The 115,343-nt window shown below is 65.4% G+C and carries 93 protein-coding genes, 10 pseudogenes and 1 riboswitch (1 of these 104 running past the window's edge); of the genes and pseudogenes, 41 read left to right on the top strand and 62 right to left on the bottom strand.

Going from position 1 to position 115,343, the window contains the following annotated elements:
* The 3 genes from W823_RS52610 to W823_RS52600 all read right to left on the bottom strand — a co-directional run.
* Nucleotides 1-569, bottom strand: the 5' portion of a protein-coding gene (locus tag W823_RS52610) for an HNH endonuclease signature motif containing protein (protein ID WP_081729904.1). 1,006 nt of this gene lie to the left of the window's left edge; the window shows 569 of its 1,575 coding nt (coding positions 1-569); its start codon is at nt 567-569; the stop codon falls past the left edge of the window.
* Nucleotides 570-646: 77 nt separating this feature from the next.
* Nucleotides 647-1,828 carry a PLP-dependent aminotransferase family protein gene (locus W823_RS52605; RefSeq protein ID WP_031333328.1) on the bottom strand — a complete coding sequence of 394 codons (1,182 nt, stop codon included), beginning with the start codon at nt 1,826-1,828 and terminating at the stop codon, nt 647-649.
* A 147-nt stretch (nt 1,829-1,975) separates the two neighbouring features.
* The gene (locus W823_RS52600; protein ID WP_023962163.1) at nt 1,976-3,394 is read right to left on the bottom strand and encodes an NAD(P)H-quinone dehydrogenase; all 1,419 of its coding nucleotides are present in this window, start codon (nt 3,392-3,394) and stop codon (nt 1,976-1,978) included.
* Between the two features lie 118 nt (nt 3,395-3,512).
* Here W823_RS52600 and W823_RS52595 point away from each other — a divergent pair, with 118 nt between their 5' ends.
* Nucleotides 3,513-3,983, top strand: coding sequence for a gamma-glutamylcyclotransferase (locus W823_RS52595; RefSeq protein ID WP_023962161.1), 471 nt, complete (start codon nt 3,513-3,515; stop codon nt 3,981-3,983).
* A 21-nt stretch (nt 3,984-4,004) separates the two neighbouring features.
* Here W823_RS52595 and W823_RS52590 read toward each other — a convergent pair whose 3' ends face one another.
* The 3 genes from W823_RS52590 to W823_RS52580 are packed head-to-tail and all read right to left on the bottom strand — an operon-like array spanning nt 4,005 to nt 7,182.
* Entirely contained in the window at nt 4,005-5,201 is a 1,197-nt protein-coding gene (locus W823_RS52590; protein WP_051406681.1) for an amidohydrolase, read from the bottom strand.
* A 16-nt stretch (nt 5,202-5,217) separates the two neighbouring features.
* Nucleotides 5,218-6,438, bottom strand: coding sequence for an amidohydrolase (locus W823_RS52585; RefSeq protein ID WP_023962157.1), 1,221 nt, complete (start codon nt 6,436-6,438; stop codon nt 5,218-5,220).
* A gap of 42 nt (nt 6,439-6,480) precedes the next feature.
* A complete protein-coding gene (locus tag W823_RS52580; RefSeq protein WP_023962155.1) occupies nt 6,481-7,182 on the bottom strand; it encodes an enoyl-CoA hydratase/isomerase family protein in 702 nt (233 codons plus the stop codon).
* A gap of 52 nt (nt 7,183-7,234) precedes the next feature.
* On the opposite strand from W823_RS52580, the gene W823_RS52575 reads away from it, so the two are divergent.
* Genes W823_RS52575 through W823_RS52555 form a run of 5 tightly spaced genes read left to right on the top strand, consistent with a single transcriptional unit; the run spans nt 7,235 to nt 11,519 of the window.
* Nucleotides 7,235-8,038: a purine-nucleoside phosphorylase gene (locus W823_RS52575; RefSeq protein ID WP_031333325.1), complete on the top strand. Its 804-nt coding sequence runs from the start codon at nt 7,235-7,237 to the stop codon at nt 8,036-8,038.
* 7 nt (nt 8,039-8,045) lie between these two features.
* A complete protein-coding gene (locus tag W823_RS52570; protein ID WP_023962151.1) occupies nt 8,046-9,689 on the top strand; it encodes a phospho-sugar mutase in 1,644 nt (547 codons plus the stop codon).
* A 9-nt stretch (nt 9,690-9,698) separates the two neighbouring features.
* On the top strand, nt 9,699-10,295 hold the full coding sequence (locus W823_RS52565; RefSeq protein WP_023962149.1) for a hypothetical protein: 597 nt from the start codon (nt 9,699-9,701) through the stop codon (nt 10,293-10,295).
* A 4-nt stretch (nt 10,296-10,299) separates the two neighbouring features.
* Entirely contained in the window at nt 10,300-11,097 is a 798-nt protein-coding gene (locus W823_RS52560; RefSeq protein WP_023962147.1) for an ABC transporter ATP-binding protein, read from the top strand.
* A 20-nt stretch (nt 11,098-11,117) separates the two neighbouring features.
* Nucleotides 11,118-11,519: a VOC family protein gene (locus W823_RS52555; RefSeq protein ID WP_200866411.1), complete on the top strand. Its 402-nt coding sequence runs from the start codon at nt 11,118-11,120 to the stop codon at nt 11,517-11,519.
* Between the two features lie 46 nt (nt 11,520-11,565).
* On the opposite strand, the gene upp is transcribed toward W823_RS52555, so the two are convergent.
* Nucleotides 11,566-12,189, bottom strand: a complete 624-nt coding sequence (gene upp, locus W823_RS52550; protein WP_023962143.1) for a uracil phosphoribosyltransferase — start codon at nt 12,187-12,189, stop codon at nt 11,566-11,568.
* A gap of 51 nt (nt 12,190-12,240) precedes the next feature.
* Between upp and W823_RS52545 the strand changes: the two genes are divergently transcribed.
* From W823_RS52545 to W823_RS52535, 3 genes are all read left to right on the top strand, one after another.
* Nucleotides 12,241-12,543 carry a type VII secretion target gene (locus W823_RS52545; RefSeq protein ID WP_023962142.1) on the top strand — a complete coding sequence of 101 codons (303 nt, stop codon included), beginning with the start codon at nt 12,241-12,243 and terminating at the stop codon, nt 12,541-12,543.
* Nucleotides 12,543-13,610, top strand: a complete 1,068-nt coding sequence (locus W823_RS52540) for a C40 family peptidase (RefSeq protein ID WP_023962140.1) — start codon at nt 12,543-12,545, stop codon at nt 13,608-13,610. The genes W823_RS52545 and W823_RS52540 overlap by 1 nt, the downstream gene beginning before the upstream one ends.
* Nucleotides 13,611-13,702: 92 nt before the next feature.
* The gene (locus W823_RS52535; RefSeq protein ID WP_023962138.1) at nt 13,703-14,986 is read left to right on the top strand and encodes a hypothetical protein; all 1,284 of its coding nucleotides are present in this window, start codon (nt 13,703-13,705) and stop codon (nt 14,984-14,986) included.
* 115 nt (nt 14,987-15,101) lie between these two features.
* Here the strand turns inward: W823_RS52535 and W823_RS52530 are convergent, their stop codons facing one another.
* The 3 genes and pseudogenes from W823_RS52530 to W823_RS57500 form a co-directional block, all read right to left on the bottom strand.
* Nucleotides 15,102-16,217, bottom strand: coding sequence for an adenosine deaminase (locus tag W823_RS52530; RefSeq protein WP_023962136.1), 1,116 nt, complete (start codon nt 16,215-16,217; stop codon nt 15,102-15,104).
* The gene (locus W823_RS52525) at nt 16,214-17,524 is read right to left on the bottom strand and encodes a thymidine phosphorylase (RefSeq protein WP_023962134.1); all 1,311 of its coding nucleotides are present in this window, start codon (nt 17,522-17,524) and stop codon (nt 16,214-16,216) included. The genes W823_RS52530 and W823_RS52525 overlap by 4 nt, the downstream gene beginning before the upstream one ends.
* Before the next feature lie 61 nt (nt 17,525-17,585).
* Nucleotides 17,586-17,987: pseudogene (locus W823_RS57500) on the bottom strand (cytidine deaminase); the annotation flags it as partial.
* A gap of 223 nt (nt 17,988-18,210) precedes the next feature.
* Between W823_RS57500 and sdhC the strand changes: the two are divergent.
* The 4 genes from sdhC to W823_RS52505 all read left to right on the top strand — a co-directional run bounded on the left by sdhC (nt 18,211) and on the right by W823_RS52505 (nt 21,716).
* Nucleotides 18,211-18,615: a succinate dehydrogenase, cytochrome b556 subunit gene (sdhC, locus tag W823_RS0130685; RefSeq protein WP_038254497.1), complete on the top strand. Its 405-nt coding sequence runs from the start codon at nt 18,211-18,213 to the stop codon at nt 18,613-18,615.
* Nucleotides 18,616-18,627: 12 nt separating this feature from the next.
* Nucleotides 18,628-19,083, top strand: coding sequence for a succinate dehydrogenase hydrophobic membrane anchor subunit (locus W823_RS52515; RefSeq protein ID WP_023962128.1), 456 nt, complete (start codon nt 18,628-18,630; stop codon nt 19,081-19,083).
* A gap of 87 nt (nt 19,084-19,170) precedes the next feature.
* Nucleotides 19,171-20,925 (top strand): succinate dehydrogenase flavoprotein subunit, encoded by a 1,755-nt coding sequence (sdhA, locus tag W823_RS52510; protein ID WP_023962126.1) that lies wholly within the window; start codon nt 19,171-19,173, stop codon nt 20,923-20,925.
* Complete coding sequence (locus W823_RS52505) at nt 20,925-21,716, top strand: succinate dehydrogenase iron-sulfur subunit (RefSeq protein WP_023962124.1); 792 nt, start codon at nt 20,925-20,927, stop codon at nt 21,714-21,716. The genes sdhA and W823_RS52505 overlap by 1 nt, the downstream gene beginning before the upstream one ends.
* A 72-nt stretch (nt 21,717-21,788) precedes the next feature.
* On the opposite strand, the gene W823_RS52500 is transcribed toward W823_RS52505, so the two are convergent.
* Entirely contained in the window at nt 21,789-22,706 is a 918-nt protein-coding gene (locus W823_RS52500; protein WP_031333320.1) for a CoA ester lyase, read from the bottom strand.
* A 233-nt stretch (nt 22,707-22,939) separates the two neighbouring features.
* Here W823_RS52500 and W823_RS52495 point away from each other — a divergent pair.
* Both W823_RS52495 and W823_RS52490 read left to right on the top strand, forming a co-directional pair.
* A pseudogene (locus W823_RS52495) lies at nt 22,940-24,447 on the top strand (APC family permease).
* 78 nt (nt 24,448-24,525) lie between these two features.
* Nucleotides 24,526-25,392: a universal stress protein gene (locus W823_RS52490; RefSeq protein WP_023962120.1), complete on the top strand. Its 867-nt coding sequence runs from the start codon at nt 24,526-24,528 to the stop codon at nt 25,390-25,392.
* An 85-nt stretch (nt 25,393-25,477) separates the two neighbouring features.
* On the opposite strand, the gene W823_RS52485 is transcribed toward W823_RS52490, so the two are convergent.
* Complete coding sequence (locus tag W823_RS52485; RefSeq protein ID WP_023962118.1) at nt 25,478-26,935, bottom strand: FAD-binding oxidoreductase; 1,458 nt, start codon at nt 26,933-26,935, stop codon at nt 25,478-25,480.
* Nucleotides 26,902-28,392, bottom strand: a complete 1,491-nt coding sequence (locus W823_RS52480) for a gamma-aminobutyraldehyde dehydrogenase (protein WP_023962116.1) — start codon at nt 28,390-28,392, stop codon at nt 26,902-26,904. The genes W823_RS52485 and W823_RS52480 overlap by 34 nt, the downstream gene beginning before the upstream one ends.
* A 189-nt stretch (nt 28,393-28,581) precedes the next feature.
* Between W823_RS52480 and W823_RS52475 the strand changes: the two genes are divergently transcribed.
* From W823_RS52475 to W823_RS52445, 7 genes and pseudogenes are all read left to right on the top strand, one after another.
* Complete coding sequence (locus W823_RS52475; RefSeq protein WP_023962114.1) at nt 28,582-29,046, top strand: Lrp/AsnC family transcriptional regulator; 465 nt, start codon at nt 28,582-28,584, stop codon at nt 29,044-29,046.
* Nucleotides 29,043-30,415, top strand: a pseudogene (locus tag W823_RS52470) (aspartate aminotransferase family protein). The gene W823_RS52475 and the pseudogene W823_RS52470 overlap by 4 nt, the downstream one beginning before the upstream one ends.
* 128 nt (nt 30,416-30,543) lie before the next feature.
* Complete coding sequence (locus W823_RS52465) at nt 30,544-31,551, top strand: TauD/TfdA family dioxygenase (RefSeq protein WP_023962112.1); 1,008 nt, start codon at nt 30,544-30,546, stop codon at nt 31,549-31,551.
* Nucleotides 31,552-31,669: 118 nt separating this feature from the next.
* Nucleotides 31,670-33,640, top strand: coding sequence for a hypothetical protein (locus tag W823_RS52460; protein WP_023962111.1), 1,971 nt, complete (start codon nt 31,670-31,672; stop codon nt 33,638-33,640).
* A gap of 3 nt (nt 33,641-33,643) precedes the next feature.
* Nucleotides 33,644-35,137: a hypothetical protein gene (locus tag W823_RS52455; protein WP_023962109.1), complete on the top strand. Its 1,494-nt coding sequence runs from the start codon at nt 33,644-33,646 to the stop codon at nt 35,135-35,137.
* Nucleotides 35,134-36,699: a glycosyltransferase gene (locus tag W823_RS52450; RefSeq protein WP_023962107.1), complete on the top strand. Its 1,566-nt coding sequence runs from the start codon at nt 35,134-35,136 to the stop codon at nt 36,697-36,699. Before W823_RS52455 ends, W823_RS52450 begins: the two co-directional genes overlap by 4 nt.
* Entirely contained in the window at nt 36,692-38,377 is a 1,686-nt protein-coding gene (locus tag W823_RS52445) for a glycosyltransferase family 39 protein (RefSeq protein WP_031333316.1), read from the top strand. The genes W823_RS52450 and W823_RS52445 overlap by 8 nt, the downstream gene beginning before the upstream one ends.
* 4 nt (nt 38,378-38,381) lie before the next feature.
* Here W823_RS52445 and W823_RS52440 read toward each other — a convergent pair whose 3' ends face one another.
* Nucleotides 38,382-39,521 carry a mannan endo-1,4-beta-mannosidase gene (locus tag W823_RS52440; protein WP_023962103.1) on the bottom strand — a complete coding sequence of 380 codons (1,140 nt, stop codon included), beginning with the start codon at nt 39,519-39,521 and terminating at the stop codon, nt 38,382-38,384.
* Nucleotides 39,522-39,727: 206 nt separating this feature from the next.
* Between W823_RS52440 and W823_RS52435 the strand changes: the two genes are divergently transcribed.
* The 3 genes and pseudogenes from W823_RS52435 to W823_RS59115 all read left to right on the top strand — a co-directional run bounded on the left by W823_RS52435 (nt 39,728) and on the right by W823_RS59115 (nt 42,097).
* The gene (locus W823_RS52435) at nt 39,728-40,984 is read left to right on the top strand and encodes a D-alanyl-D-alanine carboxypeptidase family protein (RefSeq protein ID WP_023962099.1); all 1,257 of its coding nucleotides are present in this window, start codon (nt 39,728-39,730) and stop codon (nt 40,982-40,984) included.
* A 46-nt stretch (nt 40,985-41,030) separates the two neighbouring features.
* Nucleotides 41,031-41,678: pseudogene (locus W823_RS59750) on the top strand (NAD-dependent epimerase/dehydratase family protein); the annotation flags it as partial.
* A gap of 173 nt (nt 41,679-41,851) precedes the next feature.
* Nucleotides 41,852-42,097: a hypothetical protein gene (locus W823_RS59115; RefSeq protein WP_023962092.1), complete on the top strand. Its 246-nt coding sequence runs from the start codon at nt 41,852-41,854 to the stop codon at nt 42,095-42,097.
* A 23-nt stretch (nt 42,098-42,120) separates the two neighbouring features.
* Here the strand turns inward: W823_RS59115 and W823_RS52425 are convergent, their stop codons facing one another.
* The 5 genes from W823_RS52425 to W823_RS52405 all read right to left on the bottom strand — a co-directional run bounded on the left by W823_RS52425 (nt 42,121) and on the right by W823_RS52405 (nt 47,312).
* Nucleotides 42,121-42,930 carry an SDR family oxidoreductase gene (locus W823_RS52425; RefSeq protein ID WP_023962090.1) on the bottom strand — a complete coding sequence of 270 codons (810 nt, stop codon included), beginning with the start codon at nt 42,928-42,930 and terminating at the stop codon, nt 42,121-42,123.
* Nucleotides 42,931-42,988: 58 nt separating this feature from the next.
* The gene (yhjD, locus tag W823_RS52420) at nt 42,989-44,032 is read right to left on the bottom strand and encodes an inner membrane protein YhjD (RefSeq protein WP_023962088.1); all 1,044 of its coding nucleotides are present in this window, start codon (nt 44,030-44,032) and stop codon (nt 42,989-42,991) included.
* 53 nt (nt 44,033-44,085) lie between these two features.
* Nucleotides 44,086-45,135 (bottom strand): tryptophan--tRNA ligase, encoded by a 1,050-nt coding sequence (gene trpS / locus W823_RS52415; RefSeq protein WP_023962086.1) that lies wholly within the window; start codon nt 45,133-45,135, stop codon nt 44,086-44,088.
* A 33-nt stretch (nt 45,136-45,168) separates the two neighbouring features.
* Nucleotides 45,169-45,975, bottom strand: a complete 807-nt coding sequence (locus W823_RS52410) for an exodeoxyribonuclease III (RefSeq protein WP_023962084.1) — start codon at nt 45,973-45,975, stop codon at nt 45,169-45,171.
* Nucleotides 45,976-46,037: 62 nt separating this feature from the next.
* On the bottom strand, nt 46,038-47,312 hold the full coding sequence (locus tag W823_RS52405) for an MFS transporter (RefSeq protein ID WP_023962082.1): 1,275 nt from the start codon (nt 47,310-47,312) through the stop codon (nt 46,038-46,040).
* A 281-nt stretch (nt 47,313-47,593) separates the two neighbouring features.
* Nucleotides 47,594-47,707, top strand: a riboswitch (SAM riboswitch).
* 56 nt (nt 47,708-47,763) lie between these two features.
* On the opposite strand from W823_RS52405, the gene W823_RS52400 reads away from it, so the two are divergent.
* Together W823_RS52400 and W823_RS52395 are read left to right on the top strand one after the other, a co-directional pair.
* Complete coding sequence (locus tag W823_RS52400) at nt 47,764-49,080, top strand: bifunctional o-acetylhomoserine/o-acetylserine sulfhydrylase (RefSeq protein ID WP_023962080.1); 1,317 nt, start codon at nt 47,764-47,766, stop codon at nt 49,078-49,080.
* Between the two features lie 20 nt (nt 49,081-49,100).
* Nucleotides 49,101-50,242, top strand: a pseudogene (locus tag W823_RS52395) (homoserine O-acetyltransferase).
* 39 nt (nt 50,243-50,281) lie between these two features.
* Here W823_RS52395 and W823_RS52390 read toward each other — a convergent pair.
* The 5 genes from W823_RS52390 to W823_RS52370 form a co-directional block, all read right to left on the bottom strand.
* Entirely contained in the window at nt 50,282-51,769 is a 1,488-nt protein-coding gene (locus W823_RS52390; RefSeq protein WP_023962078.1) for an Hsp70 family protein, read from the bottom strand.
* A gap of 179 nt (nt 51,770-51,948) precedes the next feature.
* The gene (locus tag W823_RS52385; RefSeq protein WP_023962076.1) at nt 51,949-52,305 is read right to left on the bottom strand and encodes a DUF3017 domain-containing protein; all 357 of its coding nucleotides are present in this window, start codon (nt 52,303-52,305) and stop codon (nt 51,949-51,951) included.
* Between the two features lie 13 nt (nt 52,306-52,318).
* On the bottom strand, nt 52,319-53,191 hold the full coding sequence (locus W823_RS52380; RefSeq protein ID WP_031333309.1) for a bifunctional methylenetetrahydrofolate dehydrogenase/methenyltetrahydrofolate cyclohydrolase: 873 nt from the start codon (nt 53,189-53,191) through the stop codon (nt 52,319-52,321).
* 64 nt (nt 53,192-53,255) lie between these two features.
* Complete coding sequence (locus tag W823_RS52375) at nt 53,256-54,359, bottom strand: SMP-30/gluconolactonase/LRE family protein (RefSeq protein ID WP_023962072.1); 1,104 nt, start codon at nt 54,357-54,359, stop codon at nt 53,256-53,258.
* On the bottom strand, nt 54,356-54,964 hold the full coding sequence (locus W823_RS52370; RefSeq protein WP_051406679.1) for a pentapeptide repeat-containing protein: 609 nt from the start codon (nt 54,962-54,964) through the stop codon (nt 54,356-54,358). Before W823_RS52370 ends, W823_RS52375 begins: the two co-directional genes overlap by 4 nt.
* Nucleotides 54,965-55,034: 70 nt before the next feature.
* Between W823_RS52370 and W823_RS52365 the strand changes: the two genes are divergently transcribed.
* Entirely contained in the window at nt 55,035-55,499 is a 465-nt protein-coding gene (locus W823_RS52365) for a tRNA (cytidine(34)-2'-O)-methyltransferase (protein ID WP_023962068.1), read from the top strand.
* Nucleotides 55,500-55,552: 53 nt separating this feature from the next.
* Here W823_RS52365 and W823_RS58270 read toward each other — a convergent pair whose 3' ends face one another.
* The 3 genes and pseudogenes from W823_RS58270 to W823_RS52360 all read right to left on the bottom strand — a co-directional run bounded on the left by W823_RS58270 (nt 55,553) and on the right by W823_RS52360 (nt 60,576).
* A complete protein-coding gene (locus W823_RS58270; RefSeq protein WP_023962066.1) occupies nt 55,553-55,729 on the bottom strand; it encodes a hypothetical protein in 177 nt (58 codons plus the stop codon).
* Between the two features lie 312 nt (nt 55,730-56,041).
* Nucleotides 56,042-56,959: a reverse transcriptase family protein gene (locus W823_RS0130660; RefSeq protein ID WP_023962064.1), complete on the bottom strand. Its 918-nt coding sequence runs from the start codon at nt 56,957-56,959 to the stop codon at nt 56,042-56,044.
* 330 nt (nt 56,960-57,289) lie between these two features.
* Nucleotides 57,290-60,576 (bottom strand): annotated as a pseudogene (locus tag W823_RS52360) (error-prone DNA polymerase).
* A 277-nt stretch (nt 60,577-60,853) separates the two neighbouring features.
* Here W823_RS52360 and W823_RS52350 point away from each other — a divergent pair.
* From W823_RS52350 to W823_RS52340, 3 genes are read left to right on the top strand one after another with little or no spacing between them, the layout of a single operon-like run.
* Complete coding sequence (locus W823_RS52350; protein WP_031333303.1) at nt 60,854-61,924, top strand: alanine racemase; 1,071 nt, start codon at nt 60,854-60,856, stop codon at nt 61,922-61,924.
* Entirely contained in the window at nt 61,921-63,186 is a 1,266-nt protein-coding gene (locus W823_RS52345; protein ID WP_023962058.1) for a serpin family protein, read from the top strand. Before W823_RS52350 ends, W823_RS52345 begins: the two co-directional genes overlap by 4 nt.
* Entirely contained in the window at nt 63,186-63,728 is a 543-nt protein-coding gene (locus tag W823_RS52340; RefSeq protein WP_023962056.1) for a DUF1697 domain-containing protein, read from the top strand. Before W823_RS52345 ends, W823_RS52340 begins: the two co-directional genes overlap by 1 nt.
* A gap of 21 nt (nt 63,729-63,749) precedes the next feature.
* Here W823_RS52340 and W823_RS52335 read toward each other — a convergent pair whose 3' ends face one another.
* From W823_RS52335 to W823_RS52325, 3 genes are all read right to left on the bottom strand, one after another.
* On the bottom strand, nt 63,750-65,123 hold the full coding sequence (locus W823_RS52335) for an LLM class flavin-dependent oxidoreductase (protein WP_023962054.1): 1,374 nt from the start codon (nt 65,121-65,123) through the stop codon (nt 63,750-63,752).
* 139 nt (nt 65,124-65,262) lie between these two features.
* Nucleotides 65,263-66,861 carry a DNA polymerase Y family protein gene (locus W823_RS52330; RefSeq protein WP_023962052.1) on the bottom strand — a complete coding sequence of 533 codons (1,599 nt, stop codon included), beginning with the start codon at nt 66,859-66,861 and terminating at the stop codon, nt 65,263-65,265.
* On the bottom strand, nt 66,862-67,653 hold the full coding sequence (locus tag W823_RS52325) for a hypothetical protein (RefSeq protein WP_369792667.1): 792 nt from the start codon (nt 67,651-67,653) through the stop codon (nt 66,862-66,864).
* Between the two features lie 216 nt (nt 67,654-67,869).
* Here W823_RS52325 and W823_RS52320 point away from each other — a divergent pair, with 216 nt between their 5' ends.
* A complete protein-coding gene (locus W823_RS52320) occupies nt 67,870-69,051 on the top strand; it encodes a serine/threonine-protein kinase (protein ID WP_023962048.1) in 1,182 nt (393 codons plus the stop codon).
* A 69-nt stretch (nt 69,052-69,120) separates the two neighbouring features.
* On the opposite strand, the gene W823_RS52315 is transcribed toward W823_RS52320, so the two are convergent.
* Both W823_RS52315 and W823_RS52310 read right to left on the bottom strand, forming a co-directional pair.
* On the bottom strand, nt 69,121-69,792 hold the full coding sequence (locus W823_RS52315) for a response regulator transcription factor (RefSeq protein ID WP_023962046.1): 672 nt from the start codon (nt 69,790-69,792) through the stop codon (nt 69,121-69,123).
* Between the two features lie 13 nt (nt 69,793-69,805).
* Nucleotides 69,806-71,044, bottom strand: a complete 1,239-nt coding sequence (locus tag W823_RS52310) for an ATP-binding protein (RefSeq protein ID WP_038254478.1) — start codon at nt 71,042-71,044, stop codon at nt 69,806-69,808.
* A gap of 237 nt (nt 71,045-71,281) precedes the next feature.
* On the opposite strand from W823_RS52310, the gene W823_RS52305 reads away from it, so the two are divergent.
* Both W823_RS52305 and W823_RS52300 read left to right on the top strand, forming a co-directional pair.
* Nucleotides 71,282-72,619 (top strand): PspC domain-containing protein, encoded by a 1,338-nt coding sequence (locus W823_RS52305; protein ID WP_023962042.1) that lies wholly within the window; start codon nt 71,282-71,284, stop codon nt 72,617-72,619.
* A 19-nt stretch (nt 72,620-72,638) separates the two neighbouring features.
* Complete coding sequence (locus W823_RS52300; RefSeq protein ID WP_031333293.1) at nt 72,639-72,827, top strand: hypothetical protein; 189 nt, start codon at nt 72,639-72,641, stop codon at nt 72,825-72,827.
* A 51-nt stretch (nt 72,828-72,878) separates the two neighbouring features.
* Here the strand turns inward: W823_RS52300 and W823_RS52295 are convergent, their stop codons facing one another.
* The 5 genes and pseudogenes from W823_RS52295 to guaB all read right to left on the bottom strand — a co-directional run bounded on the left by W823_RS52295 (nt 72,879) and on the right by guaB (nt 80,279).
* On the bottom strand, nt 72,879-73,544 hold the full coding sequence (locus W823_RS52295) for a bifunctional 2-polyprenyl-6-hydroxyphenol methylase/3-demethylubiquinol 3-O-methyltransferase UbiG (RefSeq protein ID WP_081729907.1): 666 nt from the start codon (nt 73,542-73,544) through the stop codon (nt 72,879-72,881).
* A gap of 402 nt (nt 73,545-73,946) precedes the next feature.
* Entirely contained in the window at nt 73,947-75,539 is a 1,593-nt protein-coding gene (guaA, locus tag W823_RS52290; RefSeq protein WP_235189656.1) for a glutamine-hydrolyzing GMP synthase, read from the bottom strand.
* Between the two features lie 64 nt (nt 75,540-75,603).
* On the bottom strand, nt 75,604-77,328 hold the full coding sequence (locus W823_RS52285) for a GMC family oxidoreductase (RefSeq protein ID WP_031333289.1): 1,725 nt from the start codon (nt 77,326-77,328) through the stop codon (nt 75,604-75,606).
* A 153-nt stretch (nt 77,329-77,481) separates the two neighbouring features.
* Complete coding sequence (locus W823_RS52280; RefSeq protein ID WP_369792669.1) at nt 77,482-78,600, bottom strand: GuaB3 family IMP dehydrogenase-related protein; 1,119 nt, start codon at nt 78,598-78,600, stop codon at nt 77,482-77,484.
* A gap of 135 nt (nt 78,601-78,735) precedes the next feature.
* A pseudogene (gene guaB, locus W823_RS52275) lies at nt 78,736-80,279 on the bottom strand (IMP dehydrogenase).
* Between the two features lie 280 nt (nt 80,280-80,559).
* On the opposite strand from guaB, the gene W823_RS52270 reads away from it, so the two are divergent.
* A complete protein-coding gene (locus W823_RS52270) occupies nt 80,560-80,952 on the top strand; it encodes a DUF5319 domain-containing protein (RefSeq protein WP_023962030.1) in 393 nt (130 codons plus the stop codon).
* A gap of 29 nt (nt 80,953-80,981) precedes the next feature.
* Here the strand turns inward: W823_RS52270 and W823_RS56900 are convergent, their stop codons facing one another.
* The 3 genes from W823_RS56900 to W823_RS52260 all read right to left on the bottom strand — a co-directional run bounded on the left by W823_RS56900 (nt 80,982) and on the right by W823_RS52260 (nt 83,408).
* Nucleotides 80,982-81,890, bottom strand: coding sequence for an anti-sigma-D factor RsdA (locus W823_RS56900; protein WP_023962028.1), 909 nt, complete (start codon nt 81,888-81,890; stop codon nt 80,982-80,984).
* 5 nt (nt 81,891-81,895) lie between these two features.
* Nucleotides 81,896-82,462: a sigma-70 family RNA polymerase sigma factor gene (locus tag W823_RS52265; RefSeq protein ID WP_023962026.1), complete on the bottom strand. Its 567-nt coding sequence runs from the start codon at nt 82,460-82,462 to the stop codon at nt 81,896-81,898.
* A 115-nt stretch (nt 82,463-82,577) separates the two neighbouring features.
* On the bottom strand, nt 82,578-83,408 hold the full coding sequence (locus W823_RS52260) for a hypothetical protein (RefSeq protein WP_023962024.1): 831 nt from the start codon (nt 83,406-83,408) through the stop codon (nt 82,578-82,580).
* A gap of 439 nt (nt 83,409-83,847) precedes the next feature.
* On the opposite strand from W823_RS52260, the gene W823_RS0130640 reads away from it, so the two are divergent.
* Entirely contained in the window at nt 83,848-84,144 is a 297-nt protein-coding gene (locus tag W823_RS0130640; RefSeq protein ID WP_031333284.1) for a WhiB family transcriptional regulator, read from the top strand.
* 207 nt (nt 84,145-84,351) lie between these two features.
* Here W823_RS0130640 and groL read toward each other — a convergent pair whose 3' ends face one another.
* The 3 genes and pseudogenes from groL to W823_RS52250 form a co-directional block, all read right to left on the bottom strand.
* Complete coding sequence (gene groL / locus W823_RS52255; RefSeq protein ID WP_023962021.1) at nt 84,352-85,974, bottom strand: chaperonin GroEL; 1,623 nt, start codon at nt 85,972-85,974, stop codon at nt 84,352-84,354.
* Between the two features lie 91 nt (nt 85,975-86,065).
* Nucleotides 86,066-86,365, bottom strand: a complete 300-nt coding sequence (gene groES, locus W823_RS0130635; protein WP_030171070.1) for a co-chaperone GroES — start codon at nt 86,363-86,365, stop codon at nt 86,066-86,068.
* Between the two features lie 180 nt (nt 86,366-86,545).
* Nucleotides 86,546-87,891: pseudogene (locus W823_RS52250) on the bottom strand (MFS transporter).
* 275 nt (nt 87,892-88,166) lie between these two features.
* On the opposite strand from W823_RS52250, the gene W823_RS52245 reads away from it, so the two are divergent.
* Nucleotides 88,167-88,607: a MarR family winged helix-turn-helix transcriptional regulator gene (locus tag W823_RS52245; protein ID WP_023962019.1), complete on the top strand. Its 441-nt coding sequence runs from the start codon at nt 88,167-88,169 to the stop codon at nt 88,605-88,607.
* Nucleotides 88,608-88,614: 7 nt separating this feature from the next.
* Here the strand turns inward: W823_RS52245 and tsaD are convergent, their stop codons facing one another.
* The 9 genes and pseudogenes from tsaD to glmS all read right to left on the bottom strand — a co-directional run bounded on the left by tsaD (nt 88,615) and on the right by glmS (nt 96,908).
* Entirely contained in the window at nt 88,615-89,646 is a 1,032-nt protein-coding gene (tsaD, locus tag W823_RS52240; RefSeq protein WP_023962017.1) for a tRNA (adenosine(37)-N6)-threonylcarbamoyltransferase complex transferase subunit TsaD, read from the bottom strand.
* On the bottom strand, nt 89,643-90,137 hold the full coding sequence (gene rimI, locus W823_RS52235) for a ribosomal protein S18-alanine N-acetyltransferase (protein WP_023962015.1): 495 nt from the start codon (nt 90,135-90,137) through the stop codon (nt 89,643-89,645). Before rimI ends, tsaD begins: the two co-directional genes overlap by 4 nt.
* Nucleotides 90,134-90,834, bottom strand: a pseudogene (gene tsaB / locus W823_RS52230) (tRNA (adenosine(37)-N6)-threonylcarbamoyltransferase complex dimerization subunit type 1 TsaB). Before tsaB ends, rimI begins: the two are co-directional and overlap by 4 nt.
* A 60-nt stretch (nt 90,835-90,894) precedes the next feature.
* Entirely contained in the window at nt 90,895-91,356 is a 462-nt protein-coding gene (tsaE, locus tag W823_RS52225; RefSeq protein WP_023962009.1) for a tRNA (adenosine(37)-N6)-threonylcarbamoyltransferase complex ATPase subunit type 1 TsaE, read from the bottom strand.
* Complete coding sequence (locus tag W823_RS52220) at nt 91,353-92,135, bottom strand: alpha/beta fold hydrolase (protein WP_369792666.1); 783 nt, start codon at nt 92,133-92,135, stop codon at nt 91,353-91,355. Before W823_RS52220 ends, tsaE begins: the two co-directional genes overlap by 4 nt.
* A complete protein-coding gene (locus W823_RS59745; RefSeq protein WP_369792665.1) occupies nt 92,086-92,400 on the bottom strand; it encodes a hypothetical protein in 315 nt (104 codons plus the stop codon). Before W823_RS59745 ends, W823_RS52220 begins: the two co-directional genes overlap by 50 nt.
* Complete coding sequence (gene alr / locus W823_RS52215; protein ID WP_023962007.1) at nt 92,400-93,575, bottom strand: alanine racemase; 1,176 nt, start codon at nt 93,573-93,575, stop codon at nt 92,400-92,402. The genes W823_RS59745 and alr overlap by 1 nt, the downstream gene beginning before the upstream one ends.
* Nucleotides 93,572-95,032, bottom strand: a complete 1,461-nt coding sequence (locus W823_RS52210) for an NAD(P)H-hydrate dehydratase (RefSeq protein ID WP_023962005.1) — start codon at nt 95,030-95,032, stop codon at nt 93,572-93,574. The genes alr and W823_RS52210 overlap by 4 nt, the downstream gene beginning before the upstream one ends.
* Nucleotides 95,033-95,045: 13 nt before the next feature.
* Nucleotides 95,046-96,908, bottom strand: coding sequence for a glutamine--fructose-6-phosphate transaminase (isomerizing) (gene glmS / locus W823_RS52205; RefSeq protein WP_023962003.1), 1,863 nt, complete (start codon nt 96,906-96,908; stop codon nt 95,046-95,048).
* A gap of 379 nt (nt 96,909-97,287) precedes the next feature.
* Between glmS and W823_RS52200 the strand changes: the two are divergent.
* Nucleotides 97,288-98,571, top strand: a pseudogene (locus W823_RS52200) (alpha/beta hydrolase).
* A gap of 113 nt (nt 98,572-98,684) precedes the next feature.
* Nucleotides 98,685-100,814, top strand: a complete 2,130-nt coding sequence (locus tag W823_RS52195) for a bifunctional lysylphosphatidylglycerol flippase/synthetase MprF (protein WP_023962001.1) — start codon at nt 98,685-98,687, stop codon at nt 100,812-100,814.
* A 90-nt stretch (nt 100,815-100,904) separates the two neighbouring features.
* On the opposite strand, the gene W823_RS52190 is transcribed toward W823_RS52195, so the two are convergent.
* Nucleotides 100,905-102,317, bottom strand: coding sequence for an alanine--tRNA ligase-related protein (locus W823_RS52190; protein ID WP_023961999.1), 1,413 nt, complete (start codon nt 102,315-102,317; stop codon nt 100,905-100,907).
* 122 nt (nt 102,318-102,439) lie between these two features.
* On the opposite strand from W823_RS52190, the gene W823_RS52185 reads away from it, so the two are divergent.
* Nucleotides 102,440-103,291, top strand: coding sequence for a dienelactone hydrolase family protein (locus W823_RS52185; RefSeq protein WP_023961997.1), 852 nt, complete (start codon nt 102,440-102,442; stop codon nt 103,289-103,291).
* Between the two features lie 61 nt (nt 103,292-103,352).
* Here W823_RS52185 and W823_RS52180 read toward each other — a convergent pair whose 3' ends face one another.
* The 9 genes from W823_RS52180 to W823_RS52140 form a co-directional block, all read right to left on the bottom strand.
* Nucleotides 103,353-103,742, bottom strand: coding sequence for a hypothetical protein (locus tag W823_RS52180; protein ID WP_023961995.1), 390 nt, complete (start codon nt 103,740-103,742; stop codon nt 103,353-103,355).
* Nucleotides 103,739-105,304: a hypothetical protein gene (locus W823_RS52175; protein WP_152538166.1), complete on the bottom strand. Its 1,566-nt coding sequence runs from the start codon at nt 105,302-105,304 to the stop codon at nt 103,739-103,741. Before W823_RS52175 ends, W823_RS52180 begins: the two co-directional genes overlap by 4 nt.
* Nucleotides 105,297-105,623 (bottom strand): hypothetical protein, encoded by a 327-nt coding sequence (locus W823_RS52170; RefSeq protein ID WP_152538165.1) that lies wholly within the window; start codon nt 105,621-105,623, stop codon nt 105,297-105,299. The genes W823_RS52175 and W823_RS52170 overlap by 8 nt, the downstream gene beginning before the upstream one ends.
* A 47-nt stretch (nt 105,624-105,670) precedes the next feature.
* Complete coding sequence (locus W823_RS52165; RefSeq protein ID WP_023961989.1) at nt 105,671-106,351, bottom strand: HAD family hydrolase; 681 nt, start codon at nt 106,349-106,351, stop codon at nt 105,671-105,673.
* Nucleotides 106,352-106,362: 11 nt separating this feature from the next.
* The gene (gene glmM, locus W823_RS52160; protein ID WP_023961987.1) at nt 106,363-107,724 is read right to left on the bottom strand and encodes a phosphoglucosamine mutase; all 1,362 of its coding nucleotides are present in this window, start codon (nt 107,722-107,724) and stop codon (nt 106,363-106,365) included.
* A 97-nt stretch (nt 107,725-107,821) separates the two neighbouring features.
* Entirely contained in the window at nt 107,822-108,370 is a 549-nt protein-coding gene (gene rpsI, locus W823_RS52155; protein WP_023961985.1) for a 30S ribosomal protein S9, read from the bottom strand.
* A complete protein-coding gene (gene rplM, locus W823_RS52150) occupies nt 108,367-108,810 on the bottom strand; it encodes a 50S ribosomal protein L13 (protein WP_023961983.1) in 444 nt (147 codons plus the stop codon). The genes rpsI and rplM overlap by 4 nt, the downstream gene beginning before the upstream one ends.
* Before the next feature lie 194 nt (nt 108,811-109,004).
* Complete coding sequence (locus tag W823_RS52145; RefSeq protein WP_161634042.1) at nt 109,005-110,240, bottom strand: type VII secretion-associated protein; 1,236 nt, start codon at nt 110,238-110,240, stop codon at nt 109,005-109,007.
* 11 nt (nt 110,241-110,251) lie between these two features.
* Nucleotides 110,252-114,259, bottom strand: a complete 4,008-nt coding sequence (locus W823_RS52140; RefSeq protein ID WP_023961979.1) for a type VII secretion protein EccC — start codon at nt 114,257-114,259, stop codon at nt 110,252-110,254.
* Nucleotides 114,260-114,437: 178 nt separating this feature from the next.
* Between W823_RS52140 and eccD the strand changes: the two genes are divergently transcribed.
* Nucleotides 114,438-115,343: type VII secretion integral membrane protein EccD (eccD, locus tag W823_RS52135; RefSeq protein WP_038254467.1), on the top strand; the 906-nt coding region annotated here is incomplete at its 3' end.

The raw sequence follows: 115,343 nt of genomic DNA, 5'->3' as shown, positions 1-115,343 counted from the left end.
TCCGGATCGACCCGGGCCAACACTTCCCGACCACACACCTCGAGTTCGGTGGGAGTGGATATGCGGGCGTTGTCGGTCATCCACGCATCGACCACGTCATACACCTCGGGCGCTGACTTGTGCGGAATCTTGTCGCGGACTTTGAGCATCACATCCATGTGCGCCAACCCAATCGCACCCTCGGCCAACGCTTCGGCGGCGACCGGACACTTCGGCGGCAACGGCTGCCCCTGCATCGACAACAACACACCAGCAGCATCAAGTGCCTTCAACCGCGAGGAAGCATCACCACGAGACACCCGCAACTCACTCATCACAAACCGATGCAACGTCGAATGACCAGCCTTACGAAACAAACCTCGATCATTCACCTCCTGCAACCGCTTGAGGCCCTGAAACGTCAGTGCCCGAACCACTCTCTCGTTGACCCGCACCAACTCAGCAACCTGCACATCATCAACATCAGCTGCTGACGCACCAGCAATCCGCTGCAGCACCGCATCGAGATCGCGATACAACCCCACCAACACCGGCATTGGCGGTGGATCCACGGTCACCGAATCACTCATCGAAAAGCCCCCCCAGCCTGTCGAACGCTTAGGACAATTCTATCAGTGGAACTCGATTATGTCGAACACATGTTCGACTACCGAGCAGGTCGCACCAACTCATACGCAACCGCCAACCGCCGCACCCCTTCCGCCAGTTGATCAGCAGGAAGAGTGGCGAAACTCAGCCTGAGACAGTCCCCGAAGTCGGCGTCTACAGCAAACGCGGCGCCGGGGACAAAGGCCACGCCGGCATCAACCGCAGCAGACAATAATTCCGTCGTGTCGATTCCGGGCAGTCGAACCCAGCAGAACATGCCCCCCTCAGGAGCCGTGAACTGAGTCGCCTCGCCAAACGTTTGCTGCAGTGATTCGGTCAAAGCAGTTGCCCGAGAGGAATACTCGGAGCAAACATCAGCGATGTGTCCGGAGAACCACTCTCGGTCGGCCAGCAGATCCGCGACCATCAACTGACTGAAGGTAGACCCACACAGATCAGCCCCCTGGCGCAGTCGCTCCACCAATGCGACCACTTCGGGCGGGCCGCTCATCCATCCCACCCGCAGCGCAGGCGCAAGGACCTTGGATGCGGTACCGAGCAGGACCACCCGATCGCTGTGCGCAGCAATTGGTCTCACCTCCGCGCCCGAGAAACGGAGTTTGCCGTACGGATCGTCTTCCACCACCACGAAGCCGAACTCGTCGGCCAACCGGGCCAACTCCACCCGATTATCCTCAGACGCGCTCACACCGCCAGGATTGTGGAAGTTGCTGACAGTGTGGACTATTCGCGGGCGCTCACCGTCTCCCAGCCACTCCCTGAGCAAGTCGACATCAATTCCGCTCGGCGTGATGGGCAGGGCACGAACCCGCGCCCGCACCGACTGGAACACCTGAAGAGCTCCCACGTAGACAGGGTCGTCCACGATGACCAGATCACCTGGATCGACCAGCGCGTGCGCCAGCAAGAACAACGCCTGTTGCGACCCGTGCGTCAGCAACACGCGCCCAGGGTCGTCGGTGCCGGTGTATTCGGCGACAACCTCGCGACACGACGACACACCGGCGCTCACGGTGTACTGCAGGGCGGTCGGGTCCGCGATGATCCGGGCGGCCGACTCCGCGATCCGTTGCGCGGGAATGAGTTCCGTTGCCGGAAGCCCGCCCGCCATGCTCAGCACATTCGGCTGTTCGGTGAGCTTGAGCAGGTCACGGATCGCCGACCCGCGCACGTTGGCGAGTGCGTGCGACGCTTCGTACCGAGGACTGAGGACAACCATTCGATTCACTCCAACACATTCTGAAAAGTACGAGGACAGAAGGTGATGAGTGTGGTCACCGAGCAGGGCACGTCAGGTCAGCGCCCACACCGTACGTTAGCGGGCGTGACCGAAATGTGAAACCAGTTTCTCAGACAGTGAGACTGGCTAGTCGAGGTCGTCGTGTCGAACCAACTGGCGCGCCGCCTCGGTCACCGATCCGGACAACGACGGATACACCGAGAACGTGGCAGCCAGGTCACTGACCATCAGCTTGTTCTGCACCGCCAGCGCGATCGGCAAGATCAACTCCGACGCATTCGGGGCCACCACCACGCCACCGATCACCACACCCGTCGCGGGTCGGCAGAAGATCTTCACGAAGCCGCGCCGCAACCCGCTCATCTTCGCGCGCGGGTTGGTGGCCAACGGCAGCATCACGGTGCGGGCCGGGTACTCCCCCGAGTCGATCGCCTGCTGGCTCACCCCGACGGTCGCGATCTCCGGGCGCGTGAAGATGGCCGAGGCGACGGTCTTGAGCTTGATGGGCGTGACGCCCTCACCGAGTGCGTGGTACATCGCGATTCGGCCCTGCATGGCGGCGACAGACGCCAGCGGCAACAGACCCGTGCAGTCGCCGGCCGCGTAGATTCCGGGCACACCGGTCCGCGATACCCGGTCCACCTGGAGATAGCCGCCTTTGGCGAGTTCGAGCCCGACGGCCTCGAGACCGAGGTGGTCGGTGTTGGGGACCGAGCCCACCGTCATCAAGCAGTGCGACCCCTCCACCGTCCGGCCGTCGGACAAGATCACCTTGATGCCGTCGGCCGTGCGTTCGACCTTGTCGGCGCGCGCGTGCTTGACCAGCTTCACGCCGCGTTCGGCCAACACGTCCTCGAGCACAAGGGCGGCGTCCTCGTCTTCACCGGGCAACACACGGTCGCGGCTGGACACCATCGTGACGGGAACGCCCAGCTCGGTATAGGCGTGGACGAACTCGGCACCGGTGACACCCGAACCGACCACCACGAGGTGCTCCGGGAATTCGTTCAGGTCGTACATCTGGCGCCAGGTGAGAATGCGCTCGCCGTCGGGCTGCGCGTCGGGCAGCACCCGCGGCGACGCGCCGGTTGCGATCAACACCACATCGGCGTCCAGGACTTCCTCGGCGCCGTCGGATCCATCCGGGTTGATCGTTGTCGCGATCACGCGGTGCCGGCCTCGTCCCGACTCCTGCTCTCCGAGCTTCGCGCGACCCGCGACGATTCGAACGCCCTCGGTCAGCAGCCGCGACCGGATGTCGGACGACTGCGCGAATGCGAGGTCACGCACCCGCTGGTGGATCTGCGGCAACGACACCAGTGCGCCGTCGTAACGAAGGTTGATGCCCAGGTCGACGGCCCGGCGGACCTCGGTGCGGATACCGGCGGACGCGATGAAGGTCTTCGAGGGAACGCAGTCCCAGAGCACGCAGGCACCACCGATGCCGTCGCTGTCGACCACAGTGATGTCGGCCCCGTAGCTGGCCGCGGCAAGCGCCGACTCGTAGCCGGCGGGTCCGCCGCCGATGATCACGATCTTGGTCAATTCAGCTCAACTCCCTGAAGATGTCGGGTGCCCCGAGCGGCGGGCTGCCACGTAACGAATCTAGTCGATCTGCAGTCCTGCTTTCCCGATGGGCGGATGACCATCTAGGCTCCTCCCCGTGCCCATCTACGCCGCATACGGCTCGAACATGCACCCCGAGCAGATGCTGGAGCGTGCTCCCCACTCGCCGATGGCGGGTACCGGATGGCTGACGGGCTGGCGGCTGACCTTCGGCGGCGGCGACATCGGCTGGGAAGGTGCTCTGGCGACAGTCACCGAAGACCGCGACAACCCCGACGCTCGCGTGTTCGTGGTGCTCTACGACGTGACCGAGGACGACGAATCCAGCCTCGACCGCTGGGAAGGCTCCGAACTCGGCATACACCGCAAGATCCGGGCACGTGTGGACACCGCCGACGGTCCCGTGCTGGCATGGCTGTACGTCCTCGACGCCTTCGAAGGCGGCCTGCCCTCCGCTCGCTACCTGGGCGTGATGGCCGAGGCCGCCGAAATTGCGGGCGCGCCTAGCGATTACGTTCACCAGCTGCGACTTCGCGAGTCCCGCAACGTGGGTCCAGGACCCGAGTAGAGACGACCGGGGCCGGCGGCGTCAGCGCATGGTCTGGCCGGCAGCGAGTACGACTCCGGCCAGGGCCCGAACGCCGATGGCCAGGGCCCGCTCGTCGAGATCGAAGTTCGGCTGGTGCAGATCTGTCTGCGGCCCGTGCCCGCTCCAGACCCCTAGTCGGGCCATGGCGCCCGGAACGTTCTCCAGGTACCACGAAAAGTCTTCGCCACCACCGGATTGTGCGGTCTCGGCCAACGCCTCGGGACCGATGTTCATCACCGATTGCCGCATCATTTCAGTGGACATCGGGTCGTTGACCACCGGGGGGACACCGCGTTTGTAGACCAGGTCGTACCGCACGCTGAGCGGAGCGAGTAGTCCCGAGATGATCTCGCGCACCATCGGCTCCAGCAACGCCCACGTCGCGTGGTCGCCGGTGCGAACGGTGCCGCGCAACCGGCCTTCCTGCGGTATCGCGTTCGGCGCGTCGCCGGCATGCGCCGACCCCCACACCATCACCGTGCTGGTTCGTGGGTCGATACGCCGCGACAGCACGCCCGGCAGGCCGGTGATCACGGTTCCCATCGCGTAGACGAGGTCGGCGGTCAGGTGTGGGCGCGAGGTGTGCCCGCCCGGCGAATGCAATACCAGCTCGACGTGGTCTGCCGCCGACGTGATGGCCCCTGGCCGCAACCCGACCTTGCCCACTTCGAGCTTGGGGTCGCAGTGCAGGGCAAAGAACTGGCTGACGCCCCGGGTGACACCGGCAGCGACCGCGTCCACCGCGCCGCCGGGCATCACCTCTTCGGCGGCCTGGAACACCAGCCGCACTCCGATCGGGAGATCGTCCATCGAGGCGAGCGCCTTGCCGACGCCCAGCAGGATTGCGGTGTGCCCATCGTGACCGCAGGCGTGGGACACACCCTCCACCGTGGAGGCGAACGGTTGCCCGGTGCGCTCGGCGATGGGAAGGGCGTCCATGTCCGCACGGAGCCCCACCAGCGGGCCTGCCGGCCCGAGATCGCACACGACGCCGGTTCCCTGAGGCAGGATGCGCGGCGAGAGACCTGCGCTGGTCAACTCGTCGAACACCACCCGAGTGGTCCGCAATTCACCCCGGGACAGTTCGGGGTTGGTGTGGAAGTCACGACGCCACGCCACCAGCTGCGCACTGTTCTGCGCCAGCCAGCTGTCCAGCTCCTTGAGGAAACGTTCCGGATCCACTCTCTGCCCACTCATGTCGAATACACACTCATCATCGATTGCCCACGATCTGCGATTTGCTCATCATCTGCGGTCTCTGACCGATCCGTCTCTCATGCGCCTCCAGCAGCTCATCGCGCCACCGGCCGTCGAGCGCCGCCGTTGCTGCGGTGCGCGCCAGCGCGATTGCCCCATCGACCACTGCCTGGTCGGCTGAGGCCGACGCCGCCGCGGCGGCGAACTCCACCTCGTGGGTCCGGGCCCCATCGCTGTCGATACCGATCAGCGGGTGAATCGACGGCAGCATGTGACTGATGTTGCCCATGTCCGTACTACCCAGTGGCCGAACGCCTTCGACGGAAGGAGGCAGCACCTCACGACCGAGATTGGTGATCGCGTCGCGGTACGCGTCGAGTAGGCGCGGGTCGTGCCTCAGTTCGAGATAGGTCGGCGACACGGTGGACACCTCATGGGTACATCCGGTGGCGATGGCCCCGGCTGCAAAACAACCTTCGGCGCGCTCGGCCAGATCCAACAACGATGCTTCGTCTCGCGCACGCAGGTAGTAGAGCAACTCACTGTGTCCGGCAACGATGTTCGGGGCGCTGCCCCCGACACTGATCATGCCGTGCAGCTGCTGTCCACGACGCAGGTGCTGACGCAGCAGCCCCAAGGACACCTGAGCGATCGTGGCCGCATCCGCAGCGTTGCGTCCACGCTCGGGCGCGGCGGAGGCATGCGACTCGACGCCCGTGTAGCGAATCGCCAGATCCGCCAATGCCAATGAGCTGCAAGCGACTTCGTCGGCAGTCCCGGGATGGACCATCAAAGCCATTGCCACCGAGTCGAAAACACCGGCCTCGGCCATGGCGATCTTGCCGCCACCGGTCTCCTCGGCGGGAGTACCGAGTACAAGCACGGTGATGCCGAGCTCGTCCGCGATCTCGGCGAGGCCGCGCGCGGCTCCCACCGCAGCGGCCGCGATCACGTTGTGACCGCAGGCATGGCCGATTCCGGGCAGCGCGTCGTACTCGGCACACAAACCGACAACGAGGTCCCCTGAGCCGTAGGCTGCCGTGAAAGCTGTGGGCAGATCGGCCACACCGACGTCGACGATGAAGCCGTGATCGTCGAGCAGATCGGTGATCTTGGACACGCTGCGATGCTCGGCGAACGCCAACTCGGGCTCGGCGTGAAGCGAATGGGACAACTCGACGAGGTCGCCGGCGACCGCGCGCACCGCACGGTCAGCTCGTTTCTCGATCTCCGCCATCAGGCCATTCTCTCACCCGTGGCCACCGTGGTCCGAACGGAGTTAGCCAATCAACGATGCCGGGGTGGGGCGCTCGAGGTCGGTCAACAGTGGCGCACGAAGACCCTGCTTGATCACGGCGAGTGTGGGCCCGGCCACGGCAGCACGTCCGGCCGCGACACCCGATGCCTCCGTGAGCAGGTCGTCGATGGCAGCGGCCTGTTCGACGATGCCTGAATCGACGGCCTCGAGGGCGCCGTACCGACGTCCCGTGGTCATCGCCTCGATGGCTGTCGCGTCGGGCAGGCGGGTCCGCAGCAGCGACGCCATGCCCGTGGTGAACGGCATCCCGAGAAGCACCTCGGGTAGCGACCAAAACCCCCGTTCGGTGCGCATGACACGGTGGTCGGCGCACAGTGCGAGCATCGCGCCGGCCCCGAACGCGTGACCGTTGATGGCTGCGACCGTGGGCAGCGGGAAAGTGAGCACTCGTACGTAGAGAGCGTGCACGCGGTCGAGGTACGCGGGGAGTTTGTCGGCGTTGGCGCCGATGTAGTCCACGTCCAGTCCGTTCGAGAAGAACTTGCCGGCACCAGTGATGACCAGTGCGCCGGGGGTCGAGGTGGGCACCTCGTCGAGCAGCTTGTTGACGGTGTCCAGCCAGTCCATGGTGAACCGGATCTCGGGATTGGCCTCGCTGGCCTCGGTCTCGCCGGCGCCCAGGTGAAGGGTGTGCACGACGTCGGCGGTGGTCACATACGGCATGCGGTGACCATATCGCCTTAGGGTTGAGCCCATGGCAATCGACGGCGCAGACGTGGACCCCTCGACCGATCACAGGGCAAGTGCTCAGACCGCGGCTGCTGCCATCGCGCAGCAGACAGGCCTCGACAACCACGACGTGGCGGTGGTCCTCGGCTCGGGGTGGGCGCCTGCGGCCGACGCGCTCGGTGCGGCCGAGACCAGCATCCCGATGGCGACGCTGCCCGGTTTCACCCCTCCCAGCGCTGAAGGTCATTCGGGCACCGTCCATTCGTTGCACATCGGCGACAAATCGGTTCTGGTGTTGCTCGGCAGAACACACGCGTACGAGGGCCATCCCCTCGCGAATGTCGTACATGCCGTCCGGACAGCTGCGTCTGCCGGCGTCCGAACCCTTGTGCTCACCAACGCCGCCGGTGGACTGCGCTCCGACATGACCGTCGGTCAACCCGTTCTGATCAGCGATCACCTCAACCTCACCGGCCGCTCGCCGCTGGTCGGCGCGCAGTTCGTGGATCTGGTCAACGCCTATTCGCCGCGGCTCCGCGGGATCGCGCAATCCGTCGATCCCTCTCTCGCCGAGGGTGTTTACGCAGGGCTTCCCGGGCCGCACTACGAGACACCCGCCGAGATCAACATGCTGCGGGTCATCGGTGCAGATCTTGTCGGGATGTCCACCGTTCACGAGACCATCGCGGCCCGAGCGGAAAAGCTCGAGATACTCGGCATTTCCCTGGTCACCAATCTCGCTGCGGGCATCACCGGCGAGCCCCTCGACCACGAGGAAGTACTCGAGGTCGGCCGCGCATCGGCGACGCGGATGGGCCACCTCCTGGCCCAGGTGATCGAGAAGATCTGATCGTAGGATGAGCCACCTCGACAAGGTGCAGGCCTGGATCGACGCGGACCCGGACCCGGCCACCCGCCGCGAACTGCAGACCCTCGACTCCGATTCGATTGCCGAGCGCTTCTCGGACACATTGCATTTCGGCACCGCAGGACTGCGCGGCCCGGTTCGCGCGGGACCGATGGGGATGAATGTCGCAGTGGTCACGAAGGCGACAGCAGGCGTCGGGCAGTGGCTCATCGACCATGGCCATCACGGCGCCGCGGTTGTGGTCGGCCGCGACGCCCGGCACGGATCTGAGCCGTTCTTCCACGCGACAACCGAAGTGCTTGCCGCACAGGGTTTTGATGTCGTTGCGCTCCCCGATCCCGGCCCGACACCCCTGGTCGCCTTCGCCGTTCGCGATCTCGGTGCGGCTGCAGGGATCCAGATCACCGCATCACACAACCCACCCGCCGACAACGGCTACAAGGTGTACCTCGACGGTGGCGCCCAACTGGTCCCGCCCGCCGACAACGAGATCGAGCAGCTCATCGGTCACACCGGCGCCGCAATCTCGATCGCCCGTATCCCGGTGGACCCGGACTCCCGCGCCGACGCGAACATCGAGAGGTACCTGGCACGCCTCGGGTCGCGCTTCGGCACGCGACGCAGCGATCTCAAGGTCGCGCTGACCGCCATGCACGGTGTGGGTGGCGAACTCGCGGTCGAAGCCCTGCGTCGGGCCGGTTTCACGAATGTTGTTGTGGTGCCCGAACAACAACACCCCGACCCCGACTTCCCTACTGCGACCTTCCCCAACCCCGAAGAACCCGGAGCTGCGGATCTCCTGCTGGACCTCGCCAGTGACATCGACGCCGACCTGGCCATCGCTCTCGATCCGGACGCTGATCGCTGCGCGGTCGGGGCCCTGGTCGAGGGCTCGTGGCGGATGTTGACCGGCGATGAAACGGGCGCGCTCCTCGGCGCCGACATCCTCGCTTCCCGCAACACCGTGGCCGGAACCGGGAGCAGCCCGCTGGTTGCCAGCACGATCGTCTCCGGCAGCTTGCTGAGCAAGATCGCCGCGGCCGCAGGTGCACGCCATGCGACCACCCTCACAGGCTTCAAATGGCTGGTCCGCGCAGGCGAGGGACTCGTGTACGCCTACGAAGAAGCCATCGGCCACTGTGTGGACCCGGACGCCGTCCGGGACAAGGACGGCATCAGCGCCGCAGTGGCACTCTGCGTACTGGCAGACGATCTCGCCCGGTCCAGCCGAACACTCGCCCAGCGCCTTGACGAGCTGTTCGAACTCCACGGCGTCCACACGACCGGTCAGTATTCGCTGCGGGTCGACGACCTCGATCGGATCGCAGAGATCATGCGGTCGCTGCGGCACGCTCCGCCTTCTGAGCTCGCGGGGGTTGTCGTTGCGATGGAGGATTTTCTCTCGAGACCGCCATCGCAATCAACAGACGCAGTGCAGTTCACCGGCACCACCGACACCGGAACGATCCGGGTGATCGCACGGCCGTCGGGTACCGAACCAAAGCTGAAGTTCTATCTCGAGGTGACCGAATCTCCCGGACGGCCGCTGGGCGATGCGCACGCGGCTTCCCAGCGACGATTGGCGCAGCTGACCGACGAGGTGTCGGCATTGACCAACGTCGGCCAGCGGTAGGGTGAGCGCGTGAGCGGCAACTTCTACCCGACTCCCCCGCCGAGATCACCGTGGGCTTCTCCTCTGGTCATCGGCGCTGTCGTGGCGGGCGTCTTGGTCCTGGCGCTCGCGGTAGTCCTGGGTTTCCTCTTCATCCCCGCGGACGAAAAGTCCTCGGCGTCCGACAGCAGCACCACGGCGCCGCCCCCGACCACAACGCAGCAGGTGTCGACGAAAACCGAAACGGTGACCGCGACGACGCCTCCGACCACCACACCACCGACGATCTCGACGCCGCGGGCCACGCCCACGGTGCCGGGCACCGACTGGCAAGGTTTCGTCAGCGGGCCCCGCTGCAACGCGGCCGGCGATCCGGCGGTGATGATCGGCCAGACCGCGCGGTCGAATGTTGTTGTCTGCCAAGTCGGTACCCAGGTCGGCCGCTACTACTACAAGGGCCTCGCGGACGGCCAGAGCACCGAGCTGCAATTCCCCACCCGGTCGGGTGATCAATTCGTCGCCGTCAATGTCGACACCACTTACGAGATGACGCCCGCAGCCCTGACCATCTCGACCAACGGTTCGGTGGTCGCTGCCGAGCCGATGATCTACTACTGGACCAACTGATCTCGTGGTCGGTCCCAGCTCTCGTGAGGTGCTTCACGCCGCACACATCGATGTGGTGCGCGGCGGGCGATTCCTCCTGCGCGACATCACCTTCACCGTCCACGCCGGAGAACATTGGGCACTGCTCGGACCCAACGGCGCCGGTAAGTCGACGCTGCTGAACATTCTCGGCGCGTTCGGTCATCCGACCCGCGGCACGGTGGACGTGCTCGGTCGCCGCCTCGGCCGGGTGGACATGCGCGAATTGCGCACGCACATCGGACACGTGGACCCGCGGCACCGATTGGATCTGCCGTTGTCGGCTCACGACGTGGTGCTCACCGGCCTCACCAACACACCCGAACTCGATCGCAGGCGTATGTATACCGCCGACGAGAACAAACATGCCGACGAACTTCTCGAGCTGCTGGGGATGTCGGACCGCCGAAAGTCGGTGTGGACGCTGATGAGCCAGGGCGAACGGGGCCGGACACTCATCGCGCGAGCTCTGATGGCACGCCCCTCGCTGCTGTTGCTCGACGAGCCGGCAACGGGTCTTGATCTCGCCGCCCGGGAACAACTGCTCGGGAGCATCGATCAACTGCGCCGCGAAGTCGTCGATCTCGCCAGCGTTCTGGTGACCCATCACCTGGAGGACCTGCCCACCAGCACCAGCCATGCCCTGCTCTTGCGTGACGGCCTCACGGTGGCGTGCGGCGAGGTCGACGACGCCCTCACCACCGACACCATCAGCACCTGCTTCGACCATCCTGTACAGGTGCGCCGCGACGGCGGACGATGGTCGGCACGCAGTCACCCCTAGGAGAACCGGAGGAACCAACCGTGTCCGCAGCGTTCCCGCCGATCACCGGCCTCCATCACGTGAGTCTCACCGTGAGCGACGTCGACCGGAGTATCACCTGGTACCAGGATGTGTGCGGATTCCGGTTACGGCGACGCCACTCGAGCTACAACCTGAAAAAGGCCCTCCTCGCCCACGAATGCGGAATTCAGGTGGTACTCAACGGTCATGGGACCGACGCCATATCGGGTCGCTTTTCGGAGTTCCGTTGCGGTCTGGACCACCTCGCGCTCGCGGTCTCCGATTTGCGCGCACTCGAGCGCTGGCTGGCCCATCTGGACGCCGCGGGCGTCGAGCACAGCGGGATCGCCGTCGGCTCCACCGGCCACCTCATCGCTTTCCGTGACCCCGACGGCATCGCGCTCGAGTTCTACACGGTCTGACCGAACTGCCCGACCCCGCGCCGGAATGCACCGGCTCGAGCTCCGGTCAGCGTGGCCCGAACTGGCGATCCCCGGCGTCGCCGAGCCCGGGTGTGATGTACGCGGCGGCGTTGAGCCCGTCATCGACTGCTGCGGTGACCAGGCGCACCGGATAGCCCGATTTCTCCAGCGCCTCAACACCTTCCGGCGCGGCGACGACGCACACCGCAGTGATGTCGGTGGCCTTGCGCTGCACCAGCAATTCGATCGTGTGCAGCATCGACCCTCCGGTGGCAAGCATCGGGTCGAGCACGAAAACAGGTTGGCCGGTCAGATCGTCCGGCAGCGACTCGAGGTACGGAACCGGCTGGTGCGTCTCTTCGTTGCGGGCGATCCCGACGAACCCCACGTTCGCTTCCGGCACCATCGCATGCGCCTGTTCCACCATCCCGAGGCCTGCACGCAGAACGGGAACCAACAGCGGCGGCGCTGCGAGACGCACCCCCGTGGTGGTGGTCACCGGCGTCGTGACCGGCACCTCCGCGACCCGCGCTCCCACCAGCGCCTCGTAGATCAGCATCTGGGTGAGGTCGGCAAGTGCGCCACGAAAGGCGGCGTTGTCGGTTCGCTCGTCGCGCAACGTGGTCAGCCTTGCGGCGGCCAATGGATGATCAACAGCTCGGATCTGCATTGACCAACCATACGAGGGAACCGCCACGCCCGGCGATCGCGTCGAATGCCCATGAGTCAGGTCTCCGTTGATCCCGCTGCCCTCCGAACCGCTTCGCTCGGCACCCGCTCCGTCGGCGAGGACATCGCCACCCAGGCCTTGGCCGGCCGCGCCGACGCGGCGCTGCTCGCTCCGGTGTTCGGCGTCATCGGAGCCGAATTCGCGGCCGCGGCCGCGATGGTCACCGACCGGCACTGCCGCGAGATCGAACAGCTCGCGGCCAGGGTCCGGACACTCGGTGATGGCCTGCGCGGCGCGCAGGTCGCCTACGCCGGCACCGACGACAACAGCGCGGCGCAGATCGCGGCGATCTGATGATCCCCATCGAGCTCCTGCTCGCCCCGCTGAACGCCCTGATCACGGCGATGGGAACCGGCGTGCTGCCCGCGGGCGCTCCTGCGGCGCAACTTCGTTCCACCGCAGCGGTTCTCGACGACGCCAGGGCCACGCAGCATCGATTGAACAGCGAGCTGGCACCACAGTGGTCGGGTGCCGGTGGCTCCCAGGCTCTCGCCACACTCGACCAGGCGGTCCGGGACACCGCGCACCATTGCGACAACAGCACCGACATCGCCGAGGTGATCGAGTCGGCAGCCGACAAGGTGCGCCTGGCCTCCGTCGAACTCCAGTCGATCCTCGACTCCTTTGTCACCATCGCCTCGGCCATGGGACCGTCACTCTTCACCCCCGCCGGTGTGGCTGCGGTCATTCCGGTCGCGATGACGCACATTCAACGGGGCATCGCCGTGCTCGAGAAGACCCGAGCCGCATTGGCCGACGACACCCAACGCCTGATGGCCATCGGCCGTATCCCTGCGGGCTCAGCGATGGTCGACACCCAATTGGCGCGAGTCGGCGACGAACTCGGAAATCTCACCGACGCAGCGTTTGGGCCGGTGCAGGCTGCTGCCCCAGTCACATCTCGAGACGCGGCCGGAGGAGCTCAGACGCTGCCGGCCGGATTGTCTGCAACCAACCCCGGTGGCACCGGCGTCGCCATCACCTTGCCCGACGGGTCGGTGGCCTACGCACCGAACGAACGAGCCGCAACAGCGGTACGGGCAGCACTGAGCCAGCAGGGCGTGCCCTATGTCTGGGGCGGCACCACGCCCGGGCAGGGTCTGGACTGCAGCGGTCTGACCCAATGGGCCTACCGGGAGGCCGGAGTCGAATTGCCCAGGCTTGCCCAGGAACAGGACACAGCCGGCGTCGCGATCGCACAGTCCGATCTCCAACCGGGTGATCTCGCCGTGTGGTCGGGACACGTCGCCATGTATGTGGGCAACGGCCAGCTGGTGGAAGCCGGTGACCCGGTCAGTGTGTCCCCGCTGCGTACGACCAACATGGGTCAGACCTTCGAAGGGTTCTACCGACCGCAATGACTCGAGCGACACCACCGGTGATCCGGCACCGTCACGATCCGGCCATGCCCGATGTAGCCGACGTTCAGGATCGGTGACTAGGCTCTGTGGCCATGGCCGGAGACATCGTCCCAATCGAACTCGGAATCACCGAGGGCAACGCGTTCACCCTGTGGGCCCCACGCTGGCGTGAGGGTGACGATGAGTGGGAGGCATTCCTCGGTCTCGACGAGGATCTGTACGGCTTCGCGTCCGTGGCAGAACTGGTGGCCTTCATCCGTTCGGGCGACGACAACGATCTGGTGGAACACCCCGCGTGGAACACCGTTGTCGGACTCAAAGCCGACGAACTCGAACCGGCCGAGGACAAGTCCTTTGACCTGATCGCCGTTCCCGAGCTCGCCTCTGAAGACCCCACACCCGAGGTCATCGCCAAACTCGAGGACGTACTCGAGATCGTCCGGATTATCGGCGAGGTCTGCGAACTGACCCCGATCACCAAGTTCTTCAACGGCAACCCCATCCTCGGTGCCGTCACCACCGGCACCCGCAACTTCCAGGGCCGTGACGGTGAAGAACTGTGGGGGCGCATCGGAACACTCATCGACAAACGCTGGGACGACGTGGTCGATGCCATCGATGAGGTGATCACCAGCCCCGAGGTCGACGCCGACCTGGTGTCGGTGGCCGAGGCAGAGATCCTCGCCGCCGCCAGTGCCGAAGACGAAGACGAGCCCGACGAAGACATCGAGTTGATCGACGGCGAATCTGACGACACAGATTCCGATGACGACGAAGATGACCTCGACGACGATGAAGATGATGATGACGAAATCGACGAGGACGATTTCTGGGCGTCGGTCGGCATCGACCCCATCCAGATCATCACCTCCGACGGCGAGTTCTTCACGCTGCGTTGTTATCTCGACGACGACCCGGTCTTCTTGGGGGCACGCGGCAAGATCTTCGCCTTCCCCTCGCACCGGGCACTGGAGCGGTTCCTCGCCGACGACAACGAACACGACCTCTCCGTGGTCAGCACCTTCGAGGAGATCCAGGTCGCCGCAACCGACGGTTCGCTGGAGATCGAGGTGTACGAGGACAACGTCTACGTGCTGCCCGGCCTCACCGAAGACATCGCGGACGGTCCCCGCCGCATCGACCGTCGCCAGCTGGAGTTGGCAGTCGAGCTGTTCACCGACGCAGCCGATTTCGCCGACGACGATTCCGTCGCGGAAGCACTCGGTTCCACGACGCCGCTGGGTTGGTTCGTCAACTACGCGCTCAACCCCGACCCGAAGCGCTTGGCCCCGAGCCCGCCCTTCGACAACGAGTCAGAGGCGTGGCGGGCGCTGGAGCACGAGTTCGAGACCCGGCTCGACAAGAAACGCGATTAGCCGGCCGATGGGTCGGCCCGCTGGACGGCGGTAAAGGCCCGGTCGACGGTGATAACGGCCCGGTCGACGGCGGTATCGGCCCGATCGGTGGCAGTAAAGGCCCGCGCGACGGCGTTCAGCCGATGAGCACCGCGTACCCGGGCTTGATCACGTCGTCGATGATGGCGAGTCGTTCGTCGAAGTGGATGAACGCCGACTTCATCGCGTTCACCGTGAACCGTTCGAGGTCGGCCCAGCCGTAGTCGAACTGGTCGACGAGCACCTTGCACTCCCGGCTCATGGTGGTGTCACTCATCAGCCGGTTGTCGGTGTTCACCGTCACCCGGAACCGCAGTCGGGCCAGCACGTTGAAAGGATGGGTCACCAGACTCTCGACGGCACCGGTCTGGACGTTGCTGCTCGGACACAACTCCAGCGGAATCCGCTTGTCGCGCACGTAGTTCGCCACATCGCCCAGTTGGGCGTCGGGGAATGCGCCTGCCGCGAGATCGGTGCCGGCCGGCAGGACGATGTCCTCGATCACCCGGACCCCATGCCCGAGGCGATCGGCACCGCAGAAGCTGATCGCCTCGTGGATCGACGGCAGTCCGAACGCCTCACCGGCATGGATGGTGAAGGGTGCGTTGTTCGCCCGCATGTACTCGAACGCATCGAGATGTCTGCTCGGTGGGTAACCGGCCTCGGCGCCCGCGATGTCGAAGCCCGCGACGCCGCGGTGGCGGAATCGCACTGCCAATTCGGCGATCTCCCTCGACCGAGCGGCGTGCCGCATCGCGGTCACCAAAGTGCGCACCTGGATCTTCCGGCCCCGGTCTGCCGCGTGTGCGGTGCCGTCGGCGAATCCTCGCAGGACGGCCTCGACAACCTCATCGAGGGTCAGGCCGGCTTCCAGATGCTGCTCGGGGGCGAAGCGGACCTCCGCGTACACCACCCCGTCGTCGGCGAGGTCTTCGGCGCATTCACGGGCCACCCGCTCCAGAGCGGCCGCCGTCTGCATCACCGCGACGGTGTGTGTGAACGTCTCGAGGTATCGCACCAAGGATCCGCTGTCGGCGGCGTCGCGGAACCACGCGGCCAGGCCGGGGACGTCCTCGGCGGGCAGATCCCCGTACCCCACATCGCGAGCCAACTCCAGCACGGTTCCCGGGCGCAGTCCGCCGTCGAGATGGTCGTGCAAGAGCACCTTCGGCGCAAGGGAGATCGTCGGCAAGTCCAGCGGCGCGGATGTCATGTGTCGACGGTAACCCGATCGATCACCCGCGACCGGGCTTGTGGCGCTGTCGAACCGATCACGGCGGCCCCGGCCAGTGCCGCCGACCCGGCAGCAAAACGTTGCGGCGTTCCGGTGTACATCGTGAACAGCGGGTCGCCCACGGCCACGCGGTCGCCGGCACTCACATGGAGCTTCACCCCGGCCTCTGCCTGGACTGCTTCGCCCTGCCGTTCCCGGCCCGCACCCAGTCGCCATGCGGCCACACCGACAGCCATGGCATCGATCGTTTCGACCACTCCGGCGGTCTGTGCGCGGATGACCTCGGACTCGGCGGCCACGGGCAGCGGCGCGCGGGGGTCGCCGCCCTGGGCCCGGATCATCGCGTCCCAGACGTCCATCGCCTTGCCGTTCGACAGGTTGTCCGCCGGATCCACCCCGGTGATCCCCGCGGCGTCGAGCATGGCGGCCGCCAACGCCACGGTGAGTTCGACGACGTCGGGCGGTCCACCACCGGCAAGTACGTCCACGGATTCGGCGACCTCCAGTGCGTTCCCTGCCGTGAGCCCCAGTGGCTCCGACATCGAGGTCAGCAGAGCCGAGGTGTACACACCTGCTTGGTTACCCAGCTCGACCATGACCTCGGCGAGCTCACGCGCATCGGCCTCGGACTTCATGAAGGCGCCGGAGCCGACCTTGACGTCCAGTACCAGCGCGCCGGTTCCCTCGGCGATCTTCTTGCTCATGATCGAACTCGCGATGAGCGGAATCGATTCGACCGTCCCCGTGACGTCGCGCAGTGCATAGAGCTTCTTGTCGGCCGGAGCGAGAGTCGCACCCGCGGCGCAGATCACGGCGCCGACGGACTCGAGCTGCGCAACGATCTCCTCGTTTGTCAGGTCCGCTCGCCAGCCGGCGATGGCCTCGAGCTTGTCCAGCGTGCCACCGGTGTGCCCCAGCCCGCGTCCGGACAGTTGCGGCACCGCGACGCCGAAGGATGCGACGAGCGGCGCCAGCGGCAACGTGATCTTGTCCCCCACGCCACCTGTCGAGTGTTTGTCGACGGTTCTCAGTGTCTTGCCGTCGCGCCGGAGTTGGGTGAAGTCCATCCGTTCTCCGGAGTTCATCATCGCCGCCGTCCACCGGGCGATCTCCCGGCGGTTCATGCCGCGCAACAGGATCGCCATCGCGAGCGCCGACATCTGCTCCGCGTGCACCGACCCGTGGGTGAACGCATCGATCACCCAGTCGATCTGTCCGTCGGTCAACGCGTGACCGTCTCGTTTGGTGGCGATCACCGTGACCGCGTCATGGATCTCAGGCACCATCGACCCCCTTGTTCCCGTCAGCCCCATCGGCCACGCGCTCATCAACCACGCCCCCATCGGACACTCGGCCGGCCTCGAGATCGGCGGGCCCGAACGAGTCCGGCAGCAGAACGCCCAGCGGCTTGGGCCCGTCGCGGTGATCGATCAGCATCGTGTCCCCGCCGTGCTCGAGCAACACTTGTCGACAGCGCCCACAAGGCATCAGGATCTGGCCCCGGCTGTCGGTGCAACTGAGCGCCACGAGGCGCCCACCACCGGAAACGTGGAGGTTTCCGGCCAGAGTGCACTCGGCGCAGAGCCCTAAACCATATGAGACATTTTCCACATTGCAACCGGTAACAATTCGCCCGTCGTCGACTAAGGCGGCAGCGCCCACCGGGTACCGCGAGTAGGGGACGTAGGCACCCTTCATTACCTCTATTGCTTTGTCCCGCAATAGATTCCAATCGATACTGGCCGACATTTCGCAGCCTTTCGCTCGCGACGGACAGCGCGGACGCATCCGCGCCTGAGATGTGAAGAATGGTAAGGCAACCCTAATTCGAGATGCCTTGGGGCTCTTGTCGACTCGGGGAGGATTCCACCCTCGTTCAGCTTAGGTTTAAGGTTTGTTTTGTGGGTCCACGATCGAGCTGCCGGAACCGCGCTCGACGCGTCCACCAACGATGTTGGAGGCCAATTTCTCGATGAGCATTCCTACAGAGACCGCGCCCGCCCCGGTGCGCAAACGTTCCCTGTATCGGGGTGACCCAGGCATGTGGTCCTGGGTGCTGCACCGGATCACCGGTGTCTCGATCTTCTTTTTCCTCTTTGTACACGTGCTCGATACGGCAGTGATCCGGATCGACCCCGACAAGTACTCCGAGATCATCGAGACGTACAAGAACCCGATCGTCGGCCTGATGGAAATCGGCCTCGTGGCGTGTGTGCTGTACCACGCCCTCAACGGTGTTCGCATCATTCTTATCGACTTCTGGTCGAAGGGTCCCAAGTACCAGCGTCAGATGCTGTGGATCATCTTGGGCTTGTTCGTCATCCTGTTCGGCGCGGCGACGGTCCGGTTGCTGCAGCTCATCGTGGAACACATCTAGGGAGGCCGGACGATGACCACATCACAAACCCCCCGGATAGCCAAGACATACGGCACCGACCACGACCGGCCGGCCAGTCTGGACAACCCGCGCTCACCGCGCCGCCCCAAGGGCGGCAACTTCGAGAAGAACGCATGGCTCTTCATGCGCTTCTCCGGCCTCGCCCTGATCATCCTGACCATCGGCCACATGTTCATCATGCTGGCCTGGGACGACGGTGTTCACCGGATCGACGCCTCGTTCGTCGCGGCGCGCTGGAAAGAACCGTTCTGGCAGGTCTGGGACATCTCGATGCTGTGGCTGGCCCAGCTACACGGCGGCAACGGTGTCCGCACGGTGATCGCGGACTACTCGCGTAAAGACTCGACACGTTTCTGGCTGAACGTCCTGCTGGTGCTGTCGATGATCCTGGTGCTGCTCACGGGCACGTACGCCCTGCTCACCTTTGACATCACGAGCGTGGGCTGACCCGATCCGCCTTCCGGCCACGACCGCATGCCTCCGGCGAGCACCCACCGGCCGCATCCGGTGACACTGATGAGAGAGAAGCCATAGATGCAGGAACACCGTTACGACGTGGTGATCGTCGGCGCCGGCGGCGCCGGAATGCGCGCGGCCATCGAAGCCGCGCCGCGCGCCCGAACAGCCGTGCTGACCAAGCTCTACCCCACCCGTAGCCACACCGGCGCGGCCCAGGGTGGCATGTGCGCCGCGCTCGCCAACGTCGAGGAAGACAACTGGGAGTGGCACACGTTCGACACCGTCAAGGGCGGCGACTACCTCGCCGACCAGGACGCAGTCGAGATCATGGCGAAAGAGGCCATCGACGCAGTGCTCGACCTCGAGAAGATGGGTCTGCCGTTCAACCGGACCCCCGAGGGCAAGATCGACCAGCGTCGATTCGGTGGGCACACCCGCGACCACGGCAAGAGCCCGGTCCGCCGGGCCTGCTACGCGGCCGACCGCACCGGCCACATGATCTTGCAGACGCTGTACCAGAACTGCGTCAAGCAGGACGTCGAGTTCTTCAACGAGTTCTACGCGCTCGACATCTGCCTCACCGAGAACGACAAGGGCGAGAAGGTTGCCACCGGTGTGGTCGCCTACGAGCTGGCCACCGGCGAGATCCACGTCTTTCACGCGAAGTCGATAGTCTTCGCGACCGGCGGCTCGGGACGTATGTACAAGACCACGTCCAATGCGCACACCCTCACCGGTGACGGCATGGGCATCGTCTTCCGCAAGGGTCTGCCGCTGGAGGACATGGAGTTCCACCAGTTCCACCCGACAGGTCTTGCCGGGCTGGGCATCCTGATCTCCGAGGCCGTACGCGGCGAGGGCGGCATCCTCCGCAACGTGGACGGTGAGCGGTTCATGGAGCGCTACGCCCCCACCATCAAGGACCTCGCTCCCCGCGACATCGTCGCCCGTTCCATGGTTCTGGAGGTTCTCGAGGGTCGCGGCGCCGGACCGAACAAGGATTACGTCTACATCGACGTGACCCACCTCGGCGAGGAAGTCCTCAACGAGAAACTGCCCGACATCACCGAGTTCGCCCGGACGTATCTCGGCGTCGATCCGGTCACCGAGTACGTCCCCGTGTTCCCCACCTGTCACTACGTCATGGGCGGCATCCCCACCAAGATCAACGGCGAGGTGCTCGCGAACAACGACGAGGTCGTGCACGGGCTGTACGCCGCCGGCGAGTGTGCCTGCGTCTCGGTCCACGGCGCCAACCGCCTCGGCACCAACTCGCTGCTCGACATCAACGTCTTCGGTCGTCGTGCCGGCATCGCTGCGGCCGAGTACGCGCAGAACACAGAGTTCCACGAGATGCCCGAGGAGCCGACCAAGATGGTCGACGGCTGGCTCGAGACCATTCTCTCCGAGCACGGACACGAGCGAGTTGCCGACATCCGTACCGAACTGCAGGCCTCGATGGACGCGAACGCCTCGGTGTTCCGTACCGAAGAGACGCTGAAGCAGGCGCTCACCGACATCCACGGATTCAAGGAGCGCTACAACCACATTCGTGTTCACGACAAGGGCAAGCGCTTCAACAGCGACCTGCTCGAGGCGATCGAACTCGGCTTCCTCCTGGAGATGGCCGAGGTCACCGTCGTCGGCGCGCTGAACCGGAAGGAATCGCGCGGCGGTCACGCCCGCGAGGACTACCCCGATCGCGACGACACCAACTACATGCGGCACACGATGGCGTACAAGAAGGGCGACACCCTTCTCTCCGACATCGAGTTGGACTACAAGCCAGTGGTCCAGACCCGTTACGAGCCGATGGAGCGGAAGTACTGATGACCGTAACCACTGATGTCGCCGCCGGCGAAGCACCCGACGGCCCCGCACTCCCCCCGGTCCCCGATGAGGCGACCATGGTGACCCTGAAGATCCGCCGGTTCAACCCGGAAGATCCGGACGCACAGGGCTTCGAGAGCTTCCGCGTGCCTGCTCTGCAGACCGACCGCCTGCTCAACCTGCTCCTGTACGTGAAGGGCTACCTCGACGGCACCCTGACGTTCCGCCGCTCGTGCGCACACGGCGTGTGCGGTTCGGACGCCATGCGGATCAACGGCGTGAATCGGCTGGCCTGCAAGCTGCTGATGAAGGACATGCTCCCCAAGGACAAGTCCAAGGAGATCACCATCACGGTGGAGCCAATTCGCGGCCTGCCGGTGGAAAAGGACCTGGTGGTCGACATGGAGCCGTTCTTCGACGCGTTCCGCGCCGTGAAGCCGTTCCTGATGACCAGCGGCAACGAGCCGACCCGTGAGCGCATCCAGAGTCAGACCGACCGCGCCCGGTTCGACGACACCACCAAGTGCATTCTGTGCGCATGCTGCACCACCAGTTGCCCGGTGTACTGGAGCGAGGGCAGCTACTTCGGCCCCGCAGCCATCGTCAACGCTCACCGCTTCATCTTCGACAGCCGCGACGAAGGTGCTGCAGAGCGTCTGGACATCCTCAACGAGGTCGACGGCGTGTGGCGTTGCCGCACCACCTTCAACTGCACCGACGCTTGCCCTCGCGGTATCCAGGTGACGCAGGCCATCCAGGAAGTCAAGCGCGCGTTGATGTTTGCCCGCTGATCTGAGCAAGTTCGCGACACACACGATGGCCGTCACCTCGAGGTGACGGCCATTGTGCTGTCCGGGGCCGGTTCAGTAGTGGTAGGTGTCCGACGGGGCTGGCATGTGGTCGGGGTCGTCGTATTCTTCGCTGAATTCGATGCCGTAGGCACGCGCGAGGTCGAGGATCTTGGTGCCGCGAGCAATGCGTGGCAGATCGGACCCGTTGCGGATCTCGCCGCCGTCACGTTCGAACTCGGCGAAGAACTCCAGCGCCCAGGCGATCTCCTCGTGCGAGGGTGAGAGACCCTCATTGACCGCAGCGCACTGGTCGGGCGTCAGGCAGATCTTTCCCGTCATCCCGAACTCGGCGCTCACGGCCGTGGCCTCGCTCAGCTTGAGCGCCGACGACCCGACCGTGGGCCCGTCGATCGCACTCGGCAGGTGGGCAGCTTTCGCGGCGATGGTGAAGCGCGATCGGGCGTACGCGAGCGTGGCGGGCTGATCGCCGAAACCGGTGTCACGCCGGAAGTCGCCGATACCGAAGGCCAGCCTGAAAGTACCTTTGGCCAAAGCGATCTCGCTGATTCGCTCCAAACCGCGGGCGGTCTCGACCAACGCGACGATCGGCACACCCGGTAGTCGTTTGGCGGTCTCGGTCACGTGGTCGACCGACTCGACCATGGCCAGCATCACGCCTCCGACCGTCACCTTGCTCAGCGCGTCGAGGTCGTCGGCCCACCACTGCGTACCGAAGCCGTTGACACGTACCCAGTCGCGATTTCCGTCCCCGAGCCAGCGGACCACGTTCTTACGGGCGGCCACCTTGTCCCTCGGGGCGACGGCGTCCTCGATGTCGAGGACGACGATGTCGGCACGCGACTGGACGGCAGCCTGGAACCTCTCGTACTGCAGACCGTTCACCAGCAGCCAGCTGCGCGCCAGCACCGGGTCGATACGAAAACCGATGTCGTCGGGGTCGATGGCGGTGGCATTCTTCGGAGCGTTCACAACACACAATGGTCCTCTATCGATCCACGTCGGATCAACGGGGGCAAGGGCCTGCGCGTTGTTGCCGACCGGGAAGCCCGCGAGACGCGCAAATAGTCGGGTCCGCGGCGGGTTCATCAACTAAATCAGTCGTTGTGTTACTGATCTGGAAACAATTTCGTTGTTGTGGCGCGGTTTGACTGTCGAAACCGTACGGTAAGCATGTTCGATCCCCTCACCGTCCGGAGATACCCATGGCCATTTCGGAAGCACCCGGTACCGCCGTCTCAGACAAGGGTCTGCGCGCCGGCTCACTGGGATTGGTGGGCAACGTCGTCATCGGCCTGTCGGCCGTGGCACCCGCCTACAGCCTCGCCGCCACTCTCGGTTTTGTTGTCGCAGCAGTGCACGAAAAGGCTCCGGCCATGTTCGTGCTCGCATTCATCCCCATGTTGCTGATCGCGTTCGCCTATCGCGAGCTCGGCCAGGACACCCCCGACTGCGGCACCACGTTCACGTGGGGCACCAAGGCGTTCGGGCCCTGGGTCGGCTGGATCGGCGGCTGGGGCCTGGCGGTGTCGGCGATCATCGTGCTCGCCAACGTGGCCGAGGTCGCCGGCGTCTACCTACTGCGGTTCCTCCACCTCGATTCCTGGGCCGAGAACATCTGGATCAAGGTGCTGCTGGGCAGCGCCCTGATCGTGATGATGACCTGGGTCAGCATCCGCGGCATCGTCATCAGCGAGCGGATGCAGAACGTCCTGATCACCGTTCAGTTCGGTGTCCTCATCACCGCCAGCGTGATCGCCCTCGTCAAGGTCGGGCTCGACAAGGCCGGCCCACAGGCAATCAATCCCGAGCTCAGCTGGCTGTGGCCGAGTGGCCTGAGTTCGTCGGCGATCGCCGAAGCCGTCATCCTCTGCATCTTCATCTACTGGGGCTGGGACGCCTGCCTGGCCGTCGGCGAGGAGACCAAGGACTCCGCGAAAACACCGGGCCGGGCCGCCGTCCTCACCACGATCATCCTGGTCTGCACCTACGTCCTGGTCGCCTACGCCATCCAGTCGTTTGCCGGATTCGGCGACACCGGCATCGGCCTGAACAACGAAGAGAACGCCGACGACGTGCTGACCATCCTCGGTGATCCGGTTGCCGGCGCCGTGCTCTCGGCGCTACTGCTGCTCACCGTGTCGATATCGGCGCTGTCGTCCACACAGTCCACCATCCTGCCGACCGCTCGCGGAACACTGTCCATGGCCGTCTACGGGGCGATCCCCAAACGCTTCGCGACCATCCATCCCCAGTACATGACACCGGCATTCGGCACAGCGTCATGGGTGGAGCCGCGCTCGCGTTCTACCTCGTGTTGTCACTCGTCAGCGCCAACACCCTCGGCGACTCGGTGGCGTCTCTCGGACTGGCGGTCGCGTTCTACTACGGGATCACGGCGTATGCCTGTGTCTGGTACTTCCGCAAGACACTGTTCACGTCTGTCCGGAACCTGTTCTTCCGCGGCATCTTCCCGCTTCTGGGTGCCCTTGCGATGACGTGGGCCTTCATCAAGAGCGCAATCGACATGTACTCGATCGACTACGGGTACACCTCCGTCGGCGGCGTCGGCGGCGTGTTCGTGATGGGTGTGGGCATGTTGGTGCTCGGCATCCCACTGATGTTGCTGTGCTTCGCCTTCGGGCCGAAGGACTTCTGGAAGGGCAAGACCCTCAATGCCCGCACCGAAGTCAAGGTCCCTGATGTGTACTGAGGTCGGACAGCCGTCCGCACCCGCAGTGCCCGCTCACACCCTGACCACAACGCCTGTAACGAAAGCCGGTTCACACTCATGAGATTGACAGTGGGTTACCTCTACACCGACACCGGCGATGACGGGGTGAACCTCGCCATCGCCATCGCTCGTGCCACCGGGGCTGCGATCGACCTCGTATGCGTGGTGCGTGAAACCGAGCCGGATGGTTCACCGGGTCGGACAAGCTACCAAGAGGCACTGGTCCGGAAAGCACAGCAGTGGCTCGACGAGGTGGTCGAGGACATCCCAGACGGCATTGATGTGAAGACGCACACCCCGGTCGCCGAATCGTTCCCCCAATGTCTCATCGAGTTCGCTCTCGAGACCAAGGCAGCGATGATCGTGGTGGGCGGCACGAGCGACGGCATCCTGGGCAAACACACCCTCGGAACCATCTCGTCGGCTCTGACCCACGCCTCACCTGTACCGGTCGCCCTGGCGCCCCGCGGATACAGCCGCGTCGACATCCCCACCATCGACACGCTGACGGTGGCCGTGCCGACTGCCGAATCGAAAGACAATCCACTCCCGTTTGCCCTCGGCCTCGCGCGGGAAGGCGGATTGAATCTCCGCCTCCTGTCGCTGGTCTCCCACGACGGCTACGCCGGTACCGACGACGGCTCATCCGAGGTTCGCGCCCGCCACGTCGCCGCGGCGCAGGCCAACCTCAGGCTCGCCGAAGAAAGTTGTGGTGGAGCCGTCGGCATCGAATCGCTTGTCGCCGACGGCGACACGGTCGAGGAAGCGCTCGATGAATTGCGCTGGGGACCGGGAGATGTCGTGGTGATCGGATCAGGACGGCTCGCTCCCCCACGCCGGGCTTTCCTGGGTTCCATGTCGGCCCGCATCCTGAGGAACACCGATGCGCCGATCATCGTCGTACCCAAGGATTTCACGCCCTGACCATCCCCAAAGATGTGCTGTTTCGGCGGGCGCGACCTGCTGTTTTGTTCGCCAAAAGGGCACATCTTCGGGCTGGCAGGGCGGGTCAGGAGTCGAAGCCGAGGCCCAGCGCATCCATGGTCTTGAGCCACAGGCCCCGCCGGCCCTGATTGCGGTCGGCACGCGCGAACTCATGGCGGGTGACGGTGACCCCGAACCACCGCAGCGGCTCCGGCGGGAAGGGCAGCGGCTTTTTCTTCACCATCTTCAGCCGGGTTCGTTCGGTGTCCTTGCCGTCGACGAGGTCTAGCGCGGTGCGCGCCCCGAAGTGTGAGGCCCCGACACCGAGCCCGGTGAAACCGAGTACGGATACCACCTTGCCGCCCATGCTCACATCCCAGAAGTTGCTGAACCGCGAGCAGGTGTCGATCACACCTCCCCAGGCGTGGCTGGCCTTGATCCCTTCCAGCTGCGGGAACACCTGCAACAGATGTTCGGCCAACAGGGCGAATTCCGCCGGGCGCTGGGCATGCCGGGGATCGGTGTCCGAACCGTAGTGGTAGATCGCATCCCAGCCGCCGAACAGGATGCGGTTGTCGGCGGTGAGCCGGAAATAGTGGAAACGGTTGCCCGAGTCGGCAAGTCCCTGACGGCCCGTCCAGCCGATGGCCGCGAGCTGCGCATCGGTGAGCGGTTCGGTCATGATCGCGTAGTCCCACACCGGCACCATCAGATGACCGAGCTTGCGGCGCAGCGGTTTTGATGCTGCTGTCGCCAGTATCACCTTGGCGGCATCAACCGTGCCGTAGCCCGTCTGCAGGTGCACACGATCACCCACCGAACGGAGATCGGTGACCTCGCTGTGTTCGTACACGCGGACACCGAGGCGTTCGGCTGCCGCGGCCAGACCCCAGGCGAGGCGCGCAGGATCGATCAGGATCACGTCGGGGTCGTACACCGCCCCGTGCGCCATCGGGCTCGATATGTGGCGGGCGAGCTCGTCGGCATCGAGGAACCGCAACGGCTGGTCGAGGAATCGACCCTGGCGCGCAACCTCTTTCAGGTCGTCCACCTGCCACTGGAAATTGGCGATGTCGAGCTCACCGTTGCGCTCTGCGTCGGCGTCGATGCCAAGGCGCCGCATCGCCGCCTCGATCTCATCGAGTGTCTCCACACCCATTCGGAGCAGCTCGGGCAACTCATCGGCGTAGCGGTCCAGTCCGTTCACCAGGCCGTGGGTCAGACTGGCCGAACAGAACCCGCCGTTGCGTCCAGACGCTCCTTCGGCGATCCGCGCGCCCTCGAGCAGGATGACCGACCGCGCAGGATCTGCCTCGGCCGCCTGCACCGCTGCCCACAGACCGGTGAACCCACCGCCGACGATCACCAGGTCTGCAGTGGCCGATCCTGTCAGCCGCCCCCGGGCAATCGGGCGTTCGGGCCGGTCGAGCCAGAAGGGCGCCGGCGCCGCCTCGGCGACCACGGCCGTTCCGCGGGCGGTGGGCGAGGATGCCCACGCCGCGGACTTCTCTACTGCGGCAGGGTGAAAACTGTTCGGTGCCATGGCTTTTGCGATACTCCTGTGATGTCGCTCATCACGTGTTTGATGGTGAGGTACTCGTCCAGCGAGTAGGTGGACATGTCCTTGCCGAATCCGGACGCACCGACTCCGCCGTGCGGCATCTCGCTGATGATCGGAATGTGGTCGTTGATCCAGACGCACCCGGCCCGGATCTCGCGGGAGGCACGCTGAGCGCGGTACAGATCACGGGTCCATGCCGATGCGGCCAATCCGTACACGGTGTCGTTGGCGCGGCGCAGTGCATCGTCATCGTCGTCGAAAGCGCTGACGGTCAGTACGGGTCCGAAGACCTCGTCTCGGTACACCTTGGCATCCTCGGGTACGTCGGCGAGCAGGGTCGGCGGATAGAAGGCCCCTGGGCCCTCTGGAACGGTGCCGCCGGTGACCACCCTGATGCCACCGTCGCGGGCGCGATCCACCATCGCCGACACCTTGTCGCGATGGGCAGCCGAGATGAGTGGGCCCATATCGGTCGCCGGATCGGTGGGATCACCCATCCTCACGGCCGACATCAACTCGGCCACACCGGCCACGAAGTCGTCGTACAGGGGTCGAGCCACGATGGCTCGCGTGGCGGCGGTGCAGTCCTGGCCGGAGTTGATCAACGCCCCGGCGACCGCGCCGTGGATGGCTGCCTCGAGGTCGGCGTCGTCGAACACCACCAGTGGTGCCTTGCCCCCGAGTTCCAACTGCACCCGGGTGCCGTGAACCGCTGCCTGAGCCATCACCTGACGGCCGACCCCGGTCGATCCGGTGAAGGTGACCACGTCGACGCCGGCATGTCCGGCGATGGCGGCACCCACCTCCGCGCCGGTACCGGTCAACACGTTGAACACCCCGTCGGGCAGTCCGGCCTCCGAGGCCAGACGGGCCAACGTCAACGTGGTCAGGGGCGTGAGTTCGGCGGGCTTGAGGACCACGGTGCATCCGGCGGCCAATGCAGGCATGACTTTCCAGACCGCCATCTGCAACGGATAGTTCCACGGCGTGATGGACCCGACCACACCGACGGGTTCGCGCCGGATGGATGAGGTGTGCTCACCGGAGTACTCCGCCGTCGCCTTCCCTTCCAGGTTGCGGGCCAGACCCGCAAAGAAGGTGGTGTTGTCGACACATCCGGGCACGTCGAACTCGGTGGCGAGCCGAATGGGCTTTCCGGTGTGACTGACCTCTTCGGCCGCGAGGGCGTCGCCGGCGGCCGACATGGCGGATGCGAGCTCGGCCAGCACCGCACCACGATGCGCCGGTGTCGCGGACGCCCAGTCCCGCAGCGCATCTCGTGCGACGTCCACCGCGGTGTCCACGTCCTGCGCCGAGGCGAGGGACGTGCGGGCGACAGCCTTACCGGTGGCCGGATCGATGACGTCGTGCGTGGGCCCTGCGCCGACGAGCTCGGCACCACCCACCCAGCCGGCGGCAAACGACGATGTCTTGGTCATGAAGGTCCTCGCACATGCGTGGTCGATTGGTCAGCGGTGCCTGCCACCTTACTGACCGATTGCGAATTCCGCGACCGTATTGCCTTTTGAACGACCAATTCGCCCGTTGTTGTTGCAGTCCGCTACGAAATCCGTAACCATGGCAATGCGAAGATCGAACCAGGATGCGCATCGAGAAGAATCGGGACCATGACCGATCAGCAACCGATAGCCCTAGACGACATCTCCAAGCAGATCATCGAGGAGCTGCAGGCCGATGGCCGACGTTCCTATGCCTCGGTCGGCAAGGCGGTGGGACTGTCGGAGGCTGCGGTGCGCAACCGGGTTCAGCGACTCAGCGATGCCGGGGTATTGCAGATCGTGGCGGTCACCGATCCCATGCAGGTGGGGTTCGCCCGCCAGGCGATGATCGGGATCCGTTGCACCGGAGACACTGCCGAGTTGGCTGATGCACTGGCAACCATCGAGGAGATCGATTACGTCGTGCTCACGGCCGGCTCTTTCGACATCGTCATCGAAGTGGTGTGCGAGGACGACGAGCATCTGCTGGACGTGCTGAACAAGAAGGTCCGATCGCAGCCTGGTGTGACCGGGACCGAGACCCTGGTCTACCTGAAATTGGTGAAACAACAATACAATTGGGGTACGCGATGACCGCTCTCGACACCGAGACAACAAGCCTGGGCACCCGCTCGGCCCGCCACCTGTGGGGACATTTCTCCCGGCACGGCGACCAGACCATCCCTCCCGTGATCACCCGCGGCGAAGGGGCACGGATCTTCGATGATCGCGGGCAAAGCTATCTCGACGGCCTCTCGGGCCTGTTCGTGGTGCAGGCCGGGCACGGACGTGACGAGCTCGCCGACGCCGCCGCAAGACAGGCAAAGGAACTGGCCTTCTTCCCCTTGTGGTCGTACGCCACGCCACCAGCGATCGAACTGGCCGAGCGCCTCGCGGGATACGCCCCCGGCGACCTGAACCGGGTGTTCTTCACCACCGGCGGCGGCGAGGCTGTCGAAAGTGCATGGAAGCTGGCCAAGCAGTACTTCAAGCTCAAAGGCAAACCCGGAAAACACAAGGTGATCTCGCGGGCGATCGCCTACCACGGCACACCGCAGGGAGCGCTCGCGATCACCGGCATCCCGGCACTCAAAGAGGCCTTCGAGCCTTTGACACCCGGTGCGTTCCGCGTGCCCAACACCAACATCTACCGCGCGACCGAGCACGGCGACGACCCGAAGGCGTTCGGCAGGTGGGCGGCCGACCGGATCGCCGAAGCCATCGAGTTCGAGGGCCCCGACACCGTCGCGGCGGTCTTCCTGGAGCCGGTACAGAACGCCGGCGGCTGTTTTCCGCCCCACCCGGCTATTTCCAGCGGGTCCGCGAGATCTGCGACGAGTACGACGTTCTGCTGGTGTCGGACGAGGTGATCTGTGCCTTCGGGCGGATCGGTTCCATGTTCGCCTGCAGCGACTTCGACTACATCCCCGACATGATCACGTGCGCCAAGGGGATGACGTCGGGCTACTCCCCGATCGGCGCGATGATCGCCTCGGATCGGTTGTTCGAACCCTTCAACGACAACTCGACCTCGTTCGCTCACGGATACACCTTTGGCGGACATCCGGTTTCGGCGGCCGTTGCGTTGGCGAACCTCGACATCTTCGAGCGCGAAGGCCTCAACGACAGGGTGCGGGACCTCGCGCCGGCGTTCCGCTCGACCCTGGAACGGCTGAACGATCTGCCCATCGTCGGGGATGTACGTGGCGAGGGCTACTTCTACGGGATCGAATTGGTCAAGGACAAGACGACCAAGGAAACGTTCACTCCCGACGAGTCCGAACGTGTCCTGCGCGGCTTCCTCTCCACGGCACTGTTCGACGCGGGCCTCTACTGCCGGGCCGACGATCGCGGCGACCCGGTTGTCCAACTCGCGCCACCGCTGATCTGCGGACAGGCCGAATTCGACGAGATCGAGCAGATCCTGCGTTCGGTTCTGACCGAGGCGTACAGCAAGATCTGACCTGCGCCGAGGCCTGGTCCGGTGACCCCTCCCGGACCAGGCTTCGGCGGCGGTCGCCGAGCCCCGACTTTCACTCAGCCTGAGCCGAACCCTGTCCCGCGGCGGCATGCTCGGACAGACTCGACGATATGACTGCCATCGCCGAATCGCGTTCCACCACCGTCAGTTCCATCGCGGTCCCGCGCACTGCCCTGTCGGTGACCAAACTCGGCGAGCACCTCGGCGCGCGGGTTGACGGCGTGCGGTTGTCGGCAGACCTCGATGCGGCCACCGTCGAGGCCATCCGCTCGGTGATCGCCACTCACAAGGCCGTGATCTTCACCGGCCAGCACCACCTCGACGACGACGCGCAGTACGCATTCGCATCCGTCCTGGGCAGCCCCACCAAGGCGCACCCCACCGTGCTGTCCCGCGGTGAGGACCTTCTGCCGCTCGAAGGGGCCGCGAACTCCTGGCACACCGATGTGACATTCGTCGACCGAATCCCGAAGATCTCGGTCCTGCGTTCCATCCATCGACCGAGCTACGGCGGCGCGACGATGTGGGCATCGACCGTCGCCGCCTACGCTGCACTCCCCGTTCCGTTGCGCGCACTTGCCGACCGGTTGCGGGCTGTGCACTCGAACGACTACGACTACGCCGAACACCTCACGGTCGGCGACAGTTCCGATCCCGAGTACCGAGCAGAGTTCGGGAAGACCATCTACCGAACAGAGCACCCTGTGGTTCGCGTTCATCCCGAGACCGGGGAGCGCGCACTCACTCTCGGGCACTTCGTCCAGTCATTCACCGGCTTCAAAACCTCGGAAACAGCAGACCTACTCAGGCTCTTTCAGGCCAGAATCGAACGGCCCGACAATACATTCCGGTGGAATTGGAATGAAGGCGATGTTGCCATCTGGGACAATCGATCCACCCAGCATTACGGCGTCGCTGACTTCGGTGATCAATACCGTCGGGTCAACCGGGTCACCCTTGCCGGGGACATCCCGGTGGGCGTGCACCGCGATCGGTCGACGATCATCACCGGTGATGCCTCGGATTACTCCGTTGTCGAAACCCCCAGCCCGCTGATCGGCTGGGAACCGGCCAGCAACGCGAGTATTCGCGGGTACGCAGATCTTCCGGCGAATTAATCCTGGGCGCGCCGAAAGGCGCCGGTCTTCGCACGTCACCTGGGCATTTTCGGGCACGGTAAAAGAAAAAGCGCGTTCGTCCGGGGCCAGATAGTGATTACTGCTTAGTATTGCCGTGATGACAACGGCACACTCTCGATTACTTCGCCTGTTCGCCGCGATCACCACGGCGATATTTGCAGCGGCCCCAGCCATTATTGCCGCGCCACACGCCGGCGCGGCGCCAGGCGACGGCGGCATCGTGTCGGCCGCTCCCACCCTGAGCCTCGATTCACTGGGCGCAGGAGAAGATCTCGCCTTTCCCGGCCAGCAGGGTTCGACAACGGTGACAATTCCTGTGCCCGAAGGGCTGACGCCGACAGATATCCGAGCCACAGTTCAGCTGCCGCCGAATGCGCAGGGCGCCACCCTGACCGTCGTCCAAGACGGCGAGACACTGTCATCCATCGACGTGCCGTCAGCCGACCGGACGCCGGTCACGATCGGGTTGCGCGGCGCCGAGGTCATCGACAACGCAGTCATCGTCACCATTCGCAGTTTTGTTGTGCCACCGGCAGGTTTCTGTGTCTTCGACGAGACCGATCAGCTCATGCTTCTCACGCCGTCGGTGGTCTTCTCCGGAACCGAGATCGCGCCCACCGTCGTCGCGGACTTCCTGCCACCGATCCTCCAGCGACTGACCATCGCGACCCCCGCAACACCGACGCAGGCAGAATCCAACGCGGCCGTCGCGCTGGCATCTGCTGTGGTCGGCTATTACGGCGAGCAACCCATCGACGTCGTGATGGAGACACTTCCGGAAGGTCAGTCCGCGCTCACCACACCATCCACGGCGTTCGAGAGGCAGGTTGCCGTCATCGAACGCCCCGACAGCGCGGTGACCCTCCTCGGAACCGTGGGAGTGCCGGCGCTGTTGCTCAGTGGTCCGGCCACAGACCTGACCAATCAGACGCGGTTGTTGACCAGCGACATGTCGCGGCTGGCGGTCAGTTCGAAGGCAGTCGCCGGGCCGTTGCGCGCGAGCCCGCAACTGCCGCCCGATGCGACCACGCTGCGTGACCTGGGTGACCCGGGTGCCAGCGCCACCGCCCTCACCGATCCCGAGGTCTCGATCGGCCTCGATCAGACACGCCTCGGCCGGCCCACCGGCGACATCAAGGTCAACCTCAAGGGGTCGTACACGCCGCTTCCGCCGAACTATGGCGGCCAGGTGGTGGTCTCGGTCGGTGATGAGGTCGTCACCCGATGGGCCACCGAGCCCAGCGGGACCATCGACAAGATGATCACCATCCCCGACCGGCTACTCCAGCGTTTCACCGACCTCAACGTGGCCGTGGACGCCGCCGGTGACACCGGGGCATGTGGTGAGGCCAGCCCAATCACGCTCGACATCAGTGGCGACAGCCCGGTTCAGAGCAGTCCGGCCACACCGCCGGTGCCGCCTGGGTTCCAGTCGGTGCCGCAGACGTTGATGCCCGAACTCCAAATCGGTCTGACAGTCGGGTCTTTCGCCGACACCGCCCGTGCCGTGTCCATCATCGAGGGTGTTCAGCGACTCAGCGCGGTACCGCTGGGAACAAGTGTGGTGCCGCTCGAGACCGCGACAGCCTCGAAGCTCCCGGCCATCCTGATCGCCGCCGACAACTGGGACGATCCCACCATCGACCTGCCGGTCAGCAAGTCCGGCAACAACCCCATAGATTTCGCCGGGGTCGACGGAAACGGCGACGAGACGACACTGACACTCGACCCGGCGGTGAACTTCGGCTCGTTGCAGACCGTCGTCGACGGTGAGCGGACAGTCCTGGTGGCCACCTCGACCGGTGCCCCCGGCCAGCTCGACGCGTTGCTGGGATGGCTGGGTGCAGATCGGGATCGCTGGGTCCGACTCAACGGCAACGCCCTTGTGGCGGTTCCCGACCGCGACCCCGTTGCGCTGACCGTCGACATCGGCTCCACGTCGAACACCTCCGACACCGAAGACAACCGTTCACTGATCCGATGGATCGGGGCGGGTGTTCTCGTGGCGATCGCGATAGTTGTCGCCATCGTCGTGATCCGCAGTCGCCGGCGCGAACCGGGAAGCTGATCTGTGGCGGCGTCGTCCGGATCGATCTTCTCGCGGTGGCACCCCGCATCGCGAATCGCGTTGCGATGGGCCATCATTCTCGCCGCAACGTTCATCGCCTTCTACTCGACGTGGCGCAACATCTCCGAAGAGGCCTACTCGGGTAGTTTGATCGGCTACGTCTTCTCGGTGCCGTGGCTGGCGTTGCTGGCGGCGCAGGGCGTGGCCCGGCGCCGTACCGGCGAGTTGCCGATTCACGACCGGCAGACGGACGTGATCGTCGGGTTCATGGGGCTGGTACTGGCACTGCTCATCAAAGGCGTTCTGCTGCGCCGATACTCGGACGACTTCAGCCTTCTCCATCTCGATCTGCTCGCGATGTGGATCTTCCTCATCAGCGCCAGCATCATGCTGTTCGGTCTTCGGCCGGTCACCCGATTCGCGTGGGTATGGCTCCTCCTGCTCATGATGTTCCCGCTGCCCTACCGGATCATGGTGATCACTCTTGGCGGCGGCCGTCAGATCGCCGGGCTGGTCGCCCTCGGACTCGCTGCGTTCGCGACCGCCATCGCCGTCGGACGCACCTGGCAACGCGCGGTGACCGGCGCGGCGTTGACGTTTGCGGTCGGTGGGGCAATCCTGCTGGTACTCATCGAGTTCTATCCCAATGCGCCGGTGATGGTGTACCAGCAGACCCCCACACTGACCGCAACGGTGGTGGTCAGCCTCGGTCTCTACTTCTACTCACGCCGGGGAGAGAAGAAACGTCCACTCGAACGGTCGATCAACCCGTTGACCGCCGGCGAGGTGTGGCGATCGGTGCCGGTGGTCGCGGTCATCGCGATCCTTCTGGCCCTGATCACGCTTCCCGTTCCCAGCCTTCCCCCGGTACGCCAGGTGGACGGCCTTCCGTTCCGTACGCCGCTCATCTCCCCTCCGCAATGGCAGACGACGAGCACCGTCGAATATCGGTGGGTCAAGAGGTTCTTCGGCACCAACTCGGTCCTGATCAGGCAGCGAATGCTCGCAGAAGAGGGGAACTTCGAGTGGGACAAGCTGTCCCGCCCGCGGGAGGTGGTGGTCGACAGCGTCACCAGCCGGCGGCCGATCTCGTTCACCATCTACCCCGACAACGTCCTCTACGACATGTCGCAGACCCGCTCCAGTGCAGGACGTGAGGTCAACCTCGGTAACGGGATCATCGGGCGGATGTACGCGGTGGTCGACGACAAGCTGCTCGTCACCTGGACCAAGCTCACCTGGACCTGGGAAAACGGCGGCGCCGCACAGCGGGTGACCGTACTCACCGTCGACAACCACGAGGCGAATGCGCCATTTCCCGAGCCCGCCAACGCACTGGTCAGCAACCTCAACACGGTCTTCACCGTGCTGCTCCGCGGCAATTCCGTGGTGACCAACAACGACCCTGTGTTCAAGGACGAGGGGCTGCTCACCGAGTTCGGTAGAGACCTGGTCGAGGCGCAGCTCGCGCCGCTCAAGAAGCAGGTACCCGCATGACGGGGCCACCGGAGCACCCCACGGGGCCCTCGGTTCCCGGTGAACTGAGCGAGGAGTTCAAGGCCGCGGCGTTGCACGATGCCATCGAGGGGCTCCGTGAGGCCGATCCGCTCAGATCGGCGTCGATCGCAGTTCTGGGATGGCAGAAGAACTTCCTGATCGGGCTCCTCGTGGTGGTTGTCGGGTTCGCCGTCTGGCAACCCATTCCGACAGCAACTGCCCTGATCGGTGTCTGCACCCTCGGTTACGTCTGGTCGATGATCGACAGGCTGCTGCTGTTCCGGCGCGGGCTGGCATCGGGCCCGATCAACATCAGCGACGAACGGGCACGGGCCATCCCCGACGCCGACCTCCCGCTGTACACCATCCTGGTACCCGCCTACAACGAACCAGAGGTGGTTGCCGATCTCATCGGCGCGATGGCCGCGCTCGAGTACCCGTCGGACAAGTTGCAGGTCCTGTTGTTGCTCGAGGCCGATGACGACGTCACGATCTCGGCGGCCGAGGGGTGTCAGGACGTCGAGATGATCACCATCGTGCTGGTCCCGGCGGCCGACCCCCGAACCAAACCGAAGGCCTGCAACTACGGTCTGCACCTGGCAACCGGTGAGATCGTCACCATCTATGACGCCGAGGACCTGCCCGATCCCCTTCAGCTCCGGCGCGTGGTGGCAGCCTTTGCCTCAGAAGATGATTCGGTGGCGTGCGTCCAGGCCAAACTCGCGTTCCACAACGGCAGGCAGAACATGCTCACCGGGTGGTTCACCGCCGAGTACGGACTGTGGTTCGGATACCTGTTGCCGGGCCTGATGCGCAGCAAGGCCCCGATCCCGTTGGGCGGCACGTCCAATCATCTCCGGCGCTCGGTACTCCGTGAGATCGGTGCGTGGGACCCGTTCAACGTCACCGAAGACGCCGACCTCGGTGTCCGCATCGCCGAGACCGGCTACCGCACCGCCGTCATCGATTCGGTGACTCTGGAAGAGGCCAACAGCGATCCCATCAACTGGGTCCGCCAGCGATCACGGTGGTACAAGGGCTATCTGCAGACCTGGCTGGTGCATGTCCGACGACCGGTAGGCCTGTGGCGGGCGATCGGTACCGTGAGTTTCATCCGGTTCACCTTGCTGTTGGCCGGCACACCCGTCATCGCCTGCCTCAATCTCGTCTTCTGGTTGATCACCGTCTCGTGGTTTCTCGGCCAGCCCGCGGTCATCGGCGAAGTCTTCCCCTGGTACATCTATTTCCCCGCGCTGGTGTCGCTGATCTTCGGCAACGGCGCCACCATCTACATGAACCTGATCGCGCTGCGCGAAGACGATCGTCCCGATCTGCTGTTACCTGCCCTGACCGTGCCGCTCTACTGGGTGATGATGAGTGTGGCCTCGGCAAAAGGGTGTTACCAGCTGATCCGCAATCCCTCGTACTGGGAGAAGACCTTCCATGGGTTGTCCGCGAAGCCGGACAGCGACTCCGGTGTCGGACAAACAGATGCGGCGACAGTCGCGCCGAAGAACGGACCGAACCAGGTTCCCCTGGATGCGGCGGGCGGCAATGTCTGATCGCGGACTCGGCCGGACCATCTACTTCGTGAGTCTCGCCGTCTACGTGGTGGTCGGCTACGTACTGTGCGTGCGTGAAGGATTCATCATCGGCGACTCGCTGTCCCGGGTGTCTGCGGCACAAACCGTTCTGTTCAGTCGCGATCCGCACGTCGCGGCCATCGGTTTCGTCTTCACACCTCTGACCTCGCTGATCCAGTTGCCCGCAGTGGCATTCAGCCCACTGTGGGCACCGTTGACCGAACGAGCCTTTTCCGGGGTGCTCATGTCGGCGGCCTTCATGTCCGGTGCCGCGGTACAGATCTTCGCAACTGCCGCGGACCGTGGACTGCCGCGGTCGTTCGCCTTGATCGTCACCGCACTGTTCGCGTTCAACCCCATGATCGTCTTCTACGGGTCGAACGGTATGAGCGAGGCGCCATTTGTGTTCTTCGTGTGCTGGGCGGTGCGCCGGCTGATCGCCTGGACCACAGACGACGACGTACACCACCTCGCGGCTGCCGGCATCTCGCTGGGTCTGGGTTACCTCACCCGTTATGACGCCGTCGCCGCCATCGCCTGTGCCTCGCTGCTCGTCGCAGCGACCACGGCCATCCGCGCCTCGCCGCGCCTGCGATGGCGACGAGCCCTGCTGGACGGCGGATTGGTCGCCGCACCGGGCTTTTTCGCCTTCATCGGCTGGGCTGCGAGCAGCTGGCTCATCACGGGCCAGGCGTTTGCCCAGTTCAGTTCTCAGTACGGCAACTCGGCAATTCTCCAGCAGTCCGAAGGCGGTGGAACCGATTTCGTGCCCGGTGTCGAGTTCGCGGTGGTGTCCACTGTGCTCCTGGCACCGACGCTGATCCCGCTGGCCCTCGCTGCCGGAATCGCCGGATGGTGGCGTGGCGACTGGGCTCCGCTGCTGGTGCCGATCGTGTTGTTCGGTAGCGTTCTGGGCTTCCAGGGGTACAGCTATGCCAGTGGATCGACCTTTGGTTTCCTGCGGTTCTACATCGTCGCGATCCCGTTGGCCGCCACGCTCGCCATCCTCCTGGTCCCTGCGCGGGCGTGCACGATCACAAAACGGCGGGGCAAATACGCACCGCAACCACCGGAGGCCCGCCGTTCGCCCGCTCGCCACCGGGTGGGAACTGCCCGCACGTGGCCTGGACTCGCAGTGGCCATTGCCTTGGTGGCGATCACCGTACCCGCCTCGGCGTACGGCATGAGTAAACCCAAATATGCCCCGCAGGAGTATGCGCTGGGTGCGGTACTCGACCCGGACCCGGACAACGTCACCGAACGCAAGGCAACCGAACACCGCATTGCGTCAACGTTTTCCACCGAACGGGAGCTGGCGAAGTATCTCGACAGCCTCGACCTGCCCGAGGGCTCGGTGCTGACCGACACCGTCTACGGATTCGCTGTTGTCGCCGCATCTCGAAAGCCCAAGACTTTTGTGGTCCCCTCTGATCTGGATTTCACCGCCTACCTGAACGATCCCAGCAGAAATCAGGTCCGATACCTGTTGTCGGTGCCCAACACCGGTCGCGGCGAGTCCGACGCGGTGAACCTGCGGTATCCGACGCTGTACGAAACCGGCGCCGACATCGCGACTCTGGAGCTCGAGGTACCCAATGACGGTGAGGATCAGCCCGATTGGCGGGTCTACCGGGTTGAGGACGCTCCGACGCTCTAGGGACTCACGCCCGGATCACGGCAAAGATGGGGTCCCCGGGGCCGATGTCGAGCGTGCACTCGCCGAGCCGGGGGTCGGGCACAAACGCCCAGAACAACGCACCGGCGGTGCCCGCTGCCCGTTGGGCGGTGATCTTCCGCGTCAGGTCGTCCGCCCGGCCCTGCAACGGCCCACACGACCCCGCCATCTGGCCCATCTCGGCAACCACCAGCGGTTTGCCGACCAGACCGGCCTGTTGGATCCGTCGCTGCAGTCCGTCGGTCGCCGTTCCCGGCAGCGGCTCACCCCGCGGTCCGTAGTCGTGATAATCGAGTACGTCGATCCCCGGCGATGCAGCGACATACTGGTACTCGTCGCCGCGCGAACCACACTGACCGCCGCCTGCGAGCCCGGCCCAGATGGGCGTGTCCGGGTCGAGTGCACGCAGCCGGGCACCGGCGACATCGAAGAACTTCCGGAGCACTTCGGCCGAACGAGGCGGACAGAGCCGGTTCTGCCACGAACACCGACTGTCGTTGCAATTGCTCGGCTCGGCCTCCCCGACCAATTCCCACCCGGCGAGCGCGCGAGAGTTCCCCCATCGGGCCACCGCCGCATCCAGCCAGGACGCATATGCCATCAGCGAATCGTCTGTCGCGGGATCGTCCCAGCGGTCGGCGAACCACGAGTGATCCTTGAATTCGAAGTCCTCACAGACACCCTCACCCGCCGAGAGCACCGCGACGAGCATCTGGTCGTGGTCGGCAGCCTCCTGGAAGATCTTGTCCAGGCGTCCGAAGTCGATCTCACCGGTGTCCTTGTCCCTGGCGAACGACGAGAAGAGATTGAACCGGGTGACCGCGTTCGGGGGCAGCGAGGCGAAATACTTGTTCAGATCGACCTGAGCGCCACAACCTTCGTTGAGTTGCCAATCGGTACCCAGTTGATAGGCGGCGAAACCGATGGGCCACCACGGTTTTCCGTCCAAGGTCATTCCGCGGGCAGTTGCGGTCACCCTCGACTGCTCGACGGACGAACTCTGTTCTGGTTCGGACGATCCGCACCCGGCCGTCCCGATGACCACTGCGAGGACAACGGCAATCGCCGCCAGACACAGCCGGCCGGGCAGGCGCGTCCCGGGGACGGTGCTCTCGGCGGGGGTCACTCAGCGAATCGTACTCGGATAAACGACATTTCGACGACCATTACCGCTCGCAAACCACCGGGTCGGTTGAATACGGACACTGTCGACAGGCAGCACACCCGGTCTGCGGACCCGGGTACCCTGCAGGCGATGATCCGACCGATGACGCGTGCCGCAGCCCTGGCGACCGTGGTGATGCTGACGTCTCTCTCGCTCGGCGCCGCGAGGTGACCGCTGCGCCGATCCAGGGCACACCGACCGCAGGTGCGCCGGCACCCGAGACCATCACCGACAGCTGCCCGTACAGGACGCTGCCGATTCCTCCTGTCGACGAATCCGAGGTGGTTCCGCCGGGCTCATCCTCACCTGCACCTCTGCCCGTGCCCAGCCCACCGGTCGGTGGTGAAGCACTCGGTGGATGTGGCGTGGTCACAGCACCGAATGCGGCTCCCCCACCCGCCGGACTCACCGCCGCAGGTTGGCTGATCGCCGATCTGACCGCAGGCAAGGTACTGGCGGCCAAAGACCCTCACGGTCGGTACCGTCCCGCCAGCACCATCAAGGTCCTGCTGATCCTGGTGGTCCTCGACGAGTTGGATCTCGACGACACGGTCACCGGAACGCAGGAGGACGACGAGGTGGAGGGCGATGCTGCCGGTGTCGGGCCGGGTGGCGTCTACACGGTGCGTGAACTCCTGGCAGGTCTGATGATGGTGTCCGGCAACGACTGCGCCAACGCCCTGGCCCGCGCTCTCGGCGGCCCCGAGGAGACAGTCGACAGGATGAACGAGAAAGCCCGCGAGCTGGGCGCCCTGGACACACGCGCGGCGTCGGCCTCCGGTCTGGACGGTCCCGGGATGAGCAGCTCCCCGTACGACGAGGCGCTCATCTTCGCCGAGGCCCTGAAGAACGACGACTTCGTGGAGATCTCGCAGCAGACGCAGATGAGGTTTCCCGGCTACCCAGGGATGCCGACGCCCACCCCCACCGACCAGGGCGTCGACGGCGCGGTCACCGAGACCACCACACAGTCGACTCCTGCCGGGGATCCCGGGATCGACCTCTACAACATGAACCAGCTGCTGTACGACTATCCCGGCACCGTGGCAGGCAAGACGGGCTACACCGACGATGCCCGAAAGACCTTCGTGGGCGCGGCGGAGCGGGACGGACGCACCATCCTCGTCGTCCAGATGTACGGCCTCAACGACTCCTATGGATCGTTCTGGCGACAGGCCGAGGCGATGCTCGATTATGGGTTCGCTCAGTCACCGGATCTGTTCGTCGGCTCACTCACCGACGATCCCGCATCGCCGAGTTCGGTGGAGTACTCCGGTGGCACCGACGAAGACGTGGCCAGGTCCCCATCCGTGCAGGATTCGGGCCGGTCGTCATGGACGGCCCGGATCACCATCGGGCTTGTCGGAGCACTGGTTGTCATCGGGCTGGTCTACGCCGGGGCACGGGTGAACAAGCGGCGCTGACACCTCGGCCCGGTTGCGATCAGAACGCGCGGGGTAATGCTGCGGCATGCGCATCGCCATCACCGGAGCCAGCGGCAACCTGGGCACGGCACTCCTGTCCGAGCTTGCCGGGTCCGGACATGACCTGATCGGGATCGCGCGACGGATTCCCCGGTCGGTGCCGCCGTATGACAGCGCCCGATGGCTCGCGATAGACGTCGGTGGCCGGGATGCGGTCCGGCAACTGACTGCGGCGTTCGAAGGGGTCGATGTTGTTGTCCACCTGGCGTGGCAATTCCAGCCGTCGCATCGAGTGGGCCAATTGCGTGCGACCGGAGTGCAAGGCACCGGCAATGTGCTCGCCGCCTCCGCGGCCGCCGGCATCGGCCACCTGGTGCACATGTCGTCGGGCGCGGTGTACAGCGGCGTCGACGATCATCGCGCTGTCGATGAATCGTGGTCGCGATCAGGCGTCAAGGAGTCGGTCTACAGCATCGGCAAGGTCGACGCGGAACGGTCGATCGACGAGTGGGAGCAGACGCATCCGAACACGCCGCCCGTTGCCAGACTTCGACCCGGCTTCATCGGCCAAGGAGGAATCGGCGCCGAACTGCTCCGTTACGCCCTCCCCGGTTACTTCCCCGCTGGTCTGCTCAAGATGCTCCCGATAGTGCCCCTGGATCGCTCGTTGACCATCCCCGCGGTCCATGCCCGCGACGTTGCCGTGGCGATCGGCACCATCATCGATCGACGCGCTGGCGGCGCCTTCAACCTCGCCGCCGATCCGCCGGTGACCGCGGCCGACATCGCCACAGCGCTGGGCGCCCGTCTGGTTCACGTTCCGAAGCCGGTGGTCGCCGGCGCGGTTGCCTGTCGTGGCGGCTGCACGTGCAACCGGTGGACCGGGGCTGGATCGAGTTGGCCTACCAGGTACCCCTTCTCGATTGCACCCGAGCACGGCAGGAACTCGACTGGGCTCCCAGGTTCAGCGGAACAGAGACCATCGAACAATCAGTGGATGCCGTGCTCGAATCCGAGGACGGGGCGAGCCCCCCACTGCGACGCCGCAACCTCATCGGCGAAGTGGGCAAGGTACTCAGCGGCCGTGGCGTGGCCACCCGCGACAAGGCCTGAGCGAGAAGCTCATCCGGCCCGCGTCAGCGTCCCGACCCCGGCCGGGCCAAGAACTTGTGCGCTGCCGCTTTCGCGACGTCCGGCGTCACAGCGTCGACCGCCGCCATCGCCTGCGACATGATGGAGCTCGCCACCACTTTGCGCTTCCCGCTCATCATCGCCTCATAACCTTGGCGCGCTACCTCACCGGCGTCGTCCTTCTTCGCCTGCCCCATCTTCGTGTCGTCCATCTGCGCCCGATGGAAAAAGTTGGTACCCGTGGGACCCGGCATCAGTGATGTGACGGTGACCGCGCTGTCACTCAACTCTCCTTGCAGCGCTTCGACAAACGACTGCACAAAGGACTTCGACGCGTTGTACACCGCCTGATACGGCCCCGGCATCGTGGAAGCGATCGACGAGGTGACCAGCAGCTTGCCCTCATTGCGACGCACCATGTCCTCGAGGACGAGTTTGGTCAGATGCACCGTCGATGTCACGTTGAGGTCGATGACCGACATGGTGTCGGGCAACGGGGTGTCGAGGAAGGCGCCGCCCCGCCCGACACCTGCGTTGAGAGCCGCTGCGGCCAAGGGGCGTTCGTCTGCTGCGACAGCTGCGTAGACCTTCGCCACGCCGTCCTCGGTCCGTAGATCGGCGGTGACCGACCGAACGTGAGCACCGGTCTCACCGAGACGCTCGGCGGCGGCGTCGATCTTCTTGCTGTCGGCAGCGATGATGAGGTCGTAACCATCTGCGGCGAACAGTGCCGCGAGTTCGTAGCCGATTCCGCTCGAGGCGCCGGTCACGAGGGCAAGTGGTTTACCGGTTGGTGTGCTGGGCGAATTCGTCATGACGTGTGCGTACCCGATACCGCGTGGTGTCAATCGGTGCGGCGAACCCGGGACACTCTCAGCGTTTGCGTCCCCGTAATGCCGAGATGCCCAGAGCGGTGACAACTCCCGCCCCGATGGCGGCCACGGTGCCTCGCGGGGACAAGCCATCGCGGACGTCTACCCGAGGACTGATGACCACCGGATCGGGAACCCGCGTCGCTTCGAATCTGCGATTGATCGGATCAGTAGCAGCCCACGCCGTGGCGAACAAGATGATCCGTGTGGTGATGAAGGCGAAGACCATGATTCCCAGGATCGGCCCGAAGGTCGCCCCCGCCGGACCCGTCAGGACCGATTTGAGGTAGAACGAGGCCACGAATTTGAAGATCTCGAAGACCACGGCAGTCAGCAGGCCGGCCTTGGCCGCATTCCGGAGCGGCAGTGCCACCCTGGGCAACTTCGCGATGACCCAGGTGAACAGCAACCACGACGCAAGGATCGACAACACATACGACGCCGCCCGGATGCCCACCGACACCCCGGGCAGGTCGTCGGCACTCAACCACTCGAGGATCTTCAGTGTGAGTCCGCTGCTGGACAACGCCGAAAGGGAGAACGTCAGGACAATCGCGAGGAACAGTCCCGCCAGCGCACCGAGGTCGGCCAGCTTGGTCTTCACCATCCCTGCGGACTCCGGCTCGGGTCCCCACTGGACGGTCAGTGCGTTGCGCAGGTTGGCCATCCACCCCAGTCCTGCGTACAGCGCGACCACCAACCCGACGACCCCGATGGTGGTACGTGACTCGATCGCCTGGTCCATCAGATCGGTCAGCTGCTGACTCATGCTGCCGTCCACGGACTCGGCGATCTCGTCCTTCGCCTTGTCCAGGAGGTCGGGGTTGCCCGCGAACACGAAACCCGCGGTGGCGAACCCGATCATCAGCAGAGGGAACAGCGCGAAGACACTGAAATAAGTTGCGCCTGCAGCGAAGAAGTCCCCCTTGCTGTCCTGGTAACGCGTGCCCGCAGCCACCAGGTGATCAAGCCAGGGCCGCTGTGCGCGCTGCCTGTCCAGGAAAGAAGGCTTCTCGGACGCTTTGTCTGTCTCTGGAGTGGACATCGAATCCCCGTTCGGTTCGTCCGTCGAGCCCTTGGCGTCTGGCGAGCGTCTGTTCAGTCGGGTGCCACCGGAGCGGCGAATCCGACCTTGTCATACACCTTCTGCACGGTGCGGGAAGCGACGTCACGGGCACGATCGGCCCCGGCGGCCAGCACCCGGTCGATCTCGGCGCGGTCGGCCATCAGTTCGTCGAATCGCTCGCGCAGCGGAATCACGAACTCGCTCAACGCCTCTGCCGTGTCCACCTTGAGCTGGCCGTAACCCTGGCCGGCGTACCCGGCGACGAGATCGTCGACGGATTTACCGGTCAGTGCCGACTGGATGGTCAGCAGGTTGCTCACCCCTGGTTTGTTCTCCCGGTCGAAGACGATGTCGCGACCGTTGTCCGTCACCGCAGAGCGCAGTTTCTTGGCCGAGCGTTTGGGATCGTCGAGGAGGTTGATCAGGCCCGAATCGGATTCGGCGGATTTGCTCATCTTGGCCGTCGGATTCTGCAGGTCGTAGATCTTGGCCGTGTCGGCCACGATGTAGGCCTCCGGCACCACAAACGTCTTGCCGAAGCGAGAGTTGAACCGTTGCGCCAGGTTTCGCGTCAATTCGAGGTGCTGGCGCTGATCCTCGCCGACGGGGACCTGATCCACCCCGAACGTGAGGATGTCGGCGGCCATCAAGATCGGGTAGGTGAACAGACCCACGCTCGCGTGGTCCACACCCTGCTTCGCCGACTTGTCCTTGAACTGAGTCATTCGGCTGGCTTCGCCGAAGCCGGTGATGCAGGACAGCACCCAGGTCACCTGCGCGATCTGCGGCACGTGGGACTGCAGATAAATGGTCGCGCGATCCGGATCGACGCCCAGGGCGAGCAGTTGGGCAACACTGCGGCGCGACCGGTCGCGGAGCGCCTTGGGGTCGTGCGCTGCAGTGATTGCGTGCATGTCCGGGATGAAGTAGAAGGCGTCCTCGAACTCGTCCTGGAGGGCGACCCACTGCTGGACAGCACCCAGGTAGTTGCCCAGATGGAACGAATCGCTGGTCGGCTGGATACCCGACAGCACGCGTCTGCGCCGCTCTGTTGTCCCGGTCTCGGTAGTCGCTTCAGTCACCTGCGTGATTCTTCCATTCTGCGGCGGTTGGATTCACGAGTACTCCACCGTGACGGGGGCGTGGTCGGACCAGCGGAGGTCATAGGCGTCGGCCCGATGGACGTACGACTTGGTGGCCCGCTGCCCCAGTCGCTTGTTCGCGAGCTGGTAGTCGATCCGCCAGCCGGCGTCGTTGTCGAAGGCCTTGCCGCGCCAACTCCACCACGAGTACGGGCCAGGCACCTCACCCGCCAGTTCGCGGGCGACGTCGACCCAGCCGGCCTCGAGCAGTCCGGCGACCCACTGCCGCTCCTCGGGCAGGAAGCCAGGGTTCTTGACGTTTCCCTTCGCGTTCTTCAGGTCGAGCTCGGTGGGTGCGATGTTCCAGTCACCACCGATGACCACGTCGCGGCGTTTGCGCGACAATGCCGCGAGATGGGCAGCGAACTCATCGAGGAACCGGAACTTCTCCTCGCGCTTCGGGCCGTCCGAAGCACCCTTGGGCAGGTACAGACTGGCCACGGTCAGATCACCGAAGTCGGCCTCGACGTACCGGCCGGTGCCGTCGAACTCGTTGCTGCCGAACCCCTTACGAACACGGTCCGGAGCCGAGCGCGACAGGATCGCCACACCTGAGTGACCTTTGACCGTCGACTCGTTCAGCGTGAGATGCCACCCGTCGGCGAGGGCAGGGGCGAGTGCTTCGACCACCTGCTCTTCGGTGGCCCGGGTTTCCTGCAGCAGCACGTGGTGGGTGTCGGTGTCGCGCAGCCACGGCAGGAGCCCCAGGTTGCGCTCAGAGCGATGTTTCACCGCTGCCCGGATGCCATTTGCGTTGATCGTGGTCACGATTGTCGTCACGTCCGACGACCCTACGTGCGGGTCACGACATCACCGGCAGGGGTCCGTGAACTCGGTGCGGGTCAACGTGCGTCGACCGCGACCAGCTCGTCCGACTGCGGAAGAACCGGAGCCTTGGTCCCGGCCCGCCGGGCATACGCGAGGGCCAACGCCAGGACCAGCAGACCTGCCACTGCCAACCCGGCGCCGAGCAGAGACGGCGCGCGGTACCCGTACCCGGCCGCGATCACCAGACCGCCGAGCCATGCCCCTCCGGCGTTGGCGATGTTGAGTGCCGAGTGGTTCAGCGCAGCGGCGAGCGTTTGCGCGTCCTCGGCGACATCCATCAGACGGATCTGCAACGCCGGTGTCAGCGCGGTCCCGCTGACACCGATCAGGAACGTGAGCACCAGGGCGGCCCACGGGTTGTCGGCGAGCAACGCGAACAGGATGAGTACCACCGTGATCGCCACCAGCCCGATGAAGATGGCCCGGACCACACCGCGATCGGCAAGTGCACCGCCGGCGATGTTGCCGGTGACCATGCCCAGGCCGAACAGCATCAGTGCGATGGGGATGAACGACTCGGACACTCCGGAAACGCTGGTCAGCGTGGTGCTGATGTAGGTGTAGAACGCGAACATCCCGCCGAATCCGACGACGCCGATGAACAGCGTGAACCACACCTGAGGCCGGGTGAGGGCGCCCAGTTCGGTGATGGGGTTGGTGATCTTCATGCCGGACAACGTGGGCAGGAACACCGACAGGGCACCGATGGTCAGCAGCCCGATCACCACCACCACGACAAATGCGGCGCGCCATCCCAGAGTGCTGCCGAGCCAGGTGGCGGCAGGGACGCCGATCACGTTGGCGACGCTGAGGCCCAGCATCACCTGCCCCACCGCCTTGGCACGTGCGTCCGGGCCGGCGAGGTGTGCGGCGACCAGAGCCGCGACCCCGAAGTAGGCGCCGTGGGGAAGGCCTGCGACAAAGCGGGCCACCATGAGCATGCCGTAACTCTGGGCGAGCACTGTGGCGGCGTTGCCGATGGTGAAGGCCACCATCAAGGCGATCAGGAGTGTGCGCCGGGACATCCGGGCGGTCAGCGCAGCGATCAGCGGTGCACCCACCACGACACCGAGAGCGTAGGCGGAGATGACGTGCCCGGCGGTGGGTTCGGTGGTCCCGAGGGAATCCGCGATCGATGGGAGCAGTCCCATCGCCACGAACTCGGTGGTGCCGATCCCGAAGGCACCGAGGGCAAGCGCCAGGACTGCGTTGCGACGACTTCCCCGCCGGCCCCGCCATCCTGCGGGTTCGCGGTGGAAACCGAGGTACTGACGGCAGACATGGTTCATCCTCCCGAGGGTGCTTGGGGTGAGGCGGCGACGCTGCCGGGCAACCAAATTTTCAACTGCGTGGCCACCGCGATGATTCCCTGAGGTGAGGTGAACTCGCCCACAGCCGGGCAGGAGGTCAGTCCGTGCCGAGCGCGGCCTTGACGCCCCTTCAAGAAGTTGTCGACTTCCGCCGAATCACCGCGGGCACGCAGGCAAAAAAGTGCTGTTACGCAAGGTCAGAATCAGTCTGCGCAGGATGCTTTTTTGGCCGGGTGACGCGTGTTATATCCTTATCGCCAGGTCATGAGTATCAGCGACAAGCCCCGGCTCGCTGATCGGCAACCCTCCAACCGCGGTGGGGTGCTCCGGGTGATGACCAGGCCAGCGGTTTTTCGCCGCGGCAAGCGCGGGTCCGAAGGTCGGACCCAACAGTTGGATGCACCACCGACCATGAAGGAAGAAGTTCGCCATGTCTGACACTGACGTCAATCCCGCCGACAACTGGAGCTTCGAGACCAAGCAGGTCCATGTTGGTCAGAGCCCCGATTCGCAGACCTCGGCCCGGGCGTTGCCGATCTACCAAACCACCTCGTACACATTCCGTGACACCGAGCACGCAGCGAACCTCTTCGGACTCGTCGAACCCGGCAACATCTACACCCGCATCATGAACCCGACGCAGGATGCCGTCGAGCAGCGCATCGCGGCACTCGAGGGTGGCGTCGCCGCTCTCCTGGTCGCGTCCGGTCAGGCCGCCGAGACCTACGCCATCCTCAACATCGTCGAAAACGGCGGGCACGTCGTCTCGAGCCCGCGGCTCTACGGCGGTACCTACAATCTCTTCCACTACACACTGCCCAAGCTGGGCATCGAGGTGGGCTTCGTCGAGGATCCCGAGGATCTCGACAGCTGGCGTGCGGCGATCAAGCCGAACACCCGCGCATTCTTCGGTGAGACCATCTCCAACCCCAACAACGAGATCCTTGATCTACCGGGAATCAGCTCGGTCGCGCACGAGGCGGGCCTGCCCCTCATCGTCGACAACACCGTCGCGACCCCGTACCTGATCAATCCCCTCGCCCACGGTGCCGACATCGTCGTCCACTCGGCGACCAAGTACCTCGGCGGCCACGGCACAGCGATCGGCGGAGTGATCGTCGACGGCGGTACCTTCGACTGGCGTGGACAACGAGACGGCAAAGACCTGTTCCCGGGCTTCACCACCCCGGACCCCAGCTACCACGGCGCCGTGTTCGCAGACCTCGGCGCACCGGCCTACGCGCTCAAGGCCCGGGTCCAGTGGCTGCGCGACACCGGCGCAGCGATCTCGCCGTTCAACGCCTTCCTCATCGCTCAGGGTCTGGAGACCTTGAGCCTGCGGATCGAGCGGCACGTGTCCAACGCTCAGGCCGTCGCCAAGTATCTCTCCGGGCACGCTCAGGTCGAGTCGGTCGCGTACGCCGGCCTCGAATCGTCGCGCTGGTACAAGCGGGGTCAGGAACTCGCCCCGCGCGGCCAGGGCGCCATCATCGGCTTCGAGATCGCCGGTGGCGTCGATGCCGGTAAGCGGTTCGTCGAGGGACTCACCCTGCACAGCCATGTCGCCAACATCGGCGACGTGCGCTCGCTGGTGATCCACCCGGCCTCCACCACCCACTCGCAGCTACTGCCGGAAGAGCAGCTCGCCGCGGGTGTCGCCCCAGGGCTGGTCCGGTTGGCAGTCGGCATCGAGAACATCGCCGACATCATTGCCGACCTCGACGCAGGCTTCGCCGCAGCCAAGTGACGACGAGCCCCAAGCCGACATTGAGCACCGACCCGCACACGCCCCCGCGAATCCACCCGGATTGGGAGTCGCTGCCTGACGGGAAGCTGACCAGTGTGTCGGTGGGGCCCATCGAGCTCGACAACGGCGAGCGCATCGAGAACGTCACCCTCGCGTTCCAGCGGTGGGGCACACTCTCGAAAGCGCGCGACAACGTGGTGCTGGCGCTACACGCGCTCACCGGTGACTCCCATGTCACCGGCCCGGCCGGACCCGGTCAGCCCTCCCCTGGTTGGTGGGATGGGCTGATCGTCCGGGCGCCGCCGTCGACACGAACGAATGGTGCGTGGTCTCGGCCAACGTCCTCGGCGGTTGTCGGGGGTCCACCGGCCCGGCATCACTCGATTCCGAAGGGCGCGTGTGGGGTTCACGCTTCCCGCAGATCACCGTGCTCGACCAGGTTCGGGCCGAGGTCGCACTGATGGACGCCCTCGAGATCGACACCGTCGCAGCGGTCCTCGGCGGATCCATGGGCGGCGCGCGGTCGCTCGAGTGGGTGATCGGCTACCCCGAACGAGTGCGCAGTGCACTCATCTTGGCTGTGGGCGCCCGGGCCTCCGCGGACCAGATCGGCACCCAGACCACCCAGATCGCCGCCATCCAAGCCGATCCCGATTGGCAGGGCGGCGACTATCACGGCACGGGCCGCAGGCCGACCGCGGGATTGGGAGTTGCGCGGCGCATTGCGCACATGTACTACCGCCACGAACTCGAGCTGGACGAGCGCTTCGCGAATTCGCCCCAGGGACAAGAGAATCCACTCGAAGGTGGCCGTTACGCCGTCCAGAGCTACCTCGAACACCAGGCCGACAAGTTAGTCCAGCGGTTCGATCCCGGCAGCTACGTGGTGCTCTCGCAGGTGCTCAACCACCACGACGTCGGACGCGGTCGGGGTGGAGTCGAGGCAGCGCTGCGCAGCTGCGAGGTGCCGGTGATCATCGGCGGTATCGACTCCGACCGTCTGTACCCGATCCGTCAGCAGGTCGAGTTGGCCGAGCTGATGCCGGGATGCGTCGACGGCTTGCACGTTGTGCACTCGGCCAACGGCCACGACGGATTCCTGACCGAATTCGATTCGGTCTCAGAGCTTCTGAAGAAAACCGTCGATCTGGCGCGGCGCTGACTCAGCGCCAGACCCTCCTGCCGGACTCCTGTCAGGCAATCAGCGCGCTTGCGGCGTTGGCGCGATGGCGTCTGGGATCGTCGTCGGGGCGATCGGCGTCATCGCGGGCGGCGTCACGGCGGGCGGTGTCATGGCGGGCGGGGGCTCGATGGCCGTGCTGCCCGGAGGCGGCGTACTCGGATTGCTTGTCGGCGGAACCAGTGTCGGGGTCCACGGGAGCGACGGCAACGGGAACGGCCACAGCGACGGGCTCAACGTGGACGTCGACGGCCGGGACGGTCCGGTACCCGCCGGCAATTCCGTTGTAACCCAACCCGGGTCCGAATTCCCGCCACCGCCACCGCCGCCACCTCCACCGGCGGCCGGTGGTGCCGGATCGACAGTTGTGGTGATCGTCACCGGTTGAGGTTGCACGAGTGGACGGTCCGGTGTACTCACGCGCGGACTGGAGATCTCGATGGTGGTCGTGGGCGCCACCGTGGTGGTCGTGGTGGACGACGTGGGTGGCTGCGACTCCGGAGTACTCGGGTTGCCGGCCAACGACGAACCCACTGCGTACACGGTCATCAGTGCGCCGGCGAGCAAGGCCCCGAACACGGCAAGCGGCGCGGCAGAGAGCCAATCGCGACTGCGCCTGCCACCGATGAACGCCAGATCGGCACCGCCACGTCCCCGCGCCGCGATCTTCGCGGCGCCGGTGGCCGCCACCGACTCCGGCGCCTTGGGCAGAACTGCCTCGAGACCGGCGGCGTCGACGATCAGGTCACGGAAGATCGGGATGTTCGCGATGCCGCCGACGAGCACTACTGCTTCTGCCCCCGAGGCATGCGGCCCGTTCACGTAATCGCCGACCACGCGCGCAGCGTGCTCGGCCATCGGAGCGGTCAGCCGTTCGAGCGAGGTGCGGGTGACGGTCACCGGGTCGGTGCGGTTACCGACCATCAACGCGGTCGAATCCTTGATGGACAGTTCCTCTTTGGCGGTACGGCAGGCGCTCAGCACCGTGGACTTGCGGCGTCCGCGTAGGCGGCCAGAACCCACGACGTCATCGGCGATCAGCGAATCCAGTGCGATACCGGCAACCGATTCGCTGCGTTGGTAATCGGTGATGCGACGACTCGACGGGTCGAGGCAGTACATGCCCATCCCGGTGTCGCCGAGGTCGACGACGACCACCTGTGCGAAGCGACTGATCTCGCCCGTACTGATCAGCTGGTGCGCCACGGCCTCGGTCTCCGCGACCAACTGGATCTGACGTTTGGCGCCGGTCCCCTTGGACGCGATTTCCCGGGCGTGCTCATCGGTTCGGTAGGCAACGCCGATGGAGCCGACGCGGTCGCCGCGCTCTCGCGCCTGGGTGAGCATCAGATCGATGCCGGAATTGATCCTTCCGGCCCGGGTCAGTCCATCGGTGGGGTCGACGTCGATCACCCGGCCCAGAGCATCGACACGACCACTCTCGTCGGTCGTCAGCAGAACGCAGTGGACCATTCCACTGCCTGCGGACAGGCCCAGCGAGGTGTTCATTGCTCTCTTCCGAACTGTTGATGTGTCGCCTGCCTGCGCGGATGCGGTTCTTCCACATCGTGCGACAAGCTCTCCTGGCGTGCCCCCCAGCACTTTCGTTGCCGGCTCCCGGCCAACGATCGACAACGACCGTCGCGGCTCAGGTCAACCGACTGGTGCAGTAACAGCCACAATTGTAATCAATCTGTGCCCAAAGGGTCGATCGAGGTAGCCAACCACAGTATTGCGACGCCGGCCAAGGACATGGCCACGACGTCGGCGAATCGTCCACGTACCTCGAGGAGACCGACCCTCGAACTGGGCAGAATCGCACGTAAGAGCGCTGCGAGGAGGGCAGCCGACCCGAAGACAAAGGCTCCACGACGCCAGCGGTCGAACACCAGGAACACCGCTGCGATCACGACCAGGGCGACGACGGCCATGAATGGGATCTGCACGAGAACCCACCGCAGCCTGCGCACCTGGTGCAGCCGCCGGGCACGGTTCCGTGCGGCACGATCGGCCCCACCTCGGATGTCGGACGATCTGGGCGTCATCTGCTGTCGGCGATCAACGCTGTGCAAGCGCGGACTCTGCGCGTTCCACGACGTTGGCCATCAGGAACGCCCTCGTGAGTGGACCGACACCGCCCGGATTGGGAGATACGTGCCCTGCCACGTCCCAGACATCGGCCGCGACATCTCCCACCAGACCGGCATCGGTGCGGCTCACGCCCACGTCGATCACGGCAGCGCCCGGCTTCACCATGTCGGCGGTGATCAGCCCGGCCACACCTGCGGCAGCTATCACGATGTCACCGCGCCTGACCTCGGCGGCCAGATCCCGGGTACCGGTGTGACAGAGGGTCACCGTGGCGTTGTCGGTGCGCCGTGTCAGCAACAGACCGATGGGGCGGCCGACGGTGACTCCGCGGCCGACCACCACCACGTGGGCACCGGCGATCTGGATGTCGTAGCGCCGCAACAGATGCAGGATGCCCCGCGGGGTACACGGCAGAGGCGCGTCGGACGAGGTTCCTGAACCGTCGAGGACCAGCCGGCCGAGGTTGATCGGGTGCAGACCGTCCGCGTCCTTGTCCGGGTCGATCCGCTCGAGAGCGGCGTTCTCGTCGAGGTGCTTCGGCAGCGGCAACTGCACGATGTACCCGGTGCATGCCGGGTCCGCATTCAGGTCGTCGATGGCCTCGTTGAGCTGTTCGGTGGTGATGTCGGCCGGCAGGTCCTTGCGGATGGAGGCGATCCCGAGTTTGGCGCAGTCGTTGTGTTTGCCGCGGACGTAGGCCTGCGAGCCCGGGTCGTCGCCGACGAGGACCGTGCCGAGTCCGGGGGTGACCCCCGCGGCCCGAAGTTTGTCCACGCGGGCCTTGAGGTCGGTGAAGACCTCGTCGCGGGTGGCTTTTCCATCCAGTACGGCTGCGTTCACGCTGCCATTGTTCCAGGCGTCGGTGATACCTGGTGCCAGGGGCACGAGCGGGGTCGATGGGCGGTCATTCGAGATCGAACCACGCCACCGCGGGCGCCTCGATCCCGCCCACCCAGACGCGTCCGTTGTGTTCGACCACACCCGTGCTCTGACCGAAACCGGGGACGGGGACCCGGTACTCCGCGACGACCCGGACGGTGGCCAGATGGATCTTGAGCAGACGCATCGGTGCCACCGGCTTCGGCAAGAGACGATCCGGCAGCCGCCAGAGCAATTTGCGCAGACCGGGTCTGCCGGCCAGGGCGTCGAGTGTGCCGTTGCGATTGGCCACGAGGGCGAGCCACATGTGCTCACCATCCGGTGCCGACGAACTGTTGTCGGGAAAGGCGGGCAGACCGTCGAGAACCACCGAATCGGTTCCCGTCGCCAGATCGAAGGACCGTAATCGGTAGGCGCCGGTCTCGGCGATCAGCAGCCGACCCTGGTGGACGACCAGCCCGTTGGCGAACTGCAGACCGGTCAGCACCACCTCAGCAGTACCCGACCAGGGTGAGGTCGATGACTCGTGAGAGCCCGGATCCCCGGGATCGGTCAGCACCACGTGCAGCAGTCTGCCCGCGCCCGAGTGCTCGAAGATGTCGGCCATGTACATCTCATACGGATGGCGGGTGGTCGACTGGGTCACGTAGAGCTCGAGCGGCCGTGGATCGGGGCCGTCGGTGGCGGCGGTGACCACCACGTTGGAACAGAAGGTCAGCCGTTCGCCATCCACCTGGTCGACGACGGTGTCGATGCGTCCGGACCGGACGTCCATGTGCAACAGGCCGCGCTCGCTGTCGCAGATGAACAGGTGGTCGCCGAGCAGCTCCATACCCAGGGGGCGCCCACCGGTGTTCGCCACCACCTGCCGCGAGTGGTCAACCGGGTCGATGCGGATGATGTTGCCGCCGATGGCACCGGTGTAGATCCGTCCGTCGCGGTCCACGACGACGTCCTCGGGTGAATCGTCGTCCAGGGTGATCACCGTGACTTCAGGGGTGAGCGGAGCCGGCCAGCCCGCGGTGTTCGCCGGAGGCGGCGTCCAGGCCACCGGGTGAATGATCGGCTTCTTCGGCGCATTGTTGTGCTCGTTGCATGGCCTCGGGGCCTCACCGGGTGTGTGGGTCACGACTCTCCTCCCCCGATCCGCAGACCGTGTGCCACCGCGAACTCCATGGCCTGGTCGGGATCGACCGAGGCGTCGGTCACCGACGCCTGCAGCCAGAGCAGCGGATCGCACCGCGCACCGCGCAGGTTCGCTTGTCCGAGTTTGACACCCACAGCCCGGATCCCGGTGAGATCTGAGCCGGAGAGATCCGCGCCGATCAAGATGGACTCGGTCAGATTCGCCTCCCGGAGGCGGCATCCCCGGAGCACCACGCCCGACATGTCCAGACCGCCGATCGACATCAGCGACATGTCGCAGTCGATCATCGTGAGGGGCCGCACCCGCGAGTGGGTGATGACCGAGCCGACCAGACTGCAGTCGGCCATCTCGACCTTGTTGAGATGGGTGCGCTCGAAGTGACAATTCCTGAAGGCACTCGACCGATGCCGGGAGCGGGCGAGACTCGCGCCGGTGAAGTCGCAATCGGTGAATGTTGTGCCCTCCGTGGACAGCTCGCTGAGGTCACATTCGACAAAACTGCATCCGACGAACTGCCTGCCCACCCATTCCTTGCCGGAATGGTCGGCAAAATCGAACCGTTCGTCCACGGTGGCCTCATCGCTCATGAGTGCATGTCTACACCGCCACGGCGACACCGCCGAAGAGTCCTCCATGGCGGTGAGTCAAGCTTGACGAGTGTTCCGACTGCTGTTCCACGAGCCCTGCATACCCCCCAACACCGGTAACGCGATCCGGTTGGCGGCCAACACCGGGTGTCAGCTACACCTGGTGGAACCGCTGGGATTCGACCTGTCCGAACCCAAGGTGAAGCGTGCCGGGCTCGACTACCACGACATGGCGTCGGTGACCGTGCACGAGGATCTGTTCGCTGCCTGGGGTGCGCTTGCCCCACAACGGGTTTTTGCCTTCACCGCCCATGCCGACACGTTTTACACCGACATCCACTATCAACCCGGCGACGTTCTGCTGTTCGGTCCAGAGCCCACCGGGCTGTCGGAAGAGGTGATGTCCGACCCGCACGTGACCGAACGTGTCCGCATCCCCATGCTGGCCGGCCGACGTTCCCTCAACCTCGCGAACGCGGCGAGCATCGTTGTGTACGAGGCATGGCGACAGCACGGTTTCGCCGGGGCGGTCTAGCGATCCGGGTGGTCCGGCGATCGGGGCGGTCTGGCGATCGGGCTGGTCTGACGTCAGTCGATGGGCAGGCCACGCATCACGAAACGGCGGAGCATTCCTGCTGTCGGTTGATCCAGACGGAGTTCGGCGTTGTCCGACTCATGAGGTGCGGTCACCCGTAAGACCAGTTCGCCGCCGGGCAGGATGTCGGCGGAATAGATGTGGTCGCTGCGTTCCCATCCGAGGTGCAAACCACCGTCGACGGTTGCGCTCGGCGCCGACTCGTTCCAGTAAGAACTGGGCAGTCCATCGCGGTAGATCTCGTAGAACTCTTTGGCTTGAGGCTCGGGGCCAGCGAGTCAGCACCCTGCCACCCGTCTTCGAGCGCCCAGACAATCGCGATCTGAGTGTCCAGCGAGTTCTCGCTGTCGGTGGTCTCGACAGCGCCCGGTGTCTGGCGGTTGAGATTGTTCGAATAGTTGCTGCGCGTCATCTACCGAGGCTAGTCGCTGTGGGCCGGTAAATACAGGCCGCCGAACGTGCCCATCCTTGCCGGCACTGGGCTAACGATCCCAGTCAACCCGTTCGGCCATGGCCAGCAACGTGTTTCGCCGGGCTGGGCTGGTGGCGGCGATCCAGGCGATCTTGCCGTACACGTGCTCGCGGAAACGCGGATGGTCGTCGCGGTTCTGGGCGTGGGCGCCCGTGCGAATGGCGTTGTGCAGCAACGCCCTGAGGTTGTCGTAGTCGGCCCGGCCGACCCTGGGCCGGTCGTTGACCACCAGCCCCGCGAGTTGCTGGCGCTGGTGTGAGTACATGATCTTCGTCTTGTCGGGGTGAACGGTGAAGCCTTCGTCGGCGATGATGCGCAGCACTGTCCAGAGCACCTGCCCTGCGTCCATGACGTCGCCCGAGATGGCCAGATCGTCGCCGTAACGGCTGTAGTGGAGGTTGTTGTGCCGGGCATAACCCCAGATCCGGCGGTCCATGGTGCGCATGACCAGGTTGGCCAGTGCCGGCGAGGTCGGGGCACCCTGCGGTAGATGCCGCGCCCGCAGCAGGGACGCGTGGGCGAAGTCGAGTTCCCGAAGGGCATCGGGAGGTGTTGCGGTGGTGCATATCTCGGACAAGAGCCGGGATGTCCGCCGATATCCGACAGCTGCGAAAACCGCGCGCAACGTCATCTCGGGCGTCTGCAGTTCACCGAAGACGTGGCTGCGGTTTTCGATGACCATCGACCCGAGCGCCCTGCGAACGGCCTCCGGCTCAGGCCTCTCGGGGAACTTCTCGAGCAGCAGGCCGAGCAGGGCCGTGGCCGTGGCGGGCGCCGTCGTGGCTGGCAGCATGTCGCCCAGCGCATGGACCGACCACCGCGGGTCCACCTCGAGCCGGTTGACGAGCAGGTCGAGCGACCGTGCCGGGATTCGGATCCCAGGGCCGAGGCCACCCAGATCGTCAGGATGCGCGGAGTCGGTGGTCATGAGACAGATGCGCGGCGGCGGGGCGACCAGAACTCTCGTCTGCGGCGCCGGGTAGCACGCGGAGCGTGCCTGCCGGCGTCGGACGCTGATACCAACTGTGAGGTGTACCTAGGGGTTGCCCCTGAGACGGGTTCGGAGAACCCACTCTCGCCCCGCCCACCGCGCATCCCGTCATGCTAGTGCCGGCCGGTACTCGCAGCGATCCATCAAACGGCCCACCAGCCCGCTGACCGTGCCGAAACTCGCGTCGGGTGGGCCGATACGCTCCGCGTCGGCACGGTCAATCCTTGTTTCGGCACGGTCGACGGGTGTTTCGGCACGGTCGACGGATCAGGCCCAGTCACGAGATCGGGATCCGACACGGAGGTCCATGCGCTGCAGGCGGTCGGCCACCACCGTCACCGCCCCCTCGGCATTTTGCACCCGCCCCCGGATCAGCAGGCTGGCGCCGTCTGAGCCAGTTTGCGGTATTTCGCCCAAAGACCCACCGAGCACACCACATTGACCATCCCGGTCTCGTCTTCCAGGTTCACGAACGTCACCCCCGCCGCCGTGGCGGGTCGTTGCCTGTGGGTCACCGCACCGCCGACCAACACACGGGAACCGTCGGGCACCGACAACAGGTCCGCCGCCGCGACCACTCCCAGCGCGTCGAGCTGGGGGCGGATGAACTCGGTGGGATAGCTGCCCGGGCTGACCCCCGTGGCCCATACGTCCGACGCCGCCATTTCCACCTCACTCATCCCCGGAAGTGCCGGCGCAGCACTGTTCTCATGCAGCGGCAGCCGGTCGGACTTCTCCTGAGCTGCCGAACCGGCATCCCACAACGCCTGCCGTCGACTGATGCCGAAACAGTCGAATGCCCCGGCCGTGGCCAAGGCCTCGAGCTGGTTGGTGCTCACATCCGTGCGCCGGGACAGGTCCGCTGCGCCCGTGAACGGGCCACCGGTCAAGCGCTGCTCGACGATCTGCTCGGCCAACTCCGTACCGATCGACCGTACCGACGCCAGCCCGAGGCGCACGTCGAGTCCGTCGTTCTCCAGATCGGCGTCCACCTGCGACAGGTTGATGTCAGGACCATGTACGGCGACGCCGTGGCGCCGGGCGTCGGCAACCAGCGTCTGTGGTGAATAGAAGCCCATGGGCTGCGCTTTGATCAACGCCGCGCAGAAGGCCGCCGGGTGGTGCAGCTTGAGCCAGGACGAGTAGAACACCAGGGACGCAAAACTTTGCGAATGACTCTCCGGGAAACCAAAATTGGCGAACGCTGCCATCTTCTCGAAGATGCGGTCGGCCATCTCCCCGGTGATGCCGTGCAGATCCTCCATCCCCTGGTAGAACCGGCCGCGTAGCCGGTTCATCTTCTCCGGCGATCGCTTGGACCCCATCGCGCGGCGCAACTGGTCGGCCTCCGCGGCACTGAACCCGGCCACATCAACCGCAACCTGCATCAACTGTTCCTGGAACAGCGGCACCCCCAGCGTTCGCGCGAGTGCCGCCTCCATCGAAGGGTGTTCACAGGTCGGCTCTTCCAATCCGTTGCGACGCCGGATATACGGGTGCACCGACCCACCTTGAATGGGCCCGGGGCGGATGAGCGCCACCTCCACCACCAGGTCATAGAACTTGCGCGGCTTGAGCCGTGGCAGCGTTGCCATCTGTGCCCGCGATTCCACTTGGAACACCCCGACGGTGTCTGCTTTGCACAACATGTCGTACACGGCTTTTTCGGTCAGATCGATCTTCGCCAGGTCCACATGGATGCCGCGGTGCTGCTCGAGGAAGTCGATGGCGTAGTGGATGGCTGAGAGCATTCCCAGACCCAGCATGTCGAACTTCACCAGACCGATGGCAGCGCAGTCGTCTTTGTCCCATTGCAGCACACTGCGATTGGGCATCCTGGCCCATTCGGTGGGACAGACATCGGCGATCGGCCGGTCGCAGATCACCATGCCGCCGGAATGGATACCCAGATGCCTCGGCATGCCGTTGATCTGATTGGCGAGGTCGACCACATCGTCGGGGATGTCGTGTTCGTTGGCCTTCGCCGCATCGTATCGATGCACCTGTTTGCTCCAGGCATCCTGCTGCCCCACCGAATACCCCAGTGCGCGAGCCATATCCCGCACCGACGACTTGCCCCGATAGGTGATCACATTGGCGACCTGAGCGGCGTTCTGCCTCCCGTACCGCCGGTACACGTATTGGATGGCCTCTTCTCGCAGATCCGACTCGATGTCGATGTCGATGTCGGGTGGGCCATCGCGGGCGGGTGACAGGAATCGTTCGAACAGCAGATCGTTGCCGACCGGGTCGATCGCGGTGATCCCCAGTGCGTAACACACCGCCGAGTTGGCTGCACTGCCGCGGCCCTGGCAGAGGATGTTGTTGTCGCGGCAATACCTGACGATGTCCTCGACCACCAGGAAGTAGCCCGGGAACCCGAGGGTGTCGATCACATCGAGTTCGTGCTCGATCTGCTCATACGCCTTGGGATGGCTCTGCGGCGTGCCGTACCGCTCGGTGGCCCCGCGTGCGGTCAGTTCTCGCAGCCACGAACTCTCCGTGTGCCCTTCGGGTACGTCGAACGGCGGCAACTGCGGTGCGATCAGGTGCAATCCGAAGGCGAGCTCGCCGGCCAGCATCGCGGCGTTGTCGATGGCATCGGGGTGGGCACTGAGGAGTCGCGCCATCTCGTCTCCGCTGCGCAGGTGGGCGCCCCCGAGTGGCGCGAGCCAGCCATCCATCTCATCCAGGCTGCGGCGAGCACGCACCGCGGCCATCGCCATCGCCAACCGCCTGCGATGTGGCGCCGAGAAGTGGGCGCCCGTGGTCGCCACCGTCATCACCCGATTGCGCCGGGCCAGCCCGGCGAGCACCGCGTTGCGTTCGTCGTCATCGGCCATCCCCTGCGCGGTCAGTTCCACGGCCACGTTGTCGCGGCCGAACAGGTCGATCAACTCACCGAGCGCAGCATCGGCGGCATCCGGCCCCCTCGACGACAACGCCTGGCGCACAGTGCCTTTTCGGCATCCGGTGAGTATCAGCCAGTGCCCGTCCGCGGCCCCTGCCAACGTCTCGACGTCAAAACGCAGCAGGCCCTTCTCGCCTGCTGCCATGTGTCCGGCGGCGATCTGCCGGGACAGCCTGCGGTAGCCCTCCTGGCCCCGGGCCAGGACCAGCAGATGCGAACCGTCCGGATCGGCCACACCGGTGCGAGGGGCATCACGCAGCAGCGAGAGTTCGGAGCCGAAGACGGTGGGCAGCTTCCATTCCAGGGCTGCCTCGGCGAAACGCACCACACCGTAGAACCCGTTGTGGTCGGTGATCGCCAAGGCTTCGAGGCCCAGCCGATGCGCTTCCTCTGCCATCTCCTCGGGACTGCTGGCCCCGTCGAGAAAACTGTAGGAGCTGTGGGCGTGCAGTTCGGCGTACCGGACCTGCGACTTGCCTCGTCGTAGCTCGCCGGCCTCGTAGGGCGTGCGTTTACGCGACCACGCCGGACTGTCGCCACCGTCGCCGGCAAAGGTCTCGCCGGATCGGCCGCCGACATGCGGCCGCCCGGAAAGAACCCGTTCCAGCTCCGACCAGGTCGGAGGGCCGTTGTGCCAACCCACACCTCACCGTATCGAACATGTTTTCGATGAACAAGCCGGGCGATTGCCGGCTCTCAGCGCTCACCACGGACCCGGCCCGGACAGCCGATTATGTCGGCACGGGTCACCCGACTCTGGCATTGTTGACCCACATGATGCACCGCGATGTCGGGGGCCCGAGCGGCCGGAGACAACACCCCTCGCCACACTCGACAGCAGCCGGCCGCACCCTCACACACCTCAACGGCACGGCGCGGTGACCCACACCGACAGTGTCGACTCAGGCCCCGACAACAGGGTGCTCACTGCCACCGCAGCCCTGGACACCCCGTTTCTCGCCGTCGACGAGGCCGTTCTCGACGCCAACCTCGCACGAATGTCCGAGTTCGCCGCCGGATCGGGTCTTGCGCTGCGTCCGCACGCCAAGACCCACAAGAGCACCGAACTCGCCCACCGTCAGATCGCGCATGGAGCGGTCGGGCTGACCGTCGCCACCATCGGCGAAGCCGAGGTGTTCGCGGCGGCGGGCATCACCGACCTGTTCATCGCCTATCCGCTCTGGGTCACCGAGAGCAAGGCGCAACGACTTCGCAGGGTCATGGATCAGGCCGAGGTGCTCCTGACCGTGGATTCGGCGGCAGGCGCCGGTCAGTTGGCACAGCACTTGCCCGGCGCGCGTGTGCTCGTCGAGATCGACAGCGGTCATCACCGGACCGGGGTGCATCCTCAGCGCGCCGGCGATGTCGGGCACCGTGCGGTGGCGGCAGGACTGAAAGTGCTCGGCGCGTTCACCTTTCCCGGGCACAGCTACCAGCCAGGCCGTCCCGCCGGGGTGGCGAGGCAAGAGTCCGGAGCCCTTGCCATGGCAGCCCAGTCGCTGCGCAACGGCGGTATCGATCCGGTCATCCGCAGTGGTGGTTCGACACCCTCGGCGAGCGAGGCGGATCCTTCGGTGCTCACCGAGATCCGGCCGGGCGTGTACGTGTTCGGTGATGCCCAGCAGGTGGAGTTGGGTATCTGCACGTTCGCGCAAGTGGCGCTCACCGCGGTCACCACGGTCGTCCACCGCGAAGCAGGCAAAGTGGTACTCGATTGTGGCAGCAAGGTTCTGGGGGCTGACCAGTCCGCGTGGGCCAGCGGCGGTGGCCGTCTGCCGACCTATCCCGACGCACGTGTCATCGCACTGTCCGAACACCACGCCACCGTCGACTTCGCCAATTCGAAGTCACGGCCGGAGGTGGGAGACCGGGTCCAGGTGGCTCCCAATCACGTCTGTGCCGCAGTCAATCTCGCGAACGAGCTGATGGTGGTCGACCTCGCCGGTGAGGTGACGCCGTGGCGGGTGAGCGCACGAGGAGCCAACTCGTGAGAGCCCTGTGGACGGTGATGCTGATCATCACCCTGACCGTGGCCGGTTGTGCCCGGGAAACGGAGCAGGCGGTGACCGCACAACTGACCAAGGCCTCCGGGGTGCGCTTCGACCAGATCGGTGTCGACGAAGTGCGCGAAACGGCAGAGACCATGGTCGTCGACACCACCGGGTTCGGCGTCGACGTGCTGCGGGGCACCGACCTCTCGGACAATCAGGTGATCTCACCGTGGAGCGCGATGATCGCACTACAGATGCTGCGGGCGGGCGCGGGTGGAACCACCGCTGCCGAACTCGATGCGGTGATCGGTCAGCGGGACGACGATGCCAGTGCGGCGCTGATCGGCCAGCTCGATCGGTTCGACGGTGATCCCGGTGGCGTCGACGAGGACAAACCCCCCACCCCACCGGTGTTCCATCAGGCTGCCGGAGTCTTCATCGACAATTCGGTGGAGGTCAACGCCGAATACCTCGAAGTGCTCGGCAGCCGCTTCGACAGCGGGGTGTATCCGGTGGACTTCACATCGCCTGACACCGAATCCGCCATCGACAAATGGCTGGCGGTGAACACCGGGGGCAAGATCCTCCAGACCCCCACCGAATACAACCCGGACACGGTGATCAGCCTCCTCTCGACCGTCTACCTCGCAGCCGCGTGGCAACAGCCGTTCTCACCGGATTCCACTGCGCCAACCGATTTCACCTCCGCAGACGGATCGGTCGACGAGGTCAACATGATGCGCAAGACTGTCTCGGCCGGCTGGGTCTCCGGCGCGGGGTGGACCGGTGTGCAACTGCCCTATTCCGACGGACTGGCCATGCAGGTGTTTCTGCCCGCGGGCCGCGACGTGAGGACGATACTCGACCAGGAGGTGCTGTCCGGGGCGAGCACACAGCTGCGTTTGGCGCCCACCACCTCGGTGTCGGTGAGTCTGCCGCGATGGGAGGTGGAGAGTTCGGTGGATCTCAAGACCGTACTCGAAGCGCTCGGCGTCCGGGAACTGTTCACCGACGCTGCCGATCTGAACGGCATCAGCCCCCAGCTGCTCGTCACGGCCGCCGCCCAGGACAGCACCATCACGGTGGGCGAAAAAGGCACGGTGGCAGCGTCGGCGACCCAGATCGATGCCGGAGTGACCGCGCTGCCCCCTGAGCAGATGGAACTCTTCGTCGCCGACCGACCATTCGTGTACCAGATCATCGACACCTCAACGGGTTTGCCGCTGTTCCTCGGATCGATCAACAAGCCTGGGAGGGTCTGATGGCGCGGACGGCGCACCGATACGCGGCTCTGTTACGCGGTGTCAACGTGGGTGGCATCCGAATCAAGATGGCCGAACTCAAGGCCTGCGTCGAAGCGCTCGGGCACACGAACGTCAAGACCGTGCTCGCCAGCGGCAATGTGCTGTTCGAGTCACCGAGTACCGACGTGGAGGGGCTCACCGCTGCACTCGAGAAGGCTATGTCCGACCGATTCGGCTACGCGGCAAGGGTTCTCGTGGTGCCTGTCGACAGGCTCACTGCGATCATCGACGCCTACCCATTCCCCGAACGAGACGACTGGCACGCATATGTCGTCTTTTACTCCGACCCCGCTCAGGTCGACGTCGTCGCCGCGATCGCGGGCGAACTCGATCCGCAGCAGGAACAGATCGCAGCAGGCGAGTCGGTGCTGTACTGGCAGGTACGAAAAGGCGACACCCTCGACAGCGTGATCGGTAAACGCACCGGATCGAAGAAGAAGTCAAATTCCGGCTGGTTCCTCACCAACCGGAACCTCAACACCTTACGTAAGCTGCAGTGAATTGCCCTGCGCTGCTGGGTGTCAGCCTGCAGCGGGTACCAGCGACCGCTCGCGGATGTCTGCGGGCAGGTCTTCATCCGGATGCCCGAGCCCCAGGTTTTCGCGCAACGTGCTGCCCTGGTACTCCGTGCGGAACAGACCGCGCCGCTGGAGCTCGGGGACCACATAGTCGACGAAGTCGTTGAACGTTCCCGGTGTCTGGGCCGTGGAGACGATGTAGCCATCGGCTTCTCCCCCGGTGAACCCGGCCTCGATCTGATCGGCCACATCGGAAGCGGTACCCACGAATTGCGGCAGCAGCACTCCCTGCGCGTAGAGCTTCCCGATGTCACGGAGCGTCAGGCTGTCCCGTTCACTCAGACGCCTCGCCACATCGAACAGTCCCTGCGTTCCGGAGACGGAGATGTCTTCCAGTGGGGCGTCGAGGTCGTACTGCGAGAAGTCGTGGTCGGTGTGCACCGACAGTGTGATCAGGCCCGAGATCGGATCTGCGAGTTCGTTGTGGAACGCCTGCTTCTCCCGGGCGATCGATTCGGTCTCACCGATGAACGGGATGAACGAGGGCAGGATCTTGACATGGTCGGGATTGCGGCCCACGTCGACCACACGCGACTTGACGTCGTCGTAGTAGGCCCGGCGCCCTTCCGGCGTCGGGTCGATCTCGAAGATGGCTTCGGCCCAGCGGGCCGCAAAATCCCTTCCTGTGGAGGATGATCCGGCCTGGATGAGCACCGGCCGATGCTGGGGTGACCTCGGCTGGTTCAGCGGGCCCCGGGTGCGGTAGTACCGGCCGTCGTGGTCAACCGGACGAACCTTGTCCGCATCGGCCCACACCCCACTCGCCTTGTCCGCGACAACGGCGTCCTCGTCCCACGCCGACCACAACTCCACTGCGGTCTGCACGAACTCCTCGGCTCGCAGATACCGCTCGTCGTGTGCCACGTGCTGGTCGAAACCGAAGTTGAGCGCTTCGGCCTGGGTCAGGGATGTGACGATGTTCCATGCCACCCGGCCGCGGGATATGTGGTCGAGGGAGCCGAATACCCGAGCGAGTTCGTACGGGTGGAAGTAGGTGGTGGACTTGGTGATCGCGATGCCCAGATGGCTGGTGACCGCGGCGATGCTGGCGGCGACAACGGACGGATCAAGTGTCGCGGCGGCCTGGGTGCCACGACGCAGTGGTTCGGACTGATCTGCACCGAAACGCAAGGGGGCGGCCAGCAGATCCGCGAAGAACGCGAAGTCGAACTTGCCGCGCTCGAGAATGCGACCGACACGGTGATAGTGCTCGGGCGAGAAGAATTCCGTCGTGGAGCCCGGGTGCCTCCATGCGGCGTGGGAATGGGTGACGGGCGAGGCGATCAGGAATCCGCCCAGGTGCAGTTGACGACTCATCGGTATCAGGTCCTTCGGGTGTCGAGAGGGCGCCGGAAGGCGCTCGCTGCCATCGAAGTCGGGAACGACGGACTGCCCAAGTGTTCTCGTCACCCTGGGTGAAACAAGGCCGCACATCCGCCGCACGGCGTACCGTGCGTCATTCGTACACACCTTCGACGGTCCACTGCCCATCTTGATAGTGCAGCAATAGTGCTCGTGAATCCTCCAGCAACACTTGCGCTCTGGCGTATGTCCCGACATGCACATCGACAGCACCGCCACCATCACCCGGCCCTGCGGCCCACCACCGTTCGTCGGTGGCCCACGGCCCCGCCCACCAGCTCAACGACCAACTGCGCCGACCCCAGGTCAGACTGGCCGGATCGGCACTAAAACTGCCTCGGGCAGTGACATGCACCGGGGAGTCCTCGGCGTCGAGAAGGGTCACCGGTGCCATCGGCAGCACCGAGGGCGACGGTCCCGGCAATTGCCCCGGCCAGGGGGCATCTGGGTCGGCCTGTGCCACCAATTCGTCCCCGAGGGGTACCAGGGTGATCTGCTGCCCGGGCCCACGGCCACCACTGCGTACCGGAACCTGCACGCGTTCGCCTCCCAGCAACCCCTGCACCCGCACCAGTGCCCGGCGCACCCGCTCGGCCACTTCTCCGTCTCCTCCGGCCAATCCCCCACCCGTGAGCCCGAGTTGCATCGCGCCCGAGCCGATCACCTCCACCGGATCGAGACGCAACATCACCACCGGCCCATCAGGGCGGTCGGCGGCGCTGCGGCCGGAAAGCCACCCCTCCAATTGCCAGCGGATCCGGTCAGCTGTCGCGTCGGGGGTCAGCGGCTGTGCACAGCGCCAGGTGCGGGAGTACTCACGACCGCTCTCGGTGGTGGCCTGCACGGTGAGCCGCGTACAGGCCACCGACGCCGCGGCCAGTACATCGTGCAGCTGGGCGGACAGTCGCCTGCCGATGAAGGCGGCGGCATCGACGCGGTCCACCGGTGGGTCGCAGCGATGTTCGACGACCAGGTCCGGTGGCGGCGCCTGCCCCGACGGCGGGCGTTGCGGCAATGCCCGAGCCGTGCGGTGCGCGAAGATCGCGTCCGCCCCGAAGCGGGTGGCGACATCGGTGGACGACAGTTCGGCAAAGGCGCCGATGGTTCGAAGCCCCATCCGCCACAGCAGATCGACCAGGGCAGATCGATCGTCGGCACACATGCTGGGCTCCACCGCCAATTGCGAGATACGCAGCGGCGCAAGGAACTCCGCACCCTCGCCCGGAGGTACAACCTTGCCGTGCCGAGCAGCGATGATCGCCGTGAAGAGTTCGTCGGCGATACCCACCTGGGATTCGATGCCACAGGCAGACACCACGTCGGTGAGTTTCTCGGCCGCCGCCTCTTCACCACCGAAATAACGCGCAACCCCACGGGCGGGCAGCACCAGAAGTCCCGGCCGCAACACCTCGACCATCGGGATCAGTTCGGCGACGGCGGCGGTCACCGGTTCGAACAACCGGGCATCACGTCCCTCGTCCGCATCTGTCACGGTCAGCTGGGGGCACCGCGCCTGGGCATCGCGTTTGCGCATCTCCCGGCGCACCCCCACCGCACGTGCCGCGGCAGAACAGGCGATCACGCGGCCGGACCGCAGCACCGCAACCGGACGATCCGGCGACAGATCCATCTCTGCCGCCGCGGCGACGGCCGGCCAATCCGGGCACCAGACCCCGAACACCCGATCACTCATCTACAACGCCACCGGCAGCGAAGGAGCATCGTACGAATTGCTCTGGGAGTCGACCACATCGACGAGCTGCACCCGGTCGCCGCAATGCATCACGTCCAGCCGGGTATCGGCTCCGGCGAATCCGCGTCCGTGTGAACGGACCGCGAGTGAGACACCTCCGAGTCGGCCGTAACCACGCCGCACAGCGGAAGGCTGGTGGGCGGTGGGCTGATGCCGGTACGCACAGACCCGCGACTGCAACTTCACATGTGCTCCCGACCACGTGCCGTCGGTGACGACCAGCACCGCGCCCTTGCTACGAGCGCGGGCCATCACCACCCGGCTGCGCGAGGGTGGCACCGAGATACCACCGAGGCCCACCACCACCAGGTCGAGTCCATCGAGCAGCACCGCGGCGATCTCCACCGGATCTGGCCCGGGGTCGGGTATCACTGCGATCCGGGACAGGTCGGCTCCCATCTCGACCGCCGCGAGCAGACACAGCTGCGGCTGCCCGATGACCGCCACATGACCGCCGTCGGCACTGACCTGTGCGATCAGCGACAACAGCAACGACCGTGCTCCCTCCAGGGCCAACACCTGACCACGGATCAGCCCGGCACCGGGGAGCACCCGTTCCAGAGCCGGCGGGACAGCCAGCCTCTCGCGGTCGGTGTACTTCTCCTGCTCATTGACAACCGCCGACATCTGCCTTTGTGGCACAACGGATTCGGGCCTGGATCGAGTGGTGGCAGCAGCGAGGGTCTGCCGCAACATCGCCAGCTTCTGCGCCTTGTCCGGAGCTGTCTCCATGGTCTGCATCGCACCCCTGTCCATACTCCCCACCAAGGGGGAAGTGGCGCAGGGAAGTTGCAACCACCGGTCTGACTCGAACACATTTTCGATTCTTTTCGAATGTAGGTCAGCACTCCGACAAGCGTCAATACGCCTCGGCGCGTCGTCCGGGCGAGTCGTCCTCGCCCGGCACACCACCCACTCCAGTCTCAGGAGTCCACTAAGGTCAGATCAATGAGCGCCTCTTCCTACCGCGTTCCCGGCCCCGATTATCTGGTTGCCGGGCGGTACCGTCTGCGCTCGAAGATCGGTGGCGGTGGCATGGGCGCCGTCTGGCTGGCACACGACACCCTCCTCGACCGGCAGGTCGCCATCAAACAGGTGCTGTCGGTGGCCGGCATGACCGAGGACTCCGCGGCCGAGATGCGACAGCGAGCCATGCGTGAGGGCCGGATCGCGGCCCGGCTGAGTCATCGCAACGCCATCGCCATGCACGACGTGGCACTCGACGCCGGCGAACCCTGGTTGGTGATGGAGTACCTGCCCTCGCGTAGCATTGCCGAGATCCTCCACCAAACCGGCACCATGCCCGTCAAACAGGTGGCCCAGATCGGTGCCCAGGTGGCCGACGCCATGGCCGAGGCCCACAACGCAGGCATCATGCACCGCGACATCAAGCCGGGCAACATCCTCATCGCAGAAGGACGCAACGCCGGGCTCGTGAAGCTCACCGACTTCGGGATCTCGCGGTCCAAGGACGATGTGCAGCTCACCCAGACCGGCGTGATCACCGGTACCCCGGCGTACTTCGCACCCGAGGTCGCCCGCGGCGAGGATCCGACGGAGGCCTCCGACGTCTACTCGCTCGGCTCCACCCTCTACACCTGTGTGGAAGGTCAGCCGCCGTTCGGGCTCGACGAGAACTCCCTGGTGCTGCTGCACAAAGTCGCCCGCGGCGAGATCATCCGACCCCAGCGGGCCGGAGCCCTCGAGGGTGCTCTGCTCGCCATGCTCGAGCCGAGTCCGACCCGCCGGCCGACGATGGCCGGGATCCGCGATCGGCTTGCCCAGATCGCCGCGGGCGATGCCGGCAACACCGCCCAGATCCTCACCAGTCCGCTGGATCGACGAACCGCGCCTCTCCCCCCGCGGCCACCCACACGGCGCATCCCGACCACCACCGAGTCAGGCCTCCCCGCTGCTCCGGGACCGGCCGCTGTCGGGCGGGCCCACCCGACCTCGGGTGTCGGCGAGTCCTGGCAGGTCACCCAGCACTCACGGCCGGCGTTCTCCGCATTCGACCAACAACCCGAGAAGACCGATCCGCCCCGCCACGCAACTCTCGCCGCCGCGGTGTTCCTGGCATTCGTGGTGCTCGCCGCCATCGCGGTCACCCTCATCGCACTGCTCCGCTAGACCACGCGTCGCCTCGAGCCCTACGCACCGGTCCGGATCAGTGCACCGCACACACGGCGCCCGTCGGCACTAGCTGATGTGCCGGTTGGCGGCCCACCGGGTGAGTGCGTTGCGATTGGACTGCTGGGTCTTGCGCAACACATTGGACGCGTGGGTCTCCACCGTCTTGATGGAGATCACGAGGTCTTCGGCGATCTCCCGATACGTGAATCCCCGGGCCAGCAGCCGCAGGACCTCCATCTCGCGTGGTGTCAGCGAATCGAGTTCGGGATCCAGATGTGGCTCCGGCACGGGCGATTTCCCGGTGAACGAATCGAGCACGAATCCGGCCAGTCGCGGACTGAACACGGCGTCCCCGTCTGCGACACGACGCACGGAGTCGGCCAATTCCGAGCCACCGATCGTCTTGGTGACATAGCCGCGGGCACCCGCGCGAATGGTGGCGATGACGTCTTCGGCGGCGTCGGACACACTCAGCGCCAGGAAGACGGGTGACTTCTGCGGTGCGGCGTCGGCGACACCTCGCAGCACCGCGATCCCTCCACCGGCAGGCATGTGCACATCGAGCAACACCACGTCCGGTGACGACTGGAGGATGCCCGCGATCGCATCGGCGACCGCCCCTGCCTCCCCGACCACGGCCATGTCGGTCTCCGAGGCCAACTCCGCTCGTACCCCAGAGCGGAAGACACCGTGGTCATCCACAAGAAACACCCGGTATGGCTCACTTCGGCCGGTCATCGCCCCAACTCTCTCAATTCACCGCATCCGATTCGGAACCGGCATCATCACCGAGGTCCGTGACCAACGGTGTCTCGCCGCCACGCGGCATCGACATCCGGACATCGACCCCTCGACCGGCGGCCGACTTGATCTCAACGCTACCGCCGTGCCGCTGCACCCGCGCCTTGATCGACCCCGACACCCCGCGGCGATCTTCGGGTACCTGGTCGAGGTCGAAGCCGACGCCACGGTCGCGGACGAACACCTCCACCTGGGAGCTCTCCACCTCGGCGTACACATCAACCGAGCGTTCCCCGGAGTGTTTGGCGGCGTTGACAAGTGCCTCCCGCGTCGCCGCGATCAGCGCAGCCCATCGACGGTGATCGCCACTCCAGGAGGGGTCATCGGCCGTGACGTCGCCGACGGTCACCACCTCCACTTCGACGCCGTAGTGGTCTTCGACCTCGGCGGCCACGGCCTTGAGTGCGGTGGTCAGCGAATCGCTCTGCTGCCCTTCACCTTCGAACAGGTAGCGGCGCAGCTCGCGTTCCTGACTCCGCGCCAGACGCTGCACCTCTTCGGCATGTCCCGACCGCTTCTGGATCAGCGCCAGGGTCTGCAGCACAGAATCGTGGAGGTGCGCGGCGATCTCTTCCCGTTCGGCATTGCGGATGCGTGCGGCGCGTTCGGCACCCAGCATCCGGGCCATCCGCAACCACAACGGGATCGTCAGCAGCAGCACACCCAGTACCGTCGCGGCGACGGCCAGCAACGTGGTGCTCAACCCGCCGATCCGGTTGTTCCCGGCCAGCACCACCACCACCAGGCCGATCACCACCAGCGTTGCGCCACCGGCGATTCGGGTCCAGGTGATCGCCCGGGCCGACGCGGATCTGGGCCTCCATGTCGAATCGAGTTCGCGCCAGACAAGTGATGCGCCGACCGCCACCACCACCAGCGGGATGAGGAACTGCGCGGGGGTGCCCGAGGCCACGAACCCCACCGACACCACTGCGACCACGCCGACGATCGCCAGCCCGATTCCCTGCCGCCGTTCGGACGAGGTCGGCGGTTCGGTGTCGGTACCCGGCGGGCACATGAACCAGAGCAGACCGTAGGCGCACACGCCGGCCCCGGCCAGTGCGCTGAGCACGACGAACACCACGCGCACCCGGAAGGCGTCCACTCCGAGGTGGTCGGCCACGCCTCCGGCGACCCCGCCGATGACACGGCCACCATCGCGGCGGTGGACACGTTCGACTGTTGGCACCAGTCGATAGTGGCACGCGCTCGCGGACGCACACATCAGGGACAATCCCCAGATGTGATTCCAGGGAGCAGATCAGGGTGAATCCCGATGGTGCGGTGCCCGACCCGTGATCAGTATTGAACACATGAGCGGAGATGTCCCGAAGACGAAGCGAAGCGGAGCTCGACCAGAAGTCCCGAAGACGAAGCGAAGCGGAGCTCGACTATCACTCCCGACGAAGCGAAGCGGAGCTCGACCATGAATGCTGCATCCAGTCCCACCATCAATGCCGAAGTACTGCAGAACATGTGGCGAACGCGACCAGCACGTGCGGCGTCGGGTTCGACGATCGGCGGTGTGTGCACCGGGATCGGTGTCCGCTACAAGGTCGACCCCACGCTCGTGAAGGTGGCGTTCATCGTCTCGGCATTGTTCGGCGGTGCAGGCATCCTGCTCTACATCGCTGCGTGGATCGTGCTGCCCGAGGGCGCTCCTGCACAGTCGTCTCCGGAAACGGTGCTGCGCCCCAAACGCTTTCGGCATGGAATGCGTCACGCCTCATCCCACCCGCCGACCGTTGTCGCGGTGGCCGTCGTGGCCGTCGTGGCCCTGATCGCCGGGCCCCATCTCGCGTGGAGCAGTGGTGGTCTCTTCGGCCTGGCGCTGATGATGCTGGGCTGGTGGTTGCTCTACCAGCGCACACCGGTCCCCGAGCCCGGTACGAGCGCCGACACGTTGGGGCAACAGGCTGCCGGCGATCCGGTCACCGCAGGCGGTTCGTGGTGGCAGACCGCCACAGGCGTGCACACCCCTGCTGCGGGCGGACACTTTCAGAGCTGGACTCCCCGCGCCTGGCTCAAGGAGGACCCTCCGGCGACGGCGGCCGACGCGACGCAGACAACTGATGGTGAGGAGGCGGACTCCGATGTCGAACCGCCGCTCCCGACCCCACCTGCATGGGACCCACTGGGTGCGGCGCCTTTCGCCTGGGATCTACCGGAACCGTCGTCGCCGGTGGAGCGCACACCGTCGTCACGCTTCACCCCGGTGGTGCTCGGCATCGCGGTCATCGTCGCAGCGATCGCGGCGGCGATCGGCACGGAAGTGGATTGGTTCGGTCCGGCACGGGTCGGGGCCATCGCGTTGGCCGTGGTCGCCGGCGGACTGGTCATCGGGGCATTCGTCCACAAGGGCGGCGGCCTGATCCCGATCGCCATTCCCCTCGCCGGGTTCGTGGTGGTCGCCACGGTGATCGGCAACGTGAACCTGCCCGAGGGCGGCATCGGCGACCGCGATTGGAAGCCGCTCTCGGTCGCCGATCTCCAGGACGAGTACTCCCTGACGATGGGTTCGGCACGACTCGACCTCACCGCACTCGAACTCGACGCCGACAAGAAGGTGACGATCGACATGGGTGTCGGCGACTTCAAGATCATCGCGCCCGAGAACATGAACCTGCGCGCCGATTGTGAAGTGGCCATCGGAGAGGTCAAATGCCCTGAGGGTCTCGAGGGTGGACCTGATGGATCCCAAGGTCCCGTGATGACCATCGACGCCCATTCGAAAATCGGAAATGTGGAGGTCATCCGTGACTAAGTTCGCACCATTTCAAGCCGTGACCGGAATTGCCGGACTATTGGTGGCCTTGTGGGCCATCGCGGGCGGCCCCGAACTCAACGGCTCGGATTCGACGATGTGGATCGCGCTCGCCGTTGCTGTCGGGGTGGGACTCATCCTGATCTTCAGCGGAGGCCGAGACAAGAAAAAGCTGCCCGGGGTGTCCGAGCACGAAACGACCGGCTAGCAGTATTCGCATCGATCCGGCCGCACAGCAGCGGCCGGATCGATGCGTCGTTCACCGTGACAGCGGCTTTGTCCACGTAATCGAATAGCGGTAGAGCAATTCCCGCCGAAAACGTGATCCGGGCAGGAGTTCAGACGCATGGGTGCGCATTTCCCGATACGAGACCGGTGGCGGCCACACAATGGGCGACGGCTGTTTCCACACGTTTCGCCGTGCCACTGCGGCGCCCGCGGCCACGATGGACACGTAATCCAACGCGCGATCGCGTAGACCTTCACTGCCCGCACAGCCGACCACGACAAGCGTTCCGCCGGGGCGGATGAGTTCTCCCATGCGCCGCAGGCCACGGCGGGGATCCATGTGATGCAATGTCGCAACCGAGACGACCGCATCGAACGACTCCGGTTCGAACGGATGACTGAGGACGTCACCACAGATGTAGTCGATGTCGTCCGACTTCGCCGCCGCCATGTCGACGCTCGCCTCATCACAGTCGATCCCGACCACGTGCGGTATGGATCGATGTAGAAGTCGGGTCAGCATTCCCTCGCCCGATCCGACGTCGAGCACCGACGCTGCTCGTCCCTGCAGCGATTGCTCGATGAATGGGTAGTAATGGGTGTTGAAATTCCAGTGTTTCGAATCCGATGCAATGTGGTCATGGTCTTCGATTCGAAGAAGAGACCAACGTTCTTTGACCGAATTGTCGCCGCTCATGATCGCCATCTGATGCCCCCAACCCTGTTCGTGAACACCCAACACAAACGTGTTGTGTCCCACATATGAACCGTGTACTTCACCGTGTTGTCCGAATGATGAATTCACAAACGAGGCCGATCGACAATTGGGTGATACGACCCCGCTCGCACTCACCATTACTTTTTCAAACGTAGCACGGAGACGATTCAGGGCTGGCCCGGCGATCACTCGGATTGATTCGTCAGCGTGTTCACAATAGGCAGACACGAATCAGACATTGGAATGCGTGCTGGTGGCAGCCTAAATAAAAGGCCGCACATCCGATTCAGAGCGAATGGATGGAAAAGCCCATACGGGAGTGAAACTATTCATTCACGCCGACGAATGGAGCGCGCCGCGCCCACAGGCACGACAGCGAACCTATTCCCATTCGATGGTGCCAGGGGGCTTGCTGGTGACGTCGAGTACCACCCGATTCACCTCAGGCACCTCGTTGGTGATCCGTGTCGAGATCTGTTCGAGCACCTCGTAAGGAATGCGCGTCCAGTCGGCCGTCATCGCATCTTCACTCGACACCGGACGCAACACGATCGGATGGCCGTACGTGCGGCCGTCGCCCTGTACACCCACGCTGCGCACGTCGGCGAGCAGAACCACCGGACACTGCCAGATCTGGTGATCCAAACCGGCGGAGGTCAGTTCCTCGCGGGTGATCAGATCGGCCTTTCTGAGGAGTTCGAGACGGTCTGCGGTGACCTCGCCGACGATCCGGATCGCCAGACCCGGCCCCGGGAAGGGCTGGCGTCCGACGATCTCCTCCGGCAGACCCAACTCACGCCCGACAGCCCGGACCTCGTCTTTGAACAGCAGGCGCAGTGGCTCCACCAGGCTGAACTCGAGATCCTCTGGCAGACCACCGACGTTGTGATGACTCTTGATGTTCGCCGTACCGGTTCCGCCGCCCGACTCCACGACGTCGGGGTACAAGGTGCCTTGGACGAGGAAGTCGACCTTCTCCCCTTCGGCTGCCCGGTCGCCGAGCACATCGCTCACCGCTCCTTCAAAGGCACGGATGAACTCGCGGCCGATGATCTTGCGTTTGGTCTCCGGATCACTTACGCCTGCCAACTCACGCAGGAACGTCTCCTCGGCGTCAACCGTCACCAGACGGGCGCCGGTAGCGGCCACGAAGTCCTGCTGAACCTGCTCGCGTTCGCCGGCCCGCAACAATCCGTGGTCGACGAAGACACAGGTCAGACGATCTCCGATTGCCCGCTGTACCAGCGCAGCAGCAACCGCCGAGTCGACCCCGCCGGACAGACCGCAGATGGCGGTGCCGTCACCGATCTGTTGACGGACCTGCTCCACAAGCGCGTCGGCAATGTTCGCCGCGGTCCAGGTGGGCTTGAGGTCGGCGACCTCATGCAGGAACCGGGTCAGGATCTGCTGACCGTGCGGTGTGTGCATCACCTCGGGGTGGTACTGCACACCGGCCATCTGACGTTCGATGCTCTCGAACGCGGCGACCGGGGCGCCCGCCGTCGAAGCGGTGACCTCGAACCCGGGCGGCGGTTCCTGGACCGCGTCGTTGTGGCTCATCCACACCGGCTGTTGGGCCGGGGTGCCCGAGTGCAGCACGCCGCCCTCATTGGTCATCGTGGTGCGACCGAACTCGCGCCCACCGGTGTTGGCCACGACGCCGCCCAGCGCATTCGCCATGGCCTGGTAGCCGTAACAGATCCCGAACACCGGAACGCCGAGGTCGAACAGATCTCCGTCGATTCCCGGGGCGTCGTCCGCATAGACCGACGCAGGTCCCCCGGACAGGATCAGCGCGACCGGATTCTTCGCCTTGATCTCGTCGAGGTCGGCGGTATGGGGGATCACCTCGGAATAGATCCGGGCCTCACGCACGCGACGCGCGATCAGCTGGGCGTACTGCGCCCCGAAATCGACCACCAGAACCGGTCGCGGAGCTGCTGATTCCACACCTGTATCTTCGCTGTCTGCCACGCCTGTCAGTCTAAACCCGGCCGGGGTCGGGCCCGTCCCCCCGGCAACCGGACGAGGTCGGCACTCAGGCGCTCACACCGTCGGTCTTGGTGATCACCGTCAGTGGCAGCCGAAGCGCACCGGGCGCATCCGCCGGAACCACCGGCGCCATGGGCGGCGTCGGCGAGACACGTTCGTAGGGCTGCCCCTGCGGCGGCCGGACGTCATGCTCACCCTTGTTGGGCCACAACGCAATTGCGCGCTCGGCCTGGGCACAGATCGACAGCGAGGGATTGACCCCGAGGTTCGCCGAGATGGCCGCACCGTCGGTGATGTGCAGGGTCGGGTAGTTCCACACCCGATGGTAGGGGTCGATCACCCCGGTGTCGGGACTGTCGGAGATCACACACCCACCGAGGTAGTGAGCGGTGAGCGGCATGTTGAACACATCTCCCCAGGTTCCGCCGGGCAGACCGTCGAACTGCTTCGCCGCACGCTCGGTGGCTTCGTTACCCGCAGGGATCCACGTGGGGTTGGGTTCCCCATGGCCCTGTTTGGTGGTGACCAGACGCCACGGCCCGAGCTTCTTCACGAATGTCGTGAGCGAATTGTTCCGGTTCTGCATCACCAGCAGGATCACCGTGCGCTGACTCCAATGCCGCAACCAGATCAGCTGCAGAACGCCCCGCCAGCCCTCTTCACGGGCCTTGTCGAGCAGCTTGAGCCGCCTCGACCGACCCGGCTTGTCGTCGGTGAGGAATGTCTGCAGCGCCGCAATGGCGTTGGAGCCCTTGCCATATCGAACTGGTTCGATATGCGTGTCGGGCGACGGGTGGAAGGACGATGTGATCGCAATGCCCTCAGAGAAATCCTGTGCCGGATCGTACGAACGGCGCATCGCGCCCAAGATCGACTCGGAGTTGGTGCGGGTCAGCACACCCAGGGTCTCGGAAAGCTCCGGCAGCGAACCCCTGTCCTTGGCCAGATGCATGATCTTCTGGGTGTTGAAGGTACCGGCGGCCACGATCACCTGACCCGCGGTCAGGGTCCGGCGGCGGGCACCGATCCGGCCCCAGGCCGCCGACCGAGCCGTGTGTACCTTCCAGCTGCCATCTGCCTGCGGATCCAGCCCGGTGACGGTGGTGCGGTCGAGAACCGTCGCCCCGCGTGATTCGGCCAGACCGAGGTAGTTCTTCAGCAGGGTGTTCTTCGCGCCGTACCGGCATCCGGTCATGCAGGCGCCACACTCGACACACACCGTCCGGTCGGGGCCTGCACCACCGAAGTACGGATCGGCCACCCGCTCGCCGGGAGTTCCTGTGCCACCGGACTTCTCACCGAAGAAGACGCCCACGGGGGTCGGCCCGAAGGTGTCCCCCACCCCCATCTCGTCGGCCACCTGCCGCATGACGCGGTCGGCGTGGGTGACAATGGGGGTGCTGACCACACCCAGCATGCGGCTGGCCTGGTCGTAGTACGGCGACAGCTCGCTCTCCCAGTCGGTGATGTGCTCCCACTGTGGATCCCGGAAGAACGGTGTCGGCGGTTTGTAGAGGGTGTTGGCATAGTTCAGCGATCCGCCGCCGACGCCCGCACCGGCCATCACCATCACGTCTTTGAGCAGATGGATGCGTTGGATGCCGAACATCCCGAGCTTGGGAGCCCACAGCCACTTGTGCAGTCGCCAACTGGTTTTGGCGAACTGGTCGTCGGCGTACCGTCGGCCCGCTTCGACGACACCGACCTTGTAGCCCTTCTCGACCAGCCGTAAGGCGCTGACACTCCCACCGAAGCCCGATCCGACGATCAATACGTCGTAATCATGCTTCTCGCGAGTGGCCGGCTGCTCGGGCTGGGAGTAGCTGTTACCGCGTGATACAGACACCACGCCATCGTACATTGGTACGTTACCGGCCGGTAATGTATGGCGAATTCTCGCTTCAGAAGAGCAAGAGGCGAGTGGTCAATCGCAGGCCGACAAGCCGACCTTCTGGAACTCCTTGAGGTCGGAGTAGCCGGCCTTGGCCATCGAACGCCGCAATGCGCCAACGATGTTGAGGTGTCCGAACGGGTCGTCGGTGGGCCCGTGCAACACCGTCTGCAGATCCGGCCTGCCTTCGTCCTCGGCCACGGCCAGCAGTGCGCCACGAGGCATCGACGGATGCGCGGCGGCAGCGGACCAGTAATAGCCGCGGCCGGGCGCCGAGGCTGCCGCAGCCAGAGGTGTGCCCAGGACGGCGGCGTCGGCGCCGCAAGCAATCGCCTTGGCGAGCTCGCCGGAGTTGTGGATGTCGCCGTCGGCGATCACGTGGACGTAGCGACCGCCGGTCTCATCGAGGTAGTCGCGACGGGCCGCCGCGGCATCGGCGATGGCCGTGGCCATCGGAACCCCTATCCCGAGAACTTCCCCGGTGGTGGTGGCCCCTGCGGTGGAGCCGTAACCGACGATCACCGCGGCAGCACCGGTACGCATCAGGTGCAGGGCGGTGCGGTGGTCGTGCACGCCACCGGCGATCACCGGTACGTCCAGTTCGGCGATGAACGTCTTGAGGTTCAGCGGTTCGGAATCTCCTTGGGAGACATGCTCGGCGGAGATGATCGTGCCGTGGATGACCAGGAGCTCCACCCCTGCAGCCACCAGCACCGGCGTCAGCTCGGCAGCCTTCTGTGGGCTGACTCGCACCGCGGTGGTGACGCCGGACTCACGAATCGACGACACCGCCTGACCGAGCAGGTCTGGATCGATCGGTGCCGCATGGAGTTCCTGCAGCTTGCGCACTGCCGCTGTCGGATCGATCTCGTCCTCGGCGATCCGCACGACCTCGGCGATCTTGGCCTCCACATCGCGATGTCGGGCCCACAGACCTTCACCGTTGAGGACGCCGAGACCCCCGTGCCGGCCCAGTTCGACAGCCGACTGCGGCGAGACGAGCGCGTCCGTGGGGTGACTCAAGATGGGGATCTCGAACCGGTAGGCATCGAGCTGCCACGCGGTCGACACCTCCTTCGACGAGCGGGTGCGCCGAGACGGCACGATGTTGATGTCGGCGAGCTCGAAGGTACGGCGAGCCGTTCGGCCCATCCCGATTTCCACATGATCTTGCACGAAGGTGCCTTTCGTCACTGCTGCACACAGAACCGCATCGGTGATCACCGATAGATCGGTTCACGAACTGGTTTGACCTGCCGAACTGATCGAAGCCGGCCGCCTGGGAACTCAGCGAGAAGTGTAGTTGGGCGCCTCGACGGTCATGGTGATGTCGTGCGGATGGCTCTCTTTCAGGCCCGCCGCCGTGATCTGGACGAACTGCGCGTTCTGCAGCTCTGCGATCGAGCTCGAGCCGGTGTACCCCATCGCCGCGCGCAATCCGCCACCCAGCTGATGGATCACCTGGTTGAGGGGTCCACGGAACGGCACTCGTCCCTCGATGCCCTCGGGCACGAGCTTCTCTTCAGAGAGCACATCGTCCTGGAAGTAGCGGTCTTTCGAGAAGGACTTCGCCTGGCCGCGCCCCTGCATCGCGCCGAGTGAGCCCATCCCCCGGTAGCTCTTGAACTGCTTGCCGCCCACCAGGATCAGCTCGCCCGGGGCTTCTGCGGTGCCCGCGAGCAGCGAGCCGAGCATCGCGGTCGATGCCCCTGCCGCCAGCGCTTGGCGATGTCCCCGGAGAACTGCAGCCCGCCGTCGGCGATGACCGGAACGCCAGCCGGCTTGCAGACCGCAACTGCTTCCATGACCGCAGTGATCTGCGGGGCGCCTACGCCGGCGACCACACGGGTGGTGCAGATCGAACCGGGTCCGACCCCGACCTTGACCGCATCGGCACCGGCCTCGACGAGAGCGGCAGCGGCGGCACGGGTCGCGACGTTCCCGCCGACGATCTGCACCTTTGACCCGATCTCTGCCTTGAGTTTGCTGACCATCTCCAGGACCAGACGGTTGTGCGCGTGCGCGGTGTCGACGATGATCACGTCCACCCCGGCGTCCGACAGCGCCATGGCCCGATCCCACTGATCACCGCCGGTTCCGACCGCGGCCCCGACCAGCAGTCGCCCATCGGCATCCTTGGTGGCATAGGGGTGTTGCTCTGTCTTGACGAAGTCCTTCACCGTGATCAAACCGGTCAGGCGACCGTGGCCGTCGACGATGGGGAGCTTCTCGATTTTGTGCCGTCGCAGCAGGCCGAGCGCGGCTTCGGCGGATACACCCTCCTGGGCGGTGATCAGTGGCGCCTTGGTCATCACCTCGGAGACCGGCCGGTTCTGATCGACCTCGAAACGCATGTCCCTGTTGGTGATGATGCCGACGAGCTCGCCGGCGTCGTCGGTGACGGGCAGGCCCGAGATACGGAAGCGGGCACACATCGCGTCGACCTCAGCCAGCGTGTTCGACGGGCTGCAGGTCACAGGATCGGTGACCATGCCGGCTTCGGACCGCTTGACCGTTTCCACCTGCCCCGCCTGGTTCTCGATCGAGAGGTTGCGGTGCAGCACACCCATCCCACCGGCGCGGGCCATCGCGATGGCCATGCGGGACTCGGTGACGGTGTCCATCGCCGAGCTCACCAGGGGCACCCGCAGTGTGATGTCGCGGGTCAGCTGCGACGAGGTGTCCACGTCGCTCGGGATCACGTCGGAGGCCGCGGGCAACAGCAGGACGTCGTCAAAGGTGAGGCCGAGCATGGCGACCTTGTTCGGGTCGTCGCCGCCGGTCCACACCGGGCCTCGTGCCTGGGCGGAGCCGGCTGTCGGGTTGTTCATTCCGGGCACGCTCATTCCGGTCAGGCCTGTTCCACTTCGGATCGGCATGTTGTCATTTCGATGAGTCCATCCTATCTGCTCGGCGGACCTCCTCAGGACGTAGCATCCCGCCCTCGGCGGTGCCCTCGTCGAGCGCTGACTCGGCGGTCGACCCTCCCCTCACGCACCACAGGTCGTTCACCCATGTGAAGGAGGATGGTTCATCCAACCGGCGTCGATCTTTCATTCATGCGGTGCACAGACTGGCGCCGGTGGGGTGAGGCTGACTACCGTGGTCAGCGTGCGAGATCATCTGCCGCCGGGGCTGCCACCGGACCCGTTCGCCGACGATCCCCGAGGGGACCCATCGGCGGCGCTGGACGCCGCCCCACCCGGTGAGCCACTGGACGCGAACGAACGCATGGCGATCGAGGAAGACCTCGCCGATCTCGCCGTCTACGAGGCACTTCTGCACCGCCAGGGGATCCGCGGTCTCGTCGTGGTGTGCGACGACTGCCAGCTCGACCACTATCACGACTGGGACATGCTGCGCGCAAACCTGCTGCAGCTCCTGGTCGAGGGCACGGTACGACCGCACGAGCCGGCCGTGGACCCCAGTCCCGAGGCGTACGTCACCTGGGATTACTGCCGCGGTTACGCAGACGCGACGATGCACGCCAAGGACGAGGACTGATCTACTTCCCCACCGCGGGCTCGGGCCGATCAGCCCGGCGGCGGTAGCGGAACGCTGCTGGTGGTCGAGGTGGTCGTCGGGGTCACCGGCGACTCACTGGTCACGGTCTCATCGGTGGTCGGTGGTGGCGTGGACACAGAGGTCGTCTCCGACGGGATCGCCGTCACCGTCTGCTGCGTCTCGGTGATCGTCACCGGGGGCAGCTGAAGCTGTGGCAGCTGCGTCTCCAATGGCGGAAGCGTGACGGTCGTCGGGAGAGTGACGGTCGGCAGGATCGCCGTGAGCAGACCACGCAACTGGTCGATCTTCGCCTGCAGCTCCGCCCGCCTGTCGGTGTCGGTGACATCGGCAAGCTGGGACTCCGCACGATTCAGATAGTTCTGAGCCGCGGACTTGTCACCCGTCGACAACAGGTCGACGGCGTGATCGAGGTCGTTCTCGACGTCTCCGGCGGCAAGCGTCGCCGAGGCATCCGCCCCGAACATCGCTTCCTTGACTCCCCAGAGCCGATCGCCGGGCGAGGCGTCATGGGCCACCACTGACAGACCGCCGAACACGATCGCACATGCTGCCGCGGCGCCGGCCGTGTAGCGGGCCACCGTCAGCGACCGGCGACGGGTCGCGGTCCTTCGCTGCGCAGCGATGCCCGCCTCGACATCTTCGAGGGTCGGACCGGCAGGCATCGGGGCGCCCGTCACTTCGGCGCGCCAATTCGACAGCAGCGCCGCCAGTTCGTGGTCCACAGGCGTGTGCGCAGGCACTCCGCGCTGAGACACCAGAGCGTCGATGAACTCGTCGTCGGCACGAACCGCGCCGAGGTTCACCGGGATGGAGTCTTCGTCGATCGCCTCGGATGCCGATGAGGGCACGCTCTGGAAACGCTCGTCGGATTCATCACCGAACCCCTTGCCACCACGTCGATCGCGCCTGTCACCCATCGCCCTCACCTACCCTTCTCGATCTCGGTCTTCAATTTCGCGAGTGCCCTGTGTTGAGCCACCCGCACCGCTCCCGCCGTACTCCCCACAGCGGACGCGGTCTCTTCGGCCGACAACCCCACAACCAGTCGGAGCACCAGCACCTCACGCTGCTTGTCCGGGAGCGTCGACAACAGTTCATTCATCCGACGGCCCGCATCGGAGTCCAGCGCCCGCTGTTCGGGTCCGTCGTCGACGGCCATCCGCTCGGGCATCTCATCCACCGGCTCGGCTTTGTTACGACCGGCCGCTCGATGAGCATCGGCAACCTTGTGGGCGGCGATGCCGTAGACGAACGCCATGAACGGTCTGCCCTGGTCTTGATACCGGGGCAGAGCTGTCATGACGGCCATGCAGACCTCCTGCGCTACGTCGTCGGCGGAGAGCGAATGCCGCTCACCACCTCCGACCCTGGCCCTGCAATAGCGCACAACCAGGGGGCGGACACTTTCGAGTACGTCGGAGAGAGCCGATCGGTCGCCCTGCGCTGCGGCAGTGACAACCCGGTCCAACTCTTCACCTGTAAAAATCATCGCTCGTAGACGTCTCCGCGTTACCTTCGCCGATTGGTGCCGGCCGCGCGGAGGCCATACCCCCGGCGGTAAGTCGCTAGTAGCTTAGCCAGCGAACGGCCTCGCGTTCTCGCCGCTAGCGCATCGCACCGCCGCGAGCGGCCAGTTCGTGCCTCAGATCGGCCGCGCTCGGCGATCCTCCGGCGCCGAGCGCTTCGAGCAACATGGCGGATGCCCACCACAGCGGCAGTTGACCAGCGAATGCTGCCGCATCACCAACTCGCTGGGCTCCCTCGATGGCGCGCGTTGTCTCCCCCGCGCTCGCCGCGGCCGCAGCAGCGATCAGTTCGGACTTGATGAGATGCCGCTGCGAGGGACACCCCCGGGCCACGGCAAGGGCTGCCGACGAGTGTTCTTGTGCGGTCTCGGGGTCACCGGTGTACATCGCGAGTTCGGCCCGGACCCACAGTGAGCGCAGGGCCGGTCGGCCGTGCCACACCCATTCGCTGCTGCCCTCGATGCGTTCATGCGAGTCGATCAGCAGGGCGTCGACCCGGTCCAGCAGTCGCGCGGCGGCACCGAACATCCCGCGCCCGAGATCGTCGGCGGCCAGTCCGGTGAGTGCGTCGCACCAGGCAGACACCCGGGGCCCGGCGGTCGTGGCCGAATCGAACCCTGCCACCGGGGTGGCGAGCAGGGCCAGTGCGTGCGCGTCATGGTGGACGGCGTGAAGGTGTTGTCCACCCTGTCGCAGATGCGCGGCGCGCGTACTCGCGGCGAGGGATCGGAGAACGACGTCGGTGCTGGTGGTGGCGATCCGGCGCAACTCGGTTGACGCCGCGGCGTAGTGACCGCTGCCGCCCAACGCAACGGCGCGAAACCACCTGTCCCAACCGTCACCGGCCACGGGCACCGGGTACTCACCCGCACTGCCGCCGAAGGCGATCGCGGGTAGTGTGACCTGCATCGCCCTCCTCACATCACGGCGCGGTAACCAAGTTAGCGTGAATTTAACTTACTGAAACCGGCTCAAAAGTCGCCTCGACGTCAATCTGAGGTCACCGGAACATTTCCTGCGGGTAAATTGCAGCACTTCCGCGTTTTCCCTCCATACGCGGTTCTCAAACCATCGCGAGCTCGGGCGACCGCACTCGAATGGCACCTGACGTGCGCATACGCCCTCTACCTTCGCCATGCCTCGACCCCAGTCGCCATCACAAAACAACAGGGCGTCGATAAACAAATGGTTAACATCGCCCGAAGTTCGCGTCTTCAATTGGCGGAATCGGGGCCTGTTGACTCCATTTCCTCGCTTTGCATACGGTGTGCTGGACGTCGAAAACAACGCGGTCTCGACAAGTCAGTCACAATTACGCCTCACCGGCACGTCACAGAGGAGCACGCAGATGCCTCAGCCGAACCACCTTCCCGGACCGAATGCCGACATCTGGGATTGGCAGATGAAGGGCTTGTGCCGCGGTGTCGACTCATCAATGTTCTTCCATCCGGACGGCGAGCGTGGCCGTGCCCGGGCCCAGCGGGAACGTCGCGCGAAAGAACTGTGCCACCAGTGCCCCGTGGTAGCTCAATGTCGCGAACACGCACTGGCGGTCGCTGAGCCATACGGCATTTGGGGCGGCCTGTCCGAGTCCGAGCGCGGAATGCTGATGAAGCGCGGAGTCGGGCGCCGCATCGCGAGCTGACCTTTACGGCCCAACGAAATCCAACGCAAAGAAATAAAACAGAATTGGATTTCAATCTCAAACAATTGAATCTTCACAAAAGCGAGGACGCCTGATATCGGCTCCTCGCTTTTGTTGTCAAGACAAATCCGAGAAACAACACCCGAACAACCGGTGAACGACAAACGCCCCGGCCGTGGGGCCGGGGCGTTCGAGGTCGGGCAACAACTAGTGCGCGTGTCCGTGACCGTGACCGTGGTCGGCCTCGGACTCGGCCGGCTTGTCGGTGATGGTGCTCTCGGTGGTCAGGATCATCCGCGCCACCGACGCAGCGTTGACGATGGCCGAGCGGGTCACCTTCACCGGGTCCACCACGCCGTCGGCGAGCAGATCGCCGTAGGTCAGGGTGCCGGCGTTGAAACCGTGGCCGCGAGGGAGTTCGGCAACCTTGGAGACCACCACGGCCCCGTCGGTTCCGGCGTTGGCCGCGATCCAGAACAATGGCGCCTGAGCGGCCTGCTTGACCACCCGGACACCGAGCGCCTCATCACCGTCGAGGCTGTCGGCGAGATCGTCGAGGACCGCTGCGGCAGCCTGCACGATCGCCGAACCACCGCCGGGGACGATGCCTTCTTCCACAGCTGCCTTCGCTGCCGCGACGGCGTCTTCCACGCGGTGCTTGCGCTCCTTGAGTGCGGTCTCGGTGGCTGCGCCGACCCGGATCACTGCCACCCCGCCGGCCAGCTTGGCCAGGCGCTCGGCGAGCTTTTCCCGATCCCAGTCGGAATCGCTGGCCTCGATCTCGCGACGGAGCTGCTCGGCGCGGTTCGCAATGGCGTCGGAGGTTCCCGAACCATCGACGATCGTCGTGGCGTCCTTGGTGACGACGATCCGGCGTGCGCCGCCCAGCAGTTCGAGCCCGGCGTCGGCCAGGGTGATGCCGATGTCGGCGGTGATGACGGTGCCGTCGGTGACGATCGCCAGGTCCTCCAGGAACGCCTTGCGACGGTCGCCGAAGAACGGCGCCTTGACCGCGACAGCGCGGATCGTCTTACGGATCGAGTTGACCACCAGGGTGGAAAGCGCTTCGCCTTCAACATCTTCGGCGATGATCAGAACGGGCTTGCCGGATTCGGCGATCTTCTCCAGAAGCGGCAGGAAGTCGGGCAGCGAGCTGATCTTGTCCCGGTAGATGAGCACCAGCGCGTCTTCGAGGACGGCTTCCTGGCTGTCGATGTCGGTGACGAAGTACGGCGACAGGTATCCCTTGTCGAACTGCACACCCTCGGTGATCTCGAGGTCGGTGACGAGTCCCGAGCTTTCCTCCACGGTGACGACACCATCGGCGCCGACGCGGGCCATGGCCTTGCCGACCATCTCGCCGACCTCTGCGTCACGGGACGACACGGTGGCGACCTGTGCGATGGCTTCAGCACCCTCCACCGGGGTGGCAGCGGCGAGCAGCGACTCGGCGAGCGCGTCGGCGGCCTTGGAGATCCCCAGGCCCAGCGCGATCGGGTTGGCCCCTGCTGCGACGTTGCGCAGTCCGGCTTTGACGATTGCCTGCGCCAGGACGGTGGCCGTTGTCGTGCCGTCGCCGGCCACGTCGTTTGTCTTGGTGGCAACAGATTTGACGAGCTGGGCGCCCAGGTTCTCGAACGGGTCTTCCAGGTCGATCTCTCGGGCGATGGTGACGCCATCGTTGGTCACGGTCGGACCGCCGAACGCCTTGGCCAGCACCACGTGGCGGCCGCGGGGTCCAAGAGTCACCTTCACCGCGTCGGCGAGGTGATTGACCCCTCGCTCCAGCGAGCGCCGGGCCTGCTCATTGAATTCGATCTGCTTGGCCATGTGTGTGGCTCCTAAGATTTTGGTCGGGTGATGAAACGACAGCCGCCCCGGCTACCCCGCATGGGGACGCCGGGGCGGTGTCGAACCAGAGTTACTTGGAGATGACTGCCAGCACGTCACGCGCCGACAGGATCAGGTACTCCTCGCCGGAGTACTTGATCTCGGTGCCGCCGTACTTGCTGTAGATGACGGTGTCGCCTTCTTTGACGTCGACCGGGATCCGGTTGCCCTGCTCGTTCACGCGTCCTTCGCCAACGGCGACGACGGTGCCCTCTTGCGGCTTTTCCTTGGCCGTGTCGGGGATGACCAGGCCGGACGCAGTCGTCGTCTCGGCCTCATTGGCCTGAACGAGGATCTTGTCCTCGAGCGGCTTGATGTTCACGCTCGCCACGATGTGAGCCCTCCACTTTCGGGGTAGTTCGGGCCCGAAGACCGGACCCTGTTTAGCTGTTCGGAACGTATACGGCGCCTGGATCGGTCCCGTCGTCGCGGGTGCCGGAACCTCACTGGGTGCCGACTAGCACTCTATACATGCGAGTGCCAGCACTCAAGGTGAGAGTGTGCGAACTTCTCATACCGGGACGGATATGTTCGTCGCGACGGCGCGGTCGCGACGACGCTCCCATCCGATCAGGCCCAGCGTCGACACGAGGGCGACCACGGTCAGCACTGCGATCACCGTGATGGCCGGGACCATGCCGCCGATCAACTCCCCCGGACGCCCGGGCTCGGCACTGCCGAGGATGGCGGTGATCACCGCCATCATCAGCGCGCCGCCGATCTGGATGCTGGTGTTGACGAGCCCTGAGGCCAGTCCCTGTTCGTCGTCCGACACACCGGCGGTGGCCTGGGAGTTGACCGAGGGGAACGTGGCCGCGAACCCGATGCCGAGGAACAGGATGGTCGGCAGCAGGAAGACGAAGTAGTTCATCCCCGGCTCCACGCGGAGGAACCACAGGTATCCGATGAGGAACGCCACGAAGCCCCCCGCGATGAGCAGCTTGGTGCTCACGCGGTCGAGCACCCGGTCCATGAAGAACGCGCTGGCGACCACGAGCACACCGGCGGGCAGGAACCCGAGTGCCATCTCGATCGGCGACCAACCCAAGGAGTTCTGCAGGTACAGCGTGACGACGAACTGGAAGGCCACATAGCCACCGAACATCGCCGCGGCCGACAGGTTGGCGTGTACGAGCGTGATCGACCGCAAGATCCCCAGGCGGAGCAGGGGGTGCTTGTGCCGCACCTCCACCGCGATGAAGGCCGCAGCGAGTAGACCCGCGATGACAAACAGGACGATGGTCGACGTCGCTGCCCAGCCGACCTCAGGCGCCTGCACCACGGCGAACACGAGGATCAACAGCGCAGATGTACTGGTGACCGCGCCGATGACGTCGAAGTGCGACCAGTTGAACGCCGCGCGGGGCGACTTCGCGATCACCCGGGCACCCGGGCACCCACGACGAGTAGCAGCAGCGCAACGGGGCCGGGGAAGATCAGTGTTGCGCGCCAAGACAATTCGGTGAGCAGCCCACCGAAGACGAGGCCCAGGGAGAACCCGCTGGCCCCGCACACGGTGTAGATCGACAGTGCTTTGTTGCGGGCCGGCCCCTCGGCGAAGGTCGTGGTGATGATCGACAGGCCTGCGGGCACCGTGAAGGCCGCAGCCACGCCTTTGACGAAGCGCAGCGCGATGATCAGGGTGTCGATCTCGGTCGCCGCGCTGACGACGGAGGCGACACCGAACACGGCCAGTGCCGTGAGGAACACCCTGCGACGACCGAGTAGGTCACTGGCTCTTCCTCCCAGTAACAGCAGGCCCCCGTAGCCGAGGACGTATCCGCTGACGATCCACTGCAGCTGCGCCTGGTCCATGGCGAGTTCGGAGCCCATCGAGGGGAGCGCAACCCCCACCATCGAGACGTCCAGCCCATCGAGGAACAGCGCGCCGGCAAGAACCACCAGCAACAACCAGGTCTTGCCGGTCCATCCGCCGGCAGACGTGACGTGCTCGGTGGCCGGCGCGTCGCCGGCCAGCAACTCCTTCTCCTTTGTCGTTCCGGGTTCTTAAATCTTCGGGTCTTCGGGTGTGGTTTCAACCGTCATGGTCCAGAACTATATGCAGTTGCATTTAATGTGTCTACATAAAATGCAAACGAACATAATGTGGTTGCATCTGATACGATGGCCCTATGTCCACCCCGCACCGAAGCGACGATGACCTGGCCCAGGCCTGGCATTCGCTGTCGGTGCGGTACCACCGCCTCCAGTGCGATCTGGACCGGGAATTGCAAGCAGCGCAACAGATCTCGAACAGCGAGTTCGAGGTTCTCGAGCTCCTCTCGGCCGCGGACGACTGCAAACTCCGGATGAGCGAGCTCGCCGGATCAGTCCACCTGAGTCAGAGCGCTCTGTCCCGTCTCGTGGCCGGACTCGAGAAAGACGGATTGGCATGCCGATCCATGTGTCCGCAAGACCGCCGATCCGTCTTCACACAGCTCACCGACGAGGGGCGAGCCAGATACGAGGCGGCCAAGCCCGTCCAGCGCGCCATCCTCCGTGCCGAGGCCGAATGCCATTCATCCGGATCGATCTGCGGCGCAATCGAAGTGAATCAAGGCCCACAGAGCTGATCGCGGATCAGTAGTTGCTGACCTGCACCGACAGACCCGGGTCGGTGGCCACCGTCAGATCCGACGGGACTGCCCCACCGGCAATCACGTGAGCACCCAGGGTCGCGATCATCACACCGTTGTCGGTGCACAACCGCGGCTTCGGAACCCTCAGCGTGATCCCGGCGTCCTCACAGCGTTCTCGCGCAAGCGACCGGATTCTCGAGTTCGCGGTCGCGCCGCCGCCGAGCACCAACGTGTCCACACCGACGTCTCTGCATGCCCGCACGGCCTTCATGGTCAGTACGTCGGCCACCGCTTCCTGGAAAGACGCCGCAATATCCGCGACGGGCGGCTCGACACCATCACGGCGGCATTGCTCCACGTATCGGGCAACCGCAGTCTTGAGACCGCTGAACGAGAAGTCATGCCGCGCATCTCGTGGACCGGTCATGCCCCTGGGAAACCGGATGGCGTTCGGATCACCCTGAGCTGCAGCCGCATCGAGTGCCGGCCCACCCGGGAATCCGAGGCCCAGCAAGCGGGCCACCTTGTCGAACGCTTCACCGGCGGCGTCGTCGACCGTCGTACCCAACTCCACGATGGGCGCACCGAGGTCGTCGACGTGCAACAGGTGTGTGTGCCCGCCCGACACCAACAGCGCCACGCAGGGCGGCATCGGGCCGTGTTCGAGGGTGTCGACCGCAACGTGACCGCCGAGGTGGTTCACCGCGTACAGCGGCACATCCCACGCCGCCGCATAGGCTTTCGCTGCCGCAACCCCTACGAGCAGCGCACCGGCAAGTCCCGGACCGATGGTCACCGCCACGGCGTCGGGCACCTGGATGTCCGCCGTCGCGAGCGCACGCCGCATGGTCGGGACAATGGCTTCTAGATGTGCGCGGGAGGCGACTTCGGGGACCACTCCCCCATATCGGGCATGCTCATCGACACTGGAGGCCACCTCATCGGCCAGTAGTGTGGTCGTACGGTCGGCATTCCACCGGACGATTCCCACACCTGTTTCGTCACAGGAACTCTCGATACCCAGGACGATCATGGTCGGCCTCCCTCGGGCGGGGCTGATCTCTGCTCACGCCGCATCGTGTACGCGTCTGCCCCGCTGGGCTGGTAGTAGCCCTTCCGGGTTCCCACGATCTCAAAACCGTTGCGGCGGTACAAGTTGATGGCCGCCTCGTTGTCGGTACGCACCTCGAGGAACACCGGCGCCCGACGCTTGTCCGCGATCTCGAGCAGCGCCGCGAGCAGCTCCCGTCCGTGACCGTGTCCCTGATGCTCCGGGGCGACCGCGATCGTGTGGATCTCACACTCGTGGTCGCCCTCTTGTCCGAGCACGGAGATACCCGCGTAGCCGACCAGGTCGTCGCCGTCACGGGCCGCGAAGTAGTGATTGTGTCGTGTCGAGATCTCGGCACGAAATGCTTGTGCGGGCCACGGCGAGTCGCCCGCGAACAGCAGGCTCTCGATGGCCGCGCAACGAGCCGCGTCGCGAGGGAGAAGTGGTCCGATCTCCACTTTCGACGAGGTCATTTCTTGCGGTCCTTGAGTTCCACGGCATCCGGTCGACGAAGGTACAGCGGCGTCAACGGCGCGGGTGGCGTCCTCGACAGGAGTCCCGGCAACGCCACCTGAACCAGTCCGATGGCCGTGGGAGCAGAAGCGGTGAGCACCGGGTAGTCGAAAAGCGCGGTATGAGCGGGAGACCCGGCAATCGCGTCGATGCCCGCCGAGCCCGGCGAGGTCGCCGCTGCGTGCTCGAGCGCGGCAGCGAGATCGGCGGGAGCCATGACGTCCGGACCGTCGGTACGGGCGCACGTGTGTACCGCGCCCAGTAGACCTCCCGACGGCGCGCGTCGGTGACAACAAGCAGGGAGTCGACGTCGCTCGCCGCGACCGCGATCGCGTCCAGCGAGCACACTCCGTGGACGTCGACGCCCAGCGCGTCGGCGAAGGCAGCGCCGGTGGCCAGCCCGACACGCAACCCGGTGAACGGTCCGGGACCTTGTCCCACCACAACTGCGTCGAGGTCTGCCCTGGCGACGCCTGCCTCTTCAAGGCATTCCAGGATGCGGGTGGTGAGGATCTCCGCGTGGCCCCGCGTGGTGGTCTCCACACGTTCTGACCGCACGGCGAGCCGGCCGGGCGTTGAGCCGGCCGTGCCGGTATCGAGTTCCACGATCCCGGTCACGACCTCGGGCGTTGCGGTATCGACTGCGAGGACAAGCACGATCAGCCAGCCTACCCGTGACGGCCTACGCTCCGTGGCGACCGGACGTCGATGACTGCGTCAGCCGCGAGTGACCCAGCCGTAGTTGACGGTGCGCTCGTCGGTGTCGAGGTCACGGCGCAGGCGAACGAGCAGATGACGTCCACTCAGCCGTTCCGCCACCCCCTCCCCCCATTCGACGACGACCACGGAATCGGTGAGGTCGGTGTCGAGGTCGAGGGCGTCGAGTTCCTCCAGACCACCCAGCCGATAGGCGTCGACGTGAACCATGGCCGGTCCACCTCCCGGCCCCGGCCGGTGCTCCCGCGCGATGATGAACGTGGGTGAGGTGACGCGACCCTGCACGCCGAGCCCTGCCCCGATCCCCCGTGCCAGAGCGGTCTTTCCCGCGCCGAGTGGCCCGTCGAGGATCACCAGATCTCCCGCGCCCAGACCGGCGGCCAGGGTACGTCCGAACGCCTCGGTGTCCTGCACCGTCGGCAGGATCTCCTGCTCGAAGTCCGCCTGGTCGTCAGATGTCACGGTCGCTGTACCCGCTCGACGAGCCCGCTGATCGCGTCGTTGACTGCGGGCGGGTTCTCCATCATCACCATGTGGCCGCACTCGGCAACTCCGATCAGGTCGCAGTTCTTGCCCAGACGGTTGTGCAGTTCCACCGAGTTCGCCACCGGCGTGACCTTGTCTTCGTACCCGCACACGACCATCGTCGGGATTGCGGAGAGCACCGGGAGCCCGGAGGTCTCGTCGTGCTCCTCGAGAGCACGCAAGAAGTTGACGACCGTGTCGATCCTGGTGTTCTGGATGACCGATTCGGTGAACTCGATCACGGCGGGTGAATGGTACGTAGAGCCGAAACTGCCCGCGGTCAGCACCGGGGCCATCAGCATCCTCGTCACGCCCCGGCCTGCCTCCACCGCTCGCGGGGCTTGCCGGACGGACAGCCTGAAGGCGTCGACCAGCGGATTCTGCAGTCCACGTCCCAACCCGGCCTGCGTGATCCCGTGGGCTGCGCTCGCCACGAATCCGGCGCCGACGACTTTCGACCCGAACAGCTCCGGCCGTCTGCTGGCCAACGCCATGATCGCCATGCCGCCCATCGAGTGCCCCACCAGCACCACGGGCCCATTCGGAACAACCACGCGCAGAACGGTTTCGAGGTCCGCAGCCATCTGCGTGATGGTGCACGAGCCCGCGGCCGCCTGCGCGGACTCACCGTGCCCCCGGTGATCGAAGAAGACCATGCGGACGTCGTCACCCCACGTCTGCGCGAGATCGCGGCGCTGGAAGTGCCACGTGGACATGCGGAGGCAGAAGCCGTGGACAAAAAACGACGGTGAGCGGCGCATCTCCCGGACCGACTTCCCGAACAGCCAGCGGCACACCGTCATCGGCGACCACGATGCTCGGGCGATCGTTGTAGATCGACCCGAAGTCCTCGATGGAGTTGGGGTCGGTGGTGGGGTGCCGCCGCGTCAGCGAACGCGCTGCCGCCCCCACCGCGAGAGCGCCCAGAGTCGCGATGCCGGCGGTACCGGCCAAGATCTCCCAGCGTCCGGTGCGCTCCATCAGCCGGGCCCCGTCGCGACGGGTGCGTGGCGGCCGTTCGTAATCGGCGCAGGAGCACCGACATACGTCCGCACCGCCCGCCCACGGATTCCGGAGACGATCTCGTAGTCGATGGTGCCGATGGCCTCTGCCCACTCGAGAGCGGTGGGTCCACCATGCTCCCCCGTCCCGAACAGCACCGCGCGATCACCCACTTCGACACCGCCGCCGTCCGCGCCGAGGTCGACGACCATCTGGTCCATACAGACACGTCCGACATTCGAAAAGCTCCGGCCGTTGATGTGCACCCGCAGGGTGTTCGACAGCAGTCGCGGAACCCCGTCCGCGTAGCCTGCCGGCAGCAACGCAACGGTGGTGTCGCTCGGTGCGGTCCATGTGTGACTGTACGAAACACCTTGACCTGCCGGGATTTTCTTGACCGACAAGACTTCAGCCGAGAGAGTCATCACCGGGATCAAACCGAAGTCCCCGAGGTCCGGGGCAGGTGATCGGCCGTATACGGCGATGCCGGGCCTGGCGAGGTCTCGGCTCAGGTCGGGCCTGGTGAGCGTGGCCGCGGAATTGGCGATGTGCACAATCTCTGGGCCCACGCCGATGCGTCGCAAGTCGGCCACGGCCTCATCGAGGCGTTCACCTTGCAGGCTGTTGAGTGGATGGTCGGGTTCGTCCCCGCGCACGAGGTGGGACATCACTCCGCGGAGCACGATCGATTGCTCCGCCGAGGCAGTTGCGACGCCGTCCCGCAGCTCGTCCCACTCATCTGCCGCCACCCCGTTACGGGCCAGGCCGGTGTCGACCTTCACGGTGACCGACGCGGTACGTCCCGCCGTACGAGCCGCCTCGACGACCGCGGTCAGCTCGCGGGGTGAGGAGACACCGATCTGCACATCGGCCTCGATCGCAGCACCGAAGTCCGCCGAACTGCCGTGTAGCCAGGCCAGCAGAGGCGCGTCGATCCCGCCCCGGCGCAACGCCAGCGCTTCGTCGATGGTCGCGAGCCCGATCTCGGCCGCACCAGCGCGCATCACCGCAGCAGCGACCTGCACGGCGCCGTGACCGTACGCGTCCGCTTTGAGCACAGGCATCAGCGCAGCGGTGGTGTGTGACTGCAGGACCTCGATGTTGTGGGCAACCGCCGACAAGTCGATGCGGGCCTCGAGCGCCGGAGAAATCATCGCCCACCATTGTCGCACTCGACACCGCCGAGGAGGGCACGCAAGGTGGGCGACACCGCCGCCAGCAATGCCGACGCACCGATCGGGGCATTCCCGCCACCGTGGTTCGGCCCCCCCGCAGACGCTGCAATCGCCGCCAGCGCATGTACTCGCGCTGCCGCAGCCGCGGCAGACGACGGTTCCAGACCGGCGGCCAGCAGACTGCCTGCGATGCCCGACAACACGTCGCCGGCGCCGGCCGTGGCAGCCCACGACGATCCTGCGTCGTTCACCAGTACCTGCCCGGAGGGATCCGCGATCAGTGTCGCCCGCCCCTTGAGGAGCACGGTCGCACCCAGTTCCGCCGCGAGATCCTTCACGGCCGCGATCCGGTCGACGCCGGGGTGCTGTCCGGTGATCCGGGCGAACTCGCCGGCGTGCGGGGTGATCAAGGTGGGTGCGGTGCGGGTGGTGAGCAGCTCCCGGTGGGTGGCCAACAGTGTCAGTCCGTCGGCGTCGACAAGCACGGGCAGGTCGGTGTCCAACACGTGTCTCAGTCGCCTGATCCCGGTGTCATCGGTTCCGGCGCCGGGCCCGATGACCCATGCCTGCACCTTGCCCGCCTTCTCCGGCTCATCACTGGCGACAACCTCGGGGAAGCGCGAAAGCACCTGCGGCCCTGCGGTTCCGACGTATCGGACCATTCCTGAGGTGGCGGCCACAGCCGCCCCGCTGCACAACACGCCGGCCCCCGGATAGCGCGCCGAGCCTGCGACGACACCAACCACTCCCTGGCTGTATTTGTCGTCCGACGGTCCGGGCACCGGCCACATCGCGGCCACCTCGGCGTTGCTCAACTGCCGCAAAGCCGGGCGGTGAGCCTCGATGCCTATGTCGGCCAACACGATCCGGCCGCACTGGGGTGCGGCGAGCGCGTGAGCCACCCGGTATTCGCCGAATGTCACCGTCACCGCGGCCCGCACGGCCGGGTCGTTGACCTGGCCGGTGTCCGCGTCGACCCCTGACGGGATGTCCACCGCCACGATGGGCGCGGTGATCTCACCGACGATCCGAGCCGCTTCCGGGCGCAGTGGCCCCGAACCGCTCAGCCCCACGATGCCGTCGATCACCACATCGACGTCGGGCGAGAAGCTGTCGGTGATACGTCCGCCGGCGCCGCGGAATGCGGCGAGACCGCTTGTGTGAGTCCGGTCGCCGGCCAGCAGGACAGCGCGCACGTCGACGCCCCGCCGGCGTAGCAGCGCGCCCGCGAACAAAGCGTCCGCCCCGTTGTCGCCGGCTCCCGCAAGCACACCGACCGTGCGCCCGTAACAACCACCCGATCGTGACGCCAATTCCGCCGCAACCACATCGGCGACAGCGCGAGCTGCACGACCCATCAACACCCCGCGCACCAGCAGATCTCCGGTTGCCACCTCGGCGGCCCGGATCGAGTCGGCGGTGAAGTAGTCGATCATCGCCCCGCGCGGCCTATTCGACGGTGACGGACTTGGCCAGATTGCGCGGCTTGTCCACGTCGTACCCGCGCGCCTGAGCGACAGCCGCAGCGAAGACCTGCAGGGGCACAGTCGAAACCAGTGGCTGCAGCAACGTGGGCGTCTGCGGGATCACGATCAGATGGTCGGCGACACCCCGTGCCGACTCGTCACCTTCCTCCGCAATGACGATGGTGGTCGCTCCACGCGCCTGGATTTCCCGGATGTTGCTGACCATCTTCGAGTGCAGCAATGCCCGCCCCGTCGGTGAGGGCATCACGATGATGACCGGAACGCCGTCTTCGATCAGTGCGATCGGTCCGTGCTTGAGCTCACCGGCAGCAAAGCCCTCGGCGTGCATGTACGCGAGTTCTTTGAGTTTGAGTGCGCCCTCGAGCGCGACGGGGTATCCGACGTGGCGCCCGAGGAACAGGACGGTCCCCCGGTCGGCCAGGTCGCGGGCCAGCGCACGCACCGGCTCGACCGTCTCGAGCACTGTGGCGACCGCGGCCGGCATCGCTTCGAGCGCAGCGTATTCGCGTGCCACCTCATCGGGATACTTAGTACCCCTGGCCTGTGCGAGCGCCAGACCCACCAGGTACGTCGCTGCGATCTGGGCGAGGAAACACTTGGTGGACGCCACCCCGATCTCAGGTCCGGCGTGGGTGTAGAGCACAGCGTCGGATTCTCGCGGGATCTGCGCACCATTGGTGTTGCAGATGGCCAAGACCCGAGCCTTCTGCTCTTTGGCGTGCCGGACCGCCTCCAACGTGTCGGCGGTCTCGCCCGACTGCGAGATGGCAACCACAAGGGTGGAACGATCGAGAACCGGGTCGCGGTAACGGAATTCGCTGGCCAACTCGACCTCGACCGGCAGACGCGTCCAGTGTTCGATGGCGTACTTCGCGAGCAACCCCGCGTGGTAGGCGGTACCGCAGGCGACCACGAACACCTTGTCGATGTCGCGCAGGTCGTCGTCGGTGAGTCGCTGCTCGTCGAGGATGATCCGGCCGTTCTCGAAGTGCCCGAGCAGGGTGTCGGCGAGAGCCTGTGGCTGCTCGGCGATCTCCTTCAGCATGAAGAAGTCGTGCCCGCCCTTTTCCGCAGCCGCCAGATCCCAGTCGATGTGGAAGGGCTTGCCGGATTCTTCGTTGCCTTCGAAGTCGGTGATCGTGTAGTCGTCGGCGGTGATCACGACCACCTGGTCCTGACCGAGTTCGACAGCCTCACGGGTGTGTTCGATGAATGCCGCGACATCGGAGCCGACGAACATCTCGCCCTCGCCCACACCCACCACCAGTGGAGTGGACCGGCGCGCGGCCACGATGGTGTCGGGGTGGTCCGCGTGCGTGAACACGAGCGTGAACGCACCCTCGAGCCGGCCCAGCACCGCATATGCGCTGTCGACGAAGTTCCCCGCCGTCGAACCACTGGCGTACTGCAGAGCCATCAGGTGGACGGCGGTCTCGGTGTCCGTGTCGGACGAGAACTCGATGCCGGCCTTCTCCACCTCTTCCCGCAGGACCGCGAAGTTCTCGATGATGCCGTTGTGGACCACGGCGATCTTGCCGTCGAGGCTGGTGTGGGGGTGCGCATTTCGGTCGGTCGGCCGCCCGTGCGTGGCCCAGCGCGTATGTCCCATACCAGTCGAGCCCGCAAATGCTTCGCGGCCGATGGTGGCCAGTTCCTTGTCCAGATTCTCCAGCCGTCCGGCCTTCTTCTCGACTGCGGCATGTCCGGCGCCGTCGAGGATTGCCACACCAGCGGAGTCGTACCCGCGGTATTCCATCCGGCGCAGGGCTTCCACGACAACCTCGAGGGCGTCGCGTCTGCCCACGTATCCGACAATTCCACACATAGTGCTACAGGGTACTTGCCGCGCGCGGATACACAGAAGTCGCTGGTGAAGTGCCAATTCTTGCGCTCGCACTGACAACAGGTGAAGTTATGGGTTACGCTGTGCGAACTCTTGCAGTTCTCGAGCGTCAAGCTCAAGGAGTCGAGGGGGATGCGTCGGTTGGGACGCCTTTGATACGTTCGATCCGTATGTCCTCCACCACCGGGGTCACCCCCCACTTCTCTACCGCGTTCCACGTGAAAATCCTGTAGCGATCCCCTCTGGTCACGGTTCGATCTGCAAACACTCTTTTTTGGTCCGTACACACGTGATACCTCGCATTTCGCTGTAGGTTTCGATGCGGGCTCCACTTTTGGGTCCATCCTCCCGAAGGACGTACATGGACTGGCTGTGGGACATATCGGTGCTCGACGGACCATTGCCGTGGGCCATCTTCCTACTCGGCGCCCTGGGGCTGTTGTGGCTGATCCTGCTGCCCCAGAAGACCTACCTTCTTGCTGTCGTACCAATCGCTGCGGTCGTCAGCCTCCTCCTGGTGTTCGTGTCAAAATGGCTCATCGAGGACGTCTGGAAACTGTTCTCGGACCCCATCCCGGCGTCCAACTACATGTGGGGCGGCGCAGCGGTGTTCGCACTGCTGCTGTTCATTCCGAGGCTCATCCGTGGCCGGGGGGTGGTCGCCCGGATCATCACGGTCTTCGCGACGGTGTTCGCGGTGGTGATGGCTCTCGCCCAGATCAACGACCACTTCGACGAATACCCGACCGTTGGCTCCGTCTTCGGGATCAACAACGTCAGGACGGTGTCCATCGACGAGGCCCGCAGCACCGACATCAAAACCGTGGAGGTGGACAAGTGGCGCAAGCCGCGGGCCTGCCGTCGCAGGGCGGTGTGATCACCTCGTCCATCCCGGGTGAGGTCTCGAAGTTCACGCCCGGCCAGCCAAGGTCTATCTACCACCCGCCTACTTCGCCGAACCCCGTCCGTTGCTACCGGTACTGGTGCTGATGGCCGGCCAACCTGGGTCGCCGGAAGACTGGCTCGTCGGCGGCCGGTTGACGCAGACGATGGATCAATACGCTGCCGCCAACGAGGGACTGTCGCCCGTCGTGGTGGTCGCCGATGCCACCGGCGACGAACTCGCCAATCCTCTGTGCATGGATTCCAACCTCGGCAACGTCTCGACCTACCTGTCCGTGGACGTGCCACCTGGGTGAAGAACACCTTGCAGGTCGAGACCGACCCGGCGGGATGGGCTATCGGCGGGTTGTCGTACGGCGGTACCTGCGCGTTGCAGATGACCACCAACCACCCAGAGGTGTATCCGACGTTCCTGGACATGTCGGGTCAACTCGAGCCCACCCTCGGTGACCGCAAACGAACCATCGACCAGGCATTCGGCGGCGACGCGGCCAAGTTCACCGCGGTCAACCCGATGGACCTGATGAAGTCGAAGAAGTACCCCCAGGTGGCCGGTGCCTTCGTCGTGGGCAAGGACGATGCCGAATACCGGCCCGGGCTGCAGCAGGTCTACCAAGCCGCACAGGCTGCCGGGATGGACGTCCATTTCAACGTCGTCCCGGGTGGACATTCGTTCGCCGTCTGGTCGGCAGGCTTGAAATTGGAGATGCCATGGCTCGGTAAGCGCCTGGGATTGCCGTGATCTAGGGAATAATCCCATCGGATAGCGACTCTGCACACATCTCGACCACCAGCGGCGGGTACGGGCCCGTCCGTTCGGCCGGCGCGACCGGCTCCACAACTCGAAAGGCGCCGATGAGCACGACCGACACCACTGCCGAGGCACCCCCGGCCGAACCGACATCGTCGCGGGCCGACAAGGTGCTCGGTCCGGTGGCCTGGACCATCCGCAAGGTTCCCTTCACCTCGACCGTGGTCGCGGTGACGATCGTTCTCGGCATCGTCACCGGAGCGTTGTGGGAGACCGTGGAGAACCGGTCCTGGTTCGGTGATGTCGCCTATGGCTATCCCCCGCTCACCGACGGTAAGTGGTGGACTCCGTTGTCGGGCACCCTGTTCGGGCTGACACCTGCTCATTACATCGCACTCATCGTCATCTTCGCCGTTGTTGTCGGGTGGTGTGAGTGGTTGCTGGGCACGGTCAGGGTGGCCATTGTCACCATTGCGGGGCAACTGATCGGCGAGCTGGGCGCGGTCGCGTTCATCGCACTGTTCCGGCCGACCAGCTGGGAATGGGTCGACCATCTCGCCGACGTCCAGGACGTGGGCCATTCCACCGCCATCGTTGCTGCCGTGGCCGCGGCAAGTGCCAGACTCCGCTCGCCGTGGCGACTGCGGGTGCGGGCGATACTCCTTGCCTACGTTGCCGTTTCTTTCCTCTTCGAGGGCTCACTGCATGACGTCACCCACCTCATCGCCGCAGTGGTGATGCTCGTGGTCGGCGAAAAGTTCTTCAGTCGAGGTGAATCCGGCGTGATGCCGCGAACGCGGCAAGAGATCCGGATGATCAGCTTCCTCGGCCTGGTCCTCATCGGTGTCGTCAACATCGCTGTCGCAGTGTTTCCCGGCGACGGGCCCTTCGGTCCCACCGATTCCGACGACAGCCTCAGCTGGGGGTCGATCGTCAGCGTTCTGATCGTGCTGCTGATCGCCGACCAATTGCGGCGCGGACGGCGCTGGGCATGGTGGATCACCGTGATCTACGGGCTCTTGTACGTCGCCCTGCTCGTCTTCGTGTTGGTCGCGGTGATCACCTCCGACTTCAAGGGTCAGGGCGCGGTCACGGTTGGTACCGGACTGTTGTGGATCGTCGAACTGTCGTTGCTGTTCGCCGGGCGGTATGCGTTCAACGTCCCGCTGCGCAGCCGGAAAGCCATGGCGGGCATGGGCGGATCCAATCCGGCCGAACAGGTGCGCAGCCTCCTGAAGAGATATGGGGGCAGCACAATGAGCTGGATGATCACCTGGGAGAACAATCAATACGCGTTCACCAAGGACGGCGAAGGCGTGATCGGCTACCAGCGACCGGCCGGCACCGTCATCGCCCTCGCGGACCCCGTCTGCGCTCCGGAGAAACTGGCCGAGACGATCCGCGAGTTCACCGACATGGCCGAGAGCAGCGCACGCATCCCCTGCTGGTTCTCGGTCAGTGAGGCAACGGCCGAGATCGCCCGCGAGATGGGCTGGCGCACTTTGCAGATCGCCGAGGACACCATCATCGACCTGCCCACACTGGCCTTCAAAGGCAAACCGTGGCAGGACATCCGATCGGCGATCAACAGGGCGAAGAAGGAAGGCATCAACTTTAGACTGACAACCCTGAAGGACGAGCCGTTCGCCGTACTCGCCCAGGTGCGGGCGATCTCCGAGGAATGGGTCGGCGACAAGGGCCTGCCGGAAATGGGTTTCACCCTCGGCAGCGTCGAGGAGGCCCTCGACCCGGAAGTCCGTGTGGCGCTTGCCATCGACGAGACGGGTTCGGTGCACGGAGTCTTGTCGTGGCTGCCGGTGTTCGGCGGAGATGATCAGATGAAGGGCTGGACGCTCGACGTGATGCGCCGACGCGACGACGGTTTCCGCCCGGTCATCGAATTCCTCATCGCGAGCTCTGCGTTGGCTTTCAAAGCCGAAGGCGCGCAGATCCTCTCACTCTCGGGCGCTCCGCTGGCCCGTGCCGCCGACGACTCCGGCGAGGTGGAGGCCATGGACCGCCTGCTGGACATGCTGGGAGCAGCAATGGAACCGTTCTACGGTTTTCGCTCCTTGCACGCCTTCAAGATGAAGTTCCAACCGAGGTACGAGCCGGTGTACATGTGCTTCCGCGATGAAGGTGATCTGCCACGGATCGGACTAGCGCTCACCAGGGCGTACCTGCCCAACGCCACCCCAGGTCAGATGCTGAAGCTGGCCACTACAAGGGAGTAAGGCCGGACAAGGGAGTAAGGGCACGAGCGAATAGAGGCAAGCCCCGTCGGTGGATACACACCGACGGGGCTGACCAGCAGTTCGGCTGGGTCAGGCGGTCCCGGCACCGAGTTTGGTCGAGGCCTGCGACCGCTGCCGCTGCACCTCGATGGCAGCATCGAACTCTGCTCGCCAGTTCTCGGTCAGCGGCAGCTCTCGGTTGACGGCCTCTTCGGTGGACAGCTCCACCGGGAATCCGAACGTGTCGTAGAGCTTGAAGAGGTCGTCACCGTTGACGGTGTCTCCGGTCTTGCCCAGTCGCTTCAACTCTCGCAAGCCCTTGCCGAGGGTGCGCCGGAAGGCCCGTTCCTCCTTCTCGAGCACGGCGATCACCACGTCGCGCCGATCGGCCACCACTGGGTAGGCCTCGGCGTACAGACCGGCGACAACCGGGACCAACTCGGTCAGCAGGTTCTGCTGAACACCGAGTTGATGGGCGAAACGGATAGCCCGCCGGACGAGCCGTCGCATCACATAGCCCTGTTCCTTGTTCGACGGCACCACACCGTCCACCGCAAGGAACACCGCACCGCGGATGTGGTCGGCGATCACTCGCATCGCAACCGTGTTGTCGTCGTAGCTCACACCCGAGAGCTCCTCGATCTTCTGGACGATCGGCCAGAGGAGGCTGATGCGATACACGTCGGGACTGTCGATGGATGCCGCGGCGATCCGCTCGAGACCGCCGCCGTAGTCGACGTTCTGCTTGGGAAGCAGCGCAAATCCGTCGTCGGTCTTGCAGTACTGCATGAACACCGAGTTACCGATCTCCATGTACTGGCCGCCATCGGAGTTCTGATGCGGGTACTTGCCGAAAGCCGTGTCGTGCTCCACCTGTGGGAAGTAGTAGAAGACCTCGCTGTCCGGTCCGCCGGGGTCGCCGACGGGCATCGTGTCCGGACCACCGGACCGCGACCACCAGTTCTTGTCGCTGTAATACGCGATCCGCGCGCCCTGGTTTCCTTGCTCGTTGCCCTGTTCTTCGGTCAGCAGCACCACTCTGTCCGACGAGACACCGGCCTTGGTGAACAACTCGGTCCAGATGTCCGCGCTCTCATCGTCGCGGGGGATGCCGTGTTCGGGGTCCCCCGAGAAGACCGTCACGTAGATCCTGTTCGGATCGAGTCCGACGATCTCGGTCAGGAAATGCCAGAACAGCGGGATCTGCTCGGACTTGAAGTAATCGCCCAAACTCCAGTTGCCGAGCATCTCGAAAAAGGTGGTGTGCCGGTTGTCGCCGACTTCCTCGATGTCCTGCGACCGAAGGCAGGTCTGCGAGTCGGCGAGCCGGTTGCCGTCCGGATGTTCGGCGCCCAACAGGTATCTCAGCAACGGCTGCATCCCGCTGCCGGTGAAGAGTGTGGTGGGGTCGTCCTTCGGCACCAGCGGGGCCCTGTTGATGAGGGCGTGGCCGCGCTCCTGCATCAGCGAGAGGTAGGCGCTGCGGATTTCATTGGCATCCATCCGGTAACTGTCCCAAGATCACGGCCGGTGTGCGCGCCGAATCGGCGCGTTGGCCTGAAAATTGTCTCGGATACGGGCAACGGGTGATGTCGGCCGGCAACACGATCGCTTAGAGTCAGTTCGTGGCCAACCCCAAGAAGCTCCTCTCGCAGCTGTCCAAGACGGGACCGCACAAGGTCTTGCGCGGCGATATGGCGATTGTCGGATTGCCGGGCACCGTCTACGCGCCCGCCGGCGGGAAGGACCTGCCCGGGGTGGCGTTCGGTCATGGCTGGCTCACGGGCGCCAAGCAGTACAACAAGACCCTCGCGCATCTGGCCTCCTGGGGTATCGTCGCCGCGGCGCCCACCACTGAGAAGGGCATGCTCGGTTCCGATCAAGGACTGGCCGCTGATCTCGAGACCACCCTGTCGATCATCACCGAGGTCCGCCTCGGTGCCGGCGACATCACCGTGCACAAACAGCGTCTGGCGGTCGCCGGTCATGGCTTCGGCGCATCGGCCGCGACGTTGGCCGCGTCCCGGAGCAGCAAGGCCAAGGCACTCGCTGCCCTCTACCCGGCACCGACCAGTTCTGCCGTGCTCCCCGCCGCCGCGGAGGTCCGGCAATCCGCGCTGATCCTTGCCGCGCCCGGCGAACTCGAATCGATGACGTCCAATGCGCTCGCGCTGCGTCGTGCTCTGGCCGGACAGTCGGTGTTGCGCCTGGTCCCCAAATCCGACAACCGAGGACTGGCCGAAGGCTTCAGTGTTCGGGGCAGGCTGGGTGCCGGGGGCAACGACAAGAAGACGCAGAAGCTGACGCGTGCGGTACTCACCGGATTCCTGTTGCACCAACTGACGGGCGACGTCACGTACGCCGCGTTCAGTGACCCGGCAGCCGAACTCGGCAAGCTGATGACGATCGACCCCGATGCACTTGCGCCTGGCATGGAGGAGATCGTCGACCCACTCACCAAGCTGCTCAAGGGCTAGCGCGGTTGCTCGAGGTCCAACGCTGTTGCCCAACGGCTGGCACCACACCGAGCTCCGGCGTTCAGCGGTCGGACAGCCAACCGGATGTGCACGAGAACCCGGTGTCCTGACAGTCCTCCGCCTCTACGTCGGACTGACCGGGGAGTGTCGAGGAGTCCTTCGCACCAGTGCCCAGAGTTGCTTTCGCCCCGGCCGTCGGGTTGTCCGCTGACTCACCCGGGGCTGGGTACGGGGTGTGGGGGCTGAGGTCGATGTCGTTCGCAGGGAGCAGGATTGCGCCGCTCGCAGCCACCGATGTCCGTGTGACACCGCGGCCGTGCGTTGCGTTCTCGACACTCGTCCGGACCTTCTCACCGAGTGCCTGCTGGCTTTTGCGGTAGCCGGCCACGGCCTCGGCACTATGCGTACCGACTCTGGCGGCGATGTTGTCGAACAGGTCGGACAGGCTCATTGCTCACCGGCCAGAGCCAGGAGTCCGTCGTCGGGCGGTGCCACCGCGTCGCGCTCCGAGGCCTGCGGTGTCACCGGTGTCGCATCGAGACTGCCAGGAGCGCTTGGGGTATCGACATCGTCTTTGCCTCTCGGAGCTTGGATCCGCGGGGAACCAGGAGTCGGACATTGCTCGAGAGGGTCTCGATCCGTCTCGGGCGCGTCTGGCGGTTCGGGGTCACCGGGAGTCGCCGGTACCGGCGCTTGCTCCTCGAAAGTCAGGTCGTCACCGACCTTGCTCTGGCCGTCCCCGGTGGTGGTCTCGCACGCTCGCTCCTCCGGCGGGACGGCATCCGATGGCGCCAAAGACAACTGAGGGTCTGGACACTCGGGCGCGCCCGAGTCGGATGACCCTTTCAGGTCGAACCCTTTGTCTCCCAACGGGGTCGAGGCCGGCGGTTCAGCTGTCTCACCGCCCGCGTCCGCCGCATGCTCGGTGCCGTCGGGGCTCGCCGGAGGCGGCATCACTGCGCCGCTTGCATTCGCCACCATCTCGATCACACCTGTGATCGAGCCTGCCACAGCCGAACCGACTGCCACAGCGACGGACCCGAGTACCGCTGAGAGATCGGCACCACCCACCATGGGCGTCCATGGGCTCGCCACCCCCGACTTTGCCGTCATCACCGGCTGCGCCTTCACGGACTGCGCCCCCGGTTCGCACGCCGAGGTCGAGTTCACCGGCCCGGAGTCCGGTGCCGGTGCGGACACCGTTGTGATGCCCGGAGATTCGCGAACCCCGCCGGCTGGTCCAGAAACCTCTACCGCAGCGTGGCAATCGCGCTCGGAGGCGATCGGTTCAGAGTTGTGAGCGGCGCATCGCACCAGTGTCTCGTCCGAGGACACCAGCTGTCCCCTCTCACAGTCGCCGCCTGCGTAGTCCGAGACGTCCACCTGTGCCATCGCCGTACACAGCCCGGTGAGAACCGCATCGATGGCGTCGTCGCACAAGGTGACGGCGGTGTTGAACAACGCGACGGTGCTGTCGATCGCAGCTGTCAGTTCGGCAGCGGGCGAACCCGGGGTGGTGACCAGTGTCAGCCATGAATTGATCGGGATCCCGAGCAGAGTGTCGGGTGTGATGGCGGCGACGCACCAGAACTTGGCCAACCGGGCCGCCTCGATGGCGTCGGCAGCCACCACCATCCCAGAGCCGATGTCCGCCAACGCCGCCACATCAACCGTCGCGCGCGGGATGTGCGCGTCCTGAAGGCGAGTGCGGGCGACGATGCCGGACCCCGTAGGCCAACAGGTTCCCAGTACGGCGTCCTGGCCGGTCTGATTCTGCAGTTCGGCCGCCGCGACGGTCTGAAGGCCCAACACGATTCGACCGTCGGCTCGCAGCCTGTCGGTGTCCAGGTCCTCGGCCTCGAGCAGGCGATTCCGGCACACGTCACCGGAGGGAAGGTTTTCCATCCCCAGCCGCCGCGCCAGGGGGCCGACGTTGTCGAAGAAGCGGACGCTGTTCTCCGCCGCACACCGTTGGTCCGTCAATTGTTGTGCGAGACCGGGTGTCTCACCCATGGAGGCCGCCATCCCCGGTTGTCGCGGCCTCGAACGTCGCAGCATTCACCACGTCCTCGCCTGTCAGCGTTGCGGCTGCATCGAAGAGTCCCCCGGCGATGCTCCGCGACGACTCGACTAAGCGGTTCACCGATGACACCACCGCAAGCAGTCCAGCTGCATACTGCTCGCCGTGGGTCGCGTACCGCGTTCCCGCATGTGAGCCAAACGAGCAGTCGGCGACAGCACCCGCAGCGACCTCGACCGCCCGGGCACCACTCCGAAATACCTCGCCGACCCCTTGTACTGCGGATGTGTCCATCCACGTCTGCTCGCTCATGATGCCTCCCCGAAATCAGACGTTGCGGGGCATGGAGAGGTTCCGTTCTATTGCGCGAGCAAGCCGGACACCGCGTCGAGGAGTGCGTGTGGCCGCTGTTCGACAGGCGCAGGTTCGACCAGCGCGAACCGGCATCCCACTGCCCGGGCACCACCGTCAGCCTCTTCGCTGTCACCCACCATCAACACATCGACGGGGTCAACACCCAGGTGACCCGCAGCGAGAGTGAAGATTCGCGGATCGGGTTTGGTGACACCGACCTCATAGGACAGGGTGAAGTCGTCGACGAGTCCGGCCATGTCATGTATGTCGAACACCGCGCGGACATCGAACGCGATGTTGCTGACGACACCCACCTTGATTCCGCGTTCCCGAAGTCGCCGCAAACAGTCTCCGGTGTCCGGATACGGTTCCCACGACAACGGATCGACCACACGCTCGTACAACGATTCCGCATGACCGGGCATCGTGAGTCCAGATGCCCTCAGAACCGACAGATAAGCCCTACGGTGCAGTATTGGGTCCAGATCTCTTCGTTGCCAAGCGAATTCGTCCTCGGTAGGCAGACCCGGCGGCATCCCGACCGGAGCGGTCATCCGTCGGATGATCTCGGACTGCGCTTCTCCTTCGAACTCTTCCCCGGATTCCTGGCGTAGGCGCGTGAACCACTCGGACCGTTCGGTGAACCGGAAAAGGGTGCCCGAGAAGTCGAACAGGACGGTGTTCACAGGTGCCGAAGTCAGGCAGACTCGACAGCGGCCGCGATCTTGGTGGCCACCGAATGCGCCTGCTCTGTGGTGGCTGCCTCCACCATGACACGTACGAGTTGCTCGGTACCGGAGGGCCGGAGCAGCACGCGTCCGGTGGCGCCGAGTTCGGCCTCACCGTCGGTCACTGCCTGCTTGACCGAAGCCGCTTCGGCCACAACGTTTTTGTCGGCAACCCGCACGTTGAGAAGGACTTGCGGCAACGCACTCATGATGGATGCCAGATCGGCCAGCGACCTTCCGGTCTCGGCCATCCGGCCCATCAACGCAAGCCCGGTCAGGATGCCGTCCCCCGTGGTGCCATACGAAGGGATCACCACGTGCCCCGACTGTTCACCGCCGAGCGAATAACCGCCGGCACGGAGCTCCTCGAGGACGTAGCGGTCACCGACAGCGGTGGTACGCACGGTGATCCCGGCATCGGTCATCGCCAGATGCAACCCGAGGTTGCTCATCACCGTGGCGACGAGGGTGTTGTCCTTGAGGCGGCCGGCATCTTTCATGGCACTGGCCAAGACGGCCATGATGGCGTCGCCGTCGACGACCTGTCCCGCAGCATCAACGGCGAGGCAGCGGTCCGCGTCGCCGTCGTGAGCGAGTCCGAGGTCGGCCCCATACTCCAGAACTGCTGCTTGAACCCGGTCGAGATGTGTTGAGCCGCAATCCTTGTTGATGTTCTCGCCATCGGGGTCCGCGCTGATCGCGATCACGGTGGCACCGGCAGCGCGATAGGCACGTGGCGCAGCCGCATAGGCGGCGCCATGGGCACAATCGACCACCACGGTCACCGACTTCAAGCTGACGTCCACAGCTGCGGACAGATGCGTCAGGTACGCGTCGAGTCCATCGTGCGCATCGCGAACGCGGCCGACATCCGCACCGGTCGGCCGGTCGAACACGGTGTCCAGCGCGGACTCGATCGCGTCCTCGGCGGCGTCGGCGAGTTTGTGCCCACCAGCGGCGAAGAACTTGATCCCGTTGTCGGGCATGGGATTATGCGAGGCCGAGATCATCACGCCGAAGGCGGCGTCGTAGAAGTCGGTCAGATATGCAACAGCCGGGGTGGGAACGACGCCGACTCGCAGGGCATCGACACCCGCCGCGGTCAAACCGGCACAGACGGCGGCTTCGAGCATCTCCCCCGACGCCCGCGTATCCCGGCCCACGATCGCTATGGGGCGGCGGCCAGAGGCCGGCGGTGTGGGGCGGCCGGACCCGGACCGATCCTGAGGCAGGACACGTGCCGCTGCCTGCGACAGCGACAGCGCCAACTCGGGGGTCAGGTCGGCATTTGCCAGACCACGTACGCCATCGGTACCGAACAGGTGCCCCATTGACATCCTTCGCTCTAAATACACAGGCAGGCGTCCAGTGAAACTGAACGCCTGCCTGTGCCAAGTTCGACTTGGTGTTTCTTGCGGGCTGAAGAAATCAGCGCTTGCTGTACTGCGAAGCCTTACGGGCCTTCTTGAGGCCGTACTTCTTGCGCTCCACCGCACGCGGGTCACGGGTGAGGAAGCCGGCCTTCTTGAGGGCTCCGCGATCCTCTGGGGTGACCTCGATGAGGGCACGAGCGATGGCCAGACGCAGAGCGCCGGCCTGTCCCGAAGGTCCGCCACCGTGCAGATTGGCAGCGATGTCGAAAGCGTCGGAGCGCTCGACGGTGACGAACGGCGCCTTGATGAGCTGCTGGTGCACCTTGTTGGGGAAGTACTCCTCCAGGGTGCGACCGTTCAGCTTGAAGGCACCGGTGCCCGGTGACATCCGGACGCGGACGACGGCTTCCTTACGACGGCCCACGGTCTGGATCGGGCGATCGAGATCGATCGGCGCGCGGGTGGCGGCCGGCTCGTCGGCAACGTCTGCGGTGGTGTCGTCCACGGTGTAGTCGTCAGCGCCGACCTCGGCCTCGACCACTTCGGGAACCACTGCTTCGGCTTCGTTCACATCGGACACGTTCTGCTCCTCCGGCGCCGTCACTGGGCAACCTGGGTGATCTCGAAGGGCACGGGCTGCTGCGCCGTGTGGGGATGGTTGGGGCCTGCGTAGACCTTCAGCTTGGAGGCCATGGCCCGCCCGAGCTTGGTCTTCGGGAGCATCCCGACGATCGCCTTCTCGACGAGGCGTTCCGGCTGGGTTGCCAGCGACTCACCGACAGTGCGGGACCTCAGGCCGCCCGGGTATCCCGAGTGGCGGTAGACAAGCTTGTCGTCGCGCTTGTTTCCGCTGACGGCAACCTTCTCGGCGTTGATGATGACGACGAAGTCGCCACCGTCCATGTGGGGTGCGTAGGTCGGCTTGTGCTTGCCGCGCAGGAGCGTCGCGCTCTGCACAGCGAGGCGGCCGAGCACCACGTCGGTGGCGTCGATGACATGCCACGTACGGGTGATGTCACCGGCCTTCGGGGTGTAAGTAGGCACAGATAGTCCTCATGTCTGGTGAACTGGAGCTGGTCTGGAACGCGGCAGAGGTAATTCCCGGCGACCAGTGGGGACCCGGGCCTCGACTACACCTGGCTACAGGCGGTCGCGCACCAACGGTCAACAGTACCGGCCGGGCAGTCAACAGGTCAAAACGCCGCCGAGCGGCGCCGGCCGTGCGGCGGACTCGAACGTCATGGCGCTCCTATCCGCACCGCACCCACCGCGACCCGGCACTGGTCGTCGATCGTCTCACCTGCGGATCCGCTCTGACATCCCACACTCACCTGCAACCCCGCCGACACCAGCAGGTACCACCTGATCGGCCCGCCGGAGACGGGCACCTCGCGGTAGCTGATCACCTCCCTGCCTGCGTAGCGCGTGCTGGCCGAGAACTCCTGGACGACGTCGTCGCCGCGCTGCCCGATGCGATTGCGCAGGCTGCCCGCCACCGAGGCCAGGGTCGACGTGTTGCGTACCGTGTTCTGCAAGACGATGATCCGCCGGTCGTCGCCGGGTGCGGCGAAGGTGGTGCGGGACACAACACCTTCGGCCGCCGGCTCCGAGCTCTCGCGCCACACGGCAGGGACCGTCACGGCGACGCGGCCGAGCTGGGCCTCGCGGTCCGCAGACGGCGGCACACCGTCGCGTCCGTTGTCGACCGTCAACGCGATCACCGCCGCTGCGATCACCACTGCAGCAGTCGCTGCGATCGCCCCGGCGACGCGCCGGCGCATCGGGGTCCGGCCGCCGGTCGGCGGTTCTCGAATGCCCTCGTCCACCGGCAATGCGGAGCCGCCGAAGCGGTGGATCAGTGATCGCTGCACTGCCGCAACCCGACCGACCACCGTGTGGACTTCGCAACACCGCAGAACCTCCGCAACTGCCGCGGGGTCGGTGCCATCGACGAGGATTGCCTCGACGCGGTTGTCGACGATGTCACCCAGTCGATGAGCAACCGTCTCGGCAGTGGCCACCGAGGTCCCGACAACGGTCCAGCTGCCGGCTGACCGATCCATCTCATGGATGTCGATCCGGGAGTGGACCTCGATCACCAGTGCCCGCTGCGTGGAAGATCCCAGATGCGATTCGGCGATGACCGCAGCACGCGGTGTCAGCACCAGTTGGCCACAGTGGGGTTGCGCCGCCTGCTGCAAGATCTCGGTCCGTCGGACACCCCATGTCGTCGGGTGTGCCAGCTCCACGGCCCCGAGGCCTTCGAGCGCTCGGGCGAACACCTCTGACCATGCCGCCGCGGTAGAAATCCTCACCCCGTCGACGGCCACCGACGATCCGTTGATGCCGCGGACAACGGCTTCGACGGAGCAGGGTTCACGCCCGGCAACCGCCACGTCGTCATAGGCGATGTCGGCGACCACCATCCGTATCGGTCGAACCGTCGGCGACGCCTCGGGCTCTGTGTCTCTCACGTCGGGTGTCATCACAACGGTGGCATGTGGGCGACCTGGATCATTTCCTGCGGTCGCGATCTGGACACCAGTTCTCCCCGACCCGGTACCAGGCGCTGCAACCGCACCCGGCCCAGCAGGTACCCCTCGTCCCGGTCACCGCTCATCAGCAGCCCATCGGTGGAAAGGTCCTTGAGACGCCCGATGATCGGATCGAACAGAGCTCGTCCGGCGCCGCCAGAACGGCGCGCGACGATGAGGTGCAGGCCGATGTCGCGGGCCTGTGCCAGCAGGTCGAGCAACGGGCTCAACGGGTTTCCGCTTCCGGCGGCCACCATGTCGTAGTCGTCGACGATGATGTACACGTCCGGCCCCGACCACCAGTTGCGGTCACGCAATTGCTGCTGGGTGACGTTCTCCCCGGGGATCCGGGCGGTGAAGAACGCGACCAGCTCGTTCACCATCGGGGTGAGGGTCTGGGCCGAACTCGCATACCCGGCGAGGTGATCGGTGTCGATCACACCGAGCATGGTGCGCCGATAGTCGACCAGGACGATCTTTGTTTGCGTGGCCGTACTGTTCTCCACCAGACCAGCGACGATGTTGCGTAGCAGCGTGGTCTTCCCGTGCTCCACGTCGGCGAAGACCAGAAAGTGTGGTTGAACCCGGAAGTCCAGGATCACCGGGGCCAACTCGGCTTCGCCGACACCGATCGCGACTTCACCGGCCGTCAGCTCGATCCCGGCGTCGTGCACACGTGCCACCACCTCGGACCGTTCCAGATGAGCGGCGAGTTTGCGGACCGGCATGGCCTGCTGACCGGGGTACACGGCCACCAATTGCTGCACCGTCTGCGCCACGGCCGCACTCAGTGAATCGAGCGAGGTGTCCGAATCCGTGCGCGGCAGAGCGATCAGCATGTGCAGGTGCTCGGCGGTCAGACCACGCCCGGGCCTGCCCTCGGGCACGAGTCCGGCGACCTTGCGGCCCATCTCCGAGTCGAGTGGGTCGCCGAGTCTCAGTTCGAGGCGGCTGCCGATGAGGTCCTTGACGGCCGGCCTGATCTCGGCCCAGCGCGCAGCGGTGAGCACCACGTGAACCCCATACGAGAGCCCCTGCGCCACAATGGTGTTGATCTGCTCGTCGAGGAAGTCGAACTCGCCGCGGATCACCGAGTAGCCGTCGACGACCAGGAACAGGTCACCAAAGACATCCGCCTGCACCGATGCGTCACCGGCAAGGCGGCGTTGGCGGTAGTCGCGCATCGACTCGATGCCGAGTTCGGCAAAGCGCAGTTCCCGCTGCCGTATCACCGTTGCGACCTCGGCCACCGTCCGCCGCACGGCATCCATGTCCGAGCGGCTCGCAACCGATCCGACATGCGGCAGGCCGGCGATCCCGGCCAGACTGCCGCCGCCGAAGTCGAGGCAATAGAACTGGACCTGCGCCGGACTGTGGGTGGCAGCCGCCGCAACGATCAACGCGCGCACCGCATTCGACTTACCCGATTGCGGTCCACCAACGATCGCCACATTGCCGCGCGATCCGGCGACATCGACGGTGAGAACGTCGCGCCGCTGGTCGTACGGGCGGTCCACGATGCCGATCGGGAACACAAGCCGACCGATCTGTGGGGTCCGCCAGTGCGGGGCCAGCATGTCGATGGTCGGCGGTTGACCCAACGGCGGCAGCCACACCTCATGTGCCGGACGTCCCTGCCCTGCGATGCGGTCCACCACGATCTCGAGCAGCGTTCTGGAGTTGGGTGCGGGCGGTTCCGGATCACCGGCAGGGTCGGGGCCGGCCACCTCGGCCGCAACCGGGGGCACGATGGGGTCGAGTGGCACAGGGCCGGCGGTGAACATCTTCAGGCCCACCGGGCCGCCCGACGACGCGATGTGTTCGGCGCCCGCCGCGACCGGCGGCGAGTACGGACCCGACACGTAACACGTGTTGAATCGAATCGGTTCCGCCGAATCACATTTGAGGTAGCCCGATCCCGGCACGTTGGGCAGGTGGTAGGCATCGGGTACACCGAGTACTGATCGGGACTCGTTGGCGGAAAAGGTTTTTAGCCCGATGCGGTAGGACAGGTGACTGTCCAGGCCTCGCATCTTGCCTTCTTCGAGCCTTTGCGAAGCAAGGAGCAGATGGATGTGCAGCGACCGGCCCAGTCGTCCGATGGCTACGAACAGGTCCGCGAAATCCGGCTTCTGCGCGAGCAGTTCGGAGAACTCGTCGACGACGATGAACAACGCCGGGAGCTGTTCCAACGGCGCACCCGCGGCGCGCGCACGTTCGTACTCCCCCACGTTCGCGAAGTTCCCCGCCGCGCGAAGCACCTCCTGCCGCCGGTTCATCTCCCCCGACAACGCGTCGCGCATCCGGTCGACCATCGACAATTCTTCTTCGAGATTGGTGATGACGGCTGCCACATGCGGGCACGAGTCGAGGCCCAGAAACGTTGCCCCACCCTTGAAGTCGACCAGGACGAGATTGAGTGCCTCAGGCGAATGGGAGCTGACGAGCGAGAGCACCAGAGTACGCAGGAACTCCGATTTGCCGGACCCCGTCGCACCGATGCAGAGCCCGTGCGGACCCATCCCGCCCTCGGCTGCCTCCTTGATGTCGATCTCCACGGGCGTACCGCTGGTGGAGTACCCGATCGGGACGCGCAGCCGCGACCGCGCGCTGCGGGGTGCCCATGTCAGATGTGGGTCGAGGCGGGTGGCATCGGCGACTCCGAGCAGACTCATGAGCCCGGGGTCGGACGGAGCGACCTCCTGTTCCAGATTCACCATCTGTGCTGCGGTCGCCAGGCGATAGCGGGCCATCGATCGGGCGAAGGCCTCCGCTTCGGCCACCGTCAGCGAATCCATGTCCGCGAACTCTTCGACTCCGAAAGCGCTTCGCGCGCCGATCTTCCCGTCCCGAACCACCAGCTGTAGGCCCCGGCGGACCGCGAGTCCGTCCGGGGGTGCCGACAGATCGAGGATCGAGACCGCCTCCATGCCCGCGTCACCGACCACCCGTTCGTCTCCCGAGACGAACCCGTCGTCGATCACGATCACCAGCTGGATCCGGCCGGCGCTCGGTGGGGCCGAACGCGAGAACCGGCCCCGTTCGAGCAGGTCGACGGCAAGGTCGTCCTCCAGCTCGGTCAGCGACCGGTAGATCATCCGCGCCGAGCCCATACCGTCGTGCTCGTATGGGTGCTGCACATGGGGCAGCCACTTGCACCAATCCCACGATTCGGCGCCCGGGTCGGCAGTCACCACCGCGACCATCAGCTGATCGGGGCCGTGGAACGCGCACAGTTCCAGGACCATCGATCGCGCGAGTTGCCGGGTCTCCTGCCGGGCACCTTCGATGTTGATCGCCGGGAAACCCCGCAACGACACCGCCGTCGGGAGGCCGTGGACAACTGAATGCGTTCGCACAAAACGTCGTAGCGCCACCGCAGATACCGGCTCGATGTCTTCGAGTGGGCCAGTCTCCGGTGGCATCAGACGCGTCGCCAGACGTTGCGATCCCACGCCCACCCGAACATGGCCGAAATCGCTGTCGGCGCGCCGGCGTTCCCACATCCGCCGGCCACCGACGACACCCAGCAGAGCGGCCGGTTCGGGATGACTCCATTCCAGTGCCTCACGCTGAGCAGCTCCGGTGTCGTGGACCTCGTCGCGTACCTGACACAGATACCGGAAGTAGTCCTTGCGCTCTTCGTTCAGCTCCGCGGCGCGCTTGCCACCACGATTGCCCGAACCCGCGTACATGCCGAACATCGACATCAGCATCATCATCGGGAACATCATGAACAGCGGGTTGGACAGCATGTTCCGACCGCCGGTCACGACCATCATCGAGATCATGCCGACCACGGCGACCACCATCACCACAGGCATCATCTTCATCAGCAGACTGCCCGGAACCACACGCGGAACATCCGGTGGCACTTGAATATTGACCTCGCCGCCGGGCGCGCGTGGAGCAGGCACCCGTGCCCGCCGCACAAACCCCTCGGTCGTGCCTGCCGTCACCTGAACATCATGGATTGTTACCCCACCCCTGGAACAGAAACTTCCCCCGGCCGCCCATCATTCACCATCACTCCGTCGGCGGCACCCGCAAGGGTGTGAAAACGTCATCCGACGGCAACGGTTGTCGGTCTCATTCGCTATGGTCTTCGGTACTGGTGGGGACCTTGGGGGGAAATTCATGACCGCTGCCGATCTATTGGCCGAGTTGGATGCTGCTGCCGGCATCCAACCGGCGCTTGCACGTGTTTCCGTCATCGGGGGCACAACCCAATTCGACGTCGGGTTGCCCGCCGCGGTTCCCGTTGCGGCGTTGATCCCGGATCTGGTGTCGCTCATCACCTCCCGGGCACCGGAGACCGACGATTCGGAGGCACGTCCCGGACCTGTTCGCGACCACTGGACGCTCTCCCGGGTCGGGCACGACCCCATCGCGCCCGGACGCAGTCTCGCCGAGGCAGGTGTGCGCGACGGGGACCTGCTGATCCTCCGGTCCGTTCCGGCGCGCGAGACCGCAGTTCTGTTCGACGACGTCATCGATGCGGTGGCGCGCCTGGGTGGAGCCCAGTCCAGCGGGTGGTCGGCGGGCGCGGCACAGGCGATGAGCTATGCGGTGGCCGTGGGCGCGTCCACCCTCACCGCTCTCGCCCTCCTCCAGCAACGGAATGCGTACGGCGACCTGTGGCCTGCGATCGTCACCGGGTTGCTGGCGCTGGCGTTTGTTGTCGCCGGAGCTGTCGTGGGTCGCTTCTACCTCGACCGCTCGACGGCGGCGATGTGTTCGCTGTGCTCGTTTCCTCTCGCATTCGCAACGGGGATGATGTTGCCCCCCGGTGACTTCGGCGCCGCCCACCTCACCCTCGGTGGCTGCGTCGCCGCCGTCGTCGCGGTGCTGTCCTACCGGATCTCCACAGCCGGGCCGCTGATCCATTCCGCGATTGTCACGACAACCGCCTTCGCCGCCGCCGCCGCAGCGGCCCAGTTGCTGTGGTCGCCCGGCACCGTGCGGGTCGGGGCGGCGCTCTGCGCCGGCTCGGTACTGGCCATCTCGATGGCGCCCCGCCTCACGATCGCCCTCGCCCGACTG

The organism is Williamsia sp. D3 (assembly GCF_000506245.1).
GTDB classification, from domain to species: domain Bacteria; phylum Actinomycetota; class Actinomycetes; order Mycobacteriales; family Mycobacteriaceae; genus Williamsia; species Williamsia muralis.
The sequence above is the reverse complement of the archived record's forward strand: the minus strand, read 5'-3'. Positions and strand labels throughout refer to the sequence as shown.

Bases quoted from the DNA above. Each gene is read 5' to 3' on its own strand.
- W823_RS52385 (WP_023962076.1), bottom strand. From the start codon at position 52,305: ATGACGCCCAGATCGTCCGACATCCGAGGTGGGGCCGATCGTGCCGCA.
- upp (WP_023962143.1), bottom strand. From the start codon at position 12,189: ATGCAGATCCGAGCTGTTGATCATCCATTGGCCGCCGCAAGGCTGACC.
- W823_RS52220 (WP_369792666.1), bottom strand. From the start codon at position 92,135: ATGTCCACGTGGCACTTCCAGCGCCGCGATCTCGCGCAGACGTGGGGT.
- W823_RS52590 (WP_051406681.1), bottom strand. From the start codon at position 5,201: ATGAGTGGGCAGAGAGTGGATCCGGAACGTTTCCTCAAGGAGCTGGAC.
- W823_RS52570 (WP_023962151.1), top strand. From the start codon at position 8,046: ATGAGCCACCTCGACAAGGTGCAGGCCTGGATCGACGCGGACCCGGAC.
- W823_RS52330 (WP_023962052.1), bottom strand. From the start codon at position 66,861: ATGAGTGATCGGGTGTTCGGGGTCTGGTGCCCGGATTGGCCGGCCGTC.
- W823_RS52260 (WP_023962024.1), bottom strand. From the start codon at position 83,408: ATGCAGGTCACACTACCCGCGATCGCCTTCGGCGGCAGTGCGGGTGAG.
- W823_RS52210 (WP_023962005.1), bottom strand. From the start codon at position 95,032: ATGATCGACTACTTCACCGCCGACTCGATCCGGGCCGCCGAGGTGGCA.
- W823_RS52515 (WP_023962128.1), top strand. From the start codon at position 18,628: ATGACCACATCACAAACCCCCCGGATAGCCAAGACATACGGCACCGAC.
- W823_RS52175 (WP_152538166.1), bottom strand. From the start codon at position 105,304: ATGGGTGAGACACCCGGTCTCGCACAACAATTGACGGACCAACGGTGT.
- W823_RS52475 (WP_023962114.1), top strand. From the start codon at position 28,582: ATGACCGATCAGCAACCGATAGCCCTAGACGACATCTCCAAGCAGATC.
- rimI (WP_023962015.1), bottom strand. From the start codon at position 90,137: ATGACCTCGTCGAAAGTGGAGATCGGACCACTTCTCCCTCGCGACGCG.
- W823_RS52535 (WP_023962138.1), top strand. From the start codon at position 13,703: ATGGCCGGAGACATCGTCCCAATCGAACTCGGAATCACCGAGGGCAAC.
- W823_RS56900 (WP_023962028.1), bottom strand. From the start codon at position 81,890: ATGGGTGACAGGCGCGATCGACGTGGTGGCAAGGGGTTCGGTGATGAA.
- W823_RS52405 (WP_023962082.1), bottom strand. From the start codon at position 47,312: ATGAACCATGTCTGCCGTCAGTACCTCGGTTTCCACCGCGAACCCGCA.
- W823_RS0130660 (WP_023962064.1), bottom strand. From the start codon at position 56,959: ATGACCACCGACTCCGCGCATCCTGACGATCTGGGTGGCCTCGGCCCT.
- W823_RS52325 (WP_369792667.1), bottom strand. From the start codon at position 67,653: ATGGAGACAGCTCCGGACAAGGCGCAGAAGCTGGCGATGTTGCGGCAG.
- W823_RS52315 (WP_023962046.1), bottom strand. From the start codon at position 69,792: ATGACCGGCCGAAGTGAGCCATACCGGGTGTTTCTTGTGGATGACCAC.
- W823_RS52265 (WP_023962026.1), bottom strand. From the start codon at position 82,462: ATGATTTTTACAGGTGAAGAGTTGGACCGGGTTGTCACTGCCGCAGCG.
- W823_RS52370 (WP_051406679.1), bottom strand. From the start codon at position 54,964: ATGAGCGATGAGGCCACCGTGGACGAACGGTTCGATTTTGCCGACCAT.
- W823_RS52305 (WP_023962042.1), top strand. From the start codon at position 71,282: ATGAATGCTGCATCCAGTCCCACCATCAATGCCGAAGTACTGCAGAAC.
- W823_RS52280 (WP_369792669.1), bottom strand. From the start codon at position 78,600: ATGGGCCGAACGGCTCGCCGTACCTTCGAGCTCGCCGACATCAACATC.
- W823_RS52545 (WP_023962142.1), top strand. From the start codon at position 12,241: ATGAGTCAGGTCTCCGTTGATCCCGCTGCCCTCCGAACCGCTTCGCTC.
- W823_RS52320 (WP_023962048.1), top strand. From the start codon at position 67,870: ATGAGCGCCTCTTCCTACCGCGTTCCCGGCCCCGATTATCTGGTTGCC.
- yhjD (WP_023962088.1), bottom strand. From the start codon at position 44,032: ATGTCCACTCCAGAGACAGACAAAGCGTCCGAGAAGCCTTCTTTCCTG.
- W823_RS52445 (WP_031333316.1), top strand. From the start codon at position 36,692: ATGTCTGATCGCGGACTCGGCCGGACCATCTACTTCGTGAGTCTCGCC.
- W823_RS52605 (WP_031333328.1), bottom strand. From the start codon at position 1,828: ATGGTTGTCCTCAGTCCTCGGTACGAAGCGTCGCACGCACTCGCCAAC.
- W823_RS52490 (WP_023962120.1), top strand. From the start codon at position 24,526: ATGAGATTGACAGTGGGTTACCTCTACACCGACACCGGCGATGACGGG.
- W823_RS52525 (WP_023962134.1), bottom strand. From the start codon at position 17,524: ATGGTGCCTGAGATCCATGACGCGGTCACGGTGATCGCCACCAAACGA.
- W823_RS52465 (WP_023962112.1), top strand. From the start codon at position 30,544: ATGACTGCCATCGCCGAATCGCGTTCCACCACCGTCAGTTCCATCGCG.
- W823_RS0130640 (WP_031333284.1), top strand. From the start codon at position 83,848: ATGCCTCAGCCGAACCACCTTCCCGGACCGAATGCCGACATCTGGGAT.
- W823_RS52400 (WP_023962080.1), top strand. From the start codon at position 47,764: ATGTCTGACACTGACGTCAATCCCGCCGACAACTGGAGCTTCGAGACC.
- glmS (WP_023962003.1), bottom strand. From the start codon at position 96,908: ATGTGTGGAATTGTCGGATACGTGGGCAGACGCGACGCCCTCGAGGTT.
- W823_RS52340 (WP_023962056.1), top strand. From the start codon at position 63,186: ATGGCGCGGACGGCGCACCGATACGCGGCTCTGTTACGCGGTGTCAAC.
- tsaD (WP_023962017.1), bottom strand. From the start codon at position 89,646: ATGATCGTCCTGGGTATCGAGAGTTCCTGTGACGAAACAGGTGTGGGA.
- W823_RS52460 (WP_023962111.1), top strand. From the start codon at position 31,670: ATGACAACGGCACACTCTCGATTACTTCGCCTGTTCGCCGCGATCACC.
- sdhA (WP_023962126.1), top strand. From the start codon at position 19,171: ATGCAGGAACACCGTTACGACGTGGTGATCGTCGGCGCCGGCGGCGCC.
- W823_RS52195 (WP_023962001.1), top strand. From the start codon at position 98,685: ATGAGCACGACCGACACCACTGCCGAGGCACCCCCGGCCGAACCGACA.
- groL (WP_023962021.1), bottom strand. From the start codon at position 85,974: ATGGCCAAGCAGATCGAATTCAATGAGCAGGCCCGGCGCTCGCTGGAG.
- W823_RS52505 (WP_023962124.1), top strand. From the start codon at position 20,925: ATGACCGTAACCACTGATGTCGCCGCCGGCGAAGCACCCGACGGCCCC.
- W823_RS52390 (WP_023962078.1), bottom strand. From the start codon at position 51,769: ATGAACACCTCGCTGGGCCTGTCCGCAGGCAGTGGAATGGTCCACTGC.
- W823_RS52540 (WP_023962140.1), top strand. From the start codon at position 12,543: ATGATCCCCATCGAGCTCCTGCTCGCCCCGCTGAACGCCCTGATCACG.
- W823_RS52425 (WP_023962090.1), bottom strand. From the start codon at position 42,930: ATGACGAATTCGCCCAGCACACCAACCGGTAAACCACTTGCCCTCGTG.
- glmM (WP_023961987.1), bottom strand. From the start codon at position 107,724: ATGGGGCACCTGTTCGGTACCGATGGCGTACGTGGTCTGGCAAATGCC.
- W823_RS52190 (WP_023961999.1), bottom strand. From the start codon at position 102,317: ATGGATGCCAATGAAATCCGCAGCGCCTACCTCTCGCTGATGCAGGAG.
- sdhC (WP_038254497.1), top strand. From the start codon at position 18,211: ATGAGCATTCCTACAGAGACCGCGCCCGCCCCGGTGCGCAAACGTTCC.
- W823_RS52450 (WP_023962107.1), top strand. From the start codon at position 35,134: ATGACGGGGCCACCGGAGCACCCCACGGGGCCCTCGGTTCCCGGTGAA.
- W823_RS52480 (WP_023962116.1), bottom strand. From the start codon at position 28,392: ATGACCAAGACATCGTCGTTTGCCGCCGGCTGGGTGGGTGGTGCCGAG.
- W823_RS59745 (WP_369792665.1), bottom strand. From the start codon at position 92,400: ATGGAGCGCACCGGACGCTGGGAGATCTTGGCCGGTACCGCCGGCATC.
- W823_RS52485 (WP_023962118.1), bottom strand. From the start codon at position 26,935: ATGGCACCGAACAGTTTTCACCCTGCCGCAGTAGAGAAGTCCGCGGCG.
- W823_RS52170 (WP_152538165.1), bottom strand. From the start codon at position 105,623: ATGAGCGAGCAGACGTGGATGGACACATCCGCAGTACAAGGGGTCGGC.
- alr (WP_023962007.1), bottom strand. From the start codon at position 93,575: ATGATTTCTCCGGCGCTCGAGGCCCGCATCGACTTGTCGGCGGTTGCC.
- W823_RS52245 (WP_023962019.1), top strand. From the start codon at position 88,167: ATGTCCACCCCGCACCGAAGCGACGATGACCTGGCCCAGGCCTGGCAT.
- W823_RS52295 (WP_081729907.1), bottom strand. From the start codon at position 73,544: ATGAGCGGCGACAATTCGGTCAAAGAACGTTGGTCTCTTCTTCGAATC.
- W823_RS52180 (WP_023961995.1), bottom strand. From the start codon at position 103,742: ATGAGCCTGTCCGACCTGTTCGACAACATCGCCGCCAGAGTCGGTACG.
- W823_RS52580 (WP_023962155.1), bottom strand. From the start codon at position 7,182: ATGCCGTATGTGACCACCGCCGACGTCGTGCACACCCTTCACCTGGGC.
- W823_RS52335 (WP_023962054.1), bottom strand. From the start codon at position 65,123: ATGAGTCGTCAACTGCACCTGGGCGGATTCCTGATCGCCTCGCCCGTC.
- W823_RS52585 (WP_023962157.1), bottom strand. From the start codon at position 6,438: ATGGCGGAGATCGAGAAACGAGCTGACCGTGCGGTGCGCGCGGTCGCC.
- W823_RS52530 (WP_023962136.1), bottom strand. From the start codon at position 16,217: ATGACATCCGCGCCGCTGGACTTGCCGACGATCTCCCTTGCGCCGAAG.